Below are 115,343 nucleotides of genomic sequence, written 5' to 3'. Positions count from 1 at the left end.
TCTGGACTCGCGCACTGGTTGCGGCGTGCGGCACAACGCGAAGGGAACGCTGCCGACGGTAGCCAGCCGACCGGTGGTGCGGCTGCGGCCACCGGATCTGATCATCCAGGACGAGCTGCACCTGATCTCCGGGGCGCTGGGCACCATCGTCGGGCTGTTCGAAGCCGCCGTGGACGAGCTGTGCACCTGGACGACGCCGTCCGGTGGCGAAGCGGGACCGAAGATCGTCGCCTCGACCGCCACCACCAAGCGCGCCCGCGAGCAGGTGCGCGGAGTGTTCGGACGGGACTTGGAGATCTTCCCGCCGCAGGTCACCGAGGTCACGGACACGTTCTTCTCCCGGCAAGTTCCGGTGTCCGCGGCCAACCCCGGCCGACGCTACCTCGGTATCTGCGCGCACGGCGTGCGCCTGAAGTCCGCCGAGATCCGGCTCGCCGAGATCCTGCTGATCGCGGGCCAGACCATGTTCGACGCGCACGGCGAAGCGGCCGATCCGTACATGACGCTGGTCGGCTACTTCAACGCCACCCGCGAGCTGGCTGGCATGCGGCGCTACCTCGACGACGACGTCGCCACCAGGGTCCGCCGCCACGGCCGCAGCAAGGGACTGTCCGACCGGATCATCGGTGCCACCGCGATGCTCACCATCCAGGAGCTGACCTCGCGAATCTCCTCGGGCGACATCAGCGACGTGCTCAAACGCCTCGAGATCGGCTTCGACGCCGACCTGGACACCAGCACCCGCCGCCGGGCGATCAATCAGAACTTCGGCGACGTGCTCACCGCGAACAAGGGCAAGACGGCGCAGAGCAAGGACCGCGCCGAGTTCCACCCCGTCGCCGAACGGCGGAGCGCTCGACTCAAGGACGACCGGGTCCCGGTCGACGTGGTGCTGGCGACCTCGATGCTGCAGGTCGGAGTCGACGTATCCCGATTCGGGTTGATGGTCGTGACTGGCCAGCCGAAGAACACCGCTGAGTACATCCAGGCCTCCTCGCGCGTCGGCCGCGACCCGCTCCGCCCCGGTCTCGTGGTGACGCTCTACAACTGGACCCGGCCGCGCGATCTTGCGCACTACGAGGACTTCGAGCACTACCACGCTACCTTCTACCGCCAGGTCGAAGCGCTGTCCGTCACCCCGTACACCCGGCGGGCGCTGGATCGCGGCACGACCGGCACCTTCGTCGCCGCGGTCCGCAACATTGTCGAGGGCAACTCGCGAAACGCCGACGCGTACGACGTCCAGCTGGACGATCCGCTGGTGCGCCGCCTCATCACGCGTCTCCTCGCCCGCGCCGACGTCGTGGCTGGCGAGCGCGGACGGGGCTATCTCGAGGAGCGCATCAAGAGCCTCACCGACATCTGGAACCAAGCTAAGAAAGGCTCCACCCGACTCGGCTACGAGACCGGCTCGTCCAACAAGCAACGGCTGATCGGACTGCTCACCAAGCCAGGCGAGGGCAAATGGACCGACACCACGGTCGGCATGTCCATGCGCGAGACCGAGAACGAGATCAACCTGCTCCTGCCCGGCAGCGGCGAGTTCTTCCAACCCACCTACAACGCACCCGACTGGTCCTTCGCCCCGCCCGACGGCGCCACCGACGAAGAGGACGCACCCGAGGGCGACGAAATGGGCGAGTCGGACCTGACCGCCAAGAGGCAGGGATCCTGATGTGCGCCCAGTACCGCCGTCGAGTAGGCGCCGTCCGCCCCAGTCACCTGATGTTCACCAGCGGTGTCGGCGCGCTCGTCGACCTGCCGAACTTCTCGGTCCTGGTGCAAGGTTTGGATGACTGGCGCTACGACAACATCCCGGAGTGGGAGCCGATCAAGGAAGAGCGGCTGCTGGCGGCGGTGAAGACGTTGCACGGCAAGCGCCATGTCGAGCAGCTGCGCCCAGCGCCGTGGCTGGAAGGGCTGGACGGCGACCCGCGCGGCCCGGCGTCCCGCATCGGCGTGCCGACCACTCCCTTCCCCGCGTGGCTCCGCTGCACGGTGTGCAACGAACTCGGCCCCATCGACTCGCAGGTGTTCGGCTTCGAGAACGAGAAGCCGACACGCCCGCACGAGGCCCGCTTCTTTCACGACTCGTGCGGACGCAAGCGCTCCGGGCGCAAGCCGCTCGTTGTCGCCGCCCGCTTCGTGCTGTCCTGCACGGCCGGCCACCTCGATGAGTTCCCGTACAGCCACTACGTGCATCGCGGGGGGCCGTGCGTCAAGGCCAGCCACCCACGGCTGCAGATGGAGGATCGCGGCGGCAACATCGGAGCGAACGTCGAGATCCGCTGCATCGCATGCGGTGAGCGCCGCAACATGCGCGAAGCGATGGGCAAGCGCAACGAGCAGAACCTGCCCCGCTGTCGAGGCCGTAATGCCCACCTCGGCACCTTCGATCCACAAGGGTGCGACCGCGACCCCAAGGTCCTGGTGGTCGGCGCATCCAACCAATGGTTTTCGCAAACGCTGTCCGCGCTCGTTGTCCCCCGCAGCGGTGCCAACGAGCTGCAGGCCAAGGTCGAGCAGCACTGGGTGCAGATCTCCAGGCTCCCGAAGGCGATGTATGCCTACGGCCGAGAGAACGTCACCGCATTCAAAGAGCTCGCGAAGTGGACCGACGACGAGATCGACGCCGCAGTCGCTACCGTCCAGGCGATCAAAGAGGGCTCCCAACAGGCGCCCACGTCCGGCTATCCGGACCTGCGCACGCCAGAGTGGGAGATCTTCTCAGCGCAGCAGCTCCCCGAACCAAACGACGACTTCGCACTGCGCCGCGACCCCGACGGTGTCCCGGACCCGCTGAAGGGCCTCTTCGCCGACGTCATCCAGGTTGAGCGGCTCCGCGAGGTGCGCGCCCTGGTCGGCTTCACCCGCCTCGATTCCCCAGACCCCGATGACCCTGAGCTCGTCAGGCCTGCGCCACTGTCCCGCGACGACCCGAAATGGGTGCCTGCCGGCGAGGTCCGGGGCGAGGGCATCTTCCTGCGTATCCCCGAACAACTGCTGGCTGAGTGGGAGCAGCGTGTCGACGGGTCGACCGCGCTGTCCTGCCACCGGGCCGCCTACGCCGAGTTCCGCAAGAACCGCTACTCCGACCGCATCGCCGCGCAGTTCGATCCCATGATGCACTGGCCGGGTGCACGCTTCATCGCGCTGCACACCCTGTCCCACCTGCTCATCCGAACTATCGCGCTCGACTGCGGTTACAACGCGGCGAGCCTGTCCGAGCGGATCTACGCCGGGAACGAGGATGACCCCCGCAGCGGCATCCTGATCTACACCGCCGTACCGGACGCCGAAGGCAGTCTCGGTGGGCTGGTGTCCCAGGCCGAGCCCGAGCGGCTCGTGCGCCTGACCCGACGCGCCCTGCATGACGCGAAACGGTGCTCGTCCGACCCGCTGTGCAAGGAAAGGCTGCCGCAGCCGCCGGCCGACTTCCTGCACGGCGCTGCCTGCCACGTCTGCCTGTTCGTCTCAGAGACCACCTGCGAGCGCGGCAACCGCTTCCTCGACCGCCGCTTCGTAGTGCCCATCGACGACCCCAAGCTCGCCCTGTTCCCCGACCTGCCGTGAACGCGTTCGAGAAGGCCGCCGCCGCGGCGGCTCCTCATCTGGGAGTCGTCGCAATGCGTGGCCTGGCTGACCGCATCGGATCCGGCTGGCCGGCCGCGGCGATCCTCGGCTGGGTCGGCCACGCCCTGAGTGAGACCGCAGCATCCGTCCTGGCTACGCGCGACGAGGCTGCCGGCAACGCGGAGGCTGCCGCCTACTTGCGCGGGCTCGCGGCGGCCTATGAACAACTGACCGCCGCCGTCAGTGTGGAAACCGTGTGGAGCGGACCCAGCAGCCACTCCGTACCCGTCCGGGCCACGGCACAAGCGCTGACCGAGGTCATCGCGCATGCTCAGCATGAACTCCTGCTCATGACCTACTCGGCCAAGCCCCACCCCGACATCCGCACGGCGCTCGCTGCCGCCGGAGCACACGGCGTCGAGATCACCGCCGTCGTCGAGACCTTACAAGGTGCGGGCAGTGCGCTGGCCGGGGCGGAACCGGCTGCGGCGTTCGCCGCGATTCCCGGCGTCCAGCTCTGGCACTGGCCCGTCCCGCAGCGCACTGAACCAGGTTCCAAGATGCACGCCAAGCTCGCCGTCGCCGACCGCCGCGTTCTGCTGGTGTCCAGCGCCAATCTCACCCAGTCCGGCGTGGCCAAGAACATCGAAGCTGGGCTCCTTGTTCGCGGAGGACACACCCCACGCCGAGTCGCCGAGCACATCGCCGAACTGAAAGCCGCGAACGTGCTGAAACGACTGCCGGCGACCAACCAATGACCATGAATGGAGCAGCGCGTGAGCCTTTCGGTACACGTTGTCGGGGCGGAACAGCTCGCTGAGCCACTCGTTGGCCACGGTGCGCCAACTCGTTCAGTCCCGCCTCGTCCAGGTCAGCTGCTCCTCATTGGGGCACTTCGCCGTGCGGTTGCGAAGACGTTCCGTCCGTTGCCAACGTATGACTACAGCCTTGACCTGCTGAACCGTGACCGATCAGCACAGCGAAAGCCGTGTAGATAGTGAACAAGATCGTCCTCGGACACTGGGTTCGTGTCCCTAGGGACACGAACCTTGCCAGCCAGCTGAGGCGTGATGACTTCCCGCGATGTCGGTGCTCTCTGCTATGCCTTGAGCATGTTTGCCCACCGGGGGACCGTCGCCGAACTGGCTGATCAGCTCGAGTCTGCGCCGGCGGGTTCGTCGCTCGTTGTGCTGAGCGTTTTGTTCAGTTGTACGAGCGGCCGCCTGGTGACTCTGAGGAGCTGAGCTGGCACAACGGCTGGCCTTGGCTGTTCCACGTGTTCGGGCAGGCAGGGCTCGGCGATCTGCGGCTGCCACTGGAGTACGAGTTGCCCGGTAGCGGGCAGCGGGTCGATGCGCTGCTGCTGGGCGGTCGCCCTGGTGGCGGGGTCACTGCGGTGGTCGTGGAGCTCAAACAGTGGACCGAGGTGGTTTCCACGACCTCGTTGTTCACCTGGACTCGCGGGGTGAAGTACACCCATCCGTGCCGCCAGGCGGCCACCTATTGCCACTACCTGACAAACTGGGTGGACGACCCCGAACTAAAGCTCGAGGTGCGCGCTGCTGCCTACCTGCATGACGCCGACAGCAACGTGGTCGCCGTCTTACGTGTTGCGGTCGCAAGTAGTTCGGTCAGCCACGACGTCTGCGTGCTCGGGCAGGTCGAGGTCGAGATCGCCTCGAGCCCCGAGGCGCTGGCCGTGATGCTCGGCGCGGAGGGCCTTGAGCCGCTGCCGATGCGCAGGTGCGGCGATTCCTGGAGGCACGTCATCGCCAATCGGGGCGGGTTGCTTTGTCGCGGAACTTGGCGAGTTCCTCCGCTGCAAGGGTGAGCTTCCCGTCTGAGGGCAAATGGACTTGCCCCCACTTGAAGGCCTTGTCTAGTTCGATGTTGAGGTACCTGAACGGCACCGGTGCATCGGCAAGGAGATCGCAGGCGCGTTCCTTCCGGCCGGCGGGTTCGAGGCCCTTATCACGCCGGAAGTCTTCATTGGCGACCCAAAGACTGATGATCGTGTCATCCATCCATCCGTCCACACGGAACAGAGCGTCGGCCAGTGGGTGCACGCGCACGTCAAACCCTCGCGAGCGCAGCGTCACAACCGTGAACACTTCACGCAGGAAGCTGTAGTAAGCGTTGCCGAATCGCCACTGCAGCGCGCGGTCGGCAAGTTGTTCGGTAGCGCCGTCCTGCACGATCCGGGCAACGAGTTCACGGGTTTCGCGGCCGATCAGGTCCACTCCCTCGTCAGAACGGAAGAAGAATCTGCTGATCTTCTGCCAGGTCGGCAGCTCTTTCTGCTGTTCGAGGTAGTGGTGCATGAGGTGGGTGAAGGCGAAGCGGGGATACCAGTCGCGGGCTTTCGGGACGCGTTCGGCATCCTCCCGGGACGCGTCGGCGAGAGCGTGGGAGGTGCTCCCGCATATTCGGCGGACGTCGTCGAGGGTCAGTCGGTACAACTCGACAGTCGTGTGGTTGCTGACCAGCTCCACGACCTGCGCGCGCGACTTGTCGGCACGCCAGCTGTCGTATTTGCTTCTTGTGGCCGACGTGACCTGGAAGGTCGCCGCCACCTCCTCCGCCGTGGTGACCGTCGGCCAGTTCGACCGCTCGTCTGTCCAGGTCTGCGGTTCGTGACTCATGCCGGGACGGTATCGAGGACCCCCGACACTTTCTCACACTTGTGGGTGACACACGCATGTCGGCCGACGCGGCCAGCTGCGGATGTGGTCTTGCCGTGACGCGAATACAGAGGATTTCGCAGAAGGGAGTCGAATGTCCGCGGTTTCCGTTGCTCAGAAAGTTCGCTCGTAGCGGATTCGGGGTGTCGGATACGTAGGTTCATCCGCTTTCGCGAGGGCGTACGTCCCTCGGGGACGCTGCAGGTGCAATAACTGCAGGGGCGGCGACGGCGACCGGCTCGATTTGAATACCGGCCGGCAGTCTCGCGGCATCCGTTCCGTGCCCGGATCGTCACGCACCGACCTGTTCGGGGATGCGATCACAAGGCGTTGTCGGCGTCGCCCGAGGGGAGCGAGCGGGAATCGGTCGTCGAGGACTGCCTGCAGAAGGTCGGCCGGCTGCGCGGGCAAGAGCTTGTCTGTGCACCTCGAGAGCGCGGCGGTTGACCACCAGCGGGCTCGATGAGACCGGCCCGCTCGTTGGCTGTGTGCTGGAGCGCGACTTGTGGCGTCGTGCGGGCGAGGTAGACGTGGTCGAGGCGGCGGCGTTGTCGGTCGCGGTAGTGAAGCGGCTCACAACGCCAAACGGGCACCAGGCGAACGCGGAAACTCCCTGCTCAAAACCACCTTCAAAGCACTCCGCAACATCAGCCTCTGCCCCAAGAAAATCGGCACCATCGTCACGGCCGCTCTCGTCATCCTCCACAACCGAACAACATGACCACGCACAGTCACCCAGCTCTTACCCGGAAAGGGCTCAGTGTCTGAAGTCTTCTGGGCTGAGGCCTAGCCCCGCGAGTTTTTCCCGTGGTACTGCGACCCAGGCTTCGTTCTTGATGTCGTAGCCGAGCTTCGCTGCGGCGTCGAGGTCTGACTGCCAGGTCCCGACCAGCACGACCAGGTCATGGTCTTTGAGGACGTCTGGCTTGGCTTCGCGTGCCCGCTTGAGTGGATCGCCTAGGCCTGCGCCCACGGTGGTGATCGTCGTCCGGGGGATAACCTCTTCGCGCAGGTAGCCGAACAATGCGATCAGGCGTTTGCGCATACCGTCCCGGCCGAAGACGACTCGCAGCTGATCGGGTGTCAGCTTGCGCAGCGGCTCGGGCGGGAGGTCGGTCCAGGGTGCGATTTCGAGCGCGTATTGACTGACTGCGTCGGCACGTGGCGAACGTTTCAGGTCCCGGTTTCCCTGCTTCCCGGTGAGCCATGCCCGGTGGGTGCGCATGAGAAGCGCGCGGAAGCGGTGCTGGCGGGCGTCGATCTGGATCATCAGCGTGATCTCGCACTGTCCTTCGCGCGGGATCATCCAGGTTTGCCGGACCGTACCCTTGATCTCGACCGGGATGTCCATGATGGTCGTGTCGAGCGGGGGCTCCTTCCTCAGGCCCAGAGACTCGATCACATGGTACTGCAGCTTGGTGCCCACCGATGAGCGTTCGTCGGAGTCGACTTCGTCGCTCATGAGGTCGAACCGCCAGGTCCGAGCGCCATCCAAAACGTAACGGACGGCGTTGTCGACCGCGCCGCGCAGGAGGTGGGTGATCGGCCGGAACTTCAGCCACCCGTAGACCTGTTGCAGCTCCGCGTCGTCCGTGGGAGCAACGACGGGGTGCGCTGGCCGTAGCCCGGCCTTGCGGGGATCTGGCTGGCACAGGTCGCCGGGGCCGGGTAGCGGGGTCTTGGTCACGGTTCCTTTTTTAGCCGGCTTGGCCCTGTCGGATGATCTGATTACCGTCATAAGCCCGCGACCTCTTCCGATGGGTCTCGCAAGCCAGCGCCCAGAGTCGGCCCAACCGCGTAGCGGCCGTTCTTTTGATACTGGCGGACCTAACCTTCGGGCGAGACGGGCGCGCCCCGATCGCGCTCAGTATCGCCGGCGCCACGAGGTGGAGGGCGACTGAGGACGAGGGTCTAACCAGCCAGGGAAGGTCGAGGAGCACGCCTTGTCCGCTGGTCTGCCTGCCCGACGCCAAATCGATATCAAGGAGTCTGTAACTCGCGGGTGGTTGTGATCGACTAGCCGCTGAAGGCTCAACGTGGAGCAACTCGTCAGACAGGAGAACGAGCCGTGCGCACCTGCTGGCCTCAGACAGCGACTGCACTACGTCGACTAGGTAGGCGACTGGCAGGCCGTGGCAGTAGAGCGGCGACTAGCCCTCTAGAGTCGTCCCGGCTGTCCCTGGTGTGACTGACGTGAGTTTGCAGCCGTTTCTGCTGGAGGCCTACTCTCGGTGGCAGACGCGGCTGGCGCAGTTGTTTTTCGCAGGCCGGGGGCACGAACCGGTAGTTCTTTTCGTCGATCGTGACGAGTTGCAGCAGCTGGCCGCGCCAGGCGAGGACAGTGCACGGTCCCTGGCCGCGGCGGTTCGGGGTCTTGTGGATGTCGAGCGTGGCTCGGGCATGTTCGCTCGTGCTCAGCAGCTTGAAGAGGTGTGGCGCAGCGGGCCGCGCGACCAGCCACCCCCTACGCTGCCGATTCTCGCCCTGAGCGTACTGGCCGCATCTGAGATGCGAACGGACGCGAGCGCTCGACGCAATGCTTACTACAAGCGGCTCGCCGACACTCTGCTGCCGGATTCGAGTAGTAAGGCCGCCGTGAGTCGCATCTTGACAGCGCTCCGCAACGGTGGCGCGTTTCTCCATGTGGCCAAGATGTGGGAAGAGCTTGATAGCTGGCTGGATGAACAGCAGGGAGCATTCGGCACGTCAACCATTCGGCCTGGTGTCGCCAACGAGTCGCGCATCGGCTATCCGCTGTCGCAGACGCTAGTTCGTCAAAGTGACCGGGCGGCGCTGACCCGCTTCTTCTCAGCGGCGCGTCTGAAGTCCGCGGGCGTACCAAGCACCGAATCACTGCTGAGGATGCTGCGTCGCTGGGTCACCCGCCGCGGCCACGGCTTAACTCACCGGTTTGTCAGCTCGCTGCGCGACGAAGAGGTCCTGCCGATCCTCGGCCCGCTCATCACAGATCTGGCAATCTCCTGGGACGGCCGAATCGTGACGAGGGAGGGACTCCGTCACCTCAACCTGCGGCTGGCTATCGATCTGGACGAGGTGCGCACGTGGTGGGTCATTCCCGCTGTCCGGGACATTACAGGCGATGTGCTCACAGGGACCCGTGACGGGCAGCCATTCGAGGCACTAATAACCAACGATCCTCACAGCACGATGTACCGCGTGGAAGGCATGCCGTCGGTTCAAAGCTCAGATCTGGCGTCCGGCGTCTTCGTTCGCGGGCAACGATGCGTTGCCGAATTCGAGCCGGCCAAGGTGCTTGTCCTGATCGGTAATGCCGACGCTGGTGGCTGGATGTCGGTCGACTCGGTCCAGCCCTTTGAAGAGCACGTTTTGGTCGCGACTGCCGACGTGGCGCCCACGGTGAGCCAGGTGCTTCGCGCTGCCGCAGATGCCGGGTGGTACCAGCTAGATCCGGCGTTTACTGCGAAGCTGCTCGGCGGCGGATTCCGCATATATACCCGCGTAGTCTTCTCCGATCATGAGCGCCTTGACACCGCGCTCGCGACGATGCCCAGTGCGGTTACGGCAGGGCTCCACCGCGGGACTGCCGTGCGGCCCCGCCTCATCAACGGACTGCCTATCGACCGGAGGGTCGCTTCCAATATCTACCTGGCCGGGGGTGAGCCTGACCTCCTACTGCCGGTGAGCGACAAGACACGCACTGTCGACGTCAGCTTGGACGGGATATCCAGCCGCCTCCGCGCATCGCTGTTCCCAATCCCATTGTCCGGGTTTCGTGGCGGCATGGAATCCGGCGAGCACACCGTCGAAACCGACGAAGAGACCTTGACCTTCGTCGTCGAACGCGAATCGATGGATGATCGCGAGGTGCCAGACGTCGGAAGCATTGGATGGGTTGACGGCGTTCTGTGCGGCAGAGTGGCAAACACGGCGGAGATGTGTGGCGCACAGGTTCGAGACATGGAAGCCGATCGCCCGGTGCTGGCACGGCGTGGCTCAGTGATGACTGTCCTCATTGGTGCCGACGGCAGGATGAACAAGATCAGTGATCCGCCGCCGCCCAACTTGCCGGGACTGGTCTTCTCTTACTTCGAGGTACCGCTAAACCCGGCCGTGTGGCTGGCGCAGAAGCGCACCACGGGCTGGTCGGTCATCAAGCTTAGGGGTGCAGAGCCAGCTTTCCGCAGCTTGACGGATAGCGATCGTACGCTATGGGCGGAGCTATGCGTCAGTGCCCGCTCGCCGAGCCCGCTGTGGCACTTCTACGTCCGAGCGTGGGAGCGATGCCGTGCTCGCTGACACGATGCTGGCATGGATGAGTGAGATCGGTTCGGGCGATATCCGGGACCTGCGGCAACGCATAACCTGGCTGGCACGGACTGCCAACTTCAATCCGGGCAAAGCGGCATCAGGCCGTTGGCTGCGTGACGTATCCGCGCTCGGTCACGCCGAGGTGGACTGGGAGGGCGGCCGCTGGGCGATCGCACCTGCCGTAGCGACGCTCATTCCAGCCGGTGACGGCACCGCTGTGCTGGCCGGACGGCGCCCGCTCGACTTGGTCGACCAGCTCGAGACTGAGTTCGCGGTCTCAGTTGTCGAGCCTGCGACAAAGGATCCAGTCTGGCTTCCAGCCCCCTCGACGGTCTACATCCAGGCCGAATCGCTGGCCGAACTAAGCGCATCGCTGAATGCCGTCGGTGTAAGCTACGTCGGCTGTGCAGCACGGGGGATTGCCGAACGCTTGCTACAGGTGCAACTAGGCGAACCGGCCGGGCCACCTGCCTGGGATACACCGGTTGAGCACCTTGCCGCTGGGAGTGTCGGCGGCGTCGACTTCGTCCGGGGTGCGCCCGATCGTGACGGACTCTGCCGCTTCCTCGTGAATGGACGACAACAATACCGCTACCAGATCGGTAGTCAATGGCTGCGCACCGACTACGCACCGGGCATCTGGTGGGCACTAGCCGAACGGCACGAACAGGTCATCCGCTGGCGACGTGAGCGCCGATCGAACAGCGCCGACATCGGCACCATGTTCATCGACCAAGGCGCGCCGTTGCCACCCTTGCAAGCCAGGGCGCTGGTGCTGTGCAGTGGACTGCCGACGCAGTTTGGCGATACCGCCCGGACAGCGATCTACACGAACGTTCCCTTGCCGGTGGCGGATCTGGTGGCGAGATCAGTCCGCCAGCTCGTCTCGGTCATCGATTGACTGCATGCTTGGAGGGCAGATGTCAACACCCGCACCCCGCGGTTTGGACGTCACTGGCACGTTCGAGCGGCTACGTGAGGCCTACTTCCGTTATTACGACACCCCGTTCGGGCTACGTGACGAACGCCTTCAGGCGGAACGGCGCCAACTGTTCGATCGCGACAACGGGGTGTACCGCCACCCGCTCATCGAGCTTAGGCCCGAATACGTAACCGCCCCTCGAACGCTCGCCGAGTCCGTCGCGGCCTGCAACGGCGCCGACGAACTCGGCGCGTTCGCCGGCGCCGGACTGATCCCGCTCGGACGTCCGCTCTACAGGCACCAGGAGGAAGCGCTCAAAGCTGGACTCATACCTGGCCGCAACATGGTGATTACCGCCGGCACCGGCTCAGGTAAGACGGAGTCCTTTTTGCTCCCCATCCTCGCGTCGCTGCTTGAGGAATCACGCAATTGGACGGGTGGCCAGGCGGAGCTCATCCCGTGGTGGCGCGCCACCGGTACCGGTTTCCGGTCGCAGCGTGAAGGAGAAACAGGACGCCCCGCCGCGGTTCGAGCGCTCATCCTCTACCCGATGAATGCCCTGGTCGATGACCAGCTCATGCGCATGAGGCGAGCGCTCGACAGCGACGCCGTCCGTACCTGGCTCGACCTCAATCGTCGCGGCCATCGCTTCTTCTTTGGCCGTTATACCGGCGCGACACCTGTCACCGGTTCTCGAACTAGCGACCTTACGGTCAAGCGGCTACAACAAGTCCTGAATAACACTGAGCAGCGGGCCGCCCGAGCAGCCGCCATCGCGGAGTCGACCCGAAAAGACGACGTCCGCTACTTCGTACCGCGGCTCGACGGTGCCGAGATGCGTTCACGCTGGGACATGGCGGATGCGCCGCCGGATGTCCTCGTCACCAACTACTCGATGCTCAACGTGATGTTGCTCCGCGAGCGGGATGAGCACTTCTTCGACTCGACCCGGACCTGGCTCGAGGCCGACCCCTCGCACCGGTTCACGTTGGTGATTGACGAGCTGCACATGTACCGCGGCACCGCTGGCACCGAGGTCGCCTACCTGCTGCGCAACCTGAAGAAGCGGCTCGGCCTAACAGACCGCCCGGAGAAGCTGCGCATCCTGGCGGCGTCAGCGTCGATCGACGCGAAACGTGACCAGTCATACCTCGAAGAATTCTTCGGCGTCGATGCAGCATCGTTCGAATTCGTCCGCGGCAGCCTCGCCATGCCATCCACCGCTCCGGCCGGTACCACCGCCGATGCCACTGCTATCCGTGCCGCCGAACCCGTAGATGGAGCTACCTATGCTCGGGAACGCGGCTTGATGGACTCGGTGCGCCGCGCGTTCGTCGACACCGGGAATAACGGCGAAGACTTTCCATTGGCGAAGACGCTGCCGGCGCTGGCGGCACGCATCTTCCCGGACACCTCCCAAGTCGAACGAGACGAAGCACTGACGAAGCTGCTGCGCGGCATGGCGGAGCTACCTGCCGAAGCGGACCCCAAGGTCCGGGCGCACTACTTCTTCCGCAACGTTCCTGGTGTCTGGGCGTGCACGGACCCCAAGTGCCCGGATGCACCTGACCGGGCCGAGCCACGCGCGGTCGGCCAACTGTTCAGCGAACCGGTTACACGGTGCAGCTGCGGCGCGCGCGCCCTTGAACTCCTCTACTGCCAGAACTGCGGTGACGTCCTGCTCGGGGGCTTCACGCCGGAAGGCGCCACCCAGCGTCCGAGCGTGCGAACCCTGCTGCTCGGTGATGTTCCCGAGCTGGCCAAGCTGCCCGATCAGGTACGTCTGGAACGGACGGCCGCAAACTACCTCGTATACTGGCCAAACGCCGCTGACGGCCTCGACGGTCCCGAAGCGACGCGCTGGACCCGCGACAGCGGCAACGTCACCTACAGCTTCCGCCGCAGCGCGCTGAACCCGGCCAGTGGCGAGGTACGCAACGTCGGCACCACAGGTGGTCATACAGGTTGGACGTTCCACGCGGTGGTCCGGCCGAAGCGCGATACCGCATCGGTGAGCCCGTTCCCGACGTGCTGCCCCAACTGTGGGGACGACTGGGCAATCGAATACGGCAGGAATGGCCGCCGCCTCTCACACACCGACCCGGCGACGCAGCGGTCGCCGATCCGCGGCATGCGTAGCGGTTTCGAGAAGATCAATCAAGTACTGACGACAGAACTGGCAGCCGACCTAGCGGTGCAAGACCGGAAGGTCATCCTGTTCACCGATAGTCGGCAGGACGCGGCGAAGTTGTCATCTGGCCTCGGGCTTCGTCACTACCAGGACCTGCTGCGATTACTGCTGGTCGAGTACCTGGCAGCCACCAGCGACCCGTCGGCGGATCTGGCCCTCGCACGCGCGCACGTCGCCGACAGCACCAAGACGGCCGAATCGTGGGGGGCAATCGACCGTCTGGAAGCTCGTGACGCCAACGTTTTCGGTCAGCTCCGCAATATCTGGGAAGGCCGACCGGGAACAAACCCCACCGACGAGCCGACTCTGATCGGCCGCCTGTCAGCCGGATCGACGCTCGAGGCGACCGCCGGGGCCATCGCCCAAGTCCTGCTCAGTCTCGGACTGCATCCGGGTGGGCCGCACGCCAGCCTCCAGGAGACAGCCCGTGAACCAAAGCGGCGCTGGACGACGCTATATGACTGGGATGCTACCCCCGTCACGCCACGTGCGGGCATCTCGCCGGAGCAGAGTGAATTACGGGCCGAGATCAACCGGTCGCTCATGCTCGAGATTCTGAGCGGCCTCTTCTCGGGAGCAGGCCGCGACTTCGAGTCGCTTGGCCTGGGCTGGCTGGCGCTCGAAACGGATACGCGGCCGATTGACCAGCCAGTGAGCACCGACCTCGCGTATGCGCGGGCAAGCCTCCGCGTGCTGGCGGATACGCGGCGCTTTGACGGCATGCGCGATCCGCGACCCAGCAGCCCGCCCCGTCAGCTGAACCGCTTCTGGCGCAAGATCGAGCAGGCCGGCGGCCCGACCGTCGCCGACCTGACGCGGATCTTCGCCGAGCAGTGCGGCGCCGCGGTACGCGACTACCTGATCGATCCGGCACGCGTCGTACTGCGTCGTGGTGGTGAGTGTGCTTGGAAGTGCTCGAACTGCCACCGGCGCCACCTCACGCGTGGCTGCGCGCATTGCACCTACTGTGGCATGAGGTTGCCTGACAACCCGTCGACGTACGTGGTCGATGAGGACTACTACGGCTGGCGCGCCACTACCGGCTCAGGCCGCTTCCGCCTCAATAGCGAAGAACTGACTGGTCAGACGGACCGGAGCGACGCGCAACAGCGCCAGTCCCGGTTTCAAGAGGTGTTCCTGGAATCCGGGGCGAACCCAGAAGTGCCGATCGCAGACGGCATCGACATACTGAGCGTCACGACCACCATGGAGGCGGGCGTAGACATCGGCGCGTTGTCCGCCGTGGTGCTTGGCAACATGCCGCCGACCCGTTTCAACTACCAGCAGCGGGTCGGTCGGGCCGGTCGGCGCGGGACGCCGGTCGCGGTGGCCCTGACAGTCTGCCGCGGACGCAGCCACGACGAGTACTACTTTGACGCGCCCGAACGCATCACCAACGACCCGACGCCTGAGCCGTACCTCGCGATGAGCCGTCCCGAGATCCTCTTGCGTTCACTGCATAGCGAGACCCTTCGGCTGGCGATGCCGGAAGTCGCCGACGCGATCGACGCGACCGGCGTGCCGTTCGGCCGGACCACTAACGCACATGGCGCATTCGGCTTCGTCGCGGATTGGCCGACCGTCCGCCCGCTCCTTATCGACTGGCTCGCCCGTAACCGCACGGCGGTCGAGCGGGCAGCCGGCGCGATCGCCGACCGGACAACGCTGGCAGCGTCCACTCTCGAGCTGACCGATCGGTGCATCGCGAAGCTCCCTGGGTTGATCGACGACGCAGTGGCGACGGTGGGTGATGATGAGCTGAGCCAGCGGCTGGCTGAACGCGGTGTACTGCCGATGTTCGGCTTCCCGACGAGTGTGCGGTACCTGTACCTCCGCCGGCCAAGCTCGTCGTACCCGTGGCCACCCCCCATGACCATTGACCGCGATCTCGCGATGGCCGTTAGCCAGTTCGCGCCGATGAGTGAGGTTGTCCGGGACGGGCGTGTCTATACCTCCGTTGGTGTCGCTGCCTTCGAAGGAGTCGGACGTCCGCCACGACTGTCGGCTGACGACCCGCTCGGCGTTAGCCGTGACATCTCCCTCTGCCGGGCGTGCTCATTCTTGTCTTCGGACAACCTCGGTGACATCACGATCTGTCCGCAGTGCGGCTCGCCTGACACATTCGCAAGATTTACGTTGCGCGAACCGCTAGGCTTCCGCGCCGGGGGACGACCGCGAGATTTCGATGGAAACTTCAGCTGGTCGCCACGGGCGATGGCAGCACGGGCGCGGGCCGACCTGTCCGCATTGCGTCATGAATCGCATGGCGCAGCCATGGCCTACTCTGGACCGGGTCAACGCTATGTAATTAATGACAACGGTGGTCGGCTCTTCCGCTTCCGAGCCGCTGCGCAGTCCTCAGCTACAGGGGCCGCCTGGAGCGGGTATGTCTCGGTTGAAGCAGTCGAGAAGGAACTGGTCCGACAAAACGACGTGACCGGCGACCCGTTCGACGTCGCGCTAGGCGCGGTGCAGCCGACCGACTTCCTCTTCTTCGGCCCCGAACACGGCACTTTGCGGGCTGAGGGCCTGCGCCTAAATTTTTCGTCGGCGCACCAACCGAGCTGTGCCGCCGACCCATCCGACGGAAGGCGTGCAGCCTGGTATTCATTGGCATTCTTGCTGCGTAAGGTGGCAGCTGCGAAGCTGGACATCGAACCTCTTGAACTCGTGGCGGGCATCTTCGCGGGCATGGCGAACGGCGAGCCTGCGCCTTTCGCGTTCATCGCCGACACGCTTGAGAACGGTGCAGGCTTCAGTACCCACCTTGGCGATCCGGCCGTATTGCCTTCCCTGCTTGATGATGTCGACGCCTACCTAGTGCACCTGGCAGAACCAGCGCATGCGAACCTTTGCACCGCGTCGTGTTACCGATGCCTGCGTGATTATGGCAACATGTCGTACCACGCGCTGCTTGACTGGCGTCTCGCTCGCGACCTGCTCGGGGTGTTGCGAACTGGTCATCTTGAGCTCGATCTCACCGCCCAGGAGCGAGCGCTGAATAACTGGTCGAACGGCTACGATGCGGCACTGATTCCCGCCGTTCCCGGCACAGTCCGGTTCACGCACCCGCAGCTCGGCGACTACATCCTGGTCGTCCGGCATCCACTCGAGGCATCGGAGAGCACCTTCCTGAACGTAAGGCTAGCTGAAGCAGCCGCCTTCGCGGAGGCCGAGGTCGGCAGCGCCAAACAGACATTCTTCCTCGACGCGTTCACACTCGATCGCGACCCAGGCCGGATATTCCGACTCTGTGACGATGTCGCAGGTCAGCTGTGACGCGCCCGCTGCGGATGACACCAACTGGCTGTCGCCAACTCGTGCGTGGCGGTTGGCGCATTCTCCTGCCTCCGCCCGGTCCGGAGTGCTCGTTGTCATACAGGCCGCCGCACCACAGCAGGACACGGGATCCCTGGCCCGCCGTGCGATCGCTCTCTGGGTTCAGGCACATGGCTAGAGAGTGACGGATGTGCGCGCGCAGCGATGAAGGTCGCGATCGAGCAGGCGGTGACCGAAGTCAGTTCCGACGTGGCCCCAGACTGGACGCTCACAGGTGAGCGTCTCATTGCACGTGTGCCAATACTGATTCGTAGGAGAAGCCCGATTGCCTCGCCGGACGCGTCAGTCGAAGTGAGCGATCGACGAACGGCTTGACCCGGCTGTGGCTGGAAACCGCCGCTGGTCCGGTGTTGCTCAGCGGGGTACCCGCGACACTCGTACCATAGGTCGTCGACGAGACGACACGTGCGGTACGGGTCAGTGCCTCGCCGCGTGCTGTGGGCGGACGGCCGAGCTGGCGATGGGGAAGACGGAGCGCGCTTGCGGTGATGGTATAGCTCGAAGCGGGATAATCGGACGTCAGGTCTAGCGTGCAAAACGCCCACGATCTGTCCTGCGCGCTAGCGGCAGGACACCCGGAGATCTGAGTCGCTTAGGTGCTCGACCTCTTAGAGAATGAGTGTTGTGGTTAGCGAGCAAGATCGTCCGGGGAGGCCACCTCCCACGACGTCATGGGCGCAACGGTTGCATAGGAGACCGCCGACCGATCATCGACGATGGCCTTACGTAGGCATGTCTTGCAAGTCGACAAGCTCTAGTCGATCGCGATGCCTCTGGCGCCACACGAGTGGCACGGGCGGACGTTAGGGTCCTACAGGTGGGCGCTACGCGCAGGTCGACTTTGGCCATCTCAACCCGGCCGTATCCACCATCGACCACCCAGAGAATCCGAAGTAGTAACTGCCTCAAGGAGGATTAGCAACCCGGTGATCCTCCCGCGAACGTCGTGTCACGCCCACGCCGCGACAAGCAGGGGAAACGCAAGCGCCGCCCCCTTTGACGGCGGTGGCGATGTCGACGACCTGCCTGGCCGAGGCTCGATGGCTACCATTGGCTGATGCAGGTTTCGGGTCGGATTCCGTTTGGCGTTTGTGATACGCAGTATCGCCGGTGTGGTCGCCGGCATTGGGTGAACGCGGCCCGGAAGTCGCGGCGGCTGCGCTATGTCACCGACGGCAAACAGCGAAACCGGGCGCAGCAGGGTGTCAGACCAGCCGCGAAAGCGACCGCAGCGCCACGGGTCGCCTGCCGCTTTCGAAGGTCGCAACTGCGACGTGGTGGCGCGTCGCAGCTCAAGCCAAGTCCGTGGATACACGACCACCGAATACGCTGTCCTGAAGCACACCTCAGCCGAATTTCCAGTTGACCGGCTTTGACTAAGCAGCACGAAGATTTCTTTTCGGAATCCGGAGGTCGTCAGTGAAATACCCGCAACTCGAACCGATCGGCACCGGATCGTCCCATCCGGCCTGGCGGTCAGCAGGCACGGACCTCGCGAGCGCCGAGCGCTTGTCCCGCGGGCCGGATGACGTCGTGTCGGTGATCCGGTACGTCGAGATCCTGCGGAGGATCGGTGAGAGCACGCGGGCACGCGAGGTGCTGCATTCGCTGCTCCCCGAGGGCCGGGACGAGCCTCTGGCCGCGCTGGCCGCTGGCAATACGTACTGGACGCAGGGCTACACCTCCGAAGCGGATGACCACTACAAGAATGCCGAACGCGGCTACGCCGCCGCGGGCGACCGCGACGGTGTCTTCGCCGCGCGGATCGGCCTGGCGCGCTCAGCCCGGATCGCCTACACCGCCGACAAACAGGTTGTGCTCGAGGCGGCGATCGCCGCCGGGGCGGACAGCGCGGACAGCCACCTGCACGCCGATCTGAACCGCGAACGCTCGGGGTGGTGCCTGCTCGTCGGCGACCACGAGACGGCGGCGGCGCTGGCCGGCCGGGCCGCGGACGTGCACCGCGACGCCGGGGATCGGTATCTGCTCAGCCTGGCCGACGTGCTCAGGGCGCGGGCGTTCAACGCTGCCGGAGACCGGACGGCGGCCGTCGACCTCGTCCAAGCCCAGGTCGCCGTCGCCACTGAGATCGGCTCGAACGAGCTCAAGATGGTCGCCGTCGTCTTCCTGGCCCAGTTCCTGCAGCGCGGAGTGGCCGTCGGCGGGCCCGAATGGGAGGCCGCCAAGGGCACCATCACCGACGCCCTCGACGTGGCGGATGATCCGTTCACGGTGGCTGAGCTCAGCTTGCCGCTGGCTCACCTGCACACCGCCGCCGGCGAATTCGCCGAAGCTGAACGCTATCTGGAGTCTTACAGCCGGTATTACGAGTCGGTGGGCGGCAACGCCGTCGGCGAGGCGAACCTGCTCAAGGCCAGGGCCAGAGTGGAACTGGCCCGCAACGGCGGCCGGTCCGTCCGAGGGTTTCTCCGCCTGCCTCGCTCGGCTTCCGCGCTGTGGCGGGCTCGCAAGGCGTTTCTCGACTCGGCTCGGATCTACGAGGAAGCGGGCCTGACGGCGGGTGCCGAAGGCATCCACCGTCACCTCGAACTGGTCGACATCCTCGGCTCCGGGCACTCCCGAGGTGCCCGGAAGCTGCCGGGCACCGCCCGCAACGCCCTCGATCGCGCCCGTGAGCACTTGTTCTTTGCGGAGCAGCAGAACATCGTCGGTGACTCCGCCTCGGCTCGGGAATCCTATGGCCTAGCCGAAACCGAGGCCGTCGAGTCGGGCGCAACCATGTTCGCAGTCGCCGCCGCCACCGGGAGCGCGATGATGGCGTACACGCTCGGCGACCGGCCCGGAACGGCGATGCACATCCGGTCTGCGATCCGCTATTCCGAGACGATCCGCGGCGCCGTGGCATCCGGCCGCGCGCGGCGGTACATCGCCGACACCGTCCGCGCGCAGTACGAGCACGCGATGTTGCTGGCCGTCGAAATCGGCGACGGCCCCCTGGCCATGGAGCTCGCCGAGCGCCTGCGCACCGACCGGCTGGCCGGCCTGCTGCGCCGCAGCGCGGCCGATCTGCCTGTCCAGGTGGCCGGGTTGCTGGCCGAAATCGCCCGGGTTGGTGCGGCCGTGGCCGAGCGCGACCCCAGCCGCCGGGGCGTCCACGCCGCCGCGGCCATCGACGGCCTCGGTGACCTCGACGACTTCGACGACCAGAGCCCGGCCGAGCTGCAACGGCGGCTGGACGGGCTCTACACCCGGCTCAGCAAGCAGACCAGTGACCTGTTCGCCGACGTCTACGGCGCCGAGCCGCTCCGGATGGACCGGCTGGCCGACGTACGGGTCGACGTCCTCATCGCAGTACCCGTGCAGTCGGTCGAGGGGGACCAGCACATCGTCTCGGTGTGGCGCTCGCCCGACGGCACCTGCGTGGCCAAGGACGTTCCCGTGACTGGCGAAATGAGTCAGCTCAGGGAAGCCCTGACGGGTGACCTCCACGAAGAACGGATAAAGCTGCGGACCGGCGACCTGACCGCGTTGAGCGCGATCCTGCCGGGTCCCTTCGAACGGCGGCTGCGCACCGCGGCCGGTCCCGTGCCCGTGGTGGTCATCCCGACCGGGTGGTTGTGGGCGGTTCCGTTCGCGGCGCTGCCCCTGTCCCTGGCGGACGGCGGTCTGCTCGTGGACTATGCCGACGTGGTCCTGACCCCGTCCCTGCGGTTCCTGACCGCGCTGCAGGACCGGCCCCCCTCCGAAGCGCCACCACCTGCGGCGGCGGTGTCCTGGCACGATCCGCACTCGGGCATCGCGGCGGCCGAACTCGACGGCCTAGCGGCCCATCCGGCCGGGCATGACCGCATCACCGAACCCGCGCACGTGACGCCGGCCTTCGTCCGCGGCGGTGACCGCTGGCGCACTGCCGTGCTCGCCGCGCACGGCAACCGCGAGCCCGGTCTTGCGCACGCCGTTCTCGCGGGACCGGCGGTCGTGCTCTCGGCCGCCGACTTCCTCGACGGGACGACGACCCCGCCGCCCTACCTGTCCTTCGCCTCCTGTCACAGCGGTTTCCCGAGCGGTGACGACCAGTACGAACCTCTCGGCCTTGCGTTGGCGGCGCTGGCCGCGGGTGCCACGCATGTGGTTTCCGCACACTTCGAGATCGGGAGCCAGGATCGCGTCGTGAGTGGCTGCCTGTCTCAGCTTTACCAGGCACTTCACACGACTCGTTCCCCCGCCGCCACGTTGGCCGCCATCCTGCGAGAGCCCTCACTGCGGCGCCTTCCCCTATACCGGTGGGCGGCCGTGACGGTGATCGGGACGCTCTGAGCGCCGGCCATCCGGTCTCCGTGATCAACGGCCTGTATGCACGTGCGCGGCCCACCGGAGCACGTGGGCGGGCCGGAATTCTCGGTAGCGGCGGACCGCGTGGTGGAGGGCGAGCGCGGCGAGCGAAGAATCGGGGTCTGTCGTGCCGTCACGCGTCAGGAAACCGTAGGTGTCCCGTGCGACGGCACGCGCGGTGAGATCGCCGACCGGCCAGAGGGTGCCGATGACCGTGCGGTAACCGGCGAGGGTGAACGCCGACGTGAGGTGCGTAGCCTCGTCGACGTGCCGGGGATTCGTGTCCGCGGTGCTACACGCGGAAAGGTAGGCCATCCGGGCACCGGTCAGGTTCAGTGCGCTGATCTGGGAGACCGTCAACTGCTGCCCGCGGTCGTCCAGTTCGAGGTGGCTCGCCGTGGGATCGCGCCAGTCGCTGACCCCGTGGCAGGCGAAGTGGGCGATGGCGTGCGCGGGAAGTGCGTCCAGCACTGCCATACGGGTGACCACGCCGCCGGCGCCGGGCAGCACGGTCGCCGTGGGCATCAGGCTGCGGAGCAGTTCGACCTCCTTGGCGACGCCCGGCAGCGCCGCGGATTCCGGAGCGCCGGCGGCCGCCACGACGAGCACGTCGTGCGGGCCGGCCGGACCGACGGACGAGGTGTGCAGGAGCGCCCGGGCAGTCGGCGTGTAGGAGGAAACGACCCGGTCCAAGACGGTGTTGACGCTGTGTTCGACTTCGGCCCGGGTTTCGGGGTGGCGTCCCGCTGCATGCAGCGGCAGGTAAGTGGCGATGCCGACCGGGCACCACCGGATATGCGGCCAGTTCGCCCCTGGCGGTGGCGGTGCGGTGTGACCGAGGTGGTCGAGCACCGGCCGGGTCACGACGTCCCAGGTCCAGGCGAACACCTGTTGTGCCTGCTGCCCGGCGGCTTTCTGTTCTTCCGCCGCGCCTTCCTCGTCCGAGGTCGTCCGGATGGCTTCACGGAACAGCTCGGCATAGTTGTACACCGCGTCCTCGGTCATCTCGGGAAGCGCGATCACGTCCACACAATCATGGGGCGAATCGCTCAGCACCAAGGCGAAGGAGAGGTGCTCGTGGACTACCAGGTAGACCACCGGGCCTTCACTCGCGGCATGGCGGAGACCCCGGATCGAGGGCGGCTCGAGAAAACCCGTCAACTTCGGTGTGCCCCGGATCCGCGCGAGCAGGTCCTTCCACCGGCTCAGGACATCGTGCCGGGCCGCCGGGGCGTTCGCGCCGATGGCGTGGTCCATAGTGTCCAGTTCCTCGCGCAGGCGGGAGAATTCGGCGGCCAAGCCAGGTGCCTGACGGCGGATGAGTGTGAGGTCGCCGCGGGTGTCGAGCGTTTCGGAGAACAGCAGACCCCGGCTTTGCTCGAGCAGTTCGACCGCACGCTCAGGGCGGCCGGCGGCGACGGCGGCGGTGGCTGCGGTCGCCGCGATCCCCGTCATGCCGGTGATCCGGTGGCTTCGGTCGTTTCGGGGGAGCTCGCGCGGTGCGAACAGGGCGAGAAGGGCGATCGCGCGTTCGGCCATGGTCACGGCGTGCCCGGCGTCCCCTGCGGCCAGAGCGGCATCCGCGGCACGGTGCGCGGCGGCGATGCGTAGCTCCGTCGGCGATGTTTCCGCGGACCACGCTTCCTCGAGCAGCTTGCCGGCCAGTTCGATGTCTTCGCGATCGCTGGTGATGCCGAACCTGCTCTGCAGGGCGCACCCGAGATTGAACAGGTGACCGCTGATGACGGCGTCCTCGGCTGGAGTCCGGCGCAGGGCCTCACAGTACAACTCGATGGCCTCCTGCAGGCAAGCGAGATCGCCCGCCCGATCGAACCTGCCTCGCAGCGCGTTGGCGAGATTGGCCAGGTACCTCCCGGCGAAGGGATCGTCGTCGCCGGCGGCCTCCGCCGACCGGCGTAGCACGTCTTCCGCCTCGGCCAAGAGGCTGGGGTCCCGGCTTCGCGACGCTTTGAGCCGCAGCGTGATGCCAAGATTGGTCAGGTACATGCCGAGCTCGGTGTGCCCGGCCGGCGTGACTTCCACGGCGCGGCGGAAGGTTTCGATTGCCTCGTCGAGCGGCCCCAGGCCCTCGGTGCGCAGGAACAGGATCCGGAGTGCATTGCCCAAGCTCGACAGGTATGCCCCGAGGCTGCTGTCCCCAGCGAGTGCGGCCGCCACGGCCCGGCGGCCCGCGCTGACCGCTCCCTCGAGGAGAACGGTGTCCCCGTCGTCTTCGAAGCCGGCCAACAGGACGGAGGACAGGTTCGACAGTCGCCGGGCAAGGTAGGGACTGCCGGAAGGGGTGGCGTCCACCGCACGGTACAGCAGTCCGATGGCGTCGTTCAGGTAGGTGTCGTCACCCGTCTTTTCGAATCCGTCCAGGAGCGCACCGCCGAGGTTCGACAAGTAGTCGCCGAGGTCGGGATCGTCGTCCACAGCCATTTCCAACGCGTTGCGAAGAACGGTTGTCGCTTCGTCCAGCGCGGCTGGTTCGCCGGTGTGCTGGAACGATCTCTGCAAGGCCGCGCCGAGATTCGTCAGGTAGGAGGCGAACGAGGCATCGTCGATGGCGGCGTCGTCGACGGCACGGCGGAAGCATTCGACCGCCTCGACCAGCCGTTCCCCGTCCCCGGACAGGCAGAACTCGACCTCGAGAGCGCTGCCCAGGTGGGAGAGGCAGCTGCTCAGGTCGGCTTCGCCGGCGTAGGACACCGCGCGCCGGCACACCTCGATCGACCGGTCGAGTGCGACTGTGTCTCCGGTGTACTCGAAGGACAGCCTCAGCGCGTCACCGAGGTGGGATAGGTACACGGCAAAAACCAGGTTGCTTTCCGGCACGAGCCCGGCCGCATGCTCCGCCGCCGCGACAGCCGCCTGGACGTCGGCGACGTCACCGGACCGCCCGAACCGGTCGAGCAGCACTCCGCCCAAGCCGTCGAGCACCAGCGGCAACTGGGTGTCTTCGACGGGCACGGCCTGCGCCGCCTCGCGCAAGGCGCCGACTGCGTCGTCGAGCACCCCGAGGTCGCTGGTCGCCTCGAACCGGCTGCGCAGCGCGATTCCCAGGTTCGCAAGGTATCTCCCACGATCGGCATAACCCTCCGGAGTGTCGCGTACAACCTCGCGGAACAGGTCGATGGCCTCGTCGAGCACGGCTGGGTCATCGCTGACTTCGTAGGTGGCGGCGAGTCCGAGCGCGTGCCTGCTTACTTGCTCCACTGCGTATGCCTCCAGTAGAGGGAGCACCTCGGACGGCACGGCTACCGGCGAGTTCTCGGCGACCGGCGCCCACAATTCGAGAGCTGCTCCGAGCTCGGCGTCCTCCTCCGGGGGCCTGGCAAGGAATCGCGCCCAGCGCCACGAACCGAGCACCGATCGCACTTCCAGGTCATGGGCCAGATCGGGGAGCGCAGCCACGGACTCGGCGAGGACAGTGATGTCGCCGTCCAGCACCCGGCTGGGCGTGTCGGCATCGAGCGCCGCCAGCGCGTCGCGGAGCGCGGCGATCGCCCGCGATCGCGGACTGGCCGGGCCTGACTCTTCCACCATGCGACCAAACCTCCGCCAGAAGGTTAGCGGCCGAGTCGCTTTCGATCGCGCCGAGAGCAATTCCCCGCGGGCTCGTGGTCGGTGCAGGTCATGCAGCGTCCGGGAGGCCAGGCGAGAGGCGAGGAGTGCGAACGGTGAAGTTCCGTTGAGTTGATCCGGTGCGCAGGTCGGCGGCCCTGTCGTGGCGCAGGTAGCGGGTCATGAGGTCGACGCCGAGGTCGTGCTGCAGGTCCGCCGGCAGAGTGCGCAGCTTCGGAGGTCAAGCCGGTCAAGCCCATCCCGTTCTGCCCGCGGCCGCGCGTCGGACCGCGTCTTGTGGCTGCGCCTCCCCGGTCGTCGTGGTTCATCGGGTCCGGCTGCGAGGTGGTCATCCACAGCCCCGGCTTCGCTGTCGTCCGGTCACCAGTGGCCGACGATACCCGAGGAGCCTGAAGAGACCCCGAATCCGGCTGGCGGTCTCGGTGGCGGCGGGTGAGGATGGACGACGGGTCCGGGGCGGCGGAAACGGGGGACCGATGCGGTGGCGGCGGCGACACGAACCTCCGGCGGTGCCCCTGAGCCCGGCCGGTGAGCGGCTGCACTCCAAGGTGGCCGCCTACTTGAAGTCCTCCGATCCGGCGATGCTCGCCGACGCACAGACGGTGCCGGACGCCGTCGAGGTCGCGCGTACGGTCACGTCCCGGTCCCGGGACCGACCGCCGAACTACCGCGACGCCCACGCGGCCGGGCTGCTGCATTGGCTGCGGGCGGACCATGTCGACACGGCCGGCGCGGTTGTCGAACGCGGTCGAGCGTTGGCGTACTTCCTGCTATTGCTGCGCCGGCACCGCGGCGCCATTCCCGACTCGGCGCTGGCCGAAATCGCCGGGATGGCCGCCCGGCACGTCGGCAAACGCGACGGGGTGCCGCTCTGGAGCGCGCTTGCCGAACAGGCACTCACGTCGTTCGACGAGCAAGGCGACGACGCCTCGCTGCACTGCGCCGCCCTGCTGTTGCGGTTCATCGTCGAGGCCGTGGATCCGGCCGACCCCGCGTATTCCGTTTACCTGGCGACCCTGATCCTGACGCTGCGCCGGCAACGGGAATGGGCGGCCGACCCCCCCGCATCGCCGGCGAAGTCCTCGAGCTCGCCCGGCGTGCGGTGGACGCGAGACCACCGGGTGACGCCGACCGCCCGGTGTACGTTGCGCAGCTGGTCGACGTTCTTACAAGCATCTACATGGCGAACGGCGAGCTCGCCCGGATCGACGAGGCCGTGATGACCGGTCTGAGCGCGGTCGGTACGGCGGGTCCCGTTCAACAGATCGCGATTCTCACGGCCACGGCGACGGCCCTGCACAACCGTTACCTCGACACCGACGCGCTCCCCGACCTCCGCCAGGCGATCAGCCTGGAGCGTCGCGCGGCCGCACTGGCCGACGCCATCCCCGGCTCCGGGGCCGCGCTGCTGTCCACGCTGGCCGATTCATTGACCTCGCTGTACCTGCGGACAGAAGACGAGGCGGTTGGCCGCGATGCCGTCGACGTCCAGCGTCAGGCTTTGGCCGCGGCGACGCCGGGGAGCGAATTGCACACCGAAATCAGCTATGAGCTGGCCTGCACGATGTTCGCGCGATTCCTGCGAACACGGGACGCCGACGACTTCGATTCCGCGATCCAGGCCGCCGAAGCCGGGGAGTCAGGTCCGTGCCGAGGAGCGCGGTGATATGGCCCGTCGGCACGGCCTGGTCGCCCTCACGTGCCAGTTCCGGCACGAACTGAGCGCCGACGTGGACGATCTGCGGCGCGCGGCGGAAGCCTGCGAAGCCGGAGCGAGCGCCTGTGCGGACGACGATCCGACCCGGGCTTCCTACCTGCTCAGCTCCGCTGACATGCTGATGCAGCTCTTCGAGGCCACGGCGGAGGACACTCTCGCGGACCGCGCCACCGCATTGCACCGCGAGGCCGCGGCGATCGCCACCGCTCCCGTCGCCGATCGCTTGCGGGCGACCGTCGGCTGGGCCGCTGGGGAGGCCCGGGGCGGCCGCTACGACGCAGCCGTGGTTGCCTACCAGGCCGCGATCCAGCTCCTGCCGCTGACCGCCTGGCACGGTCTAGAACGAGGCGACCGCGAGTACCTGCTGTCGCTGTCGGCCGGAATGGCGTCCGACGCAGCGGCCGCGGCGATCGCGCTGGATGAGCCGGACCTGGCGCTGGAACTGCTCGAGGAAGGCCGGGGCGTGCTGCTGCGCCAGGCCTTCGACTACCGCCGAGGGCCCGCACTGCTGCGCGAGCGGCACCCCGAGCTGGCGGCCGAACTGGAAACGGTCCGCCGGAGGCTCGACGCGGCGACCGGCCGGGGAGGGGCGGACGGCCTGATCGATCGACGCGCGCTTGCGCAGCGGTGGGATGCGCTGGTGGCCGAAGCCAGGAGTCTCGACGGGTTCGAAGACTTCCTCATGCCTACGCCGTTCGACCGTCTCCGGGCGGCTGCCGAAAGCGGTCCCGTCGTGGTGGTCAACATCAGCGAACTGCGCTGTGACGCGATGGTGCTGACGAAGTCCGGGGTGAGCGTGGTGCCGCTGCCGGACGTGACCCCGGAGACCGTCAACGAACAGGCCGGGCGGCTCGACATCGCGCTCGACTCGGCGGCGCACGACCCGCTGGCCCCGCAGACGCAGTTGACTTCGGTGCTCACATGGCTCGGCCCTCATGTCGTGGCGCCGCTGCTGGGCAAGGTGGCGCCGTGGCGGAGTCAGGGGCAGCCGCTTCCGCGGGTGTGGTGGTGCCCAACCGGCGTGCTCTCGATCATGCCGCTGCACGCTGCGTTGCTGCCCAGCGGCGAGACGGTGTTCGAGCGTTGCATCCTGTCTTACATCGCCACCCTGCGGACGCTCTTGAGCGGCCGAGAGCCGGCCACAACCGAGCCTTCCCGGCCGTTGGTGGTCGGTGTGGCGTCGTCCGCGGAAGGAAGTGCTCTGCTGCCCAGCGCAGGGGCCGAAACTGCCGTCGTGGCGCCCATCCTGGAAGACTCCACGGTGTTGCGGGAAGAAGCCGCGACATGCGCTGCCGTGCTGGCCGAGTTGCCGACGGCGTCTTGGTTCCATTTCGCCGGGCACGCCGAACAGCGGAGCTGGCAGGACGGCGGTCCCGTCCTGCACTGCTGGGACGGGCCGCTACCGGCCACCGACATCGCCATGGTCGCCCTGGACCGTGCAGAATCGCGGTGCTTTCGGCCTGCGATACGGCGTTCGGCGACGTCGAGCTCCGAGACGAGGCAGCCCACCTGACCGGGGCGTTCCAGACCGCCGGGTTTCGGCACGTAGTTGCCACGCAATGGCCGGTCAACGACCGGCGGGCGCGTGCGGCGGTCCGGACTTTCTACCGTCACGTCGTCGGCGACGCGAAGACACCGGACGCCGCCCGCGCCGCGGTGGCCGTGTGGCAGGTCCTGCGGGGCGAGAGGGCTGCGTATCCCGACCGGCCGGCGATCTGGGCGCCATTCGTCCACTTCGGCCCGTGAGCTCCGCCGCAGCCTCGGTTTCGAGGCTGCGGCGGCTTCGACGAAATCCAAGCCGAGGAGATGCGCGACCATTTGCAGCATGTCGATCTCGCCGTCGCCGCGGCCGGCGCGTGAACAAACATTCACCCCGGCACGCCGACCCGGCTGAGGCACGCGAATCCGGCCCACCGAGCCGGGCTGGGCTTCCCCCAGCGGTGCAGCTCGGCCAGCTGCGCGGCTCGCAGGGCCACGGCGGGATGCACGCCGCTCGCCACCTGCTGAACGAGCTCCGCGCAGTGCCGTCCGCCGCTCACGCTGTGCACCTCGATGATCCCGCCGACAACCGCTTGGGCTCCGCCGAGCAGACAGCTGACGGGCAGCCCGAGCGGATCCATGCCGAGCTCGACGGGCACCTGTGCCACGACGCACGACGCGAAGATCACCCAAGGTGGCCAAGGCAATGTGAGCGCTGAACCCGCAGAGATGGCGGGTTTGCCGTCGAAGACGACGTGCTGCGCCATACCGACGTCGTCGCCGTGCGCGGCGATGTAGACACCGCCGACCGAGCCGGACCGCATGGCCCGTGCCATCTCGGGTTCCCCGGCAACGGCCAAATGCCCGAGCGCGGTGAGTGACGCGTGTTCTTCCCCGGTGGCCAGCTCAGGGTCGAGATAGCTGACGAGTGTGGCTCCAGAGCCGGTCGGCGGCCATGTCAGTTCGGGGGCCATTAGCGCGAGAGACGGCGTCAACTGGATCACCGCCGCCTCCACCAACGCCCGGCCGTCGTCGAGGCGGAGCGCCGCCCACGGGAACGCCGCGAGCCGGCCCTGCGGAACGACCACGAGGCTCACCGGCCGGGCGAGGCCCGCCAGCAACGTCCGCAGGGCCGGCGGCAGAAGTCCGGCGCACAATGTGCGCCACCGGTCGACCTCCGCGTTCGTCAGGCGACTCCCCATCACCGTCTGGCGCTCACCGGTGCCCGTGGCCCACAGCGCCGCCAGCAACGACGGATCGGACAGGTCGATCGGGTGAATCGACGGATTCCCGTCCGGCTTCGACCAGATGACGTGCCCGCGGATGCGTGTGCCGCCGAACTCCTGCAACTGGTAGATGAGGCAGTGGGCGCTGCTGGTGGCGGCGCGGAGCCGGTCGAGGTCGACCGGTTCGGGCAGGTACGCCTCCGCGAACTGGGCGGACACCGCCTGGGTCAGCTGTTCGTGATAGTGATCCAGCCGAGCCGTCGCTGGTTCGGCCGACACGCGCTCCTCGAGAACGGTGATCGCCTCGACCGTGGCGCGCAGCTGGTCCGACAGGCCGGGGTTGCGCTCCCGCAGCATCTTCGCGAGCGAGCCGCGCCGCAACGATTCGGCCAGCTCGACGGCCAGCAAGCCGGCGTCCGAATCATGGACGTGCAATCTCGTCATCGCGTCCAGTGCCACGCCGTAGATCTCCGCGTGGCGATTGATCAGCTGGTTGCGGTGCACGCCGGCGGCGAGCTGGCCGCGCGTGGCTTCCAGCTGCCGTACACCCTCGGTGAGGTCGGCAAGGCCTCGGTCGGCCCTGCTGCCGTTGAGTGCCGCGCCGAGCAGGATCCGGGCGATCGCTTGGTCGAACCCGTCCTCGGGCCGGACGAGTGTGTTCACGGCCTGCCGCAGGTACGACGAAGCTGTCGACGGTTTGCCGTGCCGTAGTTCCATCCGCCCGAGCAGCATGCGGATCCGCGCCATCGCGATCGCGATCTGGAGCTTGCGTTCCCGGTCGACCTGATCGTAACCGTCGAGGTCGAACTGCAGCAGCTCGAGCAGGCGCTGCTCCAGGGTCGCGAAGTCTGCGCGGCCGTCCAGCACGGACACGACCGCTACCTCGGAGTCGAGCAACTGTTGCATGTTCCCGCCCCGGAGGAGGCCGCCGACCGCCCTGGTGAGCTCGGTCAGCGCGGCATCCGCCTTGCCAGGTTCCAGCGCCAGTGCCTGGGCACGCGCCGTCGCCACCAGCGGGTCGCGGTAACGGAGCACAACAGGAAGGTTGAGCAACTCCTTCGCCTTCGCGGTATCACCCGCGGCGAGCAACACCCGGCCGGCGGTGCCGTAGACGATTCCGGCCACCGGGTCCGTTCGGGTGACAAGACTCCGCGCCTTGCGCACGTGGTCCACCGCAGCCTGGAGCGAACCGGCGTTCAGGTCGACGTAAGCGCTGGCGGCATACGCCGCCGCACGCGCGGACGTACTCACTCGCTGCTCGGTCGCGAGGTTCGACCACAGCCGCCTGGCGACATGGTGCCGACCTTCGTTCATGGCCCGGCGTGCCGCTTTCCAAAGCTCTCGAGTCCGAGGCTTGCCGGTACCCCAGGGCAGCTTGGGCGCTGACACGGGCATGCCGAGCAGCCGGTTCTCCAGCGGGTTCGCCGCGCGCGGCGCCATCAGGCCGAACAGGACCGCGATGGCGAACAGCGGTAGTGCTGCCCACCTGTACAACAGAAAGGACACCACGCTCAGCAGGACCGGCCCGGTGACAGCCGGCGTGTTGTCTCGTCGTGAGACCGACCACGTCAGCAACGCGGGCGGCAGCAGCGCGACCCAGGCCGGCACCGTCCACCCGAAGAGCTCGCCCGGGTTCACGAGCCCGAGCAGTGCCAGGGCCACCAGGGTGACGCCGGTGGCACCGAGCCTGACCAGAACTCCGAGCACGCCTTCGGCGAACACCATGCGCAGCATGCGGACCTCGACATTCGGCCCGGCGGTCGGATACGGCCACTCCCACAGCAGCAGGCCACGCGCCAGAATCCGGGTGGTCACGAATAGTTTCCGCACGTCCGCCGTCGCCCAGGCGGCGAGCCACGTCTCGAATACCCGGTCCAGCAGCTCCAGAGAAAGATCAGGGGAAGCGAGCTCTCGCTGAAGGGCTCGCTCGGCGTGATAGGGCCGGAGGTCGCCGAAGAGCGCACGACGGCCGCGCCGCACCGTCAACAGCCCACGTCGCCGGGTCCGTCCGGCAAGCTGGATGGCGGTGAAGCCGACAGCGGCGCGGGCCAGTACGGCAACGCCGGCCAGCGGCGACACCAGATAGGCAGGCACGGCCACGACGACTCCGAGCCACTGCCACCGAACCGGTCTCACCAAAACCACGAGGAGGAAGGCACCCGACGCGAGCAGGAACCCAGCGCCGGCCACGCCGCCCAGCACGCAGCCGACGAGCGCGACGATCGTTGTGAACGGCTTGAGATACAGCCAGAACGCCCTGGCCGGCATCGGCCACGTCTGCCGTTGCCTGCGGAGGGCCTCGCGCATTGTCCGAGGTTCGGTTCGTGTTTCGGCCATTTCAGCGCCCCGCTTCGCGCATCGGCGCGCCGATGCGTCGCCACTCCTGGTCCGCGAGCAGCTCGTCATTTCGGGAGCCGGCCCGTACGGCCAGTTCCATTCGTGCGATCAACAGCTCCCCACCGGGCTGCTTGCCTGCTTCCAGCAGCATCCGCGACATCTGCTCGGTCGTCAGGCCCGCCAGCGTCACCATGGCGTTCCCGCCGGCTCGCTTCCTCCCCAGTGCGACTTGGGCGTGGGAGTACGGCAGCAATGCCCCGATCGCGGCGAGCAGGTGAACGTCCACCGGCGTCGCCCGGTCCGGTCGCTGCGCGACCACGAGAGCAGCCTCCGCCGCGATCACCGTCCACGCCGTGCTGTCGACCAGGCCACCCTCGCTTCCGTCCACGTGGGACAACGGGCTGGCATCGGCGGGCCACCGGGATGGCTCGTCTCGGAGGGCGGCCGTCACCAAGGTCACGGTATCCACCCGGCCGCTTCCCGCCACCTCCAGGTATCGCGCAAGCGCGGGTGGCACGCCGGCAACAGCCGCGGCCAGGGCCTGCTCGGTCAGTGGGGCGACCAGGGGGAACCGCAGCCGGACGCGGATAGCGAGCTGGGTCCCCACCGCCAGCCCGGCGGCGACTACGGCCGGCCAAGCGCCGACCACCAGCGCGCCGATCGCACCGGCGACCGTGAGCATCGTCGAGCCCAGCGTTCCGATCAGCACGACGATGGAAACCGCCAGCCAGAACCAGTTGCCGACCACTCCCGCGTGTACGGCGGCGCCGACAGCGACGAACGTGGCCGACAACGCCGACCAGGCCCACAACCGCTTCCCCGGCAGGTACCGCGCCGTCATGCCTGCGCCCTCGCGGCCGTCCTGGCCCTGCTCCGCAGCCGCGCGGCACGCAGTGGTGCCAGGTGGGCATCGAAGCGGGGCGCGGGTGGTCGCGGTGTACTTGCGGCGCGCGACGAACGCGCGATGTTCCGCGAGCGTCAGCCGCACACCCGTTCGGGCGGTCAGTACGCCGCGTTCGGCCCGTTCACAGAGCCAGCTCACGAGAGCGTCGGCGGCCAGCACGGTGGCGGCGACGGGGTCGAACACGGCGAGCCCCATCGCACAGACAGCGGGAAACCACGCTGTGACGGCCGGTGGGCCGAGAAAGACGGCGAGCAGGAAAGCGAGCTCCCACCAGGCACTGGCCGAAATCGCGTGTCGCAGGATCAACACTGCCGCGGCCGCCATAAGGGTCAAGCCGGCGATCGACCAGATGTGGACGTCATTGCGTACCCGGGGACGAGTGTTCTCGTCGAGTTCGGTCATGGCCCCCGCCGCCAGCTGCCGGGGGGTCACGCCGGCGAGTCCCACCACGGCCGTGAGTGCGGGCGAGGGGCGATCGGCTAGGGCGAAGATCACCTGGTGCGCATTCGGAGCCATTACGCCGAACTCCTCCCGCGCGGACTCGACGACCGAGGTCGCGGGCCGGGTCCCGAACAGCCGTGCCTCGGCCACGACTTCCGCATGCGCCTGCGCGAGAAGTCGATCATTGTCGGCGCGGCCTATGGCGCCGCTGTCAACCAGTACCGCGAGCAGGTCCAGGTCATCCGGCCGGCGCATCCCGGACAGTCGCTCGGCTCGCTCGACCCATTCCGTGTCGTGCACTGGCTTTTCGAGACCGATCTCGCCCTCGCTCCAACGCAGCTCATGCTCGACGAGTGCGAGCAGCTCATCATGACTGATCTCTCCACCGGCGAGCAAAGTGCGCGCCGCACCGGCGTCCTCGTCAGCCAGCAGAGCGAAAGCCAGCAGCCCGGCAGGTATCGGGGTCATGCCGTGTTCGGTGGCGATCGCGGCGGCGAGGGACAACGACCGCGTGAGGTCGCCGGATAACCGGACACCGTGCCAGGTGGTCGCCTGATGGGCATGATCCACGTCCGCCGCCAGGTCTGAGACCTCTGGCAGTGAGTTTCCGGTCCGGCGCCGTATTCGGTCCCAGTTGCCGTAGATGTCCATGCGAGAAAGCGCGAGAAGAACGCGGCCAGTCGAAAGTGTCTCGTGCGGGCGCAACTCTTCCGCCGCCAGTTGGCACGCGTAGGCTGCGGTTTCGCCAAGGGGGATCGTCTGCCATTTCCAGCTCAATCCGCCCACCAGTTGTTGCTTCGTGCCACTTCGATTCCTGCGGGGTGTAGCGAGTCGACCCGCGGATAGTACCCGAGATGCCGAACCGCGCTAGTGACAAAAACTGGACACTTCGATGCCTTCATTCGGAATGCGCGGCATCCTCTTCATGCAATACCGCGCAGTAACCGGCACCTGCGGTCACGATCGGCGTGCAAGGTGCTTAAGGTGGCATCCATGAGCAGTGACATGCCTGCGCGACAGTCGGCCGGAGTGCCGGCGGATCTCCGATCCGACGTGCTGGACATCCTGTCCGACACTGTGCAGTGGCGACTTCCGGCGGCGCGTTGGGAAGGCGTCGAGAAGCTGGTGCAGGCGCTGCACGACGCCGCCAGGCAGGGAGACTTGGCGAAGCTGGAGGCGACCCTCGGCGATCTGGAGCTGGCGGCGCCCCTGCGCATCACGCCCATTGGGGGTGAGCAGACGGTGCAGGCGACGTCGAAGTTGCGGAACCTCGCCGACCGCGTCGTCCACGACCTCGGCCAGGGAATCGGTTCGGAGATCCGCGGACTGGGCGACGACCGGCGTGACGAGGATGACGCGAGCAATGCCACCAGTCGTTGACCAGGAGTTCGTCGCGCACCTCTTCGCGTTCGAAGGCGGACCTCGAGCCGACCGCGCATACGAGCAGTTGCGTGCCCTGTGGACGGCGTGCGGCGACCAACTCGGCATGTCGGTCCCGATCGACGGTCTCGGGGTGCCGGATCACCTGCCGGAGAACAAAGGGGAGTTGCGGCCCGGCGACTACCTTGCCGCCCGGCAGCGCGCCGGCAATCCCGACCGGCAGTGCGTCCTGCGTCGCGTGGGTGGTGGTGTGCTCGCCCTGTCCGTGATGATGGTTCAACCGCGGCCGGAGCGGACCGGTGTCCTGCGTCGCCGGGGGAACGGCGCCCGGCTCGGCTGGGCCGATTTCGCCCTGCTGTGGTCACGAGCGACGGCTGGCGGAACGGACGCGTTGCTCGATGAGACTGTCTTGTTGTTGGCCCGGACCCAGACGAAGCGGAACCCGTCGGCGAAGGCCACCGAGCAGCTCGGGCGGTCGCTGGGGGACTTGCTGCCCCACGACGAAACCCGCGATCTTGAATGGTGGCATGCGGGCAGCACAACGGCCAGTGGCCTGGGCGTGTGGGACGTTCGCCGCAGGGATCCCCGTGCGCGGGAACTGGTGGTCGTGGCGTCCCCGGCGGGAGACCGGGAGCTGAGCGAATGGGTGTGGCTGAAGCCGGGCGCGCTGCTGCCGCCGCTGGCCGAGTACCTCCTCGAGGCCGCAGTCGTCCGCCACCACGCACGGGTGCTCGAGAGCTGGCAGGCGGCACCGCGGCTGACGGACCTCGACCGGCTCGTCGCCGAGATCAGCGCGACGTTCGGCGGGAAACAGGAGTCCGGTGCGCGCTCGGCGCTCCTGCGTTCGCACCTGGATCGACTGCAGGAGAACGAACTCCATCTCGGCACGCTCATCGAGCGCCTGCAGCGCGTCGTCGACGAGACTGACGCGGGCGTACGCCGGATGGAGGATACCTGGGGAGATCCGGGCTCGGTGCTCCCGAACGACCGTTCGCTCGCCACCTGGCTGAGGGGCGAGGTGATGGCCGAGTTGGCACAACACCGCAACCGGCTGACCCGCGTGATGCATACACGCCGAGTCGTCGCCGACGAACTCGATCGAGCGTCACGTGCGACGGACGGCACCAGGGCCGTGGTCGCCGAGCCGGCGCCGGAAGACCCCTCGCGCAAGGTGTTCGTCATCCACGGGCGCGACAACCAAGTGCGGAAAACCTTTTTCTCGTTCTTCCAGGCTCTCGACCTGCGGCCGCAGGACTTCGAACTGCTCGTCACCGCCACCGGCGGTACGTCTCCCAACACCGTCGACGTGGTTCGGCGTGCGCCCGAGATCGCCCAGGCGATCGTCGTGCTGGTAACCCCGGACGACACCGTTGTCCTGCACCCCGACCTGGCAAGAGAGCAGGATCCGGACTTCGAGACCGCAGTGGGGAGTCAGGCGCGACCGAATGTGCTCGTCGAACTCGGCATGGCGTTGATGGCCTATCCGGACCGTACGATCATCATCGAAATGGGCTCCCTACGGCCCATCAGCGACCTGAGTGGCCTGCACGTCGTCCGGTTCGACGGATCTGGTCCCGCCATCGCCAGGGTGGTGTCTCGGCTGAAAACAGCGGGCTGCCCGGTCGACGAAAGCGACAGGAGCTGGAAAGACCCCGCACGGTTCGCCGATCTCGCCGCCTTCACCAGGAGACCTCGCGAGCTGCGGTGATCGGCCGAGCCAGACCACGGCCGACTCGGCCGATGCCGCGAAGACCGCGCCACGGCGCCGTCGGCTCTGTTGCTCTTGGCAGACTGGGACCGGCGCGCCAAGAGAATTCGTCGTCGCGCGCAGTCAGGAGCCGGCGTATCGGGTGTCGACTAGGAGCGGCTCTGCCGCGTTGTCGGACACTGGTCCGGAAGGTGCGCACCGACCTCCCTCATCTCGATCCACGCACTCGGGGCCCGGGCGAAATCGGCCTATTCTGGAGTACCTGTGCCCGATGACAGGAGAGGCAGGCCGAAGTGCCGAAAAGGCCAGGGCCGAACCAAGTTCGGCTGAGCGAGGGACTGGCAAGGGCTGTAGGCGTGCTCGGCGGGGTCCGCGCAGCCGAGGCGGCGAGCGGTATCGGGAAGTCGACGTGGGATGACGCGCAGAAGGGCCGAGCATTGCCGAACCCGGCCACCACCTGGCCGGTCATGCGCGTGGTCTTGATGAAGATCCCGGTCGTCGCCACCGGCGTCCGGAATTGGGATCAGCTCTACGAGGCCGCGTGCGTCGAGGCCGGCGTACGTGCCCGTCGGACCACACCGGGAGGCCCGCCCGGCTTCTCGCCCGACCGCGGCAGCCAGGTACCGCAGCTTCTCCCGCCCGGAGTGGGCGCGTTCACTGCCCGGGGTGGCGAGCTCGCCCGTCTGGACAAGTTGTTGCTCGGCTTGGGCAGCGGCACGGTGCCGATGGTGGTGGTGACCGGGGAGCCGGGCATCGGCAAGACGGCGCTCGCGGTCACCTGGGCCTGGCGGCACGTCGGTGAGTTCGACGGCGGCGTCCTGTACCAGGACCTGCGGGGCTGGGGGCCGGACGAACCGGCGTCACCCGAGGAGGTGCTCACCAACTGGCTGAACCAGCTGGGCCTGGACACCTCTGCCATGCCGGACGACGTGGCCAGCCGCTCGTCGGCGTTGCGGTCGGCACTCGCGGGCAGGCGGGTGCTGGTTCTGTTGGACAACGCCCGGGACGAGGAGCAGGTGCGCCCTTTGCTGCCGGGGACGCCGCTGTGCCCGGTATTGATCACCAGCCGGGAAATGTTGTCAGGCCTGGTCATTCACCACGACGCGACGGTAGTCGGATTGGACTTGCTGACCACTGAGGAGTCCGTACGTCTCTTGCACGAGCTGGTCGGTCCCCGTGTGGGCGAGGAAACGACGGCGGCCGAGCGGCTCGTGGACCTGTGCGGACGGCTCCCGCTCGCATTGAGGGTGGTAGCGGAGAATGCACGCGTACGCACGGCGGCATCTCTCACGTCTCTCGCGGAAGAACTGGTCGACGAACACGACCGCTTGGAGGAACTCGACGGACCCGACCCACGGTCGGCGCCGCGTGGCGTGTTCTCGTGGTCGTACCGCCAGCTCCCCGTCGATGTTGCTGCGGTGTTCCGGGCAGTCGGCTTCTTCCCGGGACGGACGTTCGACGCGAACACCATCGCAGCGCTGTCCGCCCTGTCACCCCTTACCGCGGTCAGGCACCTGCGGGCGCTCGTGCGCGTGCACCTCGCCCGGGAGGTCGAGGGGCGGTTTGAAATGCACGATCTCATCCGGCTTTACGCAGCGGAGCTGGCGAACGACGACGGCGACACCCACGACGCCCGTCAGCGGATGCTCGACTACTTCGTGCACACCGCCAGGTACGCGGACGAACTTCTGGAGCCGCACCGGTACCGGATCCAGCTGTCCGGAGCCGCGCCGGTACCGGCGCCGTTCGACGACTACGAGGGTGCCTTCACGTGGTTCCACACCGAGACCGCCAACGCCGTCGCGTTGTGCAGGCTGGACGATCCGCGGCTGGACACCGCGAGATGGCTGCTGGCGTGCTTCTTCCGCGGGTTCTTCTTCCTCACCAAGCGGACCCACGAGTGGATCGAAACTCACCGGCTCGCGCTGGCAGGGGCGATTCGATCCGGTGACCGGAAGGGGGAAGCCGTCACTCGGAGCTACCTGGGAGTCGCACTGCACGAACGTGGTGACGACGAAGCCGCCCTGGTGCAGTACGAGAGTGCCAACCGGCTGTTCCACGAGGTGGGCGACGAGTACGGGGCCAGCAACACACTCGCCCAGCAGGCGGTGGCCCACCGCCGTCGCGGTGAGTTCGACCAAGCGCTTCGGTTGACGACGAAGGCGCTCGCCTTCTACCGGAAGGTGGGGTTGGTGCGCAATGTCGCCATCACGATCCGCTCGCTCGGGTGGATCGAATTGGAGCTGGGGTACTTCGCCGATGCGGAACGGCACCTCACGGAGTCGCTCACGCTCTGCCGGCAGCTGGGCCGGGGGATGGTCATGGACATCGCTCGCGCGCACAACGCCCTTGGCCAGGTACTGCTGCGCCTCGGCAGGTACGGCGAGGCCGAGCAGTCGCACAGGTCGGCCATCGAGGCAAGCAGCAGCTGCGGCAGCCGGTTCGAGGAGGCGTTGGCCCTGGACGGCTTGGGCAAGGTCGCCCGGGCCACCGGCGATCACGCGGCCGCAGACGCGTTCTTCCAGGACGCCGTGGACGCCTTGGACGAGATCGGATCGCCGCTGGCGAGTGAGCTGCGGGCGGAGCTCGGTGCGTTCCGTGCCGAGAGTGGCCGGTAACGGCCTGGTCAGGCGTCTCTGGTGAAGATCTCCCCGGTCCAGCGGGCGTCGACACCCATCACGCAGAGTCCCGCCCAGTCGGACGGTCCGAGCTCGGGGTGCTCGTCCCGCACACGCAACTGTGCCGACCGGAGCGCGCGACACACCGGAACACCCGAACCGAGCAGTGGGAGCAGGTGCTGTACCACCAGCGCCGAGCCGATTCCGCCGATGACCCCGGTGCCGGCGATCACCGTGTCCGCCTCTCCCAGCACCGCTCCCACCGCCAGGCTCAGCGGGTCCGTGCCGTAGCGGCTTGCTGCGGTTCCACTCCAGCAGCCGGTGAGCACGACCACTGGGGGCAGCACCAGGTTGGCCAGGCGTTCCAGCGTGATGTTCGTGTGGCCGAGGGAGGCCGTCTCGCCTGCGGTGTCACCGTATCCGTTGACGTACAACAACGAGGCCGTCCCGAGTGCGTCGAGGTCCGGGAGCTGGACGTGGCCGTTCGGCCAGGTGTTCAGCGCCTCGTGCTCGAGGTCGTGACCGGGCAGTCGCGGGTCGAGGATGCTGACTGCCGGGCCAGGCGACCGGCCCGGCCGCGTACGGCTCCTGTTACTCATCAACCCCGCTGTGCGCAGACTCGGGGTGAGCGCGACTTCGGCCACATCGGCGAGGTGCACCCCGTCCCGGAGAAGTGCGCCGAGCGGTACCTGCCAAAGCCGCGGGTCCGGACAGACCAGAACCGAGCGGGGACGGTCCCTGGTGCCGGACCAGATCTCCTCGTGGGAGAACAGAAAGGTCCCCAGGCTTTCCCACGTCGCTCGGGTGACACCACGCTGCGGTAGTTCGTCTCCCCGCGACAGCGCGGCCAGCAGTTTCCCGACGGCCAGGGAGGCGACCTCGAACCGGGTCTGCCAGCCGGTCTCCCTGGTCCACACCGTGCACGCCGACCACCAGCCGGTGGTGTCGGTGCCCACCTGGGCGAGTACCACCACATCAGCGTGCCCGGCGAGTTCCGTTTCCGGCGGGAGATGCCCGGGGAGGGGAAGGTCGGGCACCGGGGCGGCCAAGTGACCGGTCCGCAGGGTGGTGGCGGCGATGGCGCCGACCTCGAACACCTTGCTCAGTATCGAGGGATCCGCAGGGGCCGGGACGACGCGCAGCTCGTCGAGGGTGCCGAGGCCGGTCTTGCCGGAGAGGATCTGGTTCAGGACGTCCGCGCGTCCCGTCTCGGCGATCTGGGCGACTGCCTCGGCGTCGCCGATCCTCGCGTGCAGGAGTACGCCGGCCGCGTAGATCTCTTCCCGTTGCGCGTGCATCGACCAGCGGGTCGCGGGCTCGTCCAGGGATGCACGCTGCCAGTCTGCGGCCAGCAGCGCGGCACGGCTCGCGGTCAGCCAGAGCCGCGGCTGGAGGGGGACGTCGCCGGACAGCCGGAGCAGGTCGGACAGGGCCAGCATCGTGCGGGTCAGGTCGGCGCGTTCTGGGGCGGAAGCGACTTCGAGCACAGCGGCGAGGTGCTGGGCTGCCGCCAGCGGGTCCTTCGTCGTGGTGATCAGGTTCCGCGCCACGTGCCGGTGCCACCGCAACGCTTCGAGCGTAGTCCGGTTCTCGTACAGCCGACGTGCAGCCTCCAGCGTGGCCGCAACCGCCGGCTGGTCACCCAGCTCGTTCAGCACCTCGGCCTTCTCCAGGAGCACCTGCCCCAGCCGGTAGTCGTCCTGCTTCGTGCGGAACCCGGCTTCCAACCGGTCTGCCTGCTCGAGTGCCTGCGTCAGCTCTCCTACCGCTCGCAGGCACGTGATCTGACGAATCCGCACAATGTCGACGTTGGTGGGACTTATTCCGGTGAAGTGCTTCTCGGCCCTCCGGTAGGACTCCAGGGCCGGGGCACCTCGACCCAACACGATTTCGAGACCGCCCTCCCGCAAGGCAACGAGGCCTTCAGTGAAGGGGTCGGTCGAGTTGGTCTCGGCGAACCGGCGCGCCTCGCGCACCGTCGCCACCGCGTCGTCCAGGTTGCCTTGCACCCGGTACAGCATCGATCGTTGCAGAAGCGTACGAACGCGAGCTCCGCGCAACTCGGTCAACTGCGAGAACCGGTCACACACGGCCAGTGCGCGTTCGCAGTACTCGTGTCCCTCCGCGTAGGAGGCGGAGACCTCGCGTATGGCGGCGAGCTCGCGCCACGCGCGGGCGTGTGCCAACGCCGTGGTTTCGTCGACCTCGTCGCGGAGCAACGTTCGGTACCACACCTCTGCCACGAGAAAGCAGGCTTGGAGGCGATGACGTTGTGCGAGGTGATGGGTCGCTTCCGCAAAACGGCGGTGATCACCGATCTGTCGCGCGACACTTCGCTCGGCGAACAGGAGACGCTGTGCCTGTCGGAAGTCCGCGGCACGTGACGCCCTCGTCGAGAGCCGCTCGTAGTACTCCGCCAGCGTGGCGAAATCCTCCTGTGCAGCCAGCGTTGCCGCCGTCTGGTACTCGTTACCTACCAGTACCCTCGCCGGATCGGCGAGAAAGTCCAGCAGCCGTTCCACGGGACCCGCTCTCATCGACCCATGCAACCACATCCACCGACCGGGATGGCATCATCCCGGCATGGACGAACGTGCCGTTGTTCTGAGGTTCGCGGACGACGTCGACGAGACCGAGCGCGCTGAACTCGACGTGACACTGCGCGATATCTCCGTGTCGGTCGCCCGCGGTGTCGACCTCGGACATCGCGGCCAGACACAAGATCTGGTGCTGGCCGTGGCCAACGTCGCGGGCGGTGTCGCCGGGGTGGTCACGGAGATCGCCGGAGCCGGGCGCGACTGGCTCGCGGCGCGCCGGAGGTCGTCGGCGATCTTCGAGATCGAAGACCGCGACACCCGTATCGCCGTGCAGATCAGGGCCCAGGACCCGGACCTCGCGCTCCAGCGCTTGGCATCCGCCATCACGGTAGCCACCGACGGCCCGATCCGCTGGCAAGGCGGTATGTGGCGGTCGCCGGCGGACGCCACGAGCGAGTTCGCCAAGACGGTGTTCGTCATCGTCGGGCGCGACAAACGCGCGCGCCGTGTCGTGTTCGAGTTCCTCCGTGCGATCCACCTTCACCCGATCGAGTGGAACGAGGCGTTGGCGGTGACCGGGCAAGGCTCGCCTTACCTCGGTGACGTCCTGGACCGGGTACTGGCCACGGGAGCAGCGGTGATCGTCCTGCAAACGCCCGACGACGAAGTTCGGCTAAAGCCGGAACATGCCGACGACGAGGATGACGCCGAACGTCGCGTGTATGGGCAGGCGCGTCCGAACGTCATCTTCGAAGCGGGGATGGCGTTTGCGAAGCGTCCGGATACCACTGTCATTGTCGAATTCGGGAAGGTTCGCCCGTTCAGCGACATCGCAGGGCGATACATCGTGAAGCTGGACAACACACCGAAACAGAAGCACCGGCTCGCCGAGAGGCTTCGTGCGATCGGGTGCGCTGTGGACACCGCAGGCAGCGACTGGCTCGCGGTCGACCTGGCACCTCCTGTGCAGAACGCGGGGTCGTCGCTTCCGGCGAGCCCGCATACGTCACCCGCAAGCGTGGCCCCACAAGCCGACCGGCGACCGGAACTCGACAACTTCTCGGTGATCCGTGACAGCTTGGGGATGTACACCGTGCACGGTGAAGTTCGCGCAGACGGAACTGCTGTGTCGTGGCTGATTTTGAAGGCGACGTTCTACGCTGACAAGAAGATCATCGGCACCGCCACCGGATCGGTGCAGGACTTGGAGCCGGGGGAGACGAAGACCTTCAGTCTGCCCACGACCGACGACGTCGGTCACTACGACGACTACCGGGTACAAATTGACGCGATCCAGTGAACTGCTCGAGGCCGGGCCGGATCGGCGCTCGGCCGCAGCCGTTTCGCTATGCGTACATCCACGGCCGTGGCCTTGTGGCTCGAGCGCCGGCGCCCGCCGACCGACGAGGAACTCGACCAGGTTGAGGCCGAAGCTCGTGACGCCGCCGAACGAGGACAGGGCGGTGATCAACGCCTGTGGGCCGTTCAGCCCACCCCAGTACTCGAGAAGGCCGGCGGCGCCACTGGCCACCACCGCGATGGACAAGGCGAAGACGACCCGCAGGAGACGGCTCGAACGGTCGATGCTCACGGTCGGCCTCCCTTGTCCGCCTGCTGGCTGACGTAGACCCAGCTGGTGATGGGGACGTTGCCGATTTGGTAGCACGATCGCTGGAAGGAGTCTGCGTCCACCGCTCCACGTACATGCCGGACCACGTTTTCGTACACGTAGCTGGACACCATCGTGGCGAACTCCTGGCCGGAGCAGTCCAGCCTATACCGAAGCTCATCGGAATCAACCATGCGGGCAGCGTGGATCACGGAGGCGTTCGGGTAGCCGGTGTCGCCGAGGACAACCGGCCCGACGTGCACGGCCGAGCGCAGCTGCAGTCGATCCGTGGCACCGCGGTTGTGCCGGCGAATGCTTTCGCTGAGCAGCGGGAGCAACGGCTCGATCAACAGCGATGTGGACAACGTCGGCGGCACAACCGTGAGCAGGCCGTCGCCGCGGTCGTGATGGTGGCACTTGCGCCAGCTCAGCCCGGATTCCATGAACGTGTCGGTCAAGATACGCCGCAGTGTCGAGCGCAGAACGGCGCGGTCGTAGTCGTCCCGGTGGAGATCGCTGTACCCGACGATGTCAGTGATGAATATCGAACAGTTCAACGGTTGTGCCAGCGGGTCGTGTTGGCGAGGCATTGACGTCTTCGCTGTGTTGGGCATGGGGCAAGCGTGCCGGGCGGAACTCTGTCCGGCGACCGTTGTCCGGTGCCGGACACCGACCGGACGACTCGCTGGCTCGGGATCCCTTCGGTGAACTCGTCCGGCCCCGGACGGCGTACGAGGCGCAGTCGGGTGTGGTGGGCGTCAGCCCGGTGCTGCTCAGCCGTGGCGACTGATCCAATGCATTTCGTAGCCGGCTTTTTCGAGACCGATCGCGGTCCGCTGGATGTCGTCGCGGCGCAACTCACGCCAGATTGCCAGCAGGTCGGGGATTGGGCGGAGGAGGGGGACGTTCTCGAACCGGGCCGGTTTGCGCCATCGTGGCTTGACTGTCTGGACCTGGTAGGGGCCGTGCTGCGCCAGACCGGTCGGCTCGGCTTCGAATGGATGCCAGCGCAAGGTATGGCCGTCAGGCCGCGCATCGAGGAGCGACATACCCGTGGCAGCTTCGGCGCTTCCCGGCATTCCGAGTGCGGTTCGCAGGTCCCGGTCTTCCCACAGCACCAGCAACCGGGTCAGCCCCATGACCGACGGCAGCAAACCGAGGCCGCCGATCGCCGTGACCGCGTCGTCGCCGCGGTAAAATGGCCGACAGACGATGTAGCCGATGTACGGACTCTCCATGTCCTCGGCGAACATGTGCACCTGCGGCCTCGGATAGATGCCGGTTTGCCGAAGTGCGGCAGCGGCGGCATCGAGCAGGATTGAGGGCAAGTCTTCGACGATGTCTGGCATTCGGGGAGTATGACCGAGTCCGGGATGAGAGGATCGGGACCCCCGCCGCGTTGCGAACGAATCGAGATCGTATGAGGGAGCAGTGGCTGTCGGCCGTTCGATCCAGGCTTGACGGTGACAATGGACCATATGCTCTGCTCGCGGAAGAGGCACTGACCGAGGCAGTCGAACTGTTCGTCAGTACCGAGCGAGCCCAGGATCTGTGGGAGACCTGCTACTTCGTCGGGTTGTTGCATTTCGGTCGTGCGATGGCGCTCGGTGACGAACGGTCCGAAGCCGAGGTCGCGACGGCGCTGCCGTTGCTGTCGTTCGCCTATACCGTCCATGCCGATGTCCACCTGCCGGACCCGCTCGACCACATCGTGCCACAAAACGTGCCACCGGCGATGATCGAGATATTCGACCAGTACGAGACCGACTGGGACCGGCTGGCCCTGCTCATGGAACCTTGGCTGGGGAACGGTGCCGATCCACATGCGCTTCGGCTTGCGGTCGCATTCGCGCGCAACGCAGTGAACCCGGAGGTTTCGGGCCAAACGGTACACGCGCGGCGTATGGCATTTCTCGGCGCGGCGCAGCGATACCTCTTCGAACGCGGTGGCGACCTGGCGGTACTCGAAGACGCCATTGGCACGGTGCGTTCCGAGGTAGCGCAACTATCCTTCGACGATCCGGATCGGTTCCTGTACGACCACAGTCTGGCCGAAAGCTTGCGGATGCTGTTCGAGCGTACGGGCGATTTCGCGGCGCTCCGGGAGTCGCTCGACCTCGGGCGGCGCGTGTTGCGTGCCAGGCCGGTCGGCTCTGAGCAGCGCTACGTTCTCCTGCTGAGCTACAGCACTTCGGCCCGGCTCCTGCACCAGTTCACGCATGACCCGGAACTGCTGGACGAGGCCACCGCTGCTGGGGCGGCCGCTGTAGAACTCGTTTTGTCGCAGGGAACGGCCGCAAGTTCGCTCATCGCCGGCGCACTGGTGAACCACGCGTTGCTCCTGCGGGCACAGTTCGACCGTACCGGTGATCAGCCGACCCTCGATGAGGCGATCCTCGCTGCCCGGCGAGCGGAGCAGGCCGCGCATCCGGGCACGCCGTTGTGGATCGCTTGTCGCTATAATCTTTCGGTTCTCCTGCGGAATCAGTTCGACCGCACAGGCGACTTGATCGCGCTTGACGAGGCGATCGGCCTGGTCCGTGAGGTCCTTCAGATGACACCGCCAGAGCACCTGGACGCAGCCCAGTACCAAGCCGCCTACGTCGGCTATTTACACTCCCGATTCGGCCGTACCGGTGAGATCAGCGCTCTGGACGAGGCCATCGACTTCGGCGCGGCAGCGGTCGAGGCGACGGCGGAGGACCACCCCAATCGGCCGATGTACTTGAACAATCTCGCCATCGCGATGAAGGCGAAGGCTGGACACACCGCCGATATCTTCCTGGTGGACAAGGCGATCGCGATCCAACGCATGGCCGTGCAGACCACGGTCGACTCCGGTGGTCGCCGTGCCGGGATGCTCAGCACCCTGGGAAGCATGCTGGTCGGGCGATACGACTTGACCGGCGAGGATGCGGCCCTCGACCAGGCGGTCGACGCCGGTCGAGCGGCCTTGGCGGCCGTCGGCGTCGACCACCCCGATCGTTCGGCGTTCGAGATGAACCTCGTTAGTGCACTGAGCTTCCGGGACCCCTTGCACCAGGACGAGATACTCGATCTGCTGGAAGCAGCCGCGATGCGTGACAGTGCTCGACCGGCGGTCCGAGTGGAGGCCGCAAGCGCGTGGGGCCGGGTGGCGATGACCGCCGGGCTGCCCGATCGCGCTGCGCGCGGGTTCGAAGTGGCTGTCGAGTTGTTGCCGGAGCTGGCGGCACGCGGGCTCACTCGGACTGATGCAACGCACTGGATGGCTCAGCACTCACAACTGGTGTGCGATGCTGCAGCGTGCCAGCTGGAAGTCGGCCGGGCAGACCGCGCCGCTGAACTGCTCGAGTCGGGTCGGGGCGTGCTCATGGCACAAGCGCTGGAGTCCAGGACGGATCTCTCGGACCTGCGAGACACGGACCCGGCGTTGGCGGACGAGTTCGGCTACCTGTGCTGGCGAATTGACTCCGAGAACCCCGACGAGGATCGGCGAGTGCTGGCGAGCCGGTTCGCCAAGTTGTTGAAACGTATTCGTTCGGTGCCCGGGTTCGGCACGTTCCTTCTGCCTCGGACCGTGACGCAACTGGCCGCCGAGGCGATCGGCGGCTCCATTGTTCTGGTCAACGTCAGCCAGTACCGCTGCGACGCCCTCGCCCTGACCGAGTCCGGGGTGACGGTGTGGCCGTTGCCGGACCTGGAACTGTCCGAAGTTCACGAGCGACTGGGCGCGTTGCGCGCAGCCGTCACCGCCGACCCAGACCCGGCTGCACAGAGAGCCATGCAAGACGTTCTGACTTGGCTGTCGAACACGGTCACCCGGCCGGTGCTCTGCCAATTGGACCCGAACGTCAGCCGACTGTGGTGGGTGCCGTGTGGCCTGCTGGCTTATTTCCCGCTTCACGCCACTGTGCTCGACCGTGTTGTGTCCTCCTACACGCCGACGATCCGGGCACTGGCGCACGCCCGGACCCGTCAGATTTCCCGGACGGGACCACGGGTGCCCCGGGTCCTGGCGGTCGGTATGCCACAGACCCCCGGGGGATCCGACCTGCCAGGCGCGCGCAAGGAGACAAGGTTGCTCGGTCGGCTGCTACCCGGCGTGACCCCACTCGTCAACGAGGATGCCACTCACGACGCGGTCCTGTCGCGATTGGCGACAAGCGAATGGGCCCACTTCGCCTGTCACGCATCCACTGACCCGGTCGATCCCGGTGAGAGCCGCCTCCTCGTTCACGACCATGCTGACAAACCGCTGCGAGTGGTCGAGATTTCCCGGCTCAACCTGAGCGAGCCGGAATTCGCTTTCCTGTCGGCCTGCAGCACGGCGACCACGTCACCCAAGCTGGTCAATGAGTCGATTCACATCGCGTCGGCTTTCCAGTTGGCCGGCTATCCGCACGTCATCGGCACTTTGTGGGAGATCTCCGACTCCATCGCCACGAAGATTGCCGCACAGATCTACATGGAGTTGGCCGCCAGCCATTTCGACATCCGCGGTGCGGCGGGCAGCCTGCACAAAGTCGTCCAAATGGTGCGAGATCTGTACCCACAGATGCCGACCCTGTGGGCGGCGCACATCCACGTCGGCCCGTGAATAACGACGTTCCCCAAGATCGACAGCGCGCGGGAGGCTGAGGAGCTCAGGTCCTGCCACTGCGTTGCTCCGGCGCCTCTGCCCGCAAGGGTGTCGAGTCGTCGACCAAAGCTTGGCAAGCACCGCCGGGTGATCGAACGGTGCATCGCCTGGCTGTTTGGCTACCGCCGCCTGACTATCCGCTACGAACGCAGAGTCGGCGACTTCCTCGTCTTCCACCCTCGGGGCCTCCCTGACCTGCTACAAGAAACTCCGCAAACGCTTCATATGAGACGCGCTTCTAGGTGGCGCTCGTGTGAGCCAGCTTCGGCACCGTCTTCGATGAACGAACCGGCTCCGCGTCACGCGGGTGCGTAGCCACGTAAGTTTTTGGTGCTCCTACCCTGTAACAGGACGTCCGCTGTCACGATTGACCACCGTACCTTCCGGCGTGGAGACGAGGACATCGTGGGGTTATTCGGCCGACGCAAAAGCTTGAACGACCGCTACCTCAAGATCAAGGAACTGGCTGAGCACGCACACGACAATCCCGGCGGTCCAAATCTCTGGCCCAGGGTGCAAGAGCTGGCTTGGCGGCTGATCAAGGACTGTGTACCGCGGCTCGGCGATGACCTCCAGGCTGCCGCAGTCGCTTTGGCGACCGCGAAGATCCTGCTAGTCGTAGATCTGAGCGCTCGCAACTGGCACCGGGTGGTAGCCATCGGCTGGGTGATGGCCACAGCGATCGGCAAGATCGACCTCGACAACGAGACCCGGCCACGCCCGGGCCTGCTCGAGGCCTTCGCGCGGGACTTGTTCCGTAACGCCGAAATGATCGCTTACGCCGCTCACCACGCTGGCGTGCCGGCAGCTGCGGGTGCGGTCGCCGAGCAGCTCACCTCGATTCGGCTGGGTGACCGGATGCTCCACAGGTCGGTATCCGCCGTCGCCACCGAGCAATCGGCCTCGGCGCTGAGTCAGGTGCTGCAGACACTGAGCGGGCAACTTTCGAACGCCCGGGGTGCGCCGACGTTCGCTGGTGAGCCCGATGAATTGGATGCGTTTTACTCGCAGCAGATCCTGGCCGACTTCCAGCGCATCGACCACAACCGGACCGGCGGTGCCCGCGTCGCGCTGGCTGGTGCTACAGGCGCCACCCTTGAGGCAATGCGGGCCACCGGCCGCTCGTTGGTCTATCTCGGCGGTGGAGTCGACGACGGGGTCGCGATCCGGTTCGACGCCGCGGCTATCAACGTCCCGCAGACCCGCCTCGCCACCAGCATCATTCTGCACGGCGCCGACATCAAGACGATCGAGAAGAAGGTCAGCGAACTGCACGCTGCGGCCACGGATCGGCGTGAGGGGCGGATCACTGGCCTCGTATTATCCCAGCACATCGAGCAGTTGCTGGAATGGCTGGGCCGGACGCTGTGGCAGCCTCTATTGGACCGCTGGCCAGACCTACGTGAACAGTCCCTCGCGATTGTGCCGCTGGGCGAGGTGGCCCAGCTCCCGCTCTACACGGCTCTGATCGACGGCCGTCCCGTGTGCGCGGTGCTCGACCTCACGATCGCGCCATCCGCCCGATCTCTGGTGCTCGCGGCCGAAGCCCCCGTCGCATCCGGAACGGTCCTCGTGGCGGCTGACCCCTCGTCCGGCGACAACGAACTGCCCTGCGTCGTGACCGAGGCCAAAGCGGTTGCGGACGTCCACGGAGTGGCACCCACGATCATCGGAGGCGTTGTCGTCCCTGGCAACGATGACAATCTGCGATCGGCAACTCGGCAGGCGTTCGACGTCGGCGCTCAGGCGTCGCAGGAACTAGTGGAGCGGATCCGCGCGAGCGCGATCGTGCATCTGGCGTGCCACGGTATGATCAACCCGGCCGAGCCGCTGGATTCCGCGCTACTGCTCGGCGGTAGTCTACCCGTCAGTGTCATCCTCGCCGAGGATCTTCGGCCTGGGGCCTTGATCGTGTTGTCCGCGTGCGATCTCGCCGGAATTGGCACGCATACACCAGGGGAGCAGCTGGGATTCCCTGCGGTTCTGCTTGCCTGCGGAGCGCGCTCTGTCGTCGCTGCTCTGTGGCCGGTACCCGATACACCGAGGACTGTCCGGCTGATGACCCGATTCCACGAGGGACTGGCCACGATGACCGCAACAAAGGCTCTCGGCTCGGCGATCGAGCGAGCACGTGACCACGGCGCACCGGCGACTTTGTGGGCCCCGTTCAGCTACTTCGGTGCGTAAGCCTAGCCGCAACAGGCCGGCACCTTCTGAGCCTCACGTTGGCGACGATCACGCGGATGGTGCAAGTGTCATCAATTTCTGTGTTTCCTCGAGCGGAGCCTCTTCAGTTCGAGAGTTGCAGCAGACTCGTTTGATGTGGTTCGCATCTGCGCATAACACGTCTCTCGAAGCTATCGTTGCCGATTTTACAGGACTACTACTTTCGCTGGCGTCGAGATCAGCTGTCGGCAGCGTGGAGGTGAGCGCGTCACATACGGGGCCATGAACTGGGCAGCAGGCGGCCAATCTCCGCCAGGTCGACCTTTGGCGAACCAGTGGTCGGCGTGACAGCGACCGGAGCTGCTCACGACTGGTGCTGTCAAATAGTTGGTGTGTTGGCATAGGCAGCCCGACGGAGCAGGTCAGATGTTATTGAGTGGCCTGAGTAGCAGCGTTGTGGTTAGCGAGCAAGATCGTCCTCGGACACTTACCATAACCCCAACTGTGCGCATCGAGACTAGTCTCGATGCGCACTAGTCGTTTTCCGGGATGGTACGTCGCGTGCAGCTGGAGCTGCCGGTAGACCTCCGCTTTGCGATCCGGGTCGGCGTCGGTCAGTACCTTCCGGATGTCTCCCAGTCGCTCGACCAGGTCGCGGATCTGGATCTTGGTCAGCCGCTGCTGCTGGGGTCGCGCGGTGGCACGTGCCTGGGCTTCGGCACGACGGGCCTGGGTTTCAGTGATCCACCCGGTGACCAGAACGGCGTCAGCTCCTGCTTCGAGCGCGGACCGATGGCGTTGCAGAGCTTGATCGCATTCCGCGATCACCCGGACCGCCGCCGCGGCGCCAGGATCGACATCGAGGTCCGGCTGCGCCTGGTGGAGGGCGTCGATGGTCTCGTTGATGCGGTGTGGGGCGAAGCAGGTGCTGAGCCAGTCGTCGAGCGGGCCGAGGAGGTCACGTTCGGCCAGGTAGACGTTGCGGGGATGCTCGGTCTTGTTCGCCAGCCCGTACTCGGTGGGGTAGCGGTAGCGGTAGAAGAGCTGTTCGCGGGTCTTCTGTCCCTGCATCCGGCGGTCGCAGACCCCGCACTGCAGCAGCCCGCGCAGAACGTAACGGTGCTGCGTGCGGGTGCGCTCCCGGGTCGTGCGACCGGCGCCTTTGGCTGCGGCGATTTCTCGGGCTTGCCGGAAGGTGTCGACGCTGACGATCTCCGTGTGGACGACCTTGTCGGAGAAGACCCACTTGTCGCGCGGGTTCCAGCGCATCTTCGTCTCATGCCCAAGAGCGACGTCTTCGACGTCGATGAGGACCTCGTCTTTGCGCTGCTTGTTCCAGACTTGGCGGCCGGTGTAGCGCGGGTTGCCGAGGATGACTGTGACCGCGCCTTTGGCCCAAGCGCGGCCGGTGCGGTGTCGGTTGCGGGCTGGGTCGTTCATCGACGGGCAAGGAATTCCGTCACGTGTCAGACTTTCGGCGATCGCGAAGATGCCTCGGCCGCCGATGTATTCGGCGAAAATCCGCTGGACGATCGGGGCGGTGTCGGGGTCGGGTTCGAGGCGGCGCAACCGTTTGCCTTCAGCGGCTTTGGCCGGGTTGGGGTGTGGGCCGGCGTCGGCGATGACGTAGCCGTAGGGCGGGCGTCCGCCGAGGAAACGGCCTTCGACGCTGGCTTGGGCGGCCATGGCGGCGCGGACGCGGATCTTGATCCGGCTGCGTTCGCCTTTGCTCATCCCGCCGAATACCGACATCACCAGATCGTGTGCCTCGGACTCGGGATCGATCGCGCCCCCGACTTCGGGAACCCAGAGGGTGACCCCGTAGTGGACGAAGACGGGGTGGGTGAGTCCGTACTGGTTGCCGTAGAAGGCGCGCTGGGGCTCGCCGATCACGACCGCGTCGAACCCGCGCTCGTCCTCCCGCAGCGCGGTCAGAAGCCGGGCTGCTTCGGGGCGCCGTTTCCACGGGATCGAACGGGACTGCCCGATGTCGAAGAACTCGGCCACGATGTCACCGTGGGCGCCGACGAGTGCCTTGGCTCGTGCGAGCTGCCAGTTCAAAGAGGCGACGGGATCCTGCTGGTCTTCAGTGGAGACCCGGCCGTAGAACGCGAATCGCATCAGGCCGCCACCTGGCCAGAACCGGGCCGGCTGCTGGTCTCGTTCTCACGGTCGGCGCTGACCAGCAGTCGCAGCAGCGCGCCGGCGGCTCCGGGAGACAGTGCGAGCGGTTGTGTCGGTAGCTCGATGGCGGGCGGGCTGTCGTCCTGCCGACGTCGCCGCGGGCGGCTGCCGGCGGAGTCGTGCCTAGCCGGTGGCCGAGAGGGGCTCCGCCCCTGCGAAGAGTTCGTCATGTCCTGCCCCTGACTGCCTGATCGATATATGGGTCGTCCACGACACCGTCGTAGGCGCCAAGAGGGCAAGTGCCCGTCCGGGTCGTCTTGAACAGTGCCTCGATAGCAACTCCGTCTGTTCGGCCATCAGGCGACATGGCGACGCCATATCGTTACCTTGATGGAAGGATATTAAGAGTCTCCATCTGAACTCTGTGTGGGAATTAAAATTGGACGGTCGACTCTATTGTGAATATTTGCATTGGGTAATCTGTGTCGACGTAATGCACGTTAGTCAACGACTTCGTGGAGTGTGAGATGGTGCAGAAGGTGCTGGTCGAGATCCTGGATGACATCGACGGGAGTGTGGCCAGCGAGACCGTCCCGTTCAGTCTGGACGGTGTCTCGTACGAGATTGACCTGTCCGAGGAGAACGCCGCCGCACTGCGTGAGGAACTCGCCGCATATGTCGCTTCCGGCCGCCGTACCGGCGGCAGGAAGATTCGGAGTGCCATCGGTCGGCCGAGCGCCACGAGTACGGCGGAGGATCGGGACCGGTCGCGCGCCATCCGGGTCTGGGCCGAGGAGCACGGCGACGAAGTCGCCGACCGCGGTCGAATCTCATCCCAGGTCGTCGCCGCCTTCGACGAGGCGCAGCAGAACGCTGCGCCACCTTCGAAGGTCAAACGGCGCAATGACACCCAAGTCAGGGCTGTCGGCACTCGAAAGTAAGTCCGAGACGGTGCGGGTTCGAATGCCGTCGGGGGCACCACACAGACCACCATCACCCTCGTACGTGCCCTCGATGACCAGCGTGCCAGTCAGCCGAGGTCGATCAGACCTCTCGGCGATGCACGGGAGGCCGTGATGGGCTCCTCGTCCAGCGTGAGCAGGTTTGTCAACGCGATGATGAGCATCGTCATCGGGCTGACCTTCTTGTTCGGCTTCGGGAACGTCTTGGCCTTGGCGTTGCGGATCGGTGTCCTGGCTTACGTCGCTCCGCTGGTAGCCCCGGCGCTGGACCTGACCGTGCTGGACTTGCTCGTGGGACCAGGCACCTGGCCTGGCGATGTACGGCGCTTCGGAAGCGGTGCTGCGGCCGGCCCATCGCCTCTGTTCACGGCCAGCATCGAGACGCTTGCTTTGAACGTCGCCGGCCCCCTCGGTGCAAGGTCGGTGGGGCAAGGGCAGCTTCGACACGGTTGGACCGTTGCTGCTCATCGGCTGGGCCGAGGTCGATCCCGCAATGCTTCGAAGCTTGCATGCCGTCGACAACGGGCAGGAACCACCCGTCGATCATGACAGCTTGCCTTTGGGTGCCGTGGCGGAGCCGGAGCATGTGGCTGTGGGTGGTCGAGAGCGGCCTACGGGGGCGTCTGTTACGGCCAGCCAGACGCCTCTCGAGCGAGCAAGGAGCCTCAACCGCGAGCATTGGGATCGTCGCCAGCGCCCCATTTCAGCAGAGAGCTTCCGACGTGAGCTTGGCGTTGGAAATGCAGCTTCGAGGAAGCTGTGTTCGACTGTGCGATCTGAAATGCAGATGGCGATGTCTGCTGCTCATCCGGATGCAGTTGAGTGAGATCTGGTCTTGCCCACGCCCCGGACCGCACCAGGAAGCGAGCCTGACCGTCCGACCGCGGACCAGATGCTCAGGCGCTATGCGGCGGATCGCCACGCGCCGACCGGCTTGCTGTTCACTCGTCGAGAGGCGGCGGCGCCCAGGGGCGCCGACCCAGACGAGCCCAGCTCGCGGGGGTGCTCATGGTCACGGCTCGGTTGAGGGATAATGCGTAGGTGAGCGCCCGACTGGCCGAGGCCGATTACCAGCTCGTGTGGCCGCGAGCCTTGTTCAAATCTGAGGCCGCCAAACTGCTCAACCAACGCGATCTGAACGACTGGAACGATCGCTGTGTGCTGCTTCTCGACGACGCCTTCGTTCGAGGCATCAGGGGTGGGCCGGTGGAGGAGTTTGCCGAGATCAGCGAACGCCCAAATGCTGGTCCTCGGGAAGCGCGAGACGCGCCACGCGCGACCATGACGCTGGAGCAACAGTTCCTCCGTGACCTCATGGTCAACGCGGACCTCTTGAACGAAGATCCACCCCCTCGCCGGCCGTACTGGAGTGAGCGAAAGGCAGGACCACGCACCACCCGAATCCTGGCCCGGGAAGAGGCTGTCCGTGAATTCGTCAGCCTAGTCGGTGAGCTCGAAATGCTGGGTTACTTCGAGAAGCGGTTCGGGAAGGATTGCATCGACGCTCCTTACGGAGACGAGCCGGCACGGTGGATCGAGCGCGAGCTCGGGGTTGTCGGCCAGTGGCCTCTACGCTCGGATCGCCTGGTGCAGGATCAAGATCTCTTCTTCGACGTTGTCGAGCTGCTGCACGACTCGGCTGCGCGACCACTGCGGCGCTGGCTTCACAACCACGGCGGATGCGGTTGGCACAATGAGCTCTTCGAGATCGAGCCGGGACGTCTTGCATACCGTTGGCGGGTTAACAAGATCCTCGATCGGAGCGAGTTCGGCTACCGGTTGGCGGAGGAGGGGGCCGACGTAGGGCGCCTTGTCGTGGCGACCGACGATGCCCGCTCGACGCTGGTTCACGAGCTGATCGCGCGAGATGACGGCGGACCCGCAGACCAGATTCGTCACGCGATCGAACTGTTTCGCGCCCGCGGGGCCGATCGCAACCAGAAGCGCTCGGCGGTGGTGACTCTTGCCCTTGTCCTCGAAGAGCGCCGGCACAACGTGTTGTCGACTGCTCTTGCCAAAAAAGACAGTGGTGCGCTCTTCGAAATCGCTAACGGATTCCACGTCCGTCACCAAGACGCGAAGCAGAAGCGAGACTACGACGAGTTCTACCTCGACTGGATCTTTTGGGTGTACTTGGCCACAGTGGAGCTAACGAACCGGGTGATTGACGAGCCAGGAGTGTAACGGCCCGACTGATACTCGGTTTCGCCGAACGTGGTGGCTCGGCGGCGCCGACGCCTACAGGTCACGCCACATGGCGGCGAGGCACTCTCTCGCTGAGGCCGATTTGTGGTTCAATGCGCGATCAAGTACCGAAGCTACTGCATGGAGTGTGAAGAGCATCGGGACATCTTCGCGCAGTGGCGGGAACTTGCCTTGGCGGCTGGTGTTCAAGGGGAATGGTGATCATCTGACCGGTTACAGGTGGCGATCGAGAGCTTGTTTCAGTCCAGTCGGGAAACGCTACAAGCGGCATGGTGGGGGGAAATTCGATGCGCGAGTCCGGACCGTGGCTTACTCTGCCCGGATGACTCCGGCTGACCTGGAGTGGCCTCCTGAGCATCAGGTTCACGCGGCGTACACGCTCGCGCACGCCGACTCGCTTATCGCGCGTGTCGGCGAAGTGCTGCATGCGTACCTCGAGCCGGGCCCGTTCACGCTGGAGAATGTCGCCGAAGGCAACGTCGCCAAGGTTCTGGTGAAGGCCGTCGCACCGCTGCCTGCTGCGGTGGCGCGGTCCGCTGCGGACGCGATGATCCAGCTCCGCGCGGTCATCGAGCACGCGATCTTTGCCGAGGTCGAATATGCACTCGGGCGGACGCTGACCGACGACGAAGCGCGGGCGATCGAGATGCCGGCAGCGATCAGCGAAGAGAAGTTCGCCGAGTGGCTGAGCCACAAGCGCCGTCGCGTCCTGCAGCCTCTGCGCGACGGCGAGCCGCTGGTCGATCGTCTCCGGCTTCTTCAGCCGTATCAGCGCAGGGATGTCGACGACCACCCGATGCGGGTGCTGGCCGAGCACACCAACCTGGCGAAACATCGCACTCCCGCGGTCGTGGCGGTGCGCCTAGGCCGGGTCGCGCTCGACTGGCCGGAGCCGTCGATCACGACGATGGCAGGCGGTCCGGTACGGGTTGGGGACGTCTTGGCGACCGGGCCAGCTGAGATGAGGGTGCCGGTGTCGGTTTGGCCTGAAGTGTCGATCCAACGTCCTCATTCCGGCGCCTGGCACATCGTCATGAAGGAACTGGGTTGGCTGGAGGAGTGGGTGCGGACCACAGCTATCCCGTACTTGATCGCCGGGACACGCGACGTGACTCAGCTTCCGCCCGGGCTGGACATCACGGTCGGCCACGGCGACGTGCGCGCCGCACTGTCCGCGGCGTCCGGGAAACCGGCTATCAAGCGGTCGGAGCAGAGGATTCAAGCTGCGACCGCGCGGCAGGGCCTCACGGAGACCCTCGCCGCGCACCCGTTTCCGGTCGATCCAGAGGTGATCCGGGCCTGGCTGGACGGGCTCGGTGACGATGTAGTGGTCGTAGCCGTGGAGAGCTTGCAGACGGGTGGCGATCTGCTCGAACTCGATCGCCGGGTTAGGGAAATGCTGGCCAAGGCTGTGGCGACAGTCGGCGGCAACCGCTGAGCGGTGCAGTCTGCAATGGAGTTGAGCTTCGAAGTGGAGGTGTGGTGCAGCCAAAGTGGGTTCAGCTGCCGCAACCGTTGGCCGCGCTTGCCGAGAACATCGGTAGCGGCGCAAACGCACAAGTCAGCAGGCGTGATGGCACGGCACGGATGGCGCTGACCGAGATCTACCAAGGGCAGGCGGTACGGTCGTTGGATCACCCAGTTCAACTCGTCGTGGGCGAAGGGTCTGATCAGGATTGGGCGCGGCTGGCGGAGTTGCCGGATCACTCCGCGTTGCTGGGGAGTAAACTGCCGGCTCTGCGAGCCAAGGCTGCGCAGATGCTGCACGAGTACGCGGAATCTCCCACGCTACTGGGCTTGCTGCGGACTTTCCGACTGCTGGTGAGCCTCCTGACGCCTCAAGAACTTCCGCTCAGACTGCGTGAGAACCTCCATGCGTGGACATCGGCGCAGTTCCCGGACGCCACCCTGTACATGATTAAATTAGACCGGCATCTGGGATTTCGGATTCGGCTGGCCCAAATGGCGACCGGTATGGTGGCCTTCCCGGAGCTGGCGGTCCCGGAAGAGCTCAAGGGGCCGCGTTTTCAGTCCCTCGAGGGGCTGGTCAGCCGCGATGCGTTGATCGGCGGTGCGCCGGTTCTGCAGCCGCTGTTGCTGGCAACTGCTCCGATCATGCACAGCATCATGGCTTCGCGGCTCGACTGCGCGTTCATCCTCGACCTCGGCACGGCTATCGACGGTCACAAGCCGGAGTCGATCAGCCTGCTCGGCGAGTCCCTCCCAACCTTCTCCGACCGGAACGCGACGTCGCTACCGCCGCAGAACGCCGCGACCTCGATCTCCGACCGGATCGCCGCGCGCAGCTGGTGGGTCAGCCGGTTGAATGACCTGTTCGAGATCGTGCTGAACCCCGCCCGGTTCGCCGACGACGGCGAGTACGTGCCGGGCGTTCACCTGGCTACGGTCGTCGGTGTCTTCAATACCTTCGAGTACGTCAACCACCTGCGTGTGCGGGCCGGGCAGGACGCGCTCGGTCGACGTCTTACCTGCTTCACTGCTCTTGACACCTTGGAAGGGCTCAACTACACCGCCGCTGCGGCTCTGCTCAATCCGGATCGTGCGCGGAAGGTTCTTGCGGAGGTGGAGTCGGCGTTGCCGGAGGAGGTGGCGAGGGTTCTGCTGCCGGTGCCGCGGCGAGCGGTGAACTACCTGGTGCACCACCGGACCGGATTCTTCATTCCGTCATGGCAAGGCCAGGAAGACATCACCTTGCCCGGTGGCCATCAGTCGGCGAAGATGTCGAGGCTCGTGGCGGACCAGCTGCGGGCGATGCGAAACGGGCACCATAGCTTCAGGAAGTTGCTTCAGCCGGGCAGTGACGATCATGCCCTGCTGACTGCCCATACGGGCCACTTCGCGGACGCGATCGCTGATCTCCCGATGCTCTACCTGTTGCACATTTTGCTCGATCCGCAACGGATTCTTCCTCCACGGCTTCGTGACAGAAGGCCGCGCATGAGAGAGGTGTGAGGCCTTCAGGTTCCCCGGCCGCCGTCGAAGCGGTCCTGAGACTGCTCAGGTCGGCGGCGGGCTCAACCTCCACGGTTCCGCTGTCCGGCCGCCGGGTTCGATCCCGTAGCGTTTCAGCCGGTCCGCTTCCGCCACGCGGCCGTGCTTCTCGAGGAACCACGACAGCGCGTGCATGCCAACAGTGCCGCGTTCCAAGCCGCCGCGCAGAAGGTCCTCGGCCTTGACGAGTTCCCCCCGTTCTTCGAGAATCTCCACCAGCAGCCGTGCCGACCGGCCGTCGTGACTCGCCGTCGGCCGCAGGATCCGCTCGGCTTCGGCCGTCCGGCCGGCCTGCCAGTGTTCACGGGCGAAGGTTCGCGCGAGGTCACCGCCACCCTCGGCGCGGGCCGCGCGTTCCCGCCAGACCGCGGAGTCGAACAGTTTGCCGAGCAGCCGCATACACCGGACGGACCCCCTCTCCGCGTGCCCTTCCAACCAGGTGATCGCCTCGGAACGCTGGCTTGCAGCCGTCAAGATCTTCACGTAACTGTCGACGGCATGCATGTCTCCGCGCTCCGCGTCGTCTTTCACGAGATACGCCGCCTCCGCATGCCGATCCCCTTCGATCAGGAAGTCCACCAGCGCGTACCGGTGAACCGCCAAGCCGTCTTCGGCGGACTTGCGTAGCAACGCTTCGGCGGCTGCACGATCTCCGGATTTTGCGAGCAGCTCACCGAACATCCGCATGGACAAGGCGTCGCCGGCATCGACGCCGGGTCTCCACAGCTCCATGGCCTTGCTGAGGTCACCACCAGCCTCGTAGAGCCCGGACGCGCGAAGTAAGTTGCGGTGCCGCCAGAGTTCCGCCGAGACGAGCGGATCCTCGCCGGTATCCATCAGCTTGATGGCCCACTTGCTGCCTTGTTCGACTGCGCGGCGTGTCCAGAACTCCACGTTGTCGCCAGTGTCGACCAGCCAACTCATTGCGTAACTGTCACCGGCTTCCGCAATGGCGGTCATCCGGCGGACGGCCTCGTCCCGGTTGCCCATGGCGTCATAGGCCCACGCCACCCGCACCTGTGCGTCCCGGTCACCAGCGTCGGCCAATTCGGTCAGCCGGTCGACGGCCTCGGCGTGGCGGTCCGCCCGACACAGCAGGTCGTACGTGGCGAACAACGCGTTCCGTTTGCCGGCGTCGGCCGCCGTGCGAAGCCATTCCACCGCTTCGCCGAGCAGCCCGACCTCTTCCAGCGCTCCGATCTGGTCGGACATCGCGAATCCGTGGGTCAGTTCGAGGTGGCGACGCCACCAGTGGGCCGCCTCTGCGCGATCACCGCGTTCGGTCGCGGCCAGCGCCAGGTACCAGATGCCGTCCGCGGAGCCCTGTTCCGCTGCGAACCGCAACCATTCCTCGTCTTTGTTGTCCAGTAGCCAGATCATCGCTTCCACGGCGGCTGGTTCGCGCACTACGGGCAGCAGGGCGTGGGCTGCGATGCGGAGGAGGAAGGCCGCTTTCGCGGACGCGGCCAGGGCGAGCCGGGCATCGAGGTCCGCGACGTGTTCCACCAGCGCCGACCAGCTCGTGGCGGGGGCGGGTTCGCGGGCCACGGTCCAATGGTTGACCAGGAAGTCGTGGGGTCGGAACGCGTCCGGCATCCCCGGCTCGCGCGCCAGCCGCAGGGGCGTCAACGCGCTGACGCCCCTGATCGGCTTCGTGGCCGCTGCGACCGCGTCGTCGAACCAGGTCCCGGTCCCGACCCGTTCGGCCTCGGTTAGGTACCCCGGCGCGGCGGCCTGCAGAAACGCCGTGGGCACCGCCGGGTCTCTGCTCAAGAGCGCCCAGTCGATCGCCGCCTTGACCAGGGCTCGGGCCAGCGCGTGCCGCGGCTGCCCGAGCATCGCCAGCAATGCCGGCCCGCCCGTCAGGGCCTGGATCACCCGGCCGTCCGGGGCTGCCTGCACGGCGTAGGCGAACCGCGCATCCAGTACGCCCGCGTCCGCCAGTTGCGCGCGCGTGTCTTCGTCGTCGGCGAAGGACTCCGGGACTTCGAACTGCTGGACGCCGACGAGGAATTCGCGGGCCGCTTCCCTCGGGCTTTCTTCGTCGGTCAGCGCGTCCCACATCGCTGTTTGCGTCGTGCTCACCACCACGACACCGCCAGGTCGGCCGACGGCCGTCGCAAGCGCGTCCACGACCTGCTGCCCGGCTGGGTGGTCGAGATAGGTGTGCAACTCGTTGAGCCACAGCACGCCGGGCCGCCGCAGGTCCCCGGCCGCGGCTCGCCGCAGGAGTTCGTCCGGGCCGAACGGGCGCAGGAGCGGCAGAGCCGCGAACTCGGCCCGAACGGCTTCGTACGCCGCGCGGGTCTTACCGGTGCACGTGGACCCGGTTAGGACGACGATCCGGACCCCTTCGCGCAGAGCGCGGCGCAACCGGTCGTCGTGCATCCGCGGCAGGTAGCCGGTCAACTCCGCGCGCCCGGTGCCGTCCCCGTCGACCGTGACCGCACGGTGCACCCCCAGCCCGTCGGCTGACCACTGCCCGACTCGCGGATCTTCCGGCCGGGCCCGCTCCCGACGGGGCTTAGGCGGCAGGCGTTGCAGGTCGTGGACGAGTCTGTCGTGGTCGCGGCGCCACCAGTCGAGGTCGCCCAGACGGCGGACCTCTGGGTCGTCCGGCGCGTGGGCCACGCACGCCTTGACAATCGCTTGGAGCTTGTCCCAATCCGGTGCGTGGGCGAACCGCCCGGCGAGCCAGTCGGACACGGTCGTCTTCGGCACCTCGGACCGAGTGGCAAGTTCACCGTGGGAGGTGATCTTCGAGGCACGGTACAGCTCCGTCAGGTGGTTCCCGAACGACCTCTGGAGCTCGTCCAAGCTACTGTCGCCGACACCGCTCACGTCGTCGTCGCCGCGCTCGTTCGTGATTGCAGCACCCACCGCATCTACGTTGTGCTGTGCACCGAACAGCTTGTCATGATTGACGTAGGTGTGGCGCCTCCAGCTCCCGGCAGGCCGCTGCGGCATTCGCCGGTACACCGAGTCAGACGCTTCTGAAGGAAACAGCCGCACCCATACTGGCGCTGTCGTCTCCTTCAGCGTCGCCTCGTTAGCTGTGAACCTGGCGCTGATGCGCGGTTCGAGGTGGCGAATCACCTCGTCCTGGATCCACGCCGAAACGACCAGCACTACTGACCCGTCCGATTCCGCTAGCACCGCTCTCACTCGCGGTGCATCCAGCATCCGGAATGCGTGCACGATGGCTGAACCGGTCACGCCGCTTTCGTCGAAAGTGACCTCGCCGGCGTGCACAGCCATCCGCATCCGCATGGCTGCGCCGGGTTCGGTGGCCTCGTTGTGCCGGGCAAGTGCGTCGGCCAATGCCCTCGGCAGGAGGTCCACCAGCGTTACCTTGGGCGCGTCGGGCGGCACGAGTATCAGAAGGCCGTCGCCGCTGTCATCCACGTGGCACGACGACAAGTCCACACCTGCGGTGCCGAATGCCTCCCGCAGGGAGCGGTGCATCCCTTGTCGCAGTTTCAGTCGATCAGCATCGGTGCGGGTGCGCGCACCGAACCCCTCGACATCCACCGCGACAACTGACCGGTGCACGGCCTCGCCGTCATGCCCCACGACACCTCACCAGTAACTCGACTTCGGCGAACAAGACGGTCGTGCCTGGTAGCCCCCGCTCGCTTGAGAAGGACGGCCGTTCACGACACTCCATGGTCGCATCCGACACCTGAGCCGTTACTGCGCTCGTGATCGGGTTGCCGGTGGTGAGCAGCTGCGGTGTCGCCCTACCTCTGAAGGCCGCGGCGCTGACCAAGCAACGCGACGCTCAACGTTCGGGCGGTCGCCGGTTCGACACCATTGCGATACTTGGAGCTGGCCGCACTGCAGCGGAAAGCAGGTGGCGTGACTGGGGGCGTCGCTGTCGCGGGAGCGCCGAAGCCGAAGCGCCTTCGGCGGAAGCACTGCCGGACTCCGCTGTCGTGCTGACCGCCAGGGCAGTCCGATGTCCTCGTCGGCGCTCCGGCGAGTGGCGGGCCCGCAATGCCCGCTGCTCAGCTGACCCGCGCCCTCGCCGCAGCCACGGTGCCGCACACGAATCGGCCAGGTTCAAGGTGTCGGGTGAGACTATTTTCCAAAATGCTGGCGTATCCGCTCGAAGAGTCGAGGTCGGAGAGACCGGTCAATGGATTCTGCAAGGTGAACAAGACGTTGCTCGGTCACCGCTGCCCGCCAGTGGTTGCAGTGTTCAACTCGGATGAATCGTCGAAGGTTGCGCGTCAGATCGACACATGCCCGACGAAGGGCCGGATCGTCAGGAGTTGCTCTCCTCAGGGCCCGCCATGATTCTAGTAGGTCCTCCTTTTCCTTTTTGCCCATGATTGTATCGATCCAGCTCGACTCGCCTGCTGTCAGGAGTGTGTCCGTGTCAATCTTCCCGAAGTCATTATCTTGGGAAAATGCGATGATATCTATCCCGGACGGGTCTAGTACGCGGTCTATCTTGCTGAGCATGCCGGACTCTCGAAGATCGGAGATTTTATCTAAGATTGTGTTCCGGGCACCTTCCAGGGTGGAATAGTGTGCCTTGATGTCTGATGCTGTTGTCAGTCGATCGCCAGGTTGACGAAGTGGCTGTCGGGCGTATATCCATTCGGTAATAAACCTTCTTGCGAGGCGAGGTTGGAGTATCTTGCTGTCTCTTATGGTATGCGAAAGGGGGACGGCTCCGCGCGGTAGTAGAATTCTTCCGCGCCATTCTAAGGGATGTCTCGTAACCCGGCGTGGGTCTGGTCGTGCATGTAGTCGATCATGGTGTGGTGCAGGTGATCTCGGCATCGCGACCGGAGTGGATTACCCCGTTCACGGGGCTGGAACCAGGTCAGTTCCGGAAGCTGGTGCGGATCGTGGCGAGACGTGGCGGAGACGAGATCGCCGATGGCCGACCTGGCCGCCAGTGGCGCCTCGACCTGGCCGATCGTGTGCTGCTGGTCGCGACGTACTGGCGGACAAACCTGACAATGCGCCAGATCGGGCCGCTGTTCGGAGTGTCGCACTCCGCGGCGCATCGAGTGATCGACACCATCGGACCGCTGCTGGCGCTCGCACCAGTCCGCAAACGCCGGATCGACGCGATCGCGATCGTCGACGGCACCTTGGTGCCGACACGGGACCACCGGTTGGCGGCACCGTCGAAGAACTACCGGTACTCGGCGAACGTGCAGGTCGCGATCGACGCCGACACCCGCCTGGTGATCGCCACCGGCGACGCCCACCCGGGCAACCGCAACGACTGCACCGTCTACCGCGACTCCGGAATCGAACGCGAACTGGCAGGGCGCCCGGTGATGGCTGATGGCGGCTACCAAGGCAATCCCGAGGTGATCATGCCCTACCGCAAACCTCGTGACGGTAGCGATCTGCCGGACTGGAAAGAAGACCTCAACGCCGGCCACCGCAAGATCCGCGCCCGCGTCGAACACGCGCTCGCTCGGATGAAGTGCTGGAAGATCCTGCGCGACTATCGCCGCGCCGCCCGCACCCTGAACGACACGGTGTCCGGAATCGCACACCTGCACAACATCCTCCTCACGGACTGATCCGCAACACCAGCACCACCAAACACAAGATCAGTTACGAGACATCGCTTAGGTCGGATCGATAGGCTATTCGTTTTATTTCGTGACGCCTCGGGAATTTTTGCAGCCTTCGACTGGAATGACCGCGGATTTCATGTAAGGCACTGGCTACCGTAAGCAATGGGTAAGTGCAACCGTGTAGGGTGGTTCGGCAGGCCAGGCTTGCCGTCTTATTGAGCTCCGCTCGTCCTCTGACGTCGCTGTTTATGATCGAATAAATCACGGCGAATAGCGCGCCTATTGTCAGTATGGCTGAAAGTTGGATGTCGCCCAGATGAATACTGCTTGCTAACTGAAAGGGGTTATGGAGGAGATTTAGGTACCAAAAGGTTGCGAGCCAAGACATGAGATTACTTGGCGTCGGTCTAACTAGGTTTCGAGCGACTGTGCCGACTGCGACCAAGGCGGTTGTTATAATCACTAGGGGGGCCATAGTGACGAATCGCAGAAAGTTGGATCGCCTGGTGATCGGCTGTGGCGACAAGTTTGGGCGTATGGTCAGGTTTCGTCGGCGAGGTGACGACAGGATGTGCGCTTTCCTTGATCTCAATAATCGGGTTCTGTGCATGGTCGCCTCGAACTTTACTAGGAATAAGGCTAAGGGTTCGGTAAAATCGATAGGAAGTTGTGGTGCCAAGAGGTTTAGTATTCCGCAGGTTGTGGCGTGGATCGATCTGGCGGTTCCTTGAAGAATATCGACTAATGCTTCGAGTGTAACTCTGGCAATACCCCAATGCAATGCAAGGCTTAGCAAGAATGGCAAGGCATCGAATTCATCGGGGGCTATTCTGTGGAGTAGATCCTTGACTTCGGTTAATAAGGTCCCGAGGTCTCTCAAGATCTGATCGATCAATGTCTCTCCCTGAGTCCCTGAGTCCCTGAGTCCCTGAGTCCTGGCTCCGGCGCTGGGTGCTTGCTTCGGTGAACCGACCAGCGTTGGATCGGTGGCGATAGGAGATCTGACGCTCTGTGGGTATAGCCTCCGGAAGCTGGCGAATTACTCGGGCTTGATTGGGACGACGATGCGATCGCGAGCGACGACTACGCCGTCTTTAACGATGTAGCACTCAACGTAATGGTTTCCTCGGAATTGTGTGTCTTCGTGGCGGCCCCGTCTGCGGTTCGGTGCGATGATCTGCCCGCGAATTTCGTCACGACGTTCTGCTTCGGCGCCGCGATTCAGTACCTTCCATTTCACGAAGTACGGCTCGGGTGCGTCGCACGTTTCGATCGAGAAGTCGAGGCTCTTGTGGCTACGTAGCGGCTTTTGCTCACGAAGCATTGTGCGCAGCGATGCCGGCCGGAACCCGTTCTGGGTGACTCGGCAGTCGATGATGAGGTCATAGCGTACGTCGATGGGGTACGCATCCTCGATGAACTCCTCAGTGTTGACGTACGAGTAGACTTCTCTCGCGTGTTCCACTGTCTTCGAGCTGGGTGCCGGCTTGCCGAAAATGGCCTTCCAATTCTTGTCCATCGTCGACTTGCCCTCGGTGTCGATCGCGTCAAGGCACCGTTCGTATGCCCGCTTCGCTTTGCCCTGGAATCGCTTCTTGACTTTGACTCGCTGGCCGCTACCTAAGGCCCCGTAGTGTTCGTGATCTTCCTCTTCGGACAAGAACTTGAAGAAGTCGCGGACCATGCGGTCGTATTTCTCGGTTGTAGCGGCGTTATAGTTGGCCGTAGACCTAAAGAAGTTATAGGCGAGCGTGTCGATGAGCAGGCCGCCTATGGCGACACCATGAGCGTTCTTCCATGCGCGGGCTATCTTGCACAGGTTTCGCAGGTTTCCTCGTGTGTGATCGTCCGCGGTGCGGATCGCGGTGATTTCTCTGCGGGGCTTCGTTGTCTTCCAATTTTTGGCGTAGGTGTCCGGGTAGTCGAAAGATTGGTCGTTGTTCTCGAATACGGGCTGGATCTCGAATTTGAAGTTCTTGAACTGCACCACCGTCACGCACTTGTCGACCTTAATGTCGGTGCTGGAGTAGCGGGTGAGTACTGCTTTTCGTATCCGGGCTAGGATGCGTGCTGGGCCGGATTCGCTTTTGTAGTCGTCCCTGATGGAGGCTGGCAGGATGTACAGCATATCGAGGTCGGAGATTCCTCGGATGGCTGTGCCTCGGCCGAAGGACCCGGCCATGCGTGTGTAGTCTGTCGAACCGGCGAGTGCGCGGAACTCCTTGTTCAGTGACTTTGCGATCTCATCGCGTCGTGCCGCGATCGCGGTCTTATTGTCAACCTTAAGGTTCTCCAGGATCCCGTCGAAGACCTCACTGACCTTCATCGTGACCATGCTCTTTCATGATGCGAAGCTCCATGGGAAGGAGTAGATCGACCTCGCGTGTGGAGAACGTCAAGTCTTCGTTCTCCTTCAACGCCGACTGGGCTTTCGCGTACGCCTTCGGAGTCGTTCTAGGTGCGTCACCGTAGATGTCGAGGGCTTCTTGCTGAAGTCTGTCGCGGCGCGCCCGAGCCTCGTCGACCGTGATCGTTGCTGACTGGAGGTCGACGATAAGCGACTGGTAGGACTCGCGGAGGTTCCAGATCTTCGAGGCGACGTCGCGGTGCCGTTGTGTCTCTTCGCCGTACTTGAACGTCTTCGTGCCAATGTTTATTGCCGATACGAGCAGTGCGATGAACGACGTGCCAAGGCCAGCCCACGACTTGTCGACGAACAGTCCAAGCAGTGATGCGAGGAAGGTTCCGGAGCTGACGACGGTGAGAGCGATAAGGATGCGCTGCTGCCAACGGTGGTTCTGAGAACTGAGGTCTGCCTGCTTCTCGTGCGTTTTGTGCGTGTAAGCGGCTCGACCGTAGGCCTCCCGAACCTGCGCGAGCAGCAGTGACCGCCCGTCCGCCGGAGGTCGCTCGGCGTCGCTCATCCGATTTCCTTTCCCTGCCATCCGGGCCGCTGAGTCCTGATCATATCGGGGGCACCGACAGAATTGGGTCGCGCCAGCTCCTCGTTTCCTTCGTGTCGCGGTCTGTCGAGAACGGGCGCCCCCAGCTGAGTTCTCGCGGTCGCGACGAAGGGGCGGGTCGCAGCCGCATCCCGGGCGCAATTCGGCCGTGTGTGCGGAAGTATGTCGCCGCCCGTACAACGTGGATCCTCAGACGCTGCCCGCTGACCTATCGTTGTCGCTCGACACGAAGTACCACGAGGTGGCCAGCGGCCCTCGCTCGGCGGTGGACAGTGGATCGTCACGGCCGACGGCACCGCCTACTTCCGCCCTGTCAATCGCGACTTTCGCCTACCCCAGATCGCCGCGCACAGCCTGCGCGACCGCCCGAGGTGGGCGCAGGTGTAACGACTCCGAAGGCCTCGGTCGAGAGCTGACTGATCTCAGAGATCGGCCAAGTTGTTCGACGGAAAGCTCGGGCTGTTGCGTCAGCAGGCTTGATTGCTGCGCAGATCAGGCCGATGCGGTCTGGCAGGATGGGTTCGCTGGCCGCGATCGCCAGCATGCCCGATCCTCGGGCTGTCCGCATCCGCCGAGCTCGGCGTCGAGCTGGACCGAATCGCGGTGGTCCCCGCCCCGGGGACGGAGCTGGTAGTGGTGCTCGGCGCTGGTCGACGGCTTCGACCTGGTCGTGCTGGGCCCGACGGTGTGCCGCGGGGCGCCACCGCAGCTGGCGCGACTTCTGGCCAAACGCCTGCACTCGCGGCACTGTGCTGCTCACAGCTGGGCTCTGGTCCAGTGTCGATGTCGAACTGCGCCTGTCTGGCCACACCGGGCGCGGCACTACCCCTGACGGCCACGGTCACCTCCAGGCGTGCGACGTCGTCGCCCGGCAGCTGCGGCCGCGGTGCCGCCACCCGTCCGCAGTCCATTCCTATGCAGCTGCCGGGCGCCGGGGGAGCGCCCGCCACCGGTGAGCCGCACACCCAGCCGGCTCTTGGTCGAGTTGGCCGGGTGAACGACGCGCCGCGGCTGCTAGTGCTGTGGTGTCCCGACTGGCCGACCGCACATTCATTGCGGCCGCGGTTGCCCGTACCCCGATATACAGGTGGACGGCGCCGCTGCTCGGCGGACTGGTGGCCCAGTTGTTCCGTGCTCGCATCGCGATGCGCCGCACCGGAGCCGTGCATCGACGCCGGTGCCGCGGATCTCAGGCGGTGAGGGCCAGCGGAGTCGCCGGGAAGCGGCCGTCGAGCAGGGCTTGCAGGAGGTTCGGCAGCTCGGTCGGCAGGAGTTTGTCGTGGCACTCTGAGACGGCGGCAGCCGACCACCAGCGGCGTTCGATGAGGCTGGCGCGCTCGTTGGCGGTGTGCCGGAGTGCGACCTGCGAGTCCAGAACTTGCGGCCGATCTCGTCCAGGACGAGCCCGGTCTCCTCGGCGATCTCGCGGCGGGCGGTGTCCTCGAGCTTCTCGCCGGGTCCTGGCCGCCGCCGGGCGGCTCCCACCAGTGATGGCCCGAGTCGTCGGGGTCGCGGGCGTGGATGAGCAGGACCTCGTCGGCGCGGTTGAGCAGCAGGACGCGCGCACCGACCCGCGGGGCCGGTTCGCTGGCGACGGTCATCCGGTAGGTCCTCGTGCTCGGCAGCTCGGCGGCGGCCGGGCACGAGCACTCAGGTTCAGAAGAGTGTTGCCTCGCGATCCGCGGCCGGGTCAGACGCTATCAGCGTCAACTGCACGGCGAGGCCCGAGTTGATCCGTAGCGCCGGCGACTCGGGGCACTGGCTGTGGCCGATGAGCAACGCATCAGGTGCTCCATCAGCGTTTGTGCGGGAGCTCTCGAACGGCGCGAACTGCCATGTATGAGGGGATGCAGGAGACGGCCACGGCCTTGCCAAGGGAGCTGGCGGGCCCGCCGGTGATGAGCTGGCGCTCAAGCGTGCTGACATGCTCCGACGGCGGTGGCCTAGCGATCGCGCCAAGCGAGCGGGGAAAGGCTGATGGCTACCTCGGCGACGCGCTTGGCCGTCTCGGTCGTGAGGCCTTTCTGCGCGGAGTCGATCCACCCGGCGACGCGGCGGACTCCGACGTCCTGGTACTCGACGGCCTGCAGCAGCATCTCGAGCTTGTCGGCGTCCTTGGCGCATCGCGCCTCCGGCGTCTGCCGAGACTCGTACTCGTCGACCGCCGCGCGGACGAGGTCGCGGGAGGTATCCGGGAGGGCGGCGGTCTGGTCGGCGGTGATGTCGCGTGGCTCGGGTTTGCTCATGTACTTGGTCGCGGTGTGCGGGATGTCCCCGGTGCGGGTTTCCTGGGTGTCGTGCCAGAGCGCGAGGAACGCGGCGCGTTCGGGGTTGGCGCCTTCCTCCGCGGCGAGCAGCGCCGCGATCTGGGCGGTTCGGAGGCTGTGTTCGGCGACCGATTCGGGATCGCGGACGCCGGCGTGCCACCACCCGGTGCGGCGGATGCGTTTGAGCAAGCCGAGTTCGTAGCCGAACGCGGCGAGGGCTGCGGGCTCGTCTGGCATGACAGTGTTCTCCCTAGCGGTCGGCGAGACGAAGAGCGTAGTGAAGACCGGCAACCTGATCGCGCCCAGCGCGGGTCAGCGTGTCTCCGGACGTCAGGATGTCCATTGCCTCGGTTAGAGCGCTGCGAGCAGCAGACTGTCCGGTCAGCAGGGCGGGGCGGCTGGCCACGAGCGTGTGCACGGTCTGCAGGTTCAGCGGCAAGTGCGGTGAGGTCGGCGCGAGCCGGTTCACCAGGTGTTCGAACAGTCGGACACCGGACCAGGCTTTCGTGTCGCCGTCAGCCATAAAGGCGTCGTCGGTCTGGTCGTCGCCGAGTTCGCCGATCCAGTGCGCCCAGTAGTTGAGGTTCGCCAGTTCGGCGCGGGAATCGGTGGTGCGCGCGACGAAGTCGTGCAGATGGGAGGCATCGCCGGCGGAGGCCAGCGCGACCGAGGCGGAGCGGGCTTCGAGCAGGCTGGTCACGTCGGCGACCGGGCGGCGCCCCGCGCTTTGCCATTCCTGGCGCAGCCAGGCAGTGACCTGGTCGCGGTGGTCGAAGCCAAGTAGGTAGACCGCTTGCCGGCGCAGCAGAGCCTCGCCCGGGTGCACGCCGCGTTCGGCGACGTTCATCAGGTGGTCGAAGAACCGGGTTCGTTCGTCGGCGCCCAGCGTGGGGCCGGGCGGGACAGGACCACGGCGAGGCACTTTTGACGTGAAGGCGCCCAGTTCCGGCGGGAGATGTCCGGTGAAGGGCCACGTGATCAGGTTGGTCAACGTCTTGCGGTGCACGCTCGCGGCGAGCGGATGCAGGTCGGGATCGACCCAGCCGCCGCCGGCGGTGATCCCGGTGGAGAGGACGAGATCGGCCTCGACAGCTGTCCGCAGATGCCGGCCGGTGGAGGCGGGAGCGCCAAGCCGACGTACTCGCGCGCACAGGCGGACGAAATCGCCCGCGTTCATCGCGGCGAGCGGACGCCGGCCCGATTCCCAGCCTTGAATCGTGCTCACGTCCACCGCGAGGTGTTCGGCGAACCGCTCCTGCGTCAGCCCGCCCGCCTGGCGGGCGAGCTTGAGGACGTAGCCGGACACGACACCAGTCGAGCGGGAACCCTGACTCCCGGTCAGTGTTGCCGATCCTCCGCCCACGGACGCTCCCCGGTCTGGCCGAACCGATCGGACCACACCCGTACTCGTGGTCCGTTCTTCGTGCTCCCCGCTGATCGTAGCGTTACAACCCGCAGCGACGCAGAAGTCTCTGATCAGGTAAAACGCCACAACGGTGCGCCCAGGTGACAGCTACGACAGGGGAGAGGTGACGGTCTGTGACTCCGTTGATGTTCATCCGGTTTCGCCGCGGCATCGTCGGTGAAACGCGCAGGTCGGTGCATCTGGTGCCAGCCCCGGACGGCGGTCTCGCGACACAAGACATGGGCGAGCTGGTCGCCCTGTGCGGCCAGAATTTCCTGCCTGACCAGGCGGAGCTGCTACCGATGCCAGGGGCGCGCCGTGTCTGGAATGCACGATCAAGTCACCTGGGCAGCGAGGACGTCGCGAGTGCTTCCCGGCTTCGCGAGCTGATCGCGTGATCGGGACCTGCAGCGAACACGGGCGGTCGCCGCCCGCGAGAATGCCGGAACCAACGCGAGAAGGGCCGAACGTGGCACACCCGACCATGATGCTCGACCACCCCGGATGGCTGCGCGACGACACCGGGCGCGCCCGGCGTGTCCTCCGCTCGGCCAGTGCGGTCTGGGCGGTGGTCTGCTCACCCGCACCCGAGGGCGGGCACCTAGTCGAGGTCGCACGGCTCGCCGGCGACGCCCACGTCGCGCCGGTCGTGGACACGATCGATCCGGGGGTCCTGGCCGGCGATGCGGCGGTGTGCGACCCGCTGCGGGACGGTGGCCCGGTCATGCGCCTACGGACCTGCGACGTCTGGGAGGCGCTCGGAACGGCGGTTACTCGGCAGATCATTAAGGCCGCGAACGCACGCGAGAACTACCGCCGGTTCTGCGAAACCCACGGCGAGCGCTACGACACCGCGGCCGGCCCGGCGTGGATTTTCCCCTCGCCCGAGACGGTTCTCGCCCTGTCCGATGACGAGTTCGCAGCGCTGCGCATGACCTTCTTCCGTGATGGCCTGCGCTCCGCCGCCGAGGCGAGCCTCAAAGCGTCCGACGACTGGGCCGGCATGACGGGCGAGCAGCTCGTCGCCGCGGTGCAGGGCGTGCGTCGCATCGGCCCGTGGACGGCCGGCGCCACGGTCGCCGACGTCACCAACGACTACAGCCTCTATCCGTTCGCCGACCTCGCGGTGCGCACCTGGGCGGGCAAGCTCGCCCCGTCGGTCGACTGGCCGAAACCCGAACCCGATTTCGGGTGGTTGTGGCAGGCGATGGCCGGCGCGCAGCTGTCCGAGTGGACGCTGCTCACTCTCGCTTGGGGAGTTCGACATGCAACCGGAGTTGCGATCTGAGCTGATAGCCGGGGCCGACCGGACACGCGACATCGACGCCCTGTTCGTCAACGCGCCGTTGCGCGACTACGACGAACGCCCGCGGGTGAACGACTTCACGCTGCCCGTGCTCGGCATGGCCTACATCGCCACCTACGCGGCCGCTCAGGGATTCAACGTCGGCGTGCTCGACGCCGAGGCGCACGGCCTCGGCGTCGAACGCACGGCCCGACTGGTCAACGCGGCCGCGCCGCGATGGGTCGGGTTCAACCTGCTGGCCCCGACCTACGAGATCACCGCACGGATCGCCGAGCGGCTCGACCGCGACATCATGCTCATGCTCGGCGGGCACCAGGCCAAAGCCATGCCGGCCGAGATCCTGCTCGACCGGCGGATGGGCCGATGCGAAGCCCTGGTGATCGGGGAGGGCGAGACCCAGGTCGCCGTCCTGCTCGACGACCACCGGCGGCGAACCGAGCTGCCCGGGGTGATGTGGCTCGACCCGATCCTGCACACTCCGGTCACAGGCGGGATCGGCCTGAAGAACGGTCACCACCTCGCGCCGGACATCAACGGGTTGCCGTTCGTCGACCGCCGCTACCTCGTGCAGGATCCGCGTCCTGACGCCGGCCGGCTGGAGGCGAACATGGTCGGCGCCCGCGGCTGCCCCTACGACTGTTCGTTCTGCGGCGCCGCGGTCTCGGCGAACCCGGACGTCACCATCCGCACGCGGGAGCCGCACAACATCCTCAACGAGATGGACCAGCTCCGCGGCACGGGCGTGAACGCCTTCCGGTTCGTCGACGATCTGTTCCTCGGCGTCCCGCGCGTCATCAAGACGATGATGACCGCGTTCACCGCGGACCACGTCGGCGACTGGGCGCGGTGGGACGCCACCGGCCGGATCAACGTCCTGAACCGCACGAGCGACGCCATGCTCGACACCCTCGCCGTCAACGGGCTGCGCGAGGTCGCGCTCGGCGTCGAGTCCGGCAACGCGCGGATGCTCGAGCGGATCGACAAGCGCATCACCCCGGACATGGCGCGCACGGTGGTGCGCCGGCTCGTCGAGCGCGGCGTCAACGTCAAGGGGTACTTCATCCTGGGGTTCCCGACCGAGACCTGCGCCGAGATCGACGACACCGTGCGGCTCGTTCACGACCTGTGGAATATCACCGACAAGTATCCGGGACGGTTCCGGGCCTCGGCGTTCGAGTACCGCCCGTATCCCGGTACGCCAGACTGGGCTGAGCTGATGAAGACCGGCCGGTACACCGCCGGGCAACTCCTCAACTACACCGCCGTGGACCTCACCTCGGACGGTATCGACGAGTCGATGCGCGAACGCGACGAGTTCAACTTCTCGGTCAACATCCAGTTGAGTGACGCGCCGATCGACTACGTCCGGCACAACCTGGTCACGGTCTCGCGCACGCAGTTCGACCGGAAGACGGCCGCGTGATCAACCGCGGAATGTTCATCACTCTCGACGGCCCAGCAGGCGTCGGCAAGACCACGACCACCCGGATCCTGCGCGAGTACCTGGACCGGCGCGGACACCCGGTGCACGCGACGACACAGCCGTCGCACGGCGTGCTCGGCGAGACCGCTCGGCACCGCACGGACACCTACCGCGGGTACACCCTCGCCTGCCTCGTCGCCGCCGACCGGTACCACCACCTCGAGGGGGAAGTGCGCCCGCAGCTCGAGGCCGGGTTCATCGTCATCTGCGACCGGTACGTCGCCTCGTCCTACGTGCTGCAACGCATGGACGGCGTGCCGCTGACCTTCGTCGAGGCGATCAACTCGGCGGCCGACCGACCGGACCTCGCGGTCATCCTGCAAGCGCCACCCGAGGTGACCTCGGCGCGGGTCGCCGCCCGCAGAGCGCACAACCGGTTCCACACCGGCGAGGACAGCAGCCGCCGAGAAAGCGAACTGTACGAGGAGGCGGCGGAACAGCTCGCGCGTCGGGGGTATCCGATGCTCACCGTCGACACGGCCGGGGCGTCGCCCGCGCAGGTCGCGACCTACCTCACGAACCGAATCGCCGAGCTGGTGGCGGATCCCACCGGCGAAGTGGCCTCGGCGTAACCTGCCCTGCGAACCTGCGGACGTCCGTGGGTTCGCAGGATCAGTACCGCCACCCGTGAGGACCTTGCCGGATGCCCGACGGCCAGCACACTGTCATCGACGTGCACGTTCTGCTCGTTCGTGGCGACGAGCTGCTGCTCACGCAGCGGCGCGGCACCTACGGCGGCGGACTGTGGCATCTGCCGTCAGGCAAGCTCGATGCCGGCGAGTCTCTGCCGGCGGGTGCGGCTCGGGAGGCCGCCGAAGAGGTCGGTGTGCTGATCGATCCGGCCGACTTGCGGCACGTCCACACATTGCACGTCGCCGGATCCGGTCCGGTACCGCGGCTCGGTGTTTTCTTTGAGGCTCGTCGCTGGTCTGGCGAGCCGCGCAACTGCGAACCCGACAAGTGCTCGGCCGTCGACTGGTTCCCGCTCGACAACCTGCCCGACGAGGTGATCTCGTACCCGCTTGCGGGGATCCAGGGGTACCTGGCAGGACAGACTTTCGCGGTGCTCGGCTGGGTGGACGACCGCCGCGCCGCGATTGCCTGAGCCCCGAGCGACGGCGGCAAGTTTCGCCACGCGCATTCACTGCTGACCGGGATCAGCGACCCGAGCAAGGCCGGCGACGACGGCCGCGCGGCTCTTGGTCGTTTGCGGGGCCTACTCGCACCGGCGACCTAGCTGCGTCGTTCTACTGTGGATGCCTTAGCGACGGGCGCACCGGCCGACGCGATCCGTCCAAGAGGGAATTCCCTGTTTCTGTCGGAAGATCTCGTCGCAAGACTCGCATTGCCGATGCACCGCCCCGCGTCGCCGCTCGTCGGATGGTCGGTACTCCGCTGCGCCGGACGCCCCGCAGAGCATGGTTATAGTGTCGCCGGCTGCGGAATACCGCTGTGCTGCGGTCGATGCCACGTCCCGTTGACGACCGGGCGAAACACCAGCGGGTCGAGGTAGATCGCGGCGGTCACCACGATGCCCATTCGTGAGCTGAAGTGATCTGTTCCTTTGTCGTCATGGATTGCCCACCCTGGAGATCATCACGGCACCTTCGTCTGCGTCCGTGAGCGGAAGCGCTACGCTGCCGAGCACCTGCTCAACTCTCGCCGGAATGCCGTCGAAGAGACGTCCTCGGCAGGCCGTGGTGGTCATGGTGACCCGGCCAGTGCATAGCCGACAGCGGCTTGTCGCAATGATTCAAATGTCGACCAATACCGGTCGACAGTCTCTGAGTCAGACGAATAGATGGTCGTGTGGTAATGCCGCATGATGACGGCGAAGATGCCGTCTGCGGTCTCGTGGATCATGAAGGGTTCGATCGTCCCTGTCGGGCATGCTTCCTCCGGCACAACGCGAATATCGGCCCGGTGAAGCTGGGTCGCGTCAACTATCCGATGTGGCTGCGCGCCCATGTTCTCCGGCGAGGCGATCTTCGATGCGACGGCTGCCTCGCCCAAGAGGACCGTGTGTCGGTGCCGGTGATCTCGGTCGATTCGACGGACCTGCCGCGCCAGGATCTCCTCATCGATGACGTCCGGCCGATCAACGTATGGGGCCAGAACCGCATGGGCGTACTCGTAGGGCTGCAGCAAGTCCGGTACGACCCACGGCGCCCAATCGAAGGTACGCAGCGCGTGCCGTTCGTACGCCATCTGAAGACTTGGCGTACCAGGCTCGTTGGCTTCCACATAGGTCCGGCATCCGGACTGTTAGTGAAGCCGCATAAGGAACGTGTAGGAACGTGGTGCTACGCGTAGGTATCCGAGGATCTGAGCAAGAGTGGCATCCTCGGGCCTGCGCTCCCCGGTTTCCCAAGCGGAAAGCAGGGCAGGCGAAAGTCCCAGCTTACGAGCCAGTTCGCGAAGGCTGATCCCCTGAGCGGTACGGATCTCCCGCACTTCTCGGCCGATCACGTGAAGAGCGGGTCGATGTGAAGGTCCGTTGGTCATACTGTGTGCCTGTCTGGGAGAAGGAAGGCGCCGTCACAATCCCGCAGCGGCATCCGAAACGGGGGACTGGAGAAGGCCGAGCAACTCCTCGACCTTCTCGGCGGTCCAGTGCTGGTCATCCGGGCACGCCGTGCCGTCTTGAAGCCGGACCGCGAGCAGCCCCATCCACGTCTGCGTCGTCTGGATCGCCTCGACGAGTTGTGCCGTTGCCCAGGGCAAGGGTGTGTTCACTGAGACCGGCACTCGGGTGGAGGTGGACATTCGATGCAACCCTGCGAGCACGCGGCGGAGGAGGATGCACTCAGGGTCGTCGACGGTCCACGGGTCAACTTCGTCCAACTGCGGGCTTTCGTTGTGCAGCAAGTTGAATCACCTCCTGACGAGAGATGGGATTTAGCTCTACGCACGCTTCAGTTCGGGGGACCGATAGCGGGTGGCCGGAATCCGGGCCTGGGAGGTTCCGCAGCTCCGCCGTCGGTCTGGTGGTGGTGATCGTGGCATCGTCGCCTGTAGTTCAGCGACATGATCACCGTCGCGCAAATTTACACAGATGACAAGATGTCTCGAATGTAAATTTGCACAATCACCTATTCGGGTTACCATGCAAGTTCTCACGGCTGTCGTAGGCTCACTGAGACCGAGAAGAGGGAGTGCTCTTGTCCGACGAGGTGAAGCCGAAGCCATCGGGTGTCCGCATGCGCCGGATCGCTCGCACGATCCTGACCTGGCGCAAAGAGAGTGGCCAAGACCAACAGGAAGTCGCGAACGCCGTTGGTTGGTCCAATGCGAAGCAGTCACGCATCGAAGGAGCCAAGCTGCCGGCCACTCCGGCCGACGTCATGACCCTTGCCCTTCACTTCGGCCGATCCGTGGAAGAGCGCGAAGCCCTATTCCGCGACGCTCAGACAGTCGGCAGCGCACGCTGGCTGGAGCAGGTCTCAGACGAAGCCTTCGCCGCCGACGTTCGCGAGTACGTGGCACTCGAAGCCGAGGCGGCGGAAGTGCGGATCTTCAAGGTCGACGTCATGCCTGGTCTGTTCCAGACCGCGGACTACGCCCGGGCCATCGAAGACCTGATTTCGAAAGCCGGCGACGGGCCGCGCGAAGACCGCGTTCGCGCGCGCATCCAGCGCCAAGGTCGAGTGCAGGACGGGACGACGCTCCGTGTTCGATGCGCGCTGACCGAGGCCGTGCTACGGATCGAGGTGGGTGGCCGTGCGACCTGGCTGGGCCAGCTCCGGCGGATTGTCGAACTCATGGGTCTACCCAACGTGGACATCCGCGTCATCAAGAGTGCGAGCGGTGCGTACCGCGCGATGGGCTACCCGTTCAGCATCCTGGGCTTCGCTGCGAACGAGCCGGACATCGGCTATGTCGAGTTACTGGGAACGGGCATATATCTTGAGCAGGAGGCTGAGATCGAGCCGTACGCCGAGGCCTTCGACGAACTGTGGGAGACGGCGGAGGGTTCGGACGAATCCCGTGATCTGCTCTCCGAGATCATCGGGGCGGCCGAATGATCAACGGACTGGAGATCGAAGGTGGACGTGGCGCAACTGCCGGAGTCGGCGTGGCGGAAGAGCAGCCATAGCGGCGAGGGCGGCAACGAGTGTGTAGAGGTGGCGTCCCTTGATGCTGAGGTTGCCGTCCGCGACTCGAAGGACCCGTGTGGCGGGTTCATAGTTCTGCCGAAGGCCGGGTGGGCGGCGTTTCTCGACACAGTGGTGTTGTAGTGGACGGAGCGGTCGGCCCGGAGTTGACCGGTTTCGTCCGGCCGTGCTTGACCATCGGCGGCTCAGCGATAGTGCACTCGAGTACGTGGAGCAGCGGGATCTGAGACGCCGCGCCGACGATCCCGCCCATCGTGATACGGCTCAGATTCTCGGCGTCGGCGTTGTCAACGGAGCCGACTGGCTCGACGTTCAGCGCTCGTAGGCCAGTCTTCTTCGGGGTTTCTGGCAATCGGCTCCCGGCAGGTCCAAGGCCAGGCCGGCCTGGCCCGGTATCGCAGCCGGTGGTGACCGAGGTGGCAAGTCCGGCTTCGCGAGACCGAGTCGATCGAACGCACGTTCTAAGATTTGGTAGGTTCAGCATCGCTGAGGTCGGGATCCTAACGGGGAGGTACTCGTGGCGTGGTTGCTGAAGGAGCGAGCATCTGGTCGCGAGTGGCGAGTCGGGGACAGCGACCTCGCGTGGGAGGCCGGAGGGTACGACTCAGCGCGCTTCGAACTTCACTTCCTCGACCAGGAGGTCATAGGTACTCCGGACGGCGTGCCCGGCCGCGGAAACGTCGTGTCGGTGGCGCGCGGCTGAGGCCGGCGGACCACAGCGCGATTCCTGCTGTTCAGGAACGTGAGGGGTGAACGCGGCTCGTTTGTTGCTCAGCCGCGCTGAGTGCAGAGCCGCGGCACAGCCTCTGCCCCGGCTGCTGGAGATCGCGGCGAACACCGCCGGTGAGCGTGCCCCGCTGCCATGGCCTCAGTGTCCGTGGAAGACCTGACCGACGATGATCGCGGCGGTGATACCGATCGCGCTGATCAGGACCAGCGCCACGATCAGTCCCCACGGAACCCGGCCCCGCAGCCGCCGCGCGGCCGCGTGAGGTTCGGGCACCGACCGCGGCCGCGATTCCGGACGCGCCGGCGGTGTCGGCGGTGGGGCCTTCGACGGTGGCTGGCTGTGCGTGGCGGGTACCTGCCGCGCTCGGCGCGGCGGAGCATGTGCCGGCAGTGCTGGCGCGCTCGCCCGGGTGGCCGTGGTGGCGGAGACGGACCCTGCCGACGGTGGCGTCGCGCGTCGGAACGAGGATCCTGGGCCTCGCACGGATGGAGTCAACTCCGGGTCATCCAGCGCGGGACCGAACGGCGGTTTGACCGGCGATTTGATCGGCGGTTCGGGCCGAGAGGGCGGGGCCGGGAGGTGTTCGGTGAATCCTTCGGTGAGCAGCTCGGCGCGGCTGGGTGCGAGCTCGCTCAGGGCGAGGGCCGCGCAGGCGGCCAAGACACCGTCGGCGGTCCAGGCCAGGGCTTGGGCGCGGTAGCGGTGCAGCACCTTGCGCAGGCTGGTGGGCTGGGCCAGGGCGACGTCGATGCCGTAGCCCGCCAGGTCCTTGCCTGGTGGCAGCTCGATCGCGCCGGTCGCGGCGAGCACGACCAGGCCCCGGATGAAGCTGTCCCCGCCGCCGGGGATATCGGCGAAGACGCGCTTGGCCGCGTAGACCCTGACCTTGACCTGTTCGCCGGGGTTCGGGAGCCCGGCCAGCGCGTGGATTGCCGCCGGTTCGCCCTCGACCAGCCACGGCCCGTTCGGCGGGATCGTCAGCAGCCCGGCCTGGGTAGTGGTGAAGCCCTTGACCTCGAGCACGGCCAAACCGGTAGGCAGGAACAACAGCCCGTCGACCTGCCGGGTCGTGCCCTTGTCTGGGATGTTGACGTTCAGTAGTGCGAGCCCGCCGATCGCGTGCGGGGTGCCATGGGCCCAGCCGACCAGCAGGTCGTGCACCTTCGCTTCGGCGCCTGAGAGGCCGTGCGCGGCTGCCCCGGCGCCCGGCTGCACCCGCACCAGCATTCCTCGCCCCCCCGCGCGTACGGTGCGGCACCGCCTGGTGCCTGCTCGTGTTCGACGGTACGAGCCGGAGGCCGGGTCGGGCTGCCACCGTTCGGGTAGCGCTGGAATGGCTATTTCCGTGGCGGGAACATCGCGGCGAAGAGCCGGTCGACCTGATCCTCGGGGACACCTCCGTCGAACAAGAGGGACTGACGCAGCGACGTCTCGACCACCTCGGAGGGATGTCCAGAGTGTCGTTGGCGTCGCGGACAGGGCCGCTGCTCGATGAACCAGCCCAGCGAGTGGCTGGCCTGGCGGGTGCGGCTGAGCCCGGACATCGAGTCGCGGAAGCGTTCCAGGTCCCGCAGCACGCCCTACTGGATCAGCCCTGGTGCCCATGGGGCCGTCGATGGTCGCGGTCGCGCTCGTGCGAAACCTGGCTCCGGTGGTGAACTGATCGGTTTACTACTCGGGTGCGGCCGAGTCGTCGAGCCGGCCTGCGTTGCGCTCACCGCCGGCTTCCGCGAGATGGCCAAAGCGGCGCGGGAACAAACCCAGCGGATCAAACCGAGCTTTGGCCTCGGCGAGCGTCACCTGCGTCGTGCCTAGGTGGCGCGTCCAGTCGGCTGGGGTGAAGGGAATAGCCCCGGTCGGGTAGCTGGTGCCGCCCAGGCTGACAGCAACGTCGTACCAGCGTCGGTTGCTGGAGATCATCTCATCGGCCTTCGCCCGGTCCGTCGCGAAGCGAAGCCCGGCGACCAAGTAGAGCGTGTCCCCAGCGGTTTGCGGAAGAGGGGAGTCGTGAGGGCGGCCGTGGATATCGGGTAGATGAGTACCAAGCCGGATGCACCCATGTCAGCCGGGCTTGCCGCGGTGTCCGGGGGTTTGAAGACGGCCACCGCGTGATCGACTTCAAGGTGCCGAACCGGGGCCAAATCACGATGCCACGGCCACCCAGCTCGGTTATCAGGTCCATGGTCAGACCAGGAAGGACGACACGATGTCGCAGCCCAGCCACCGCACTTCCGAGTTCACCGTCGACCGCCTCGAGAACGCGGCGCCGAAACGTGCAGCCCACCCCCTAAAGAGCTGTACGACATCGCGGTGCTGTTCGCCAAGCGTCGAGCACGCGGCCCTCGACGAGGTTGCGGCCGAGCACGCCGCCGTCCTCACCCCCGGGCAGAGCCTGGACCGGCACCTGACCGGGCACTCCGATCCACTCGTCGGCCTGCCGCTGCATGCATTGGATGTGGTGTGCGCCGCACAGCCCTGCATCGGTGTCAGCTCGTTGGTGGCGGCACCAGCGATAGGTACCTGGACCGCAAAGGGGTGGTTCACCTGTGTGGGCGTGTCGAAAGTGAATCGAGAAATGCGGCGAGACTGGTTGCTTCGGGAAGCCCTAACTGCCGGTATAGCCCCAGAGCTTCTCGCAGGTGGCCAGCTCCTTCGCTGACATGACCGCTGTCCACGCGGCAGCGGCCGATCTCCTCCAAGGCGATCGCCTGCTGCGGGAGGGACCCGGTCTCCAGCGTCAGCTTCAGGGCCTGGCCGTACAGGTCGGTCGCTTCAGGAAGGTGTCCGCGGTCCTTTTCCAGCTGCCCCAGGTCGTTGAGCACTTCGGCCTGGCCGTTCCGGTCACCGGTTTCGACGTGGAGATCGTGTGCGCGGGTCAGCAGCGTGACAGCTGCGGAGACGTCGCCGATGACCCGCCGGACGCGGCCGAGGTTCTTGTACATTGCCGCCTGTCCGTGCCGGTGCCCGAGATCCGTGTAGATCTCGTGAGCCGTCGTGAACGCTTCCTCGGCGAGCCGGTATTCGCTGGTCAAATAGTGGACGCGACCGAGAGCCACAAGCGTGTTCGCCTCGTCGAGGCGGCCACCGGATTCCGAGTGCAGGGCGTAGGCCCGGTTGAGTGTCTCGGTGGCCTTCGAGTGGTCGCCGGTCAGGTACTGGATGCGGCCGAGGCCAATGAGCACATTTGCTTCACCGCGGCGGCTTCCGGCAGCGATGTTCGTGGCGTGGGCGAGTGTGAGCGTCTCGGTGGCGGTGTCGTAGTCGCCGACCAGGATCTGAACTTCGCCGAGGTCCTTGAGGGCAGTAGCGCGGCCGAGTTGGTCACCGAGCCGCTCGTAGAGCTCCTTCGCGCGGGTGAAGTTGTCCGCGGCCTCGGTGTAGTTGCCCAGCCTTGCCCGCGCCGTGCCCAGGTTGGCCAGGGCGTTCGCCTGTCCGAGTTCGTCGCCGACCTGCACGTGGATCGCGAGCGCCTCGGTCAGGCTCTGCTCGGCTTCCCGGTGATGGCCGGTCCGCCGTTGCATGCGGCCGAGGTTGGTGAGGGCAACCCCGATCTCTCGCTTGCCGGAGGTGCTTCGGATGGCGTCGAGAGCGGTGTGCTGCATGGCGAAAGCCAGCGCCCAATGCCCCCTGAATTCCAGGTGCGGTTGCACCGCGTCGGCCAGATATAACGAACGAACAGGCTGATTCGGGGCTACTCGGCTGAGGCAGGCGCTGATGTTGACGTGCTCGGAATCCAGCCAGCCCCTCGCGGAATCCGCCGTCTCAAGGTCGGGGAGCCGATCCGGGAGATGACCGGTAGGAAGCGGTGGAAGTGCCTTGTCCGCGCGATGGTCGGGTAGTTGCGAGCCGGCGGAGGTCGCGCAGTGGAGGTAGTAGCCGAGGAGCCGATCGAGGGCGAGGTCGTTGTCCTCGGCGGGGTCGTCACGGGTCAAGGCGCGGGCATACTCGCGAATGAGGTCGTGACAGTGGTAGCGGCCGGGGAGCAGCTCGTCGACGAGGTTGTCGGTGTAGAGCGCGTCGAGCCGGTCCGCCGTCGTGTCCACCGGACCTCCGTCGAGCGCGGCTGCGGCGTAGCTGTCGATGTCGGTGCCGGGGTGGAGGCCCAGACTGCGGAACAGCTGCTGTTGCTCCGGGGCAAGGTCGTCGTAGGAGAGCTGGAACGCGCTGGCCACCGCGAGGTTTTCGGCACGCAGTTCGCTGAGCCGGTCCTTCGTTCGAGCGACCTTGGTGACCAGGTAGCGCAGGGTCCACGAGGGATGGTGACGGCGCCGGCCCGCCAGGAGCCTGATGGCCAGCGGCAGGTACCCGCACAATTCCATGAGCTCGGCGAGGGCGTCCGGGTCGTCCTCGCGGCTGCGCGAGAGCCGGGAGAACAGCGTCGCCGCCTGGCCCTGCGTCAGCACTCCCAATGAGATCGGATTCAGATCGTCGATGCCCTCCAGCCTTCGCCGGCTGGTGATCAGGACGACACACTTGTCCGAACCGGGGAGCAGCGGCCGCAGTTGCTCGTGGCTCAGGGCATCGTCGAGCAGGAGCAAAACGATTCTTCCCGTCATCCGGTGACGCCAGAGCGCGGCCCGGTCGTCGAGGCCAACGGGCATCGCGGAGGCGTCGACCCCCGTCGCCGCGAGCAGGGACGCCAACGCCGCCGCGGGGTCGACCGGGCGCTGGCCGGGGGTATGGCCGTGCAGGGGCAGGAAGATCTGGCCGTCCGGAAAACGGTCCGCCAGCATGTGCGCGGCGTGTATCGCGAAGGCCGTCTTGCCGACGCCGGGCATGCCATCGACCGCGAAAAGTCCGCTTCTGACGGGCGCAGAGCCTACGGAGGTTGCCGAGTCGATCAGGTCCTGTAGTTCCTCCTGCCGGCCCGTGAACGCCACACTGTCACGGGGCATCGAGAGGATCGGTGTCATGATCAGCCGGGAGCGCCATGCGTTTTCGGGAACCGGCTGGTGAATGTGGACGCCGCCGTGAATCACGCCCGCTTGCACCACTAGACCTTCGATGACGCCGGAGACTTCGTTCCGTACCCTGCCGACATCTCCGGAATGCGTCATGGCGTCCCCCGGCCGTCTGACGTATCGATGACCCTCACGGGCATCTCGACGTTATCTGCGAACGGCGTGCCGCCCATACCGCCGATCGGTTTTACTCGTCCCGGTGTGTCGAATGGGCCGCTTGCTCGACAGCGTCTCGTCAGGCGGACGCGGGTTGACCTCGAACTGTCGTGCTCCACGGCGTTCGCTGATATCACGCCGCGACCCGGGTGGCCGTATCCTCGGCGGGGAACTGTGGTCGGCGAACATCCTGGTGGAGTCCAAGTTTGCCAGCGACCCCGGCAAGAGATGACGGACGAAAGGAAAGTCATGACCGCCGCCCCCGACGACAGGCTCGCCGAACTCCCGCCCTACCGGGCCCTGCTCGTGGTCGACGCCAAGAGTTTCGGCAGCAATTCCGACACGGCCCAGAACGAGTTGGCGGCCTTGATCCCGGACGCGCTGGCGCAAGCGTTCGAGCGAGCCGGGCTGAAAGAAGTCTGGGATCACGCGCTGTTCCCGCACGGCACCGGGGACGGCTTCGGGATCGGGTTCGACCCGCGCTACCTGCCCGCCGTCGTCTCCAAGGTCTTCGACCAGCTCGAAGCCGTACTCGCGGAACGGGACGCCCGTCTGCGGGCGACCAGCCGCCACGTGCGCTTGCGGATGCGCGCGAGTCTGAACGTCGGGCCGATGCGCGCGGCCGATCCGGCCGTCAGCTCGGCGGTCGCCGTGGGATCCGCGGTCATCACTACCCACCGGCTGCTCGATTCCGTGCCGGTGCGGCAGGTGCTGAGCGCGTCGGACCCCGACCAGACCTTTCTGGCGGTGGTGCTGTCCCAGCGGATCTTCGATGACGTGCTCGCTGCCGGATACGCAACGCTGCCCAAGACCCGCGTCGTGCCGACCAGCGTCGAGGTGAAGGAGTACCGCGGCTCGGTTTACCTATACGTGCCGAACCCCAGCGGTGACCTGCTGCGGCGGGGCATCGGCGGCGACTACGAGGAGAAACTGGCCTCGGCCACCCACGTGGCCGAGGAGGCGGGGGGCACCACGAACGTCATCTCCGGGGGCGTGCACGCTGGAACGGCCATCCAGATCGGCCGGATGCACGGTAACGTTCACCGCACTGAAGCCTAGATCAGCGGGGAACTACGCAGTTTGCCGATGACCGGCCCGCCGGTAACTCCTCGACGGATTTACGGTGCCCGCTTATCGGTGAAAGGCACGAACACCGAGTTCAGTTGCCGTGACACGTTCACGGAGTCCGGCCGCGAGACCCGCGATGGTCAGCAGATCTTCTTCCGCGGAGCACGCTTGTGCGGAGTCTTCGCAGGCTTCTCACCTCGGATGACAGACGTCTCGCTCGAGACCTCGTAGCCGTCGGCGTTGGCTGCCTGGAGGAGTGATTGTCGGAATTGTTGTCCACCCGTCAATTAGAGTTGTGATTAGTTGATATTGGACTTCGCCCGACCGTTGACGTCTGTGTCGGGTTACCTAAGAGACCATTCATCCACTCTAAGGTGCCGTTCGGCGACTTCAGGATTGCGGCCCCGACGGGCTCGTCCATACACTTGAATCCTAGGCAAGCGTGTGTGGGGGAAAATGGAGCACTCACGACAGGTCGTCCATCGCACGGTACTCGCGGTGGATATCGAAGGTTACGGTCACCAGGGTAGGACCACGCCGCACCGACTGGTGGTTCGGCAAGGTCTCGACCTCGCGCTTCGTCGTGCCTTCAAGGAGGCGGGGGTGCCCTGGTTCGACTGCAAGTATGAAAGCACCGGCGACGGAGCTCTCATACTAGTGCCGGCGCAGATCCTCAAAGGACCCTTCGTCGAGGTTTTTTCACTGTCCCTCGCCAGAGAATTGCAGCAGCACAATGAGACGCACCGAGCAGAGGAGCGGATCCGACTGCGAATGGCACTCCATGCGGGAGAAGTCGCCTTCGATGACCAAGGAGTGACCGGCTCTGCGATCAATCAGACATTTCGCCTAATGGAAGCCCATCAGCTTAAGGCTGCCCTGGCCGAATCACCGGGAGTGCTCGCGCTGATCACGTCAACGTGGTTCTTCGACGAAGTCGTCCGTAGTAGCACGATTGTGGACTCCTCGACGTTTCGACCAGTGCACGTGGCCGTGAAGGAGACTGTGACAGTCGGCTGGATCAGCCTGCCGGATCACCCGTATCCGCCGAGCATCGAAGAGCTCGCGTCGGCCAAAGCGGAGCACCCGCCACGGCGACCGGAGGCGGTGCACTTTCCGGAGCCGATGAGCAGCCGCTCCATGCTTCCCCGTGATCTCCCGGCCTTCACCGGCCGTGGTCGGGAGCTCGCCGAGCTCACCGGGACGGTGTCCACCGCTGCTGGCCAGGGCACACTAGGGATGGTCATCCACGTCGTAGACGGCATGCCGGGCATCGGTAAGACAACGTTCGCGGTCCACGCCGCGTACCAGCTCGCTGGCCACTTCCCCGACGGTCAGATCTTCCTCGAACTGCACGGCCACAGCCCCGGACGAGCACCCGTGGATCCTGGTGACGCTTTGGCTTCGCTGCTGCTCCTCTGGGGCGTCCCGGTGCTCAACATCCCCGTTGGTCTGGATGATCGTGCCCGGCTGTGGCGGGAGAAGCTGGCAGGACGAAAGATTCTGCTGCTGCTCGATGACGCGGTCGATGATGAGCAGGTGCGGCCCCTGCTGCCCGGGAGCCCCGGAAATCTCGTGCTGATCACCAGTCGGCGTCGGATCGAGTCTGTCGCTGACGCCAGCCCGGTCTCGTTGCGGACCCTTCCGCCACAAGACGCAGCCGCGATGTTCCAGCGCTACACCGGTGCGCATCGACACGATCCCCGAGCCGTGGCCGAGTTGATGGCGATGTGCGGGTACCTGCCGCTGGCCATCGCGCTCACGGCTGGCCGGCTGCGAAATCATCCCTGCTGGACGCCTGAACAGCTGGCCGATGACCTCAAGTGCTCCCGCAACCGGATTGCGATGCTCCGTGCGGGCAATCGAACCGTTGCCGCAGCGTTCGACCTCTCCTACCGGGACCTGAGTCCGGACGAGAAGCGTCTCTTCCGCCGCCTCAGCCTTTACCCTGGCACCCAGATCGAGGCGCACGCGGCTGCGGCGCTCTACGGCGAAGATTTGGAAACGACTGGTGAACATCTAGATGCGCTGTATCTCAACCACCTGCTGGAAGAAGTGGCTCCCGGCCGATATCGCTTGCACGATCTGACTCGGGCCTACAGTCTGACCCTGAGTAACGAAGGTGGTGACGACAAAGCCTTCGAACGCCTGCTCGACTACTATCTCCATGCTGTCCGGTCAGCGACTCGATTCATCGCCACCCGCGGCCCGCGCCCGGAGATCGCCGCGAAGCGGCCGGTCGGGACTCACGAATTCGAGTCGGAAGGCGAGGCGATCGCATGGTTGAGCGCGGAACGCGCCAACCTCGGTGCCTGCATCACCTATGCTGCGGTCCACGAGCACCTGCATCGGGCCGCAGAACTCGCGGTCGCGCTTCACCCCTACCTCGAGCAGCACGGATACTGGCATGACGCCCATCGGATCGACCAGGTCGTGCTGGCTGCGGAACAAGCGGCAGGCAACCTCACAGATGAAGCAGCCACCCGCGCAGATCTGGGCCGGGTGCAGAGTCTGCTCGGAGACTATCCCGCAGCCGTCGAAGACCTGACCCGTGCACGGGACTTGTACGCCAGATCCAGCGACCGGTTCGGCGAAGCTGCGGCACTGGCCGAAATCGGGTTTGCTCGAATGGAGCTCTCCGAGTACCCGGACGCAATTGAGTACCTCACCCGTGCACGTGGGTTATATGAAAATCTGAATAATCCATTTGGTATCGCAGGTACACTCGCCAGCCTGGCGAGTGTGCAGTTCCGGCTCGGGCGGCATGACGCCGCCAGAACCGACGGAAAACGGGCTCTCGCGCTGTACGTCGAGCTCGGCAACAGGCTCGGCGAAGCCTTGAGCTTGCTCTGTATCGGCTGTACTTACGGTGTCTGCGGAGATTATGTCAACGCAATCAATGCATTTAATCGAGTGCTTTCCCTATCTAGGGAGCTCGGTGACCGGTACACAGAGGCTAGGGCCCTGAACAACCTCGGCCGTATGCACTTCGAACGCGGCAACTATGGAATGGCTGATAGTTGCTACAGCAGCGCCCAGATCATCTACAGCCGATTGGACAGCCGAACCCGTGAAGCCGTTGCCCTGAACAACCTTGGTCGACTGCACCACGCGGCGGGCAACTTCAGGCTGGCGCTCATGTATCTGAGGCGCGCCCACACTCTGTTCGGTGATGACAGGGCATGGCAGACCGAGAATCTCAACAATCTCGGTGGTCTTGCCCTGGCCTGGCACGAAGCGGGTAACCCCGGCGAATTCTACCGTCAAGCCCTTCACCAGTCGCGAGCCATCGGAATCCGCCTGCAGGAAGGGCGAGCGCTCGAAGGGCTAGGACGATGCTCTTTGAAAGTCGCGGACGTCGCAGACGGTGTCGCTCGGCTGCGAGAGGCATTGGCCGTGTTCGATGAGCTGAAGGCGCCGGAGGCAAAGGCTGTGAGGACTACTCTCGCGAATTTGGGATTCGGGCAGCGGTCGTTGGTGCACCCGTAACCACCTGGGTGCGGCGACCTGCGCCAGATCGGGCCTGCGCGCCCGTCGCGGGCGACCTCGAGCCGTCGGTTCCGACCTTCGCTGAGCGGGACGGGACGAGGAACCAGCTCATCTCGGCCGAGCAGCTGGTGTCACTGCGATCGTTGCGCGGGAGTGCGGCCGCTGTCGGGCGCAGGGAATTTTTTGGGCCTGCTGCGGCCGCGCCGTGAAAGGCCGCCTCGACGCCGAGCGCAACGAAGGTGTGGTCGTGCTGCTGTCGAGGACGACCGTTCAGCCGGCCCTGGTCGACGATCTCGGTGAACCTGTCGACATCAGTAGCGCCATGCGCGATGTGCAGCGAGTAGCCGGTTCCCCGCTGGTTGACCAGCTCGGTCACGGGCGCGCCGTCAATCTGCGGCAACGCCCGCAAAGCGCTCTTGATCTTGCGGAGGTGCGAGCGGAGGGTGTCGCGCCCGCCATTGGGCAGCAACGCAACCAGATCCCGGCTCTCGACCATCTTTCCCCGGCGGGCGATCAACGCCACCAGCAGCTTCGCGGGCACCCCGGTCAGGACAACCGCGGGATCGCCGGTTCGCAACTGCAGCGACCCCAGGACTCCGATGTACACGCGTTCCAGCCTCCGCCTCGCGACTCCGTTCCGTGTCCAGGATGTCACCGGACGTGCGAATCTTGCGAGCAGACCGCAAGCCCACCCTCGTGGAGCAGAAATCGCCTCGAACGGCGCAACCACCGTGAGCCGATCGGCCCGGCGCGAGCTGGGTGACGACCAAGTCGCCGTTGACGACGCCCTACAAGGGCTTCCCAGGCGCTGTTGGCGCGTCTTGCTGGTCCGCATGGCGTAGCTCGCTTGGCGGGGGTTTCCGCGGGGCACGAAGATGGGTGGATGGGGACGCGAGGGGAATCGTGGCGGGCCTGGGTGCTTGGTCTGTTGTCGGGTGCGGCGTTCGCCCCAGCGGTGGCGCTGATGTTGAGGTTCATGGAAGTTCTGCCCGCCGCGCAGTGGTGGGTCTTGGCGCTGATCGGGGTGGCCGCGGGCGGGATGTTCGGCGCGATCTTCGGGCCCATGATGGCCCGCGAGCGCCACGTGATGTGGCAGGCGAGCGGGGAAGACCTGACCTGGCCGCAGCTCAAGGCCGCGTCGCGGGCCAGCCGCTCGGGCCGGGCGCCAGCGGATCCTCGGGTGCGCGTGGCGGCGATCCGGCTGGCGGTCTATCAGCTGGCCCAGCACCGCCGTCGCCGCCGGAGCATGATCATCGCCTACTCGGTGGGCGTGGGGTTCTTCCTGTTCGACGCTGCGGTCGGCAACTGGTTCGGCTTGCTCGGTGCCGGCTGTTTCACGATCCTGGGCGGGGTGTTTCTGACCGAGCGCCTTCGGCTGCAGAAGGCATTGCTGCGCTTGCGCGAGGAGTCGCCCGCGCGAAACTTAGACGCTTCGTGATGACAACCCTCAGGTCCTTTCGTTGCCCGCCGGGCGCCACGGTGGCGTCGATGTTCGAGTCCTTGGCCAGCGGCCGGGCGTGCTCAGTGGGCGCGCGATGCTCGGTTGTGACGATGCCATGCCACTTCGCCAGCAAACTCGCAGTCGCCGTCAGGCGTTCTGTCGGTCTTGGCCTGGTCGGGGCGTCCGATCCTCCGATTCGGGTCTTATGTTCCCAGGCAGGGCTCGGCGACCACAGGGGCGGTCGCGCGATCGACGACCGCGACAGTGTCACCGCGCGCCAAGCTCGTGCGCGAAGCGATTCGGCGGTGACTCGCACCCAGCGTCTTCGCCTGGTTGATGAGGCGGTCACGTTCAGCAAGCCAAGCTACGGCCTGGTCGTTGGCCTGCTCCACGCCGTCGAGAACGGCGTCGAGCTGCATGCTGGAATGGTCCACCTGGTGACTTAGCTGCGATCGGATAAAAGGTCACCGATAACCGGATTCCCCCCCCCGAGTGGGTAATGCGAACGCGTGGCGCCCGTGTCGGAGCCACTCTCGATCATCTGCCTCTGCAAACTCCCTCTGACCTAATTTCCCATTCGTCGTGGTCCATGCATCACTTGTAGCGGAGATCGGGTCGTTGGTGAACCTCCCGCGGAAACACACGTGGAGCGGCCACCCGCCCGCCATTGCGGGACTCACTCTATCGCTGGGCCATTCGAGTGGCAGGCAGTGCGCGCCGGAACGTGGCCTGCGTGGCCAGCGATCACTAGCCGTGGCGCACTGTAGAGTTGTGCGTTCTCGCGTTGGGAGGCGTGATGGGGCGGATCGTGTGCGTGCACGGCGTTGGCCAGCAGGTCGCCGGAGAACAGTCACTGCTGCAGGCCTGGACGCCCGCGCTGCTGGACGGGCTCACCCGCGCCGGCCACCGCTACGCCGCGACCGCCAACGATATCGCGATGGGCTTTTACGGGGACCTGTTCCGCCCGGCCGGGGAGATGCTGGCGGTCGGGGACCCGATGTTCACCGCGGACGACGTCGATCCCGGCCTGGAGGAAGATCTGCTGCTGGCGTGGTGGCGGGAGGCCGCGCGGGTGGATCCGAAGGTGGCGCCGCCGGAGGGGGACACGTTGGTGCGTGCGCCGGGCTCGGTGCAGGCGGCGTTGCGGCAGCTGTCCCGATCGCGTTTCTTCGGGAGTCTGGCGTTGCGGGCGTTGGTGTTCGACCTCAAACAGGTCGGCCGCTACCTGCAGGACGAACAACTGCGAGACGCAGCACGAGCGGCGGTCCGAAAGCTGATCACCGCAGACACCGAAGTAGTTGTCGCGCACTCCCTCGGGTCAGTGGTTGCGTACGAGGTCCTGGCGACGATGCCGGGCCATCAGGTGCAGGCTCTGGTGACGCTCGGGTCACCGCTCGGGATCGCGAACCTGATCTTCGACCGTCTGGACCCGATGCCACATGACGGGCTCGGGGTCTGGCCGGGCTCAGACGACTTGGTGTGGACGAACGTGGCCGATCGCGGGGACGTTGTCGCGCTCGAGAAGGACCTGCGGCCGCGCTTCGGGCCGCGCGTGAGCAACGCCGTCGTGCACAACGGTGCCCACGCCCACGCCGTCACCGCCTACCTCACCGACAAGCTCACCGGTGCCGCGATCGCGGGAGGCCTGGGTGCACGATGACGGCGATCAGCCGCGGCGCTACTTGATCGCGACCGCCGTCGCGCAGTATCCGAAGGCGCCGCAGTGGGACCGGCCCGGGCTGGTCGAGGCCCGCGACGAGATCATCAAGCTGTTCACCAACGACCTCGGCTACCAGCACGTCAGCACGCTGGGGCTGAACCCGACCAAGGACCAGCTGACCACGCTGTTGCGCGCGTTCTGCCGTGACGAGGCCCGGGAACTGGACGACATCGTGGCCGTCTACATCGGCAGTCACGGCGAGGTCCTCGACGACACCCACGAGCATGTGCTGCTGACCACCGACGTCGATCCTGGCGATGTCGAGGACGCGCTGCCCACGGCGGAGCTGGCCCGCAAGATGCTGCTCAAGACCGGGGTCCGGCGGGTGCTGCTGATGCTGGACACCTGCTACTCCGGCCAGGGCGGCAGCGAACTCACCGCCGCCGCCATCACCACCATGATTCACAGCTGGGGTGACGACCACGGCGCGGGCCTGGCCGTGATCACCTCCGCCCAGCCGTCTGAGCAAGCCGCGACAGGGGCGTTTCCGCGGTTGCTGCGCGACGCCGTGCGGGCCTTGCCGACCGCCGGCTATAACCCGGCGACGTTGCCGCTGGACTCGATCGTGAAGGCGATGAACGCCAGCGAGGGCAAACCCGGCTACCAGCGGATCGGGCATACCGTCACCGGCTTGACCGGGGAGGTTCCGCCGTTCCTGCCCAACCCGCGCCACGACCGGCGGATGACCGAGGTCGACTTGGCCATCCAGCACGCCAGCGAGTTCGAGGTCCAGGCCGAGCGCCGCGACATCGAACTCCGGACGCGGCTGCTGCACCGCGCCATGGGTGGACGCGACACGCAAGGCTGGTGGTTCTCCGGCCGGCACACCGCGCTGCTGGACATCACCGCCTGGCTGCACCACCCCAATCCCTCTCGGCCGCTGCAGGTGGTCACCGGCAACCCGGGATCCGGCAAGACAGCCGTTCTCGGCCTGATCGCCACCCTCACTTCGCAGCGCCGCGCCACCGTTCCCCTGCATACCCTCGGGCTTCCCGCCGCAGCCGTACCCGATCCCGCCGCAGTGGACGTCGCGATCTACGCCCAGAGCCTGACGACCGACCAGGTCCTGGCTGGCATCGCCGCCGCCGTCCACTCCCACGCCGACACGCCCGGCCAATTGTTGGAGGAGCTCACCGGAGGGGACACGCCATTGACCGTGCTCATCGACGCCCTCGACGAAGCCGCCGACCCTGACCACCTCACGCGCCGTCTGCTCCGTCCCCTCGTCGACCACGCGGCGGGGAAGTTGCGGCTGCTGGTCGGTACTCGGGACTTTCTGCTCGAACGTCTCGGCGTGCGACGCGAGGACACGGTCGATTTGGATGCCGACCGGTATGCCGACCTGCCGGCGCTCACCACCTATGCCGCCCGTGGTCTGCTCGAATCCCACCCTGACAGCCCCTACCACGATGTGAGACCGAGGCTGCTCCGCGCAGTCGCGTATGCGGTCGCCGAAGCTGCCTACCCCTCGTTCCTGGTCGCGCGGATCACCAGCGCCACCCTCGCCGCCCAAGACCAGGCCGCCGACCCGAGCGATCCAACTTGGCGCAGCTCATTGCCGACCTATCCCGGCGAGGCGATGCGCCGCGACCTCGAGACCCGCCTCGGTGACAACGCGGCTAAGGTCCGGGACCTACTCTGCCCTCTGGCGTTCGCCGAAGGCCAGGGACTGCCGTGGGAAGACATCTGGGCCGCCGTCGCCTCCCGCGCCGCTGACGCCAGCTACACCGACGACGATCTGCTCTGGCTGCGCCAACACGCGGGCTCCTACGTCGTCGAAGCCACCGAGGATGGCCGCTCCGCGTACCGGCTCTACCACCAAGCCCTCGCCGACCACCTCAGCAACGGCGTCGATGACACTGCCATGCACACGGCCATCACCGACATCCTGCTGAGCCGGGTGCCTCGCACGCTCGACGGCCGCCGTGACTGGGCCCGCGTCCATCCCTACACCCTTCGGCACCTCGCCACCCACGCCGCTTTCGCAGGGCAGATCGATGCGCTGCTCGCCGATGCCGACTTCCTAGTGCACGCCGAACCCGACGCGCTCCTGCTCGCCATCCGCGAGGCCTCCACCGACACAGGTGTGCTCACCGCCGCGGTGTATCGGTGCTCCGCCGACATCCACCGCCGTCTGCCAACACAGCGACGCCGGCAAGTTCTTGCCGCCGACGCAGCCCGTTTCCGAGCGCTACGGCTCCAGGACGACTTGTCCGCACCATTACTGTGGCGGCCAAGCTGGGCGACCGGCCAGCAAGCCGTCCAAGCCCTCCACAGCACCTTCGACGGCCACGCCGACTGGGTGCTGGCGGTGGCCTGTAGTAGCCTCGACGACCGGCCAGTCGCCGTGACCGCCGGCCGCGACGGCACCGTTCGGGTTTGGGACCTCGCCACCGGCGAACTGCTCACCACCGTTGACCATCGCTTTGGCTGGGTGATGGCGGTGGCCTGTAGCAGCCTCGACGACCGGCCAGTCGCCGTGACCGCCGACCACGACCACACCGTTCGGGTTTGGGACCTCGCCACCGGCGAGCAACTCACCACCTTCACCGGCCACACCAGTTGGGTGCAAGCGGTGGCTTGCACCAACCTCAATGACCGTCCGGTCGCCGTCACCACCGGTCACGACGACAACACAGTGCGGGTTTGGGACCTCGCCACCGGCGAGCAGTTCACCGCCTTCACCGGCCACACTGGCGAGGTGCAGGCAGTGGCCTGCACCAGCCTCGACGGCCGGCCCGTCGCCGTCACCGCCGGCCAAGACACCACCGCACGGGTCTGGGACCTCGCCACCGGTGAGCAACTCACCGCCTTCACCGGCCACACCAACTCGGTGCTGGCGGTGGCCTGCAGCAGCCTCGACGGTCGCCCGGTCGCTGTCACCGCCGGCTATGACGACACTGCGCGGGTCTGGGACCTCGCCACCGGCGAGCAACTCACCGCCTTCACCAACTCGGTGCTGGCGGTGGCCTGCACCAGCCTCGACGGCCGGCCCGTCGCTGTCACCGCCGGCTATGACGACACTGCGCGGGTTTGGGACCTCGCCACCGGTGAGCAACTCACCGCCTTCACCGGCCACACCAACTCGGTGCTGGCGGTGGCCTGCAGCAGCCTCGACGGTCGCCCGGTCGCTGTCACCGCCGGCCACGACAACACAGCAAGGGTCTGGCGGTTTCTGCTCGAAGCGGTCCCTTTACCCCCTGCCTCCGGTCATTCAGCTTCGATCGCGGCCGCGACAAGCAGCAACCTCGACGGTCGCCCTGTCGCCGTCACCGGCGGCCGCGACGACACTGCGCGGGTCTGGGACCTCGCCACCGGCGAGCAACTCACCGCCTTCACCGGCCACAACGCCTGGGTGCTGGCGGTGGCCTGCAGCAGCCTCGACGGCCATCCGGTCGCTGTCACCGGCGGCCGCGACGACACTGCGCGGGTCTGGGACCTCGCCACCGGCGAGCAACTCACCATCTTCATCGGCCACACCGACTTGGTGCAGGCAGTGGCCTGCGCCCACCTCGACGGCCGGCCCGTCGCCGTCACCGCCGGCCAAGACACCACCGCACGGGTCTGGGACCTCGCCACCGGCGAACAGCTCACCACTTTCACCGGCCACACCAGCTCGGTGCAGGCAGTGGCCTGCACCAGCCTCAACGGTCGCTCCGTCGCTGTCACTGCCGGCACCGGCGCCGTACAAGTCTGGGACCTCACCTCGGGTGAACAGCTCACCAGCTTCACCAGCCACCTCAACCGGATAAAGGCGCTGGCCTGTTCCAGCATCGACGGTCGCGCAGTTGCCGTCACCGTCGACATCGGACACACTGCGCGGGTCTGGGACCTCGCCACCGGCGAGCAACTCACCACCTTCACCGGCCACACCAACTCGGTGCTGGCGGTGGCCTGCAGCAGCCTCAACGGTCGCCCTGTCGCCGTCACCGCCGGCCACGACAACACCGCGTGGATCTGGGACCTCGCCACCGGCGACGAGGTCGCCGTCTTCGACTTCCGTGGGATCGGCGCCGCAGCGTTCGGACCCAGCGGGGAACTCATGATCGCTGCCGGCTGGGACCTCATCGTGTTCGACCACACGGCGACACGCTGACCACCTCGGTACGGGCGTGCCTACCTGAGCAAGACGGCTCGGCACCACAAAAGCCTGTGCGCCTTCGGCAACGTCGCCCAGTTTCGGCTTAACAGAGAAGCGAGCGATTCGCAGTTATTCGAACAAAGGGTCGATAGCTCGAACGGCTCGCCCTTGTTCCGGAAGTTGGTGCCGACGTTGTCGCGATGGTCTCGGCACTGATCGGCCAGGCGAGCGTCTCGCAGGCGTTGGCCCGACCTGGTCACGTCCCGCGCGGGTCAGCGCGTCCCCGGCGTTGAGGGTGTCCAGGGCCTCGGCCAATACGCCGTGAGTCGTGGTTCGGTCAGCGAGCAGGGCTGGCCGGCTGGACGGCTGGCGACGAGCGTGTGCATGGATCTGCAGGTTCAGCGGCAAGTGCGGCGACCCCGGCGCAAGTCGGTTCAACAGATGCTGAAATTGCGATTACGTCGTCAGGGAACTGGTTCGTCAGGACTCGGCTGAGCAGATTGGGTAAGACGTCAGGAAGTAGCTTGTCCCGGCACAACTGCAACTGTTCTACCGGCCACCAGCGGTGCTCGATGAGGCCGGCGCGCTCGTTGGCCGTGTGTCGGAGCGCGGCCCGCGGCTCCGTGTCGTCGGTGCGGGCGAGGTAGACGTGGTCGAGGCGGTGGTGCTCGCGGCCGCGGTAGGTGAAGCGGCTTTCGCGGGTCCAGAGTTTGCGGCCGATCTCGTCCAGGATGAGCCCGGTCTCTTCGGCGATTTCGCGCCGGGCGGTGTCCTCGAGCTTCTCGCCGGGTTCCTGGCCACCACCCGGGAGCTCCCACCAGTGGTGCTCGGCGGCGTCGGGGTCGCGTGCGTGGATGAGCAGGACCTCGTCGGCGCTGTTGAGCAGCAGGACGCGGGCGCCGACCCGGACGGTCGGTTCGCTGGCGAGGGGCATCCGGTGGGTCCTCGTGCTCGGCGGCGTGGCAGCGGCCGGGCACGAGCACCCCAGATCAGAAGAGCGTTGCCTCGCGGTCCGCGGCCGGGTCGGAGGTTATCAGCGGCGCGGTCGCGGTAAGCGCCAGCTCGACGGCGAGTCCCGAGTGATCGGTGAGCGCCGGCTCGCCGTGGCGTGTGTCGTGGACGTACGAGCAGCGCGTGACTTTCTCGACGAGCGCGGGGGAGGCGTGGGCGTGGTCGTAGCGGTAGCCGAGTTCGATGCGGCGGGCCCAGCTGTGCTCGACCGCGGTCGGATACAGCGAACGGAAAACGTCGACGAGGCCGTGACGTTGAGTCAAAGTTGTGTAGAAGGCCGTCTCAAACGGGGCGAACTGGCCCGGATGGGGCGGCACATGCCCGGGCTCGAGGACGTTGAAGTCGCCCAGAAGCAGGACAGGCGCGTGGTGGGCGGTGTCTTCGTAGGCCTGGTGGAAGGCGTCGATCCACAGGCGTTTGCGGGTGGTCTTCGCTTCGGTGGCGTCGCGGGACGGGACGTAGGCGCCGAGGACACGCACCGGCCCGCGGTCGGTGTGCACCACGATGCCGGCCAGCCGGGCTGGCAGGTACGACATCGCGGCGCCGATGGGATCTACGGTGGATTCCGCCTTGGACAGCAGCATGACGCCGCGTTCCTTGTCAGCGTGGTCGGGGTAGGTGACCGTCCAGCCGGCATCGGCGAAGGACCCGGCGATCAGGTGGGTGCCGGGGCCGGAGCCGGTTTCGGTGAGCACGAAGACGTCCTCGTTACGCCGAGCGAGCCAGTCGCGCTGGCGACGGGCCCGCTCGACGGCGGGGTTGCCGACGTTGAGGGTGAGGACGGTCAGGGGCATGCCGGGCTCTCCAACAGGGTGCGGTGGATCAGATCGATGATGGTGCCAGCTGTCGTCCGCGGGTCCTGCGCGCAGTCGACCACCTGGACGGGCCAGCCCTGGTCGCGTAGGAACGTCGTGGCCGCCCGGTAGCCGTCGGCTTCGCGGAAGCTGATCCCGGCGGCACGCTCGAAACGGCTGTGCTCGCCGCGAGCCCGGAGCCGCCGTTCGACGACGGCCGGCGCGGCGTTGAGCGCGCACACGAGGTCAGGGCGGTAGACACCGTGGTTGAGCGCCCAGACGACGTCGAGCGGGACGCCGTCGAGCTGCTGCAAGACCACCGAAGACGCTACGTAGCGGTCGCAGAGCACGACCTTGCCCTCGGCCAGAGCGGGGAGGATTTCCGTGGTGAGCTGGTGGTGCCGGTCGGCCGCGCAGAGGCAGGCGAGCGCCATGTCGAGGTAGGTGTCGGTGCCGTGCCGGGCCAGCTCGCCCAGGGGAGCGTCGGAGGGCTGGGTGGTCGAATGCACCGCGATGCCGTCGGCCTTGAGCAGGTCGGTGACCAGTTCGGTGATCGTCGTCTTGCCGACGCCGCCAGGCCCTTCGAAGGTCACCAGCGTGCCGGGTAGGCGCCGGGTCATGCGACGTCCAGCGGCAGCAGGTGGTGTCCGTCGGCGACGACGGGGCACTGCTCGGCGTCGACGTCGCCGATGCGCCCGCCGCCGGCGACCACCGCGGCCGGGCAGCCCTTGCCGCAGGCGGACTCGATGCTGCAGGACGTGCAGGTCGGGTTCGCGCCGACCTGGAACCGCTCGTGGAAGCGGTAGGCGTCGAGGCGAGCGGCGATGTCACGGTCGGTGAAGACGTTGCCGACGATGAAGTCGGTGTCGGGGTGGCGGGAGACCGGCGTGCGGGCGGCGAAGACGAGGTAGGGGCAGATGGTGACCTCGCCCGGGGCGAAGACGTAGATGATCGTCCCGGCTTCGCACCCGGCCAGCGGTTTGCGGGCGGTGTTGGGGAAGCGGATGTGGGCGATGTCGAGGTCGGGGCCGTCGAACGGCGCGGTCAGCTCGAAGATCTCCTGCATGTGCATGGTGGTCTTGGCCAGCTTGCGCCGGGATTTCACGCCGCGGCCCATGCTGCCGAGTGGGTTGAACAGGACGTAGCGGGCGCCGTTCTCGCGGGCGAAGGCGCACAGCTGCACGTACTCGTCGTTGTCGGCCAGGGAGTTTGGCGTGCACAGGAGTCCCTGCAGCAGGCCGGCTGCGGCGAGCTTGCGGACGTTGGCCACGGTCACGTCGAACGAGTCGCGGTCGCCGCGGAACAGGCCGTGAGAGTCGGCGGCGAATCCGTCGAGGGAGACGTTGACGTGGACTCCGGCCGTGGAGAGCTGGCGGATGAGCGTGTCGTCGAGCTCGGTGGCGTTGGTGCAGACGCCGACGTCGATCCCGGCGTTGCGGAACGCGTGCACGATGCCGAGGAAGTCCGGGTGAATGGTCGGTTCGCCGCCGGTCAGCGTCACCCGTCGCACCCGGGCGTCGGCCAGGCGGGGGACGACCTTCTTAGCAACCTCGGTGAGGGGCATGTCCTTGCCGTGCTTGGTCGCGGAGACGAAGCAGTGCGCGCAGCGCAGGTTGCACCGCTCGGTGATCTGGACGAGCGCCTTGCGGTTCGGGGTGTCGACGGTGGTGCGGAAGTAGCAGCTCGACGCCTGCTCGTCGACAGCGATCGGACGGACGGTCATCGTTCGGTCCTCCAAATCGGGCGAGCTGGTGGCGGTAAACCGAGTAGACCACTCGATGCTCGCTAGAACAATAAATAGGCTATAAGTGCTCGAAAGAAAATTTTGGAGCATTCTGGCTACAGTTGCTCGAACTAGAACTGGAAATATCCGAGTGGGAACATGTGAGGAGACGCTGGTGACGGACTCGGAAGTCGCCGAGTTGCTCGACTTTCCGGCGGAGCTGCTCGACACCAGCCTCGACCAGCTGCGGACGCTGGCCGTCGTCCACGCCACCGGCAGTGCCCAGCGAGCTGCCCGGATCCTGCAGCGATCGCAGTCCAGCGTGCAGAAGCAGCTCGACACGCTGAACGACGCCGCGCTCCGGCTGATGGGCGAGGCACTCGTCGCGAAGCAGGGGCGCGGGAAGGACTTCCTGTTCACCAGCTCCGGTGACGAGGTCGTCGCGCTGGCTGCGAGCACGCTGCGCGCCTGGACTGAACGTGTCCACGGTGCCCGCCGGCGGGTCGGGTCCACCATCACGGTGGGCACCACCGAATTCACCGTCGAGTTCCTCGGCGAGGTCTGGCCGCAGCTGCGCGACACCTTCGAGCGCAGGGGCATCCAGCTCAAGATCGAGCACGTCCGGACCCGCGACCTGCGGGCCAAGCTGGACGCCGAGCAGGTCGACCTCGTGTGCGGCTCGTTCGCCGCCGAGCGCGATCGCGGCCCGGACGTGCCGCACGACTTCCTCGAGTGGCACCGCGAACGCGTCGCGCTGCTGACCAACCTGAGCGTGCGCGAGCTGCCCGATCGGCCGGTCGCGCGCGACGCGCTGGCCGCGCTGCCGCTGCTCACGCCGACCGCAGGCCTGCTGGCCGACTTCCTGACCCGCTGGTACGGCCCGGAGTACCGCGGCAAGCTCCACGTGGTCGCCGACATCGACGCGCTCAACTACGGCCTCAACCTGCTCAGCAGCAAGCTGATGTTCGGCTGCCTGCTCACCACCGAGCGGGTCGCCGACGCGGCCGTCGAGGGCCGGCTGCCCGGCGCGAACCTCCGCAAGGTCGAGCTTGGAACAGGCTACGAACCTGCGCTCGAGATCGTGACCGGGATCTTCTCTCGCGCGGGCGAGCGGCAGCGGTATGCCGCCGACCATCCGCTCAACTTGCTCTGGGAAGCCTTCGCGGCCGAAGCACCGGCTGCTCGCGCTGCTCAGCATGAACCCACCGCCACCCGGTAGTCAGCTGCTTTCCGTTGCAGAACGGTGAAAGTCCCCAGGTAGCGATTCACCGTGTCCGAATCGGACAGGTACGTGACTGTGTGCTCGTGCCGCAGGACGACGGCGAAGATCCTTTCCGCCGTCTCGTAGATGATGAAAGGTTCGGTCGTTCCGGTGACGCTCAGGCTGTCCGGGACGAGCTGAGTGCTTATGCGACCCGTTGCCGAGGTGGTGAGGTGCTGCAGCTGTGCGTCCCGGATCTCCGCGGAAAGGAATTCGTGGTTCAGTGCGGCCGCGCCCAGCAAGACGGTGTGCCGGTGATGAGGATTCCGGTCGACCTGCCGGACTTGGCGGGTCAGGATCTCCAGGTCGACGTCGTCGGGCTGACTGGTCCGGCCCAGAACCGCGTGCGCGTACTCGAATGTCTGCAGAAAGTCAGGCACAACGCGCGGCGCCCACTCGTAGGTGTGAACGGCGTATCGCAGGTACACGTCTTGGAGACTGGCTTCGCCAGGCGCGAGGTTCTCGATATGGCTGGCGCGCTCCGCCTGCCCGTGAAGCCGCATCATCAGCTGGTACTCGGCAGGTGTCACCTGGAGATAACCGAGATACCAGCCGAGCTGTCCGACATCGAGCGGTCGCGCCCCCGTTTCCCAGCCCGAGACGGTGGATGGATTGAACCCCAGTTTGACGGCCAGCTGACGGAGGCTGATTCCCCGGTTGTCGCGAAGCTCTCTCAGCCTGCTCCCGATTACGTAGAGGCCAGGGAGGTGGGAAGGTCCGTCGGTCATGCCGGACGCCGTTCTGTGAGGTGGAGGCGCCGCGGAGTCGGTGCGATGCCCGAGTCGGTGTCGGCGGCGTGGGACTGGAGTAGATCGAGCAACTCTTCGACCTTGTCGGCGACTTGGCGCTGTTCATCGGCGGTTGCGGTGCCGTCCCGCAACTGAAGTGCGAGCAGGCCGGTTCGGGTCTGTGTGGCTTGGATCGCGTCGATGAGCTTGGCAGTGTCACGGAACATGGAAACTCCGGTCGAAAGTTGCGGTGTCTCCGAAGTGGACAGTCGGCGCAACCCTGCGAGGACGCGGCAGAGAAGGACGAACTCGGCTTCTTCGGCGTGTCGTAGGTCGACTTCGGAAGGCAATTCTTCTTTTTCGTTTGCTGGCATCGTGGTTCGCCCCAGTGCGGAACCGGGTGGCCGAGTTACGTTTCGGGGTGCACGACTCCGCCACTGGTCGAGTTGGTTAGGCGTGCTCGGTCACGTAGCTGATCGCGAGATCCAGGGCCGAGTCGCGGTTCGTCGGAGGCAAGGGAAGGCTTGCGAGATCGAGACTTTCCGAGACTCGACGTACCCAGCGGTCTGCGAGACGGCGGAACTCACGTTCGTCGTCATCGCGGTTTCCGTCTTCGGCGTGGGCATCGCCCGCCACCGCGGTTCGGAACAGCAGGTTGTAGTTCGAGCTGTGGTGCCGAACCAGGTCTTCAAGGTGCTCGATCTCCGTGTCGCTCGCTTCGTCGCCGCGATACTCAAGTGCGGCCCGGTAGTACGCCAGCGCGTCTGGGACGGCACCGTTCACCAGGATGATGTCAGCGTGCGCCCACGCCTCCAGTTCGTCGCTGATGCCGCGGGTGATGAACCACATCGTGGATGCCCAGGTGTGGTTGTGGAGGATCGGTATGCCCAGCCGCTGGGCCCGCTCCACGAGAGCTGGAATGGTGGCGACCTGATAGCCGCTCTTCCGGAGTTCCAGGGACAGGCGGGAGACGAACGTGCTCTTTCCTGTCAGGTGCGGACCCATGATTCCGATGGCCAACGGCCGCTCGGACGCTGTGGGCATCACTGCGCCCGGCCTTCCGGGTTCCTCAGATCAGGTATTGCTGTGCCGGATACCGGCTTGGTGGTTGTGGTCACGGGGTTCCCTCCTGCATCGTGACGTCGGAACGATCACCATGGGACCCTGACCAGCTATGATGCGGGAAGGGGGTAAACGCCGAAACTGCGATTTACCCCCTCGGACAGATCCGGAGAACGACGTGACTGACGAACTGAGCGAGACGCGGCCGGCTGCGGACCATCTCGCCGGGGAGATTCGGCGCATCCGTCTGGCTGCGGATCTGAGCCAATCCGAGTTGGCGCGGAGGATTGGCTACACGCGCAACTACGTATCCATGGCCGAGCGGTTGGGACGAAACCTGCCTTCCCGTGAACTTGTAGACGCGCTGGACCGTGGACTGCACACGGCGGGTGACTTACGACGCCTTTGGGAGGCGGCGAAGCAAGAACAGGCGACACTGCGGCGCGAGAACCAGTCGCAGCGTGCGCCTCAGTTGAGAGACGATGTCGTCCGTGCCGGTATCCCGGCGCTGCGGCGAGCGCTGCTGGCGTGCGACGAGCCGGATGACGGCCCGGTTCGGCCATCGCATGTCCTGGAAGCGGCCGTCGCCAACGCGACGGAGCAGCGTGTGCAGGCGCGCTATGCGCAACTGGTCGCCGACTTGCCCGATCTCCTGATGGAACTCGGGCGGGCGCGCCACATGGCGACCGACGAACTGGAACGCGGTAACGCGACGGAATTGCTGATCCTGGCTTACCGCGCAGCTGATGGGGTGGCCTTCAAGTACGGCTACTCCGATCTTTCCGGGCAGATCATCACAGCCATGCGCCTTGCCGCAACGGAGATCGACCGGCCGCTGCTAGACGCCGCCGTCGCATACGTGCGCACTGAGACGTTCTTTGCGGCCAAGGACTTGCCCTCCGCACACCGTTCCTTGATCCGGGCTATCGATGGGATCCCGACCTCCGCGTCCACAAGGGACGCTGCTGTCGCGCGTGGCGCATTGGCGATGCGGGCTGCGGTGGTCTCCGCGCGTGCAGGTAAGGCCGATGAGGCCGGCGACCACATCGCAGACGCGTATCGAGCCGCCGAGCACACGCCTGAGGGCATCTACCTCGGAACCGCCTTCGGTCCGGCATCGGTCCGAATCCACGAGGTCGCTGTCGCCCAGGAGTTGGGCGACAGCCCGACGGCCGTCCAGCGCGGCACCGGCTGGCATCCGCCGCGTGAACTCCCCGCTGAGCGTCGGTCCCACTTCTACATTGACCTGGCTCCGGCGCAGGTCGAAGTCGGCCGACTTGAAGACGCCTTCGTTTCACTCCAGATGGCCAAACGTGTCGCGCCGCTGCACACGCGGGAACATCCGCGGGTCAAGACGGCGCTCAAGTCTCTGCTTCGCGGTCAGCGAACGGTCAGCGACGAGCTGGCCACCTTCGCAGCCTGGGTCGACGTGAACTGATCAGGTCCTCGCGACCAGTTTGGGCAGTTCGGCCAGCGAGTCGATGACCCAATCGGCGCTCGCCTGGACGGCCGGATCGTCGGCCCACAGGTGTCCCCAGGGGCCGCGGCGGATCAGTGCGGTCCACAGACCCGCCCGGTGACCGGCGATCACGTCGTTGTCGCGGTGATCGCCGACGTAGAGCAGGTCGCTGGCGGCGACATCCGCAAGCTCGACGACGCGCTGGAAGAAGACCGGGTCGGGCTTGGCCACTCCCCATTCCGCGGAGGTCGCGATGGCGTCGACCGGGAGGTCGAGGTCGCGGAGTAGACGTCCGGCCTTCGTCGTCTGGTTGCCGGCAAGGCCGACCCAGAGCCCCTTCTGCCGGAGTTCCGCGAGCGCTGGCCGAACGTCGGGGTACAGGTCGGATTCGCCGATTTGCTCTCCGTTGCCAGTCTCCTCGCGACGTTGCCGCTCGGCGGCGACGTCGAAGTCCGGCTTGAAGTACCGGAACGTCTCGGCGTTGTCCCGCCCGGTTGCGGTGACCGCGCCGAGCACGGTCGAGAACGTGTGCCGGCGGACTCCGATCCAGTCGGCCCAAGCGTGCCACTCGCGCGTGTCGTCGAGCACGGTCTCACCGATGTCGAGGACGACCGCCCTCACCGGCATGGCGCTTCCTTCCCGTCGGGGACGTACGGCGCCAGAGTCTTTCATCTCGTCTGCAGCGCGGCGGGACGCCCCTTGACCGTCACCAGCTCTAGCCGACCGAGGTTGGCCAGGTCGGCGAGCGGGTCGCCTGCGGTGACCAGCAGGTCCGCGGAGAGGCCTGGTGCCAGTTGGCCGGTGGTGTCGCCGATACCGAGCGCTTCCGCGCTCGTCGTCGTGGCCATCTCGATGACGTGTTCGCGGTCGAAGCCCAGGTGCTCGTAGAGCTGAAGGGCCCCGGCGTAGTTGTCGAACCCCGAGCTTCCCGCGCCGGCGTCGGTGCCGGGGATCATCCGGATGCCGTGCTCGGTCATCCACTCGAACCGGCTCGCGACCTGGTCAGCGCGGGCTGACCCCAGGCGGTTCATGAAGCCTCGCCAGTCCGAGGGCCAGGCGACGCACGCGAAGATCCCGCGCTCGGCGATCTTCGCGGCGACGTCGTCGCGCAGGTCGTAGCCGCCGCCACCCTCGCGCAGCCAGGTGCAGTGCTCGATGGTGGTGACGCCGGCGTCGGCGGCCGCGGCGATCGCGTCCGTGCCGTGGGCGTGTGCCGCGACGGGCAGCCCGGCCTTCGAGGCTTCGTCGACGATGGCGGCCATCTCGGCGGCGGTGAACTGGCTCTCCCACATCGACGGCGAGTTCGGGGTGATCTGGCCGCCGGACGCCATGACCTTGATGACGTCGGCGCCGAGTTCCGCGTTCTGCCTCACCCGCGCGCGGAGCTCGGCTTCGCCGTCAGCGCCGCCGCCGAGGAACCAGCAGTGCCCGTCGGGGACCGTGATCGGCGGCCCGGAGGCGACGATCCGCGGCCCTCGGGTGTGCTGGTCCCGGAACTCGATGGCGGCGCCGTCGCGGTCGCCGAGATCGCGGACGGTGGTCACGCCGGAGCGCAGAAGCTGGTCCGCGCGTTCGGCCAGCTCCGTGTGGGTCGCCTCGGCGGCTGCTCGCGCCGGGTCGCCGCAGGCATCGAACACGAGGTGGACGTGGCAGTTGATCAGACCGGGCAGGATGGTTCCGTCGGGGAAGTGTTGACGTTCGGCGGTGGACGAGGCCAGACCTTCGACGGCCGCGCGCGGCCCGACAGCGAGAATGATGCCGTCCTGGATGAGCACGGCGCCATCGGCGATCCGGTGGCCCGCTGGGCCGGGAAGGACCTGGCCGGCGGTGATGAGCTGCTGACGCACGAGTGGGACCTTTCAGGCGGGGACGCACAGCTGGAACACGGCAATTTGCCCCATGAAGGGCAGCACCTGCTCTGGGGGCGCGTCACCGGGGAAGGGCCATTCTTCGGAGACGCGGGGGAGGCGGGCGAGGTAGCGGGCGACCGCTGTCGCGCCACCTTCGTCTTCCACGAGGAGAGCGTTGCGGGACTCGTGCTCGTCGGGCTCGACGGTGCATTCGCCGGCTGCGAGGAGGTTGCGGACCCAGTCGCGGTGTCGGCTGGGTGAGCAGATGTACTGGACGCCGTCGAGCTGCATGAGCGCGATCGGAACTGCTCGTGGCTCGCCGGTCGTGCGGCCGGCGACGGTCAGCACCCGCAGTGCGTAGTGGCCCTCGCGGTGTGGCTGGGGATCTTGCGAGCGGATGCGTTCGAGCATCTGCTGGTTCCGGTCGCGGATCTCGGCGTTCGAAACCGTGGTCACGTGGCTCCTTCCCGGGCGAGGGCCCGTGAGAGGTGGATGAGCTGCCGGACATCGGAGTTGATGCCCGCGTCTTCTGGCGCCGCGACGAGCACGCCCGTCCGGCTGGTCGGTGTGCGGCCGCTGGCCTGGAGCTGAAGCGCGTGATGAAACGTGCCGAGCTGCTGGTCGGCGGGACGCTCGGCATCGAAGCCGGCGTCGACGAGCTGCGGGCTGAGCTGGAGGAGGCCGTCTCGGATTTCGATCACGCGTCGCCAGTATCGGTGGCCGACCTGGCGGGGGAGCAGCGTGTCGAGCCAGCTCTGGGTGGGCGCGTGGTCGAGGGTGTCGGCGGGGAACACCGTGTGCAGTGCCCGCCAGAGCGGCCACAGCTCGGCGTAGGCGCGACGTCGGCGTAGCCACGTCCTCAGCGCGGCGAACCGAGCCGCGAGGCCGACCGAGAACACGCCGAAGAGGAACACGAAGGTGCAGATCGGGGCCAGCCGGGTGGTCAGCTGCATGATCGGGGCGCCGTATCCCGGGTGGCCGGCCCAGCGGATGATCGTGACGACCGTGCGGGCGCCGGTCGTGACGGCGGTGGCGACGAGCGCGACGGTGAGGACGTGAAGTCCGAACCGGGCGCGGCGGCTGGACTCGCCGGCGTACCGGAGTGCCCAGCGCGCCGCCTGCACCGCCGCGTAGAACATGTAGCTGCCGCCGATGATGTAGAACGGCGCCACGCCGGGATGGCTCATGTCGTTCGGCAGGACCCCGGTCAGGGGGTACGCGCTGTCGCGAACTCCGGGCGGGAGCACGAGAACCGCGGCGGTCATCGCCAGGCAGACGCCGACGAGGATCGCGGTCTCGGTGCGGACCCGTCGCCATGAACCGCCCGCCGAGATCAGGAAGAAGAGCAGCAGGGCATAGCGCGAGGTGTTCAGCGCGAGGTTCGTCAGCAGCTTCACCGTGCTCGATGACGGCAGCTCGCCGAACACCGTCCGGGTGAACGCGACGAAAGTGGAAGCGCCGAGCAGCTGACACGCCACGCACACCACGACGGCCCACAGCGCCGGATCGCGTGGCGAACGGGCCAGCCGGTAGAGGAACCAGGCCAGCACGAGCAGCAGGAAGTTCGTGAGGTTCACAGGATGTCGACCGGGTCGCCGAGGGACGTCTGCGCGCGGCGCGCTCGCGGTGACCGGCCGGGCAGGCTGATCTCCTGGGCTTTGACCGTGGCCTCCAGCAGGACGGTCGCGAGCGCTTCGGCTTCCTGCTCGTACTCGTTCTCGTAGGAGGTACGGCGGCGCAGAGCCTTCCGGATGACGTCGGGCGGGATGTCGGGCAGCAGCTGGCGCCACATCGAGTCGTCGCCCTCGTCCGACGGATGATCGGCGAGGAGGTGGCCGAGCTCGTGGGCGATGATGTGCTCCTGGTGAAACCGCGTGGTTCCGGTGCCCTGGTACAAGATGATGTCGGCTGCGGTCGTCTTGATCCACAGGCCGAACGGACCCGGCACCTCCATCGGAACGGCCAGCAGCCGGATGGGCTTACCGCGGCGCTCGCCGAACCGGGCGCAGATCTCGGCCATCGGCGTCGGGCCTTCGACGCCCGCGGCGCGCAGCTCTGACCGCAGCCGACGGCGCAGGCCGGCGATTCGCCGGGCGCGGTGCACGCGTTGAATCTGGATGTTCACGACGGTCCTCCCAGGCCGTTGTTGATCACCTTTGACCGATCGTCGCAGATCGGCCACGGTGTTCGGCGGGTTGGACAGCAAGCGCTTTCCGCAAGAACTCGACCAGGCTCTCGGCCTGGACAAAGACACCCGCTCCTCGGCATGAGCGGATGTCGAAACTCGACGACGATGCTGAGAGTGTCCTGGCTGTACAACCCGAAGCGCCGGCTGCCGCTGCTGTCATCTTTCGGTGTACTACCAGCGTGGCCACGCTGGTAGTCAAGCGATGAGTCGGCCGGGATCCGGTGGCGTCGGCTCCACGGCGGTGCATGACCTGACCGCGAGCCGGTTCGGGCAGGTTTCCCAGCGGCGATTTCTCCCGGTCCACTCAGGTCACCGAGCACCCGGGGTTCGCGACTTGTGGGTTGTTGTCAGGTGCCAACGATTCCGGGCCGTCACTGCTCGCAGCCACGATCGCTGATGAACTCCGTCAGCAGAGCGGCGAACTGCCGCGGCGCCTCCTGGTGCGGAGCGTGGCCGGCCCCGGGGATCAGCTGAACCTCGTCACGCCACAGTCCGGGGATGATCAGCTGTTGTAAGTAGTCCAGGCTCACCAGCTGCTCGTCGGCGCCTTGCAGGATGGCCAGCGGCTGACGGAGCGCCGAGACGATCGCGATCTCATCTGCGAACCGGCCCGCACCGGCGCTGGCCCCCAGCCCGGCGCGAGCTGCACCGTCGGTGGCCAGGATGTCGGAGACGAATTCACTGATGTCGAGCGGCGAACCGGGCGCGGTGAAACTCTCGGCGGCCAGCCTCGCTTCTGATTCGCTGACCTGCGCGCTGAAGAGGGCGGCCATCGCCGGGTGCGGTAGGAAAGCCTCCGCCATCTGCGCGGGTGATGCGACCGGGGGCGCGCCGAAGATGACGAAGCCGCCGACGTCGGGCAGTTCGGGCGCGGCCTCCATCGCGATCTGCCCGCCCAGGCTCCAGCCGACGACGATCGCGTCCGATACGCCGAGCTCCTGCACGAAGGCGGTGAGCACGGCGGCGTAGCCCGGTAGCGAGTAGTCGGCCTGGTCCCTCGCTGGCTCGGACTGACCGTGTCCGGGCAGGTCCAGTGCGACGCAACGGAACCGCCTGCCGAAGTCGCCCCGTATCACCGGGAGCCAAGTCCTGGCCGAAGACGAGTTGCCGTGGACGAAGATCACCGCGGGTTCGCCTTGGCCACTGCGATCGGGCGAGCTCTCCAGGCACGTGATCCGTTGTCCATCGATCTTCACGCTCGACTGCTTCACTCGATGCCTTTCGGTTCCGCTGATCGTTCTACCAGCCATGGGCAGGGCCTGGTTTGCGGCTTGATATCCCGCAGGGCCCTGAACCTAGAGAGGGAAGACGAAGGCGGCAAGTGCGTCCCGGTCAACTATCGATTTACCGGCATGCAATCGGCGCTCGCCGACGATTCGCGCTACAGCAGGGAACGTGTGTCGGATCGGCTGATGTTCTCGGCAGGACCCTCACCGTCCTCGCGGCCTCCGGTCAGACTGGTAGGCGCTGTCATCGGCATGATGGCGGGTAGAGGGTCCGCAACTCATTGCCACGCCACAAAGGTCGACCTACCTGTCGCCACACCCGGTACTGCCGGCCGGTTCGACGCCGTAGCATTCGGAAGGTCCGGATGTCAGCCGGCCGGGATGGGCCGGGTTTCGACGAGCTTGGTGTTGTAGTGGGCACCGTTCACGACGGTGGTCTCGATCAGTGCCTCGAAGTGCTTCATTCTCCTGAGTCTGCGGAGGAACTTCCGTTCGCCGAGCTTCTCCGCCGCGGCCTCGGTGCCGTGTTCGAAGCAGCCGGCGATGATGACCAGTTCCGACGTGTCCGGGGCGAGGGGATTCGGCGTCCGGATGATCAAGGCGTGGTCGCTGAACGGGTAGCCTGACTCGTCGTACTGCGGCCTCAGTGACCGACCGGACCTCAGGTCGTGGACCACGGCTGCCTCGTGCTCTGGATCTTCGGCGAAGTCGTAGGAGATCGTTCCGCGCAGCTTCGCCATCATCGTTCGCGTCACGGCATTCGCCACCGGGCCGCCGATCAGGACGAGATCCGAACTCAGCTCACGCGGCGACAGCTGCTTCGACTCGACGATCTTCCCGGCGAAGCCCAGCCTGCGGAGCTGCGCTTCGATCTCCACGAGGGCCCCGATGTCGCCCATGCCCACCACTCCGGCGTTGGCCCACCGCCGATGCGATCCGAAGTCATGCGCTCCCAACACGATGAGTGGGCGACGGTCGCCCAGCGCCCGCCAGAACCTGCGCGCGCGAACCAGCTTGAAGCGTCGTCTCGCATTCGTCGCCGACCAGACCAGCACGCCGCCGATGGCCGCCGCGATCAGATTGCTGGAGATGTCGGGAAAGGCTTGGACCAGCCAGGCGCCGACGCTTCCGACCGCCAGGCTCATACACGGCTACCCCTCGTCAATACGGTTCTCTCTCAGTCGCGAGCAGCCTACCTCCTGTATCGCCTGATCGTCCGCGTTCCGCGCCTCCGGCCCGCGGGCGGCTCCACCGTCCGCGACGACTCACTGCGCGCTCGTCGGCATGTCAGTGCGTCGGCGGCAGCAGGCTGCGTCCCCGTTGTCGGTGTCGGAACTCGCGCGATCAGTGTTCGTGGTGTCCGTATGCGGGTTGAGTCGTGGGAAGCGTTGAACGCAGTGGTCGTGCGAGTGCCTGGGTGACAGGTGCGGACAGCCCCAGCGTCGGCATCGATTGCAGTTCCGCCTCGAAACCGAGGTCGACCTCGGCGCAGCCGCAATCCAGGTACTCCTCCGCGGTGAAGCATCGGCTGGCCAGGTCCGACTCGAAGTCCGGGGGCGCGAGCCCGGCAAGGAGGCGGGTCATCGGCGCGGTGACCACGGTCGGCCGGGCACGGACGTCGTCGGCCATCAATCGGGCAAGGAGAATCGTTGACTCGTCGCAGTTGGGAACCAGGATCTCGTGCCGCTCGCACGCTGCGGCCACCAGTGGTTCGGTGTCCCACCCGTTCGCCTGCCAGCTCAGGCCGGCGAGTTCGGCGATCGCGGGATTTTCAGCGCCTTCCAGCAGCAGGCTGACCGCGACATCCGGCCAGTCGCCCGGCCGCAGGCAACCGCGGGATTCGGCCGTCCTCGCCACCAGAAGCGCTGTCCGCACTGACGCATCGTCCACCTATCGACTCTAACGTCCACTCGTCGGCACGTGCGGACAGTCAACCGAACCCTCGCCTCGCGGCATGACAGGACGTCAGCCGACCGGGTCGAGCCGCCGAGCTGGGCACATCGTGAACGGTGGCGTGACCAGGGCTTTTAACGTATCGGGTGGCTAGGCGCTCTTATAAGTCATCGATGGATCGACGAGGCGAAGGACGGCCACGCGGATATGGATGACTACGGCATTGTTCCCATGGTCGGCGTTGCAGAGCCGGCACGGCTGGTCGGATGGGTGGCGCTGGTGGAGGCACTCGCCCAGCTCGACAACGTGGCCGCGTTCTGCGGCACGTGCGTCGTGAGCGGGGTGATGGCGGCCGCGGCGTTGCGTGCCGCGGGTTACCGCCTGAAGGTGAGGCTGGTGTCCGTCGGGACGCGCGAGCCACCGCCGAAGGGTTTCGTCCACGCGTGCGGCCAGGGTGGCTGGTCACCCTGGGAGGGTTCCGGTGCACGATGAGGAGCAATCCACCACCGGCAACTCCGCCACGGACAGGAAAGTGTTTTACCCAGGCGGCTTTGACGACTTCTTCCGTACCGAATACCGGAAGCTGGTGAAGGCGTTGATGGTCATGGAAGGGGCTTCCCCAGCCGACGCCGACGACTGTGTCGCTCACGCGATGGAGAAGCTCTTCGAGCGTTGGCACCTCCCCGTTTCCGACCCCGGCCGGGTACGCCATCCCCGGGCTTACGCGATGAAAACAGCACGGCGCCGACTCAAGAACGAGCGGCACCGCCTGCAGCCCGTCGCGCTCGACGAGGACGGGTCAGTGCTGCCGGCCGACGGGTCGGCGCTGACGGCCCTGGAAGATCGTCAGTTCGTCGCCAACACACTCGAGTGCCTGCCGCCGGCGCAGCAGCAGGTGATGTATTTGATCACCGAAGGTTACACGCCGACGGAGATTTCCGAGGTTCTGCACAAGAAACCCAACAACGTCCGCCAGATCATCCACCTGGTCAAGAAGCGGCTGCGCCGGCAGTTGGAACCCCCGGTGATCGGCTCGCCCCAGACAGAAGAGGAGCGGTAGTGGCCAGCGATGATGACCGCACTGCGGCTGAGACCCTGCGGGAACGGCTGATCCTCATCAGCGAGATCGTCGAGGAGTACATCACCGACGACGGCTTGGAGGTCAGGCTACGAGCGCTCAAGGACAGGTCCGGAGACCACGTCTCCGGGGGACCTGCCCGGTTGATCGGCCGCCGTGCGCTGCTGGATGACCTGCTGGCGCTGACGCGCGGATCACGGCAAGAGCCCGCGGTGCTCACCGGCCCGGGGGGCGCGGGCAAGACGACGGTGGCCGCGGCCTTGGCCGAGCACGTCCGGGCCCGGGGCGGCCGGGTGTGGTGGGTTTCGGCTCTCGATCCGGTCGCCCTGTCGCAGGGCCTGACGACGGTGGCGCGGCAGATGGGCGCGGCCCCGCACGACGTCGAGGCGATCGCCCGGGGCACGGTCGACGCCGCCGACCGCTTCTGGAGGCTGCTCGACCGCGTATCTCCCGGGTGGCTGCTGGTGTTCGACGAGGCTGATGATCCCCGGGCGCTGGCGACCGGAACTTCGCCGGCCGGAATCCAGGATCTGACGGGCTGGGTGCGCTCGTCTGCGCACGGCCTGGCGCTGGTGACCAGCCGGGAGACCGATCCGCGAATGTGGGGAGCGGCAAGGATCCTGACCATCGGCGCACTGGACGAGAGCGACGCCGCCCGGATACTGCGCGAACTGGCGCCGGCGGCGGGCGATGAAGACCAGGCCAGGGCGCTGGCGCGCCGCCTGGACGGCCACCCGCTGAGCCTGCATCTGGCGGGCAGCCACCTGCGTTCGCAAGCCACCCGGCGAGCCACCTTCGCCGCATACGAACTGGCGGTCGGTAGGACCGTCGAATCCGACCGGCTGGAACGTCCCGCCGCAGCAGCCATGGGGGCACTGACGGGCCGTGCCGTGGAACTCTCCCTGGACGAGCTGGCACAGCGCGGAGTCCCGCAGGCTCGACCAGTGCTGCAGCTGGTCAGCTGCTATGCCTCCACCGCGATCCCCGAGGGCCTCCTCGACGCCGGCTTCCTGTCCGGTCCGCCGGACTCGCGTGGCACCACTCCACCAATCCGGCACCTGGACGAAGCGTTGCGAGGGCTGCGGGAGGTCGGCCTGATCCACGACGGCTCCCCGGGCGGCATCGTCGTGCACCCCGTCGTCGGAGCGGCCGGCCGAGCCAGCCTGGACGGACCGGAACCGCGCCCGGGCGGGATCCGGCACACCGCGGTCGCCCTCCTCGCCGCCGATGTCGCCGGCCTGCCCCCGGACCAGCCGGCGGCCTGGCCGGAGTACGCATTGCTGGGACCCCATCTGCTGAGCCTTCTGGAGACCACCGCGCAGCAGGTGGACCGGGACCATCTCGTCCAGCTTCTGGAAACCGCCGCTCGCATGGCCTGGGCGTTCAACCTCAGCGGAGCCGGCCGAGCGGGGAGAGCTCTGTGCGAGCGCGCCCTGGCACACACCGCTGAGCTGGGGAACGGGCATCTCACGGTGCTTCGCCTGCGCCACATGTTGGCGTGGGCGGTCGCGGACCAGGGCGATCTGGCCGGAGCGGAAAACTTGTACCGGGACGTCCTCCGGAACCGGCTGCGGCAGCTCGGCCCCAAGCACCCGGACGTCCTCAGGTGCCGGCATGAACTCGCCTGGATCGCCGGTTGCGGCAAGGAATGGGCCAAGGCCGAGAAGGGCTATCGGGCGGTCCTCCGCGACAGCGCCGGCGTTCTGGACACCGACGACCCCGACATCCTGATAACTCGCCATGAGCTCGGCTGGGCGATCGCGAACCAGGGGCGGCTCGACGAGGCCCGCGCAGTCCTCCGCGCAGTCCTCGAAGACCGTCTGCGAGTGCTCGGCCCCTCGCACCAGCGAACCCTGGGAACCCGGCACGAACTCGCCTGGATCCTCGCCAGGGAAGGCAGGTGGGCGCAAGCCGAGACCGGCTACCGCGATCTTCTCGACCTGCGTGCGCAGCTCCTCGGTGCAGACCACCCCGAGACGCTCGTCATCCGGCACGAACTCGCCTGGATCGCGGCCCACCGCGGCCGGACAGCGGAAGCGGAGGCCGGTTACCGGGACGTCCTGGACCGCCGTCGCCGGGTGCTGGGCGAGGACCACCCCGAGACACGAGCGACCGTGGTGGCGCTGGAGGAGCTCCGGCACGGCCGGATCGTCGACGCCCGCCACTCCGTCTGAGCACCGACCACCACCGGCCCCCAATCGAGGAGATCCGCGATGATTCCGACCGAACACCTCGGCAAGGCGATTGACGAACTGGCGCCGCGAAATCGCCCGATCATGCTGCACGCCTCGTTGCGCTCCTTCGGAGCGCCCATCGAGGGTGGCGTGGACACCCTGCTGGACGCGTTTCTGGCCGGCAACCGCACCGTACTGGTGCCGACCTTCACCGAACCGCAGTTCGGTGTAGCCCCTCCGGCCGGCCTGCGGCCGCTGCGCAACGGCATCGACTACTCCGCACTCCCCGCGGTGCCCACGACTCTGGAAGGCACGCCTTACACCACCGACTGCGGGCTCATCAACCCGGGATTGGGTGTGCTCCCAGCGGCCGTGATCAGCCGCACCGGCGCTGTGCGCGGCACGCATCCGCTCAACTCGTTCGCCGCACTCGGCCCCCTGGCCGGCGAGCTGATCTCGGCGCAGAGCCCCTCCGACGTGTACGGCCCCCTGCGCGAACTGGCCGCTCACGAGGGGGTGATCATCCTGGCCGGGGTGGGAATCAACCGGATGACAGCGATTCACCTGGCCGAACATCAGGCGGGGCGTCGCCTGTTCCTGCGCTGGGCTCGAAACCTCCACCATCAGGTGTCCATGGTCGAGGTCGGATCCTGCTCCGAAGGGTTCCCGCGCCTAGGGCCGACCTTGCGCCCCCACGTCCGTACCGCGGTCGTCGGCGGATCGCGGTGGCAGGCCTTTCCCGCGCGGCAAACCATCGCAGCCGCCGCGGCGGCCATCAGGGCGGACCAGAGCATCACCCGTTGCGCCGACGGCGACTGCCTGCTGTGCCGCGACTCGATCGCCGGAGGCCCCATGACGACGTAGGCGACAGAGTTCGGAGCGGCGGTGTCGATCGAGCCAGTGGGTTGCGCAGAGGCAGATATCCGACTGCCGAACCCGCGCTTCGCGGACTCCGCGGCGCCGGCCGGCAGCGCGGTGCTGCCCACGATGTCCAAGGGGTAGTGGTGCCCGCGGTGAGCACGTCCGCCGTCAGAGCAGCGGGAACAGCCACGACAGCAGTGGGAGGCGTGCCCGCAGCGCGTACGCGCACCACTGAGACCAGCCGACGGCACCTGCTCGGTAGACGCCGGAATGAGACCACCATCGCGACCGTCGTCCGGCTGAGTACGCAGGCGACCGCCGCATGGTGCAGGTACACCGCTGGCTGACCGAGGACCGGACTCCCCGCCAGCCAGGCGTGCGCACTACGCCCGATGTCGACGTGCGCCGCGTGTTCGGTGGACTGCAGGGCCAGCGCACGGGCGTTGGCGGCCTTGTCCACGGCGGCGTCGAGACGCGTGAAGAGCGCAACCACGGCAGCAGAAAGATCAGCTCGGTGAGCACGCCCGGTCGCCCGCCGACATCCCGGAAGGGCGAGCTCGCCGGGTTCGCAAGATCAGGCTCGACCCGGCCAGGAGCGATCGCGGCAGGGCACGGGCGAGTGATCCCGCTTCCGCTCGTCGGCATGCCCGGACGTCCGGGCCGCACGATCAGCGGCAGAAGAGGACGTTTGGAGTGCCGTAGGGGCCGCCCATAGCTCGGGCTGCGGGTGCTCGGCAAGTTCGAGCTCGAGCAGATCCCGGTGACGGCGATTGGGGTCGCCTACGGGGCTGCGCAGAGCATGATTACCGCATCGAAATCTTCTTGGCGCGAAGTGTCGATCGCGGCAGCTCCCGTTCGACGCAGTGACGAACGCACGTCAGGGCAACCAAGGAGCAACCCATGCGTACCCGGATAGCCGCGAGAACCCAGGCAATGGAGGTACTGGGATGAGAACGTTGCACGTCGGATTGCGGGTGACCGATCTCGGGCGGTCGCTGGCGTTCTACACGGCTATCGGCTACGAGGTCGTCGGCCGCGTGCCCGAGACGCCGATCGGGCATCTGACCATGCTCAAGCTCCCCGACGACGAGTTCGTCACCGTCGAGCTGGTTCACGACGGCAACCCGGTCGACCGTGGCACCGACGTCAGTCACTTCGTCGTGCAGGTCGAGTCGATGGCCGACACGCTCGACGTGCTGGCCGAGCGTGGGATCGAGCCGGTCGCCCCGGGGCAGGAACGCGATGACGGCCTGAAGACGACGTTCATCGCCGACCCGGACGGTCGCCGGATCGAACTCGTCCAGTGGCCCGCACACCACACCGACGGCATGACCGCCGCCGACTGGACAGAGGAAGGGGATTGAGGATGAGTAGGACGCCA

General features: G+C 66.6%; 81 protein-coding genes and 2 pseudogenes (1 of these 83 cut by a window edge). 44 read left to right on the top strand and 39 right to left on the bottom strand.

What is annotated here, in order from left to right; translation table 11 throughout:
• The 4 genes from drmA to OG439_RS20405 form a co-directional block, all read left to right on the top strand.
• A protein-coding gene (gene drmA, locus OG439_RS20420; RefSeq protein ID WP_326950959.1) for a DISARM system helicase DrmA crosses the window boundary here: on the top strand, positions 1 to 1,675 show its 3' portion. Its footprint begins 2,147 nt before the window's first position; the window shows 1,675 of its 3,822 coding nt (coding positions 2,148-3,822); its start codon lies off the left edge, out of view; it ends in the stop codon at positions 1,673 to 1,675.
• Positions 1,675 to 3,573 carry a DUF1998 domain-containing protein gene (locus OG439_RS20415; protein WP_326950958.1) on the top strand — a complete coding sequence of 633 codons (1,899 nt, stop codon included), beginning with the start codon at positions 1,675 to 1,677 and terminating at the stop codon, positions 3,571 to 3,573. Before drmA ends, OG439_RS20415 begins: the two co-directional genes overlap by 1 nt.
• A complete protein-coding gene (drmC, locus tag OG439_RS20410) occupies positions 3,570 to 4,331 on the top strand; it encodes a DISARM system phospholipase D-like protein DrmC (RefSeq protein WP_326950957.1) in 762 nt (253 codons plus the stop codon). Before OG439_RS20415 ends, drmC begins: the two co-directional genes overlap by 4 nt.
• A 449-nt stretch (positions 4,332 to 4,780) precedes the next feature.
• Positions 4,781 to 5,404, top strand: a complete 624-nt coding sequence (locus OG439_RS20405) for a hypothetical protein (protein ID WP_326950956.1) — start codon at positions 4,781 to 4,783, stop codon at positions 5,402 to 5,404.
• On the opposite strand, the gene OG439_RS20400 is transcribed toward OG439_RS20405, so the two are convergent.
• Positions 5,340 to 6,215 carry a hypothetical protein gene (locus OG439_RS20400; RefSeq protein WP_326950955.1) on the bottom strand — a complete coding sequence of 292 codons (876 nt, stop codon included), beginning with the start codon at positions 6,213 to 6,215 and terminating at the stop codon, positions 5,340 to 5,342. The two genes, OG439_RS20405 and OG439_RS20400, sit on opposite strands and share 65 nt — an antisense overlap.
• Before the next feature lie 613 nt (positions 6,216 to 6,828).
• On the opposite strand from OG439_RS20400, the pseudogene OG439_RS20395 reads away from it, so the two are divergent.
• Positions 6,829 to 6,975, top strand: a pseudogene (locus OG439_RS20395) (IS5/IS1182 family transposase); the annotation flags it as partial.
• Between the two features lie 36 nt (positions 6,976 to 7,011).
• Here the strand turns inward: OG439_RS20395 and OG439_RS20390 are convergent.
• Positions 7,012 to 7,941, bottom strand: coding sequence for a NaeI family type II restriction endonuclease (locus OG439_RS20390; protein ID WP_326950954.1), 930 nt, complete (start codon positions 7,939 to 7,941; stop codon positions 7,012 to 7,014).
• Positions 7,942 to 8,447: 506 nt separating this feature from the next.
• On the opposite strand from OG439_RS20390, the gene OG439_RS20385 reads away from it, so the two are divergent.
• The 4 genes from OG439_RS20385 to OG439_RS20370 all read left to right on the top strand — a co-directional run bounded on the left by OG439_RS20385 (position 8,448) and on the right by OG439_RS20370 (position 21,274).
• Complete coding sequence (locus tag OG439_RS20385; protein WP_326950953.1) at positions 8,448 to 10,532, top strand: hypothetical protein; 2,085 nt, start codon at positions 8,448 to 8,450, stop codon at positions 10,530 to 10,532.
• A gap of 16 nt (positions 10,533 to 10,548) precedes the next feature.
• Positions 10,549 to 11,445: a hypothetical protein gene (locus tag OG439_RS20380; RefSeq protein ID WP_326950952.1), complete on the top strand. Its 897-nt coding sequence runs from the start codon at positions 10,549 to 10,551 to the stop codon at positions 11,443 to 11,445.
• Between the two features lie 19 nt (positions 11,446 to 11,464).
• Entirely contained in the window at positions 11,465 to 16,936 is a 5,472-nt protein-coding gene (locus OG439_RS20375) for a DEAD/DEAH box helicase (RefSeq protein ID WP_326950951.1), read from the top strand.
• Positions 16,937 to 18,415: 1,479 nt separating this feature from the next.
• Positions 18,416 to 21,274, top strand: a complete 2,859-nt coding sequence (locus OG439_RS20370) for a CHAT domain-containing protein (RefSeq protein WP_326950950.1) — start codon at positions 18,416 to 18,418, stop codon at positions 21,272 to 21,274.
• 24 nt (positions 21,275 to 21,298) lie between these two features.
• Here the strand turns inward: OG439_RS20370 and OG439_RS20365 are convergent, their stop codons facing one another.
• Positions 21,299 to 24,838, bottom strand: a complete 3,540-nt coding sequence (locus tag OG439_RS20365; protein ID WP_326950949.1) for a CHAT domain-containing protein — start codon at positions 24,836 to 24,838, stop codon at positions 21,299 to 21,301.
• 548 nt (positions 24,839 to 25,386) lie between these two features.
• On the opposite strand from OG439_RS20365, the gene OG439_RS20360 reads away from it, so the two are divergent.
• The 4 genes from OG439_RS20360 to OG439_RS50410 are packed head-to-tail and all read left to right on the top strand — an operon-like array spanning position 25,387 to position 28,340.
• Positions 25,387 to 26,097, top strand: a complete 711-nt coding sequence (locus OG439_RS20360) for a hypothetical protein (protein ID WP_326950948.1) — start codon at positions 25,387 to 25,389, stop codon at positions 26,095 to 26,097.
• Complete coding sequence (locus OG439_RS20355) at positions 26,058 to 26,543, top strand: hypothetical protein (RefSeq protein ID WP_326950947.1); 486 nt, start codon at positions 26,058 to 26,060, stop codon at positions 26,541 to 26,543. The genes OG439_RS20360 and OG439_RS20355 overlap by 40 nt, the downstream gene beginning before the upstream one ends.
• Position 26,544: 1 nt before the next feature.
• On the top strand, positions 26,545 to 28,107 hold the full coding sequence (locus OG439_RS20350) for a CHAT domain-containing protein (RefSeq protein ID WP_326950946.1): 1,563 nt from the start codon (positions 26,545 to 26,547) through the stop codon (positions 28,105 to 28,107).
• A complete protein-coding gene (locus OG439_RS50410; RefSeq protein WP_442792315.1) occupies positions 28,044 to 28,340 on the top strand; it encodes a CHAT domain-containing protein in 297 nt (98 codons plus the stop codon). Before OG439_RS20350 ends, OG439_RS50410 begins: the two co-directional genes overlap by 64 nt.
• A 122-nt stretch (positions 28,341 to 28,462) precedes the next feature.
• Here OG439_RS50410 and OG439_RS20345 read toward each other — a convergent pair whose 3' ends face one another.
• Both OG439_RS20345 and OG439_RS20340 read right to left on the bottom strand, forming a co-directional pair.
• The gene (locus tag OG439_RS20345; protein ID WP_326950945.1) at positions 28,463 to 31,606 is read right to left on the bottom strand and encodes a CHAT domain-containing protein; all 3,144 of its coding nucleotides are present in this window, start codon (positions 31,604 to 31,606) and stop codon (positions 28,463 to 28,465) included.
• 31 nt (positions 31,607 to 31,637) lie between these two features.
• Positions 31,638 to 33,767, bottom strand: a complete 2,130-nt coding sequence (locus OG439_RS20340) for a hypothetical protein (RefSeq protein ID WP_326950944.1) — start codon at positions 33,765 to 33,767, stop codon at positions 31,638 to 31,640.
• Positions 33,768 to 33,974: 207 nt separating this feature from the next.
• On the opposite strand from OG439_RS20340, the gene OG439_RS20335 reads away from it, so the two are divergent.
• The 3 genes from OG439_RS20335 to OG439_RS20325 all read left to right on the top strand — a co-directional run bounded on the left by OG439_RS20335 (position 33,975) and on the right by OG439_RS20325 (position 38,687).
• Complete coding sequence (locus OG439_RS20335; protein ID WP_326950943.1) at positions 33,975 to 34,361, top strand: CATRA system-associated protein; 387 nt, start codon at positions 33,975 to 33,977, stop codon at positions 34,359 to 34,361.
• On the top strand, positions 34,345 to 36,069 hold the full coding sequence (locus OG439_RS20330) for a CATRA conflict system CASPASE/TPR repeat-associated protein (RefSeq protein ID WP_326950942.1): 1,725 nt from the start codon (positions 34,345 to 34,347) through the stop codon (positions 36,067 to 36,069). Before OG439_RS20335 ends, OG439_RS20330 begins: the two co-directional genes overlap by 17 nt.
• 356 nt (positions 36,070 to 36,425) lie before the next feature.
• Positions 36,426 to 38,687, top strand: a complete 2,262-nt coding sequence (locus OG439_RS20325) for an ATP-binding protein (RefSeq protein WP_326950941.1) — start codon at positions 36,426 to 36,428, stop codon at positions 38,685 to 38,687.
• An 8-nt stretch (positions 38,688 to 38,695) separates the two neighbouring features.
• On the opposite strand, the gene OG439_RS20320 is transcribed toward OG439_RS20325, so the two are convergent.
• Positions 38,696 to 41,209, bottom strand: a complete 2,514-nt coding sequence (locus OG439_RS20320; RefSeq protein WP_326950940.1) for a hypothetical protein — start codon at positions 41,207 to 41,209, stop codon at positions 38,696 to 38,698.
• Between the two features lie 61 nt (positions 41,210 to 41,270).
• On the opposite strand from OG439_RS20320, the gene OG439_RS20315 reads away from it, so the two are divergent.
• Positions 41,271 to 42,524, top strand: a complete 1,254-nt coding sequence (locus OG439_RS20315) for a TIR domain-containing protein (RefSeq protein WP_326950939.1) — start codon at positions 41,271 to 41,273, stop codon at positions 42,522 to 42,524.
• Positions 42,525 to 42,811: 287 nt separating this feature from the next.
• On the opposite strand, the gene OG439_RS20310 is transcribed toward OG439_RS20315, so the two are convergent.
• Together OG439_RS20310 and OG439_RS20305 are read right to left on the bottom strand one after the other, a co-directional pair.
• Positions 42,812 to 43,447 (bottom strand): hypothetical protein, encoded by a 636-nt coding sequence (locus OG439_RS20310; protein ID WP_326950938.1) that lies wholly within the window; start codon positions 43,445 to 43,447, stop codon positions 42,812 to 42,814.
• 159 nt (positions 43,448 to 43,606) lie between these two features.
• Positions 43,607 to 44,182 (bottom strand): hypothetical protein, encoded by a 576-nt coding sequence (locus tag OG439_RS20305; protein WP_326950937.1) that lies wholly within the window; start codon positions 44,180 to 44,182, stop codon positions 43,607 to 43,609.
• A 71-nt stretch (positions 44,183 to 44,253) separates the two neighbouring features.
• Here OG439_RS20305 and OG439_RS20300 point away from each other — a divergent pair, with 71 nt between their 5' ends.
• The 3 genes and pseudogenes from OG439_RS20300 (at position 44,254) to OG439_RS20290 (ending at position 49,641) form a co-directional block, all read left to right on the top strand.
• Positions 44,254 to 47,412 carry a CHAT domain-containing protein gene (locus tag OG439_RS20300; protein WP_326950936.1) on the top strand — a complete coding sequence of 1,053 codons (3,159 nt, stop codon included), beginning with the start codon at positions 44,254 to 44,256 and terminating at the stop codon, positions 47,410 to 47,412.
• An 80-nt stretch (positions 47,413 to 47,492) separates the two neighbouring features.
• Positions 47,493 to 47,683 (top strand): annotated as a pseudogene (locus OG439_RS20295) (IS5/IS1182 family transposase); the annotation flags it as partial.
• Between the two features lie 203 nt (positions 47,684 to 47,886).
• Entirely contained in the window at positions 47,887 to 49,641 is a 1,755-nt protein-coding gene (locus tag OG439_RS20290) for a CHAT domain-containing protein (RefSeq protein ID WP_326950935.1), read from the top strand.
• 408 nt (positions 49,642 to 50,049) lie between these two features.
• Here the strand turns inward: OG439_RS20290 and OG439_RS20285 are convergent, their stop codons facing one another.
• Positions 50,050 to 51,741, bottom strand: a complete 1,692-nt coding sequence (locus OG439_RS20285) for a recombinase family protein (protein WP_326950934.1) — start codon at positions 51,739 to 51,741, stop codon at positions 50,050 to 50,052.
• A 530-nt stretch (positions 51,742 to 52,271) separates the two neighbouring features.
• On the opposite strand from OG439_RS20285, the gene OG439_RS20280 reads away from it, so the two are divergent.
• From OG439_RS20280 to OG439_RS20265, 4 genes are all read left to right on the top strand, one after another.
• Positions 52,272 to 52,685: a histone-like nucleoid-structuring protein Lsr2 gene (locus tag OG439_RS20280; protein ID WP_326950933.1), complete on the top strand. Its 414-nt coding sequence runs from the start codon at positions 52,272 to 52,274 to the stop codon at positions 52,683 to 52,685.
• A 1,062-nt stretch (positions 52,686 to 53,747) separates the two neighbouring features.
• Positions 53,748 to 54,890, top strand: coding sequence for a hypothetical protein (locus tag OG439_RS20275; RefSeq protein WP_326950932.1), 1,143 nt, complete (start codon positions 53,748 to 53,750; stop codon positions 54,888 to 54,890).
• Positions 54,891 to 55,233: 343 nt separating this feature from the next.
• A complete protein-coding gene (locus OG439_RS20270) occupies positions 55,234 to 56,349 on the top strand; it encodes a hypothetical protein (protein WP_326950931.1) in 1,116 nt (371 codons plus the stop codon).
• A 41-nt stretch (positions 56,350 to 56,390) separates the two neighbouring features.
• Positions 56,391 to 57,884, top strand: coding sequence for a hypothetical protein (locus OG439_RS20265; RefSeq protein ID WP_326950930.1), 1,494 nt, complete (start codon positions 56,391 to 56,393; stop codon positions 57,882 to 57,884).
• Between the two features lie 45 nt (positions 57,885 to 57,929).
• Here OG439_RS20265 and OG439_RS20260 read toward each other — a convergent pair whose 3' ends face one another.
• Positions 57,930 to 61,496, bottom strand: a complete 3,567-nt coding sequence (locus OG439_RS20260; protein WP_326950929.1) for a hypothetical protein — start codon at positions 61,494 to 61,496, stop codon at positions 57,930 to 57,932.
• A gap of 1,199 nt (positions 61,497 to 62,695) precedes the next feature.
• Between OG439_RS20260 and OG439_RS20255 the strand changes: the two genes are divergently transcribed.
• Positions 62,696 to 63,475 (top strand): transposase family protein, encoded by a 780-nt coding sequence (locus OG439_RS20255; protein WP_326951577.1) that lies wholly within the window; start codon positions 62,696 to 62,698, stop codon positions 63,473 to 63,475.
• Between the two features lie 1,036 nt (positions 63,476 to 64,511).
• Here OG439_RS20255 and OG439_RS20250 read toward each other — a convergent pair.
• The 5 genes from OG439_RS20250 to OG439_RS20230 form a co-directional block, all read right to left on the bottom strand.
• A complete protein-coding gene (locus tag OG439_RS20250; protein ID WP_326950928.1) occupies positions 64,512 to 65,807 on the bottom strand; it encodes a nucleotide-binding domain-containing protein in 1,296 nt (431 codons plus the stop codon).
• Entirely contained in the window at positions 65,785 to 66,396 is a 612-nt protein-coding gene (locus tag OG439_RS20245; RefSeq protein ID WP_326950927.1) for an SLATT domain-containing protein, read from the bottom strand. Before OG439_RS20245 ends, OG439_RS20250 begins: the two co-directional genes overlap by 23 nt.
• Before the next feature lie 1,089 nt (positions 66,397 to 67,485).
• On the bottom strand, positions 67,486 to 67,920 hold the full coding sequence (locus OG439_RS20240; RefSeq protein WP_326950926.1) for an NUDIX hydrolase: 435 nt from the start codon (positions 67,918 to 67,920) through the stop codon (positions 67,486 to 67,488).
• 458 nt (positions 67,921 to 68,378) lie between these two features.
• On the bottom strand, positions 68,379 to 68,939 hold the full coding sequence (locus tag OG439_RS20235; RefSeq protein WP_326950925.1) for an HD domain-containing protein: 561 nt from the start codon (positions 68,937 to 68,939) through the stop codon (positions 68,379 to 68,381).
• 13 nt (positions 68,940 to 68,952) lie between these two features.
• Positions 68,953 to 70,008 (bottom strand): helix-turn-helix domain-containing protein, encoded by a 1,056-nt coding sequence (locus OG439_RS20230; RefSeq protein ID WP_326950924.1) that lies wholly within the window; start codon positions 70,006 to 70,008, stop codon positions 68,953 to 68,955.
• Positions 70,009 to 70,241: 233 nt separating this feature from the next.
• Between OG439_RS20230 and OG439_RS20225 the strand changes: the two genes are divergently transcribed.
• The 5 genes from OG439_RS20225 (at position 70,242) to OG439_RS20205 (ending at position 74,001) form a co-directional block, all read left to right on the top strand.
• Entirely contained in the window at positions 70,242 to 70,505 is a 264-nt protein-coding gene (locus OG439_RS20225; protein ID WP_326950923.1) for a hypothetical protein, read from the top strand.
• Positions 70,506 to 70,576: 71 nt separating this feature from the next.
• Positions 70,577 to 71,395 (top strand): hypothetical protein, encoded by an 819-nt coding sequence (locus tag OG439_RS20220; RefSeq protein ID WP_326950921.1) that lies wholly within the window; start codon positions 70,577 to 70,579, stop codon positions 71,393 to 71,395.
• Positions 71,373 to 72,836, top strand: a complete 1,464-nt coding sequence (locus OG439_RS20215; protein WP_326950920.1) for a B12-binding domain-containing radical SAM protein — start codon at positions 71,373 to 71,375, stop codon at positions 72,834 to 72,836. The genes OG439_RS20220 and OG439_RS20215 overlap by 23 nt, the downstream gene beginning before the upstream one ends.
• An 11-nt stretch (positions 72,837 to 72,847) precedes the next feature.
• Positions 72,848 to 73,468, top strand: coding sequence for a dTMP kinase (gene tmk, locus OG439_RS20210; protein WP_326950919.1), 621 nt, complete (start codon positions 72,848 to 72,850; stop codon positions 73,466 to 73,468).
• Positions 73,469 to 73,539: 71 nt separating this feature from the next.
• Positions 73,540 to 74,001 carry an NUDIX hydrolase gene (locus OG439_RS20205; RefSeq protein WP_326950918.1) on the top strand — a complete coding sequence of 154 codons (462 nt, stop codon included), beginning with the start codon at positions 73,540 to 73,542 and terminating at the stop codon, positions 73,999 to 74,001.
• A gap of 599 nt (positions 74,002 to 74,600) precedes the next feature.
• On the opposite strand, the gene OG439_RS20200 is transcribed toward OG439_RS20205, so the two are convergent.
• The 3 genes from OG439_RS20200 to OG439_RS20195 are packed head-to-tail and all read right to left on the bottom strand — an operon-like array spanning position 74,601 to position 75,764.
• Positions 74,601 to 75,104, bottom strand: coding sequence for a Scr1 family TA system antitoxin-like transcriptional regulator (locus OG439_RS20200; RefSeq protein WP_326950917.1), 504 nt, complete (start codon positions 75,102 to 75,104; stop codon positions 74,601 to 74,603).
• 57 nt (positions 75,105 to 75,161) lie between these two features.
• Positions 75,162 to 75,401: a helix-turn-helix domain-containing protein gene (locus tag OG439_RS50405; RefSeq protein ID WP_442792314.1), complete on the bottom strand. Its 240-nt coding sequence runs from the start codon at positions 75,399 to 75,401 to the stop codon at positions 75,162 to 75,164.
• A gap of 33 nt (positions 75,402 to 75,434) precedes the next feature.
• Complete coding sequence (locus OG439_RS20195) at positions 75,435 to 75,764, bottom strand: hypothetical protein (protein ID WP_326950916.1); 330 nt, start codon at positions 75,762 to 75,764, stop codon at positions 75,435 to 75,437.
• 293 nt (positions 75,765 to 76,057) lie between these two features.
• On the opposite strand from OG439_RS20195, the gene OG439_RS20190 reads away from it, so the two are divergent.
• Positions 76,058 to 76,921, top strand: coding sequence for a helix-turn-helix transcriptional regulator (locus OG439_RS20190; protein WP_326950915.1), 864 nt, complete (start codon positions 76,058 to 76,060; stop codon positions 76,919 to 76,921).
• Between the two features lie 21 nt (positions 76,922 to 76,942).
• Complete coding sequence (locus tag OG439_RS20185; RefSeq protein WP_326950914.1) at positions 76,943 to 77,134, top strand: DUF397 domain-containing protein; 192 nt, start codon at positions 76,943 to 76,945, stop codon at positions 77,132 to 77,134.
• A gap of 745 nt (positions 77,135 to 77,879) precedes the next feature.
• Here OG439_RS20185 and OG439_RS20180 read toward each other — a convergent pair.
• From OG439_RS20180 to OG439_RS20165, 4 genes are all read right to left on the bottom strand, one after another.
• Complete coding sequence (locus OG439_RS20180; RefSeq protein ID WP_326950913.1) at positions 77,880 to 78,962, bottom strand: nuclease-related domain-containing protein; 1,083 nt, start codon at positions 78,960 to 78,962, stop codon at positions 77,880 to 77,882.
• 116 nt (positions 78,963 to 79,078) lie between these two features.
• Positions 79,079 to 79,318, bottom strand: coding sequence for a hypothetical protein (locus OG439_RS20175; protein ID WP_326950912.1), 240 nt, complete (start codon positions 79,316 to 79,318; stop codon positions 79,079 to 79,081).
• A gap of 94 nt (positions 79,319 to 79,412) precedes the next feature.
• Positions 79,413 to 79,709 (bottom strand): hypothetical protein, encoded by a 297-nt coding sequence (locus tag OG439_RS20170; RefSeq protein ID WP_326950911.1) that lies wholly within the window; start codon positions 79,707 to 79,709, stop codon positions 79,413 to 79,415.
• Positions 79,710 to 80,281: 572 nt separating this feature from the next.
• Positions 80,282 to 82,798, bottom strand: a complete 2,517-nt coding sequence (locus OG439_RS20165) for an ATP-binding protein (RefSeq protein WP_326950910.1) — start codon at positions 82,796 to 82,798, stop codon at positions 80,282 to 80,284.
• 309 nt (positions 82,799 to 83,107) lie between these two features.
• On the opposite strand from OG439_RS20165, the gene OG439_RS20160 reads away from it, so the two are divergent.
• A complete protein-coding gene (locus OG439_RS20160; protein ID WP_326950909.1) occupies positions 83,108 to 83,917 on the top strand; it encodes a hypothetical protein in 810 nt (269 codons plus the stop codon).
• A 612-nt stretch (positions 83,918 to 84,529) separates the two neighbouring features.
• Positions 84,530 to 87,412 (top strand): ATP-binding protein, encoded by a 2,883-nt coding sequence (locus OG439_RS20155; protein WP_326950908.1) that lies wholly within the window; start codon positions 84,530 to 84,532, stop codon positions 87,410 to 87,412.
• Here the strand turns inward: OG439_RS20155 and OG439_RS20150 are convergent.
• A complete protein-coding gene (locus OG439_RS20150) occupies positions 87,363 to 88,019 on the bottom strand; it encodes an AfsR/SARP family transcriptional regulator (RefSeq protein WP_326950907.1) in 657 nt (218 codons plus the stop codon). The two genes, OG439_RS20155 and OG439_RS20150, sit on opposite strands and share 50 nt — an antisense overlap.
• A 369-nt stretch (positions 88,020 to 88,388) precedes the next feature.
• Between OG439_RS20150 and OG439_RS20145 the strand changes: the two genes are divergently transcribed.
• On the top strand, positions 88,389 to 88,850 hold the full coding sequence (locus tag OG439_RS20145) for a hypothetical protein (protein WP_326950906.1): 462 nt from the start codon (positions 88,389 to 88,391) through the stop codon (positions 88,848 to 88,850).
• A gap of 206 nt (positions 88,851 to 89,056) precedes the next feature.
• Here OG439_RS20145 and OG439_RS20140 read toward each other — a convergent pair whose 3' ends face one another.
• Positions 89,057 to 89,272, bottom strand: a complete 216-nt coding sequence (locus OG439_RS20140; protein ID WP_326950905.1) for a hypothetical protein — start codon at positions 89,270 to 89,272, stop codon at positions 89,057 to 89,059.
• Between the two features lie 377 nt (positions 89,273 to 89,649).
• Between OG439_RS20140 and OG439_RS20135 the strand changes: the two genes are divergently transcribed.
• Positions 89,650 to 90,513, top strand: a complete 864-nt coding sequence (locus tag OG439_RS20135) for a hypothetical protein (protein ID WP_326950904.1) — start codon at positions 89,650 to 89,652, stop codon at positions 90,511 to 90,513.
• Positions 90,503 to 94,669: a hypothetical protein gene (locus OG439_RS20130; RefSeq protein ID WP_326950903.1), complete on the top strand. Its 4,167-nt coding sequence runs from the start codon at positions 90,503 to 90,505 to the stop codon at positions 94,667 to 94,669. The genes OG439_RS20135 and OG439_RS20130 overlap by 11 nt, the downstream gene beginning before the upstream one ends.
• 322 nt (positions 94,670 to 94,991) lie before the next feature.
• Here the strand turns inward: OG439_RS20130 and OG439_RS20125 are convergent, their stop codons facing one another.
• From OG439_RS20125 to OG439_RS20110, 4 genes are read right to left on the bottom strand one after another with little or no spacing between them, the layout of a single operon-like run.
• Positions 94,992 to 95,588 (bottom strand): NUDIX hydrolase, encoded by a 597-nt coding sequence (locus OG439_RS20125; protein ID WP_326950902.1) that lies wholly within the window; start codon positions 95,586 to 95,588, stop codon positions 94,992 to 94,994.
• Positions 95,589 to 95,643: 55 nt separating this feature from the next.
• The gene (locus OG439_RS20120) at positions 95,644 to 96,459 is read right to left on the bottom strand and encodes an endonuclease/exonuclease/phosphatase family protein (protein WP_326950901.1); all 816 of its coding nucleotides are present in this window, start codon (positions 96,457 to 96,459) and stop codon (positions 95,644 to 95,646) included.
• Positions 96,450 to 97,079, bottom strand: a complete 630-nt coding sequence (gene tmk / locus OG439_RS20115) for a dTMP kinase (protein ID WP_326950900.1) — start codon at positions 97,077 to 97,079, stop codon at positions 96,450 to 96,452. The genes OG439_RS20120 and tmk (OG439_RS20115) overlap by 10 nt, the downstream gene beginning before the upstream one ends.
• Positions 97,076 to 98,182: a radical SAM protein gene (locus OG439_RS20110; RefSeq protein ID WP_326950899.1), complete on the bottom strand. Its 1,107-nt coding sequence runs from the start codon at positions 98,180 to 98,182 to the stop codon at positions 97,076 to 97,078. Before OG439_RS20110 ends, tmk (OG439_RS20115) begins: the two co-directional genes overlap by 4 nt.
• 175 nt (positions 98,183 to 98,357) lie before the next feature.
• On the opposite strand from OG439_RS20110, the gene OG439_RS20105 reads away from it, so the two are divergent.
• Positions 98,358 to 99,401, top strand: a complete 1,044-nt coding sequence (locus OG439_RS20105) for a LysR family transcriptional regulator (protein ID WP_326950898.1) — start codon at positions 98,358 to 98,360, stop codon at positions 99,399 to 99,401.
• Here the strand turns inward: OG439_RS20105 and OG439_RS20100 are convergent.
• The 3 genes from OG439_RS20100 to OG439_RS20090 all read right to left on the bottom strand — a co-directional run bounded on the left by OG439_RS20100 (position 99,374) and on the right by OG439_RS20090 (position 101,176).
• On the bottom strand, positions 99,374 to 100,171 hold the full coding sequence (locus OG439_RS20100) for a Scr1 family TA system antitoxin-like transcriptional regulator (protein WP_326950897.1): 798 nt from the start codon (positions 100,169 to 100,171) through the stop codon (positions 99,374 to 99,376). The two genes, OG439_RS20105 and OG439_RS20100, sit on opposite strands and share 28 nt — an antisense overlap.
• A complete protein-coding gene (locus OG439_RS20095; RefSeq protein ID WP_326950896.1) occupies positions 100,168 to 100,545 on the bottom strand; it encodes a hypothetical protein in 378 nt (125 codons plus the stop codon). Before OG439_RS20095 ends, OG439_RS20100 begins: the two co-directional genes overlap by 4 nt.
• Positions 100,546 to 100,621: 76 nt before the next feature.
• The gene (locus OG439_RS20090) at positions 100,622 to 101,176 is read right to left on the bottom strand and encodes an AAA family ATPase (RefSeq protein WP_284747676.1); all 555 of its coding nucleotides are present in this window, start codon (positions 101,174 to 101,176) and stop codon (positions 100,622 to 100,624) included.
• A gap of 235 nt (positions 101,177 to 101,411) precedes the next feature.
• Between OG439_RS20090 and OG439_RS20085 the strand changes: the two genes are divergently transcribed.
• Positions 101,412 to 102,671: a helix-turn-helix transcriptional regulator gene (locus OG439_RS20085; protein WP_326950895.1), complete on the top strand. Its 1,260-nt coding sequence runs from the start codon at positions 101,412 to 101,414 to the stop codon at positions 102,669 to 102,671.
• On the opposite strand, the gene OG439_RS20080 is transcribed toward OG439_RS20085, so the two are convergent.
• The 8 genes from OG439_RS20080 to OG439_RS20045 all read right to left on the bottom strand — a co-directional run bounded on the left by OG439_RS20080 (position 102,672) and on the right by OG439_RS20045 (position 109,846).
• Entirely contained in the window at positions 102,672 to 103,319 is a 648-nt protein-coding gene (locus OG439_RS20080; protein ID WP_326950894.1) for an HAD family hydrolase, read from the bottom strand.
• Positions 103,320 to 103,360: 41 nt separating this feature from the next.
• Positions 103,361 to 104,539, bottom strand: coding sequence for an amidohydrolase family protein (locus tag OG439_RS20075; RefSeq protein WP_326950893.1), 1,179 nt, complete (start codon positions 104,537 to 104,539; stop codon positions 103,361 to 103,363).
• 12 nt (positions 104,540 to 104,551) lie between these two features.
• A complete protein-coding gene (locus tag OG439_RS20070) occupies positions 104,552 to 104,998 on the bottom strand; it encodes a nitroreductase family deazaflavin-dependent oxidoreductase (RefSeq protein ID WP_326950892.1) in 447 nt (148 codons plus the stop codon).
• Complete coding sequence (locus tag OG439_RS20065; RefSeq protein ID WP_326950891.1) at positions 104,995 to 106,119, bottom strand: MAB_1171c family putative transporter; 1,125 nt, start codon at positions 106,117 to 106,119, stop codon at positions 104,995 to 104,997. The genes OG439_RS20070 and OG439_RS20065 overlap by 4 nt, the downstream gene beginning before the upstream one ends.
• Positions 106,116 to 106,748 carry a hypothetical protein gene (locus OG439_RS20060; RefSeq protein WP_326950890.1) on the bottom strand — a complete coding sequence of 211 codons (633 nt, stop codon included), beginning with the start codon at positions 106,746 to 106,748 and terminating at the stop codon, positions 106,116 to 106,118. Before OG439_RS20060 ends, OG439_RS20065 begins: the two co-directional genes overlap by 4 nt.
• A gap of 353 nt (positions 106,749 to 107,101) precedes the next feature.
• Positions 107,102 to 107,926: an alpha/beta fold hydrolase gene (locus OG439_RS20055; RefSeq protein ID WP_326950889.1), complete on the bottom strand. Its 825-nt coding sequence runs from the start codon at positions 107,924 to 107,926 to the stop codon at positions 107,102 to 107,104.
• Positions 107,927 to 108,324: 398 nt separating this feature from the next.
• Entirely contained in the window at positions 108,325 to 109,101 is a 777-nt protein-coding gene (locus OG439_RS20050) for a hypothetical protein (protein WP_326950888.1), read from the bottom strand.
• Positions 109,102 to 109,300: 199 nt separating this feature from the next.
• Positions 109,301 to 109,846 carry a hypothetical protein gene (locus OG439_RS20045; RefSeq protein ID WP_326950887.1) on the bottom strand — a complete coding sequence of 182 codons (546 nt, stop codon included), beginning with the start codon at positions 109,844 to 109,846 and terminating at the stop codon, positions 109,301 to 109,303.
• Between the two features lie 210 nt (positions 109,847 to 110,056).
• Between OG439_RS20045 and OG439_RS20040 the strand changes: the two genes are divergently transcribed.
• The 5 genes from OG439_RS20040 to OG439_RS20020 all read left to right on the top strand — a co-directional run bounded on the left by OG439_RS20040 (position 110,057) and on the right by OG439_RS20020 (position 115,326).
• Entirely contained in the window at positions 110,057 to 110,341 is a 285-nt protein-coding gene (locus tag OG439_RS20040) for a hypothetical protein (RefSeq protein WP_326950886.1), read from the top strand.
• Positions 110,331 to 110,909 (top strand): RNA polymerase sigma factor, encoded by a 579-nt coding sequence (locus tag OG439_RS20035; RefSeq protein ID WP_326950885.1) that lies wholly within the window; start codon positions 110,331 to 110,333, stop codon positions 110,907 to 110,909. The genes OG439_RS20040 and OG439_RS20035 overlap by 11 nt, the downstream gene beginning before the upstream one ends.
• Complete coding sequence (locus tag OG439_RS20030; RefSeq protein ID WP_326950884.1) at positions 110,909 to 113,101, top strand: tetratricopeptide repeat protein; 2,193 nt, start codon at positions 110,909 to 110,911, stop codon at positions 113,099 to 113,101. Before OG439_RS20035 ends, OG439_RS20030 begins: the two co-directional genes overlap by 1 nt.
• A gap of 39 nt (positions 113,102 to 113,140) precedes the next feature.
• The gene (locus OG439_RS20025; RefSeq protein WP_326950883.1) at positions 113,141 to 113,965 is read left to right on the top strand and encodes an AAC(3) family N-acetyltransferase; all 825 of its coding nucleotides are present in this window, start codon (positions 113,141 to 113,143) and stop codon (positions 113,963 to 113,965) included.
• 944 nt (positions 113,966 to 114,909) lie between these two features.
• Positions 114,910 to 115,326, top strand: a complete 417-nt coding sequence (locus OG439_RS20020) for a VOC family protein (protein ID WP_326950882.1) — start codon at positions 114,910 to 114,912, stop codon at positions 115,324 to 115,326.
• Positions 115,327 to 115,343 lie beyond the last annotated feature (17 nt).

This window comes from Amycolatopsis sp. NBC_01307 (genome assembly GCF_035975215.1).
GTDB lineage: Bacteria > Actinomycetota > Actinomycetes > Mycobacteriales > Pseudonocardiaceae > Amycolatopsis.
This window is presented reverse-complemented; position numbering and strand designations above follow the sequence as displayed.

What these genes read in the sequence shown, in the direction of transcription:
- OG439_RS20415 (WP_326950958.1), top strand. Translation starts at nt 1,675, where the DNA reads ATGTGCGCCCAGTACCGCCGTCGAGTAGGCGCCGTCCGCCCCAGTCAC.
- OG439_RS20400 (WP_326950955.1), bottom strand. Translation starts at nt 6,215, where the DNA reads ATGAGTCACGAACCGCAGACCTGGACAGACGAGCGGTCGAACTGGCCG.
- OG439_RS20380 (WP_326950952.1), top strand. Translation starts at nt 10,549, where the DNA reads ATGAGTGAGATCGGTTCGGGCGATATCCGGGACCTGCGGCAACGCATA.
- OG439_RS20375 (WP_326950951.1), top strand. Translation starts at nt 11,465, where the DNA reads ATGTCAACACCCGCACCCCGCGGTTTGGACGTCACTGGCACGTTCGAG.
- OG439_RS20365 (WP_326950949.1), bottom strand. Translation starts at nt 24,838, where the DNA reads ATGGTGGAAGAGTCAGGCCCGGCCAGTCCGCGATCGCGGGCGATCGCC.
- OG439_RS20355 (WP_326950947.1), top strand. Translation starts at nt 26,058, where the DNA reads ATGGCGAACGGCGAGCTCGCCCGGATCGACGAGGCCGTGATGACCGGT.
- OG439_RS20350 (WP_326950946.1), top strand. Translation starts at nt 26,545, where the DNA reads ATGGCCCGTCGGCACGGCCTGGTCGCCCTCACGTGCCAGTTCCGGCAC.
- OG439_RS20345 (WP_326950945.1), bottom strand. Translation starts at nt 31,606, where the DNA reads ATGCGCGAGGCCCTCCGCAGGCAACGGCAGACGTGGCCGATGCCGGCC.
- OG439_RS20335 (WP_326950943.1), top strand. Translation starts at nt 33,975, where the DNA reads ATGAGCAGTGACATGCCTGCGCGACAGTCGGCCGGAGTGCCGGCGGAT.
- OG439_RS20330 (WP_326950942.1), top strand. Translation starts at nt 34,345, where the DNA reads ATGCCACCAGTCGTTGACCAGGAGTTCGTCGCGCACCTCTTCGCGTTC.
- OG439_RS20315 (WP_326950939.1), top strand. Translation starts at nt 41,271, where the DNA reads ATGGACGAACGTGCCGTTGTTCTGAGGTTCGCGGACGACGTCGACGAG.
- OG439_RS20310 (WP_326950938.1), bottom strand. Translation starts at nt 43,447, where the DNA reads ATGCCCAACACAGCGAAGACGTCAATGCCTCGCCAACACGACCCGCTG.
- OG439_RS20305 (WP_326950937.1), bottom strand. Translation starts at nt 44,182, where the DNA reads ATGCCAGACATCGTCGAAGACTTGCCCTCAATCCTGCTCGATGCCGCC.
- OG439_RS20300 (WP_326950936.1), top strand. Translation starts at nt 44,254, where the DNA reads ATGAGGGAGCAGTGGCTGTCGGCCGTTCGATCCAGGCTTGACGGTGAC.
- OG439_RS20285 (WP_326950934.1), bottom strand. Translation starts at nt 51,741, where the DNA reads ATGCGATTCGCGTTCTACGGCCGGGTCTCCACTGAAGACCAGCAGGAT.
- OG439_RS20280 (WP_326950933.1), top strand. Translation starts at nt 52,272, where the DNA reads ATGGTGCAGAAGGTGCTGGTCGAGATCCTGGATGACATCGACGGGAGT.
- OG439_RS20270 (WP_326950931.1), top strand. Translation starts at nt 55,234, where the DNA reads ATGACTCCGGCTGACCTGGAGTGGCCTCCTGAGCATCAGGTTCACGCG.
- OG439_RS20250 (WP_326950928.1), bottom strand. Translation starts at nt 65,807, where the DNA reads ATGGTCACGATGAAGGTCAGTGAGGTCTTCGACGGGATCCTGGAGAAC.
- OG439_RS20245 (WP_326950927.1), bottom strand. Translation starts at nt 66,396, where the DNA reads ATGAGCGACGCCGAGCGACCTCCGGCGGACGGGCGGTCACTGCTGCTC.
- OG439_RS20235 (WP_326950925.1), bottom strand. Translation starts at nt 68,939, where the DNA reads ATGCCAGACGAGCCCGCAGCCCTCGCCGCGTTCGGCTACGAACTCGGC.
- OG439_RS20215 (WP_326950920.1), top strand. Translation starts at nt 71,373, where the DNA reads ATGCAACCGGAGTTGCGATCTGAGCTGATAGCCGGGGCCGACCGGACA.
- tmk (WP_326950919.1), top strand. Translation starts at nt 72,848, where the DNA reads ATGTTCATCACTCTCGACGGCCCAGCAGGCGTCGGCAAGACCACGACC.
- OG439_RS20205 (WP_326950918.1), top strand. Translation starts at nt 73,540, where the DNA reads ATGCCCGACGGCCAGCACACTGTCATCGACGTGCACGTTCTGCTCGTT.
- OG439_RS20200 (WP_326950917.1), bottom strand. Translation starts at nt 75,104, where the DNA reads ATGGCGTACGAACGGCACGCGCTGCGTACCTTCGATTGGGCGCCGTGG.
- OG439_RS50405 (WP_442792314.1), bottom strand. Translation starts at nt 75,401, where the DNA reads ATGACCAACGGACCTTCACATCGACCCGCTCTTCACGTGATCGGCCGA.
- OG439_RS20165 (WP_326950910.1), bottom strand. Translation starts at nt 82,798, where the DNA reads ATGACGCATTCCGGAGATGTCGGCAGGGTACGGAACGAAGTCTCCGGC.
- OG439_RS20160 (WP_326950909.1), top strand. Translation starts at nt 83,108, where the DNA reads ATGACCGCCGCCCCCGACGACAGGCTCGCCGAACTCCCGCCCTACCGG.
- OG439_RS20145 (WP_326950906.1), top strand. Translation starts at nt 88,389, where the DNA reads ATGGAAGTTCTGCCCGCCGCGCAGTGGTGGGTCTTGGCGCTGATCGGG.
- OG439_RS20140 (WP_326950905.1), bottom strand. Translation starts at nt 89,272, where the DNA reads ATGCAGCTCGACGCCGTTCTCGACGGCGTGGAGCAGGCCAACGACCAG.
- OG439_RS20135 (WP_326950904.1), top strand. Translation starts at nt 89,650, where the DNA reads ATGGGGCGGATCGTGTGCGTGCACGGCGTTGGCCAGCAGGTCGCCGGA.
- OG439_RS20125 (WP_326950902.1), bottom strand. Translation starts at nt 95,588, where the DNA reads ATGCCCCTCGCCAGCGAACCGACCGTCCGGGTCGGCGCCCGCGTCCTG.
- OG439_RS20120 (WP_326950901.1), bottom strand. Translation starts at nt 96,459, where the DNA reads ATGCCCCTGACCGTCCTCACCCTCAACGTCGGCAACCCCGCCGTCGAG.
- tmk (WP_326950900.1), bottom strand. Translation starts at nt 97,079, where the DNA reads ATGACCCGGCGCCTACCCGGCACGCTGGTGACCTTCGAAGGGCCTGGC.
- OG439_RS20110 (WP_326950899.1), bottom strand. Translation starts at nt 98,182, where the DNA reads ATGACCGTCCGTCCGATCGCTGTCGACGAGCAGGCGTCGAGCTGCTAC.
- OG439_RS20100 (WP_326950897.1), bottom strand. Translation starts at nt 100,171, where the DNA reads ATGACCGACGGACCTTCCCACCTCCCTGGCCTCTACGTAATCGGGAGC.
- OG439_RS20095 (WP_326950896.1), bottom strand. Translation starts at nt 100,545, where the DNA reads ATGCCAGCAAACGAAAAAGAAGAATTGCCTTCCGAAGTCGACCTACGA.
- OG439_RS20090 (WP_284747676.1), bottom strand. Translation starts at nt 101,176, where the DNA reads ATGGGTCCGCACCTGACAGGAAAGAGCACGTTCGTCTCCCGCCTGTCC.
- OG439_RS20080 (WP_326950894.1), bottom strand. Translation starts at nt 103,319, where the DNA reads ATGCCGGTGAGGGCGGTCGTCCTCGACATCGGTGAGACCGTGCTCGAC.
- OG439_RS20050 (WP_326950888.1), bottom strand. Translation starts at nt 109,101, where the DNA reads ATGAGCCTGGCGGTCGGAAGCGTCGGCGCCTGGCTGGTCCAAGCCTTT.
- OG439_RS20040 (WP_326950886.1), top strand. Translation starts at nt 110,057, where the DNA reads ATGGATGACTACGGCATTGTTCCCATGGTCGGCGTTGCAGAGCCGGCA.
- OG439_RS20025 (WP_326950883.1), top strand. Translation starts at nt 113,141, where the DNA reads ATGATTCCGACCGAACACCTCGGCAAGGCGATTGACGAACTGGCGCCG.
- OG439_RS20020 (WP_326950882.1), top strand. Translation starts at nt 114,910, where the DNA reads ATGAGAACGTTGCACGTCGGATTGCGGGTGACCGATCTCGGGCGGTCG.